Origin of the sequence: Bacillus sp. NEAU-CP5, from assembly GCF_026420705.1 — a bacterium.
In the GTDB taxonomy this organism is placed as follows: domain Bacteria; phylum Bacillota; class Bacilli; order Bacillales; family Bacillaceae; genus Bacillus; species Bacillus velezensis.
In genome coordinates, this window is record NZ_JAPMOV010000003.1 from 56,247 (window position 1) to 171,589 (window position 115,343).

General features: G+C 47.6%; 113 protein-coding genes and 2 pseudogenes (2 of these 115 cut by a window edge). 35 read left to right on the forward strand and 80 right to left on the reverse strand.

Annotated elements, in window-relative coordinates; translation table 11 throughout:
* From OTK50_RS10315 to OTK50_RS10325, 3 genes are all read left to right on the forward strand, one after another.
* Positions 1-529: the end of a multidrug efflux MFS transporter gene (locus OTK50_RS10315; protein WP_032862488.1), read on the forward strand. 716 nt of this gene lie to the left of the window's left edge; 529 of the gene's 1,245 nt are visible here — the last part of the coding sequence; its start codon lies off the left edge, out of view; the stop codon is at positions 527-529.
* Between the two features lie 89 nt (positions 530-618).
* Positions 619-2,493, forward strand: a complete 1,875-nt coding sequence (locus OTK50_RS10320; RefSeq protein ID WP_014305709.1) for a transglycosylase domain-containing protein — start codon at positions 619-621, stop codon at positions 2,491-2,493.
* Positions 2,494-2,514: 21 nt separating this feature from the next.
* Positions 2,515-2,928, forward strand: a complete 414-nt coding sequence (locus OTK50_RS10325; RefSeq protein WP_003152080.1) for a thiol-disulfide oxidoreductase DCC family protein — start codon at positions 2,515-2,517, stop codon at positions 2,926-2,928.
* Between the two features lie 14 nt (positions 2,929-2,942).
* Here the strand turns inward: OTK50_RS10325 and OTK50_RS10330 are convergent, their stop codons facing one another.
* Entirely contained in the window at positions 2,943-3,500 is a 558-nt protein-coding gene (locus tag OTK50_RS10330) for a YufK family protein (RefSeq protein ID WP_007408662.1), read from the reverse strand.
* 174 nt (positions 3,501-3,674) lie between these two features.
* Between OTK50_RS10330 and malK the strand changes: the two genes are divergently transcribed.
* From malK to nupQ, 6 genes are all read left to right on the forward strand, one after another.
* Positions 3,675-5,276, forward strand: coding sequence for a malate sensor histidine kinase MalK (gene malK / locus OTK50_RS10335; RefSeq protein WP_077722762.1), 1,602 nt, complete (start codon positions 3,675-3,677; stop codon positions 5,274-5,276).
* Positions 5,269-5,976 (forward strand): response regulator, encoded by a 708-nt coding sequence (locus tag OTK50_RS10340; RefSeq protein ID WP_003152077.1) that lies wholly within the window; start codon positions 5,269-5,271, stop codon positions 5,974-5,976. Before malK ends, OTK50_RS10340 begins: the two co-directional genes overlap by 8 nt.
* Positions 5,977-6,377: 401 nt before the next feature.
* A complete protein-coding gene (locus OTK50_RS10345) occupies positions 6,378-7,451 on the forward strand; it encodes a BMP family lipoprotein (protein ID WP_007408665.1) in 1,074 nt (357 codons plus the stop codon).
* A 141-nt stretch (positions 7,452-7,592) separates the two neighbouring features.
* Positions 7,593-9,125, forward strand: coding sequence for an ABC transporter ATP-binding protein (locus OTK50_RS10350; RefSeq protein ID WP_266121867.1), 1,533 nt, complete (start codon positions 7,593-7,595; stop codon positions 9,123-9,125).
* Positions 9,118-10,164 carry an ABC transporter permease gene (locus OTK50_RS10355; protein WP_012118308.1) on the forward strand — a complete coding sequence of 349 codons (1,047 nt, stop codon included), beginning with the start codon at positions 9,118-9,120 and terminating at the stop codon, positions 10,162-10,164. The genes OTK50_RS10350 and OTK50_RS10355 overlap by 8 nt, the downstream gene beginning before the upstream one ends.
* Positions 10,165-11,124, forward strand: coding sequence for a guanosine ABC transporter permease NupQ (gene nupQ, locus OTK50_RS10360; protein ID WP_003152071.1), 960 nt, complete (start codon positions 10,165-10,167; stop codon positions 11,122-11,124).
* Between the two features lie 44 nt (positions 11,125-11,168).
* Here the strand turns inward: nupQ and OTK50_RS10365 are convergent, their stop codons facing one another.
* Positions 11,169-11,387 carry a hypothetical protein gene (locus OTK50_RS10365; RefSeq protein ID WP_070082282.1) on the reverse strand — a complete coding sequence of 73 codons (219 nt, stop codon included), beginning with the start codon at positions 11,385-11,387 and terminating at the stop codon, positions 11,169-11,171.
* 242 nt (positions 11,388-11,629) lie between these two features.
* Here OTK50_RS10365 and OTK50_RS10370 point away from each other — a divergent pair, with 242 nt between their 5' ends.
* From OTK50_RS10370 to mnhG, 7 genes are read left to right on the forward strand one after another with little or no spacing between them, the layout of a single operon-like run.
* Positions 11,630-14,032, forward strand: a complete 2,403-nt coding sequence (locus OTK50_RS10370) for a Na+/H+ antiporter subunit A (protein WP_266121868.1) — start codon at positions 11,630-11,632, stop codon at positions 14,030-14,032.
* On the forward strand, positions 14,029-14,460 hold the full coding sequence (locus OTK50_RS10375; RefSeq protein WP_003152066.1) for a Na(+)/H(+) antiporter subunit B: 432 nt from the start codon (positions 14,029-14,031) through the stop codon (positions 14,458-14,460). The genes OTK50_RS10370 and OTK50_RS10375 overlap by 4 nt, the downstream gene beginning before the upstream one ends.
* Entirely contained in the window at positions 14,460-14,801 is a 342-nt protein-coding gene (locus OTK50_RS10380; protein WP_003152063.1) for a Na(+)/H(+) antiporter subunit C, read from the forward strand. The genes OTK50_RS10375 and OTK50_RS10380 overlap by 1 nt, the downstream gene beginning before the upstream one ends.
* Positions 14,794-16,275, forward strand: coding sequence for a Na+/H+ antiporter subunit D (locus OTK50_RS10385; RefSeq protein WP_007408671.1), 1,482 nt, complete (start codon positions 14,794-14,796; stop codon positions 16,273-16,275). Before OTK50_RS10380 ends, OTK50_RS10385 begins: the two co-directional genes overlap by 8 nt.
* A gap of 5 nt (positions 16,276-16,280) precedes the next feature.
* The gene (locus OTK50_RS10390; protein ID WP_003152059.1) at positions 16,281-16,757 is read left to right on the forward strand and encodes a Na+/H+ antiporter subunit E; all 477 of its coding nucleotides are present in this window, start codon (positions 16,281-16,283) and stop codon (positions 16,755-16,757) included.
* A complete protein-coding gene (locus OTK50_RS10395) occupies positions 16,757-17,041 on the forward strand; it encodes a Na(+)/H(+) antiporter subunit F1 (protein WP_003152057.1) in 285 nt (94 codons plus the stop codon). Before OTK50_RS10390 ends, OTK50_RS10395 begins: the two co-directional genes overlap by 1 nt.
* Positions 17,025-17,399 carry a monovalent cation/H(+) antiporter subunit G gene (gene mnhG / locus OTK50_RS10400; RefSeq protein ID WP_003152056.1) on the forward strand — a complete coding sequence of 125 codons (375 nt, stop codon included), beginning with the start codon at positions 17,025-17,027 and terminating at the stop codon, positions 17,397-17,399. The genes OTK50_RS10395 and mnhG overlap by 17 nt, the downstream gene beginning before the upstream one ends.
* 39 nt (positions 17,400-17,438) lie before the next feature.
* Here the strand turns inward: mnhG and OTK50_RS10405 are convergent, their stop codons facing one another.
* From OTK50_RS10405 to degQ, 6 genes are all read right to left on the reverse strand, one after another.
* Positions 17,439-17,822 carry a hotdog fold thioesterase gene (locus tag OTK50_RS10405; RefSeq protein ID WP_007613430.1) on the reverse strand — a complete coding sequence of 128 codons (384 nt, stop codon included), beginning with the start codon at positions 17,820-17,822 and terminating at the stop codon, positions 17,439-17,441.
* A 21-nt stretch (positions 17,823-17,843) separates the two neighbouring features.
* Entirely contained in the window at positions 17,844-18,488 is a 645-nt protein-coding gene (locus OTK50_RS10410; RefSeq protein WP_003152052.1) for a response regulator transcription factor, read from the reverse strand.
* 80 nt (positions 18,489-18,568) lie between these two features.
* Positions 18,569-20,860, reverse strand: a complete 2,292-nt coding sequence (locus tag OTK50_RS10415; protein ID WP_266121869.1) for a histidine kinase — start codon at positions 20,858-20,860, stop codon at positions 18,569-18,571.
* 11 nt (positions 20,861-20,871) lie between these two features.
* Positions 20,872-21,036 carry a competence pheromone ComX gene (gene comX / locus OTK50_RS10420; RefSeq protein WP_007613432.1) on the reverse strand — a complete coding sequence of 55 codons (165 nt, stop codon included), beginning with the start codon at positions 21,034-21,036 and terminating at the stop codon, positions 20,872-20,874.
* Positions 21,036-21,947 carry a polyprenyl synthetase family protein gene (locus tag OTK50_RS10425; RefSeq protein ID WP_031378407.1) on the reverse strand — a complete coding sequence of 304 codons (912 nt, stop codon included), beginning with the start codon at positions 21,945-21,947 and terminating at the stop codon, positions 21,036-21,038. The genes comX and OTK50_RS10425 overlap by 1 nt, the downstream gene beginning before the upstream one ends.
* A 151-nt stretch (positions 21,948-22,098) precedes the next feature.
* A complete protein-coding gene (gene degQ / locus OTK50_RS10430; protein WP_003152043.1) occupies positions 22,099-22,239 on the reverse strand; it encodes a degradation enzyme regulation protein DegQ in 141 nt (46 codons plus the stop codon).
* A gap of 464 nt (positions 22,240-22,703) precedes the next feature.
* On the opposite strand from degQ, the gene OTK50_RS10435 reads away from it, so the two are divergent.
* Positions 22,704-23,045, forward strand: coding sequence for a hypothetical protein (locus OTK50_RS10435; RefSeq protein WP_014305721.1), 342 nt, complete (start codon positions 22,704-22,706; stop codon positions 23,043-23,045).
* 6 nt (positions 23,046-23,051) lie between these two features.
* Here OTK50_RS10435 and OTK50_RS10440 read toward each other — a convergent pair whose 3' ends face one another.
* From OTK50_RS10440 to OTK50_RS10515, 16 genes are all read right to left on the reverse strand, one after another.
* The gene (locus OTK50_RS10440; protein ID WP_003152038.1) at positions 23,052-24,272 is read right to left on the reverse strand and encodes an EAL and HDOD domain-containing protein; all 1,221 of its coding nucleotides are present in this window, start codon (positions 24,270-24,272) and stop codon (positions 23,052-23,054) included.
* 129 nt (positions 24,273-24,401) lie between these two features.
* Complete coding sequence (locus OTK50_RS10445; RefSeq protein ID WP_014305722.1) at positions 24,402-25,868, reverse strand: nicotinate phosphoribosyltransferase; 1,467 nt, start codon at positions 25,866-25,868, stop codon at positions 24,402-24,404.
* Positions 25,869-25,885: 17 nt separating this feature from the next.
* Positions 25,886-26,437, reverse strand: a complete 552-nt coding sequence (locus tag OTK50_RS10450; protein ID WP_025853916.1) for a cysteine hydrolase family protein — start codon at positions 26,435-26,437, stop codon at positions 25,886-25,888.
* A gap of 96 nt (positions 26,438-26,533) precedes the next feature.
* The gene (locus OTK50_RS10455; protein WP_003152031.1) at positions 26,534-26,932 is read right to left on the reverse strand and encodes a YueI family protein; all 399 of its coding nucleotides are present in this window, start codon (positions 26,930-26,932) and stop codon (positions 26,534-26,536) included.
* A gap of 65 nt (positions 26,933-26,997) precedes the next feature.
* The gene (locus OTK50_RS10460) at positions 26,998-27,246 is read right to left on the reverse strand and encodes a YueH family protein (protein WP_003152028.1); all 249 of its coding nucleotides are present in this window, start codon (positions 27,244-27,246) and stop codon (positions 26,998-27,000) included.
* Positions 27,247-27,318: 72 nt separating this feature from the next.
* Positions 27,319-27,540, reverse strand: coding sequence for a spore germination protein (locus OTK50_RS10465; RefSeq protein WP_003152026.1), 222 nt, complete (start codon positions 27,538-27,540; stop codon positions 27,319-27,321).
* A 61-nt stretch (positions 27,541-27,601) separates the two neighbouring features.
* A complete protein-coding gene (locus tag OTK50_RS10470) occupies positions 27,602-28,708 on the reverse strand; it encodes an AI-2E family transporter (RefSeq protein ID WP_014305723.1) in 1,107 nt (368 codons plus the stop codon).
* Between the two features lie 135 nt (positions 28,709-28,843).
* Positions 28,844-29,080, reverse strand: coding sequence for a DUF2642 domain-containing protein (locus tag OTK50_RS10475; RefSeq protein WP_003152023.1), 237 nt, complete (start codon positions 29,078-29,080; stop codon positions 28,844-28,846).
* Positions 29,081-29,217: 137 nt separating this feature from the next.
* A complete protein-coding gene (locus tag OTK50_RS10480) occupies positions 29,218-29,748 on the reverse strand; it encodes an HD domain-containing protein (RefSeq protein WP_003152022.1) in 531 nt (176 codons plus the stop codon).
* 164 nt (positions 29,749-29,912) lie between these two features.
* Positions 29,913-30,644: a (S)-benzoin forming benzil reductase gene (locus OTK50_RS10485; protein WP_007408685.1), complete on the reverse strand. Its 732-nt coding sequence runs from the start codon at positions 30,642-30,644 to the stop codon at positions 29,913-29,915.
* Positions 30,645-30,704: 60 nt separating this feature from the next.
* Complete coding sequence (essA, locus tag OTK50_RS10490) at positions 30,705-31,178, reverse strand: type VII secretion protein EssA (protein WP_266121870.1); 474 nt, start codon at positions 31,176-31,178, stop codon at positions 30,705-30,707.
* 7 nt (positions 31,179-31,185) lie between these two features.
* The gene (gene esaA / locus OTK50_RS10495; RefSeq protein WP_266121871.1) at positions 31,186-34,311 is read right to left on the reverse strand and encodes a type VII secretion protein EsaA; all 3,126 of its coding nucleotides are present in this window, start codon (positions 34,309-34,311) and stop codon (positions 31,186-31,188) included.
* Complete coding sequence (gene essC, locus OTK50_RS10500) at positions 34,308-38,783, reverse strand: type VII secretion protein EssC (RefSeq protein ID WP_266121872.1); 4,476 nt, start codon at positions 38,781-38,783, stop codon at positions 34,308-34,310. The genes esaA and essC overlap by 4 nt, the downstream gene beginning before the upstream one ends.
* Before the next feature lie 54 nt (positions 38,784-38,837).
* Positions 38,838-40,124 (reverse strand): type VII secretion protein EssB, encoded by a 1,287-nt coding sequence (gene essB, locus OTK50_RS10505; RefSeq protein WP_224223778.1) that lies wholly within the window; start codon positions 40,122-40,124, stop codon positions 38,838-38,840.
* 14 nt (positions 40,125-40,138) lie between these two features.
* On the reverse strand, positions 40,139-40,378 hold the full coding sequence (locus tag OTK50_RS10510) for an EsaB/YukD family protein (RefSeq protein ID WP_007408690.1): 240 nt from the start codon (positions 40,376-40,378) through the stop codon (positions 40,139-40,141).
* A gap of 75 nt (positions 40,379-40,453) precedes the next feature.
* Positions 40,454-40,747, reverse strand: coding sequence for a WXG100 family type VII secretion target (locus OTK50_RS10515; protein WP_003152013.1), 294 nt, complete (start codon positions 40,745-40,747; stop codon positions 40,454-40,456).
* A 315-nt stretch (positions 40,748-41,062) separates the two neighbouring features.
* On the opposite strand from OTK50_RS10515, the gene OTK50_RS10520 reads away from it, so the two are divergent.
* The 3 genes from OTK50_RS10520 (at position 41,063) to OTK50_RS10530 (ending at position 44,321) form a co-directional block, all read left to right on the forward strand.
* Positions 41,063-42,292 carry a PucR family transcriptional regulator gene (locus OTK50_RS10520; RefSeq protein WP_014418775.1) on the forward strand — a complete coding sequence of 410 codons (1,230 nt, stop codon included), beginning with the start codon at positions 41,063-41,065 and terminating at the stop codon, positions 42,290-42,292.
* Between the two features lie 103 nt (positions 42,293-42,395).
* Positions 42,396-43,526 carry an alanine dehydrogenase gene (ald, locus tag OTK50_RS10525; protein ID WP_003152011.1) on the forward strand — a complete coding sequence of 377 codons (1,131 nt, stop codon included), beginning with the start codon at positions 42,396-42,398 and terminating at the stop codon, positions 43,524-43,526.
* Between the two features lie 117 nt (positions 43,527-43,643).
* Positions 43,644-44,321 carry a YukJ family protein gene (locus tag OTK50_RS10530; protein ID WP_007613467.1) on the forward strand — a complete coding sequence of 226 codons (678 nt, stop codon included), beginning with the start codon at positions 43,644-43,646 and terminating at the stop codon, positions 44,319-44,321.
* 44 nt (positions 44,322-44,365) lie between these two features.
* On the opposite strand, the gene OTK50_RS10535 is transcribed toward OTK50_RS10530, so the two are convergent.
* The 8 genes from OTK50_RS10535 to OTK50_RS10570 all read right to left on the reverse strand — a co-directional run bounded on the left by OTK50_RS10535 (position 44,366) and on the right by OTK50_RS10570 (position 58,111).
* A complete protein-coding gene (locus OTK50_RS10535) occupies positions 44,366-44,581 on the reverse strand; it encodes an MbtH family protein (RefSeq protein WP_032876777.1) in 216 nt (71 codons plus the stop codon).
* Between the two features lie 17 nt (positions 44,582-44,598).
* The gene (locus OTK50_RS10540) at positions 44,599-51,726 is read right to left on the reverse strand and encodes an amino acid adenylation domain-containing protein (RefSeq protein WP_224223779.1); all 7,128 of its coding nucleotides are present in this window, start codon (positions 51,724-51,726) and stop codon (positions 44,599-44,601) included.
* Positions 51,727-51,740: 14 nt separating this feature from the next.
* Positions 51,741-52,667: an isochorismatase gene (locus OTK50_RS10545; RefSeq protein WP_032867164.1), complete on the reverse strand. Its 927-nt coding sequence runs from the start codon at positions 52,665-52,667 to the stop codon at positions 51,741-51,743.
* A 17-nt stretch (positions 52,668-52,684) separates the two neighbouring features.
* Positions 52,685-54,310: a (2,3-dihydroxybenzoyl)adenylate synthase gene (locus OTK50_RS10550; protein WP_224223780.1), complete on the reverse strand. Its 1,626-nt coding sequence runs from the start codon at positions 54,308-54,310 to the stop codon at positions 52,685-52,687.
* An 18-nt stretch (positions 54,311-54,328) separates the two neighbouring features.
* Positions 54,329-55,525 (reverse strand): isochorismate synthase DhbC, encoded by a 1,197-nt coding sequence (dhbC, locus tag OTK50_RS10555; protein ID WP_266121873.1) that lies wholly within the window; start codon positions 55,523-55,525, stop codon positions 54,329-54,331.
* Positions 55,526-55,548: 23 nt separating this feature from the next.
* Positions 55,549-56,334 (reverse strand): 2,3-dihydro-2,3-dihydroxybenzoate dehydrogenase, encoded by a 786-nt coding sequence (locus OTK50_RS10560; protein ID WP_266121874.1) that lies wholly within the window; start codon positions 56,332-56,334, stop codon positions 55,549-55,551.
* Positions 56,335-56,469: 135 nt separating this feature from the next.
* Complete coding sequence (locus tag OTK50_RS10565; protein WP_266121875.1) at positions 56,470-57,339, reverse strand: alpha/beta hydrolase; 870 nt, start codon at positions 57,337-57,339, stop codon at positions 56,470-56,472.
* A 223-nt stretch (positions 57,340-57,562) separates the two neighbouring features.
* Entirely contained in the window at positions 57,563-58,111 is a 549-nt protein-coding gene (locus OTK50_RS10570; protein WP_266121876.1) for a sulfite oxidase-like oxidoreductase, read from the reverse strand.
* Positions 58,112-58,210: 99 nt separating this feature from the next.
* Here OTK50_RS10570 and OTK50_RS10575 point away from each other — a divergent pair, with 99 nt between their 5' ends.
* Positions 58,211-58,804: a biotin transporter BioY gene (locus OTK50_RS10575; protein ID WP_224223783.1), complete on the forward strand. Its 594-nt coding sequence runs from the start codon at positions 58,211-58,213 to the stop codon at positions 58,802-58,804.
* A 46-nt stretch (positions 58,805-58,850) separates the two neighbouring features.
* Here the strand turns inward: OTK50_RS10575 and OTK50_RS10580 are convergent, their stop codons facing one another.
* Positions 58,851-60,179, reverse strand: coding sequence for a Na+/H+ antiporter NhaC family protein (locus tag OTK50_RS10580; protein ID WP_007613482.1), 1,329 nt, complete (start codon positions 60,177-60,179; stop codon positions 58,851-58,853).
* A gap of 132 nt (positions 60,180-60,311) precedes the next feature.
* Complete coding sequence (locus tag OTK50_RS10585) at positions 60,312-61,802, reverse strand: leucyl aminopeptidase (RefSeq protein WP_007613484.1); 1,491 nt, start codon at positions 61,800-61,802, stop codon at positions 60,312-60,314.
* Positions 61,803-61,949: 147 nt separating this feature from the next.
* Here OTK50_RS10585 and OTK50_RS10590 point away from each other — a divergent pair, with 147 nt between their 5' ends.
* Complete coding sequence (locus OTK50_RS10590; protein ID WP_014418782.1) at positions 61,950-62,426, forward strand: divergent PAP2 family protein; 477 nt, start codon at positions 61,950-61,952, stop codon at positions 62,424-62,426.
* A 29-nt stretch (positions 62,427-62,455) separates the two neighbouring features.
* Here OTK50_RS10590 and OTK50_RS10595 read toward each other — a convergent pair whose 3' ends face one another.
* The 4 genes from OTK50_RS10595 to OTK50_RS10610 all read right to left on the reverse strand — a co-directional run bounded on the left by OTK50_RS10595 (position 62,456) and on the right by OTK50_RS10610 (position 65,107).
* Complete coding sequence (locus OTK50_RS10595) at positions 62,456-63,097, reverse strand: 3D domain-containing protein (protein ID WP_082998515.1); 642 nt, start codon at positions 63,095-63,097, stop codon at positions 62,456-62,458.
* Between the two features lie 100 nt (positions 63,098-63,197).
* Positions 63,198-63,518: a YuiB family protein gene (locus OTK50_RS10600; protein WP_025285206.1), complete on the reverse strand. Its 321-nt coding sequence runs from the start codon at positions 63,516-63,518 to the stop codon at positions 63,198-63,200.
* Positions 63,519-63,586: 68 nt separating this feature from the next.
* Positions 63,587-63,712, reverse strand: coding sequence for a YuiA family protein (locus tag OTK50_RS10605; protein WP_007408708.1), 126 nt, complete (start codon positions 63,710-63,712; stop codon positions 63,587-63,589).
* A gap of 174 nt (positions 63,713-63,886) precedes the next feature.
* A complete protein-coding gene (locus OTK50_RS10610; RefSeq protein WP_007408709.1) occupies positions 63,887-65,107 on the reverse strand; it encodes an NAD(P)/FAD-dependent oxidoreductase in 1,221 nt (406 codons plus the stop codon).
* Between the two features lie 311 nt (positions 65,108-65,418).
* On the opposite strand from OTK50_RS10610, the gene yumC reads away from it, so the two are divergent.
* On the forward strand, positions 65,419-66,414 hold the full coding sequence (yumC, locus tag OTK50_RS10615; protein ID WP_007613496.1) for a ferredoxin--NADP reductase 2: 996 nt from the start codon (positions 65,419-65,421) through the stop codon (positions 66,412-66,414).
* 38 nt (positions 66,415-66,452) lie between these two features.
* Here the strand turns inward: yumC and OTK50_RS10620 are convergent, their stop codons facing one another.
* Positions 66,453-66,596 (reverse strand): hypothetical protein, encoded by a 144-nt coding sequence (locus OTK50_RS10620; RefSeq protein ID WP_003151982.1) that lies wholly within the window; start codon positions 66,594-66,596, stop codon positions 66,453-66,455.
* Between the two features lie 217 nt (positions 66,597-66,813).
* On the opposite strand from OTK50_RS10620, the gene guaC reads away from it, so the two are divergent.
* Positions 66,814-67,794 (forward strand): GMP reductase, encoded by a 981-nt coding sequence (gene guaC, locus OTK50_RS10625; RefSeq protein WP_038459708.1) that lies wholly within the window; start codon positions 66,814-66,816, stop codon positions 67,792-67,794.
* 61 nt (positions 67,795-67,855) lie between these two features.
* On the opposite strand, the gene OTK50_RS10630 is transcribed toward guaC, so the two are convergent.
* The 7 genes from OTK50_RS10630 to OTK50_RS10660 form a co-directional block, all read right to left on the reverse strand.
* Positions 67,856-68,077: a DUF5970 family protein gene (locus tag OTK50_RS10630; protein WP_003151978.1), complete on the reverse strand. Its 222-nt coding sequence runs from the start codon at positions 68,075-68,077 to the stop codon at positions 67,856-67,858.
* Positions 68,078-68,093: 16 nt separating this feature from the next.
* The gene (locus OTK50_RS10635; RefSeq protein ID WP_015418130.1) at positions 68,094-68,621 is read right to left on the reverse strand and encodes a stage II sporulation protein M; all 528 of its coding nucleotides are present in this window, start codon (positions 68,619-68,621) and stop codon (positions 68,094-68,096) included.
* Positions 68,618-69,322, reverse strand: a complete 705-nt coding sequence (locus tag OTK50_RS10640) for an ABC transporter ATP-binding protein (RefSeq protein ID WP_017419446.1) — start codon at positions 69,320-69,322, stop codon at positions 68,618-68,620. Before OTK50_RS10640 ends, OTK50_RS10635 begins: the two co-directional genes overlap by 4 nt.
* Entirely contained in the window at positions 69,315-70,970 is a 1,656-nt protein-coding gene (locus tag OTK50_RS10645) for a hypothetical protein (protein ID WP_088461311.1), read from the reverse strand. Before OTK50_RS10645 ends, OTK50_RS10640 begins: the two co-directional genes overlap by 8 nt.
* An 82-nt stretch (positions 70,971-71,052) precedes the next feature.
* Positions 71,053-71,388: an uberolysin/carnocyclin family circular bacteriocin gene (locus tag OTK50_RS10650; RefSeq protein WP_003151973.1), complete on the reverse strand. Its 336-nt coding sequence runs from the start codon at positions 71,386-71,388 to the stop codon at positions 71,053-71,055.
* 66 nt (positions 71,389-71,454) lie between these two features.
* Complete coding sequence (locus OTK50_RS10655; protein ID WP_007613520.1) at positions 71,455-72,027, reverse strand: hypothetical protein; 573 nt, start codon at positions 72,025-72,027, stop codon at positions 71,455-71,457.
* 258 nt (positions 72,028-72,285) lie between these two features.
* On the reverse strand, positions 72,286-72,831 hold the full coding sequence (locus OTK50_RS10660; protein WP_396021786.1) for a GNAT family N-acetyltransferase: 546 nt from the start codon (positions 72,829-72,831) through the stop codon (positions 72,286-72,288).
* 369 nt (positions 72,832-73,200) lie between these two features.
* Between OTK50_RS10660 and OTK50_RS10665 the strand changes: the two genes are divergently transcribed.
* Positions 73,201-73,962, forward strand: coding sequence for an SDR family oxidoreductase (locus OTK50_RS10665; protein ID WP_088461309.1), 762 nt, complete (start codon positions 73,201-73,203; stop codon positions 73,960-73,962).
* Positions 73,963-74,104: 142 nt separating this feature from the next.
* On the opposite strand, the gene OTK50_RS10670 is transcribed toward OTK50_RS10665, so the two are convergent.
* The 4 genes from OTK50_RS10670 to OTK50_RS10685 all read right to left on the reverse strand — a co-directional run bounded on the left by OTK50_RS10670 (position 74,105) and on the right by OTK50_RS10685 (position 77,110).
* Positions 74,105-74,467, reverse strand: coding sequence for a HesB/IscA family protein (locus tag OTK50_RS10670; RefSeq protein ID WP_003151967.1), 363 nt, complete (start codon positions 74,465-74,467; stop codon positions 74,105-74,107).
* A 76-nt stretch (positions 74,468-74,543) separates the two neighbouring features.
* Positions 74,544-75,398: a diaminopimelate epimerase gene (dapF, locus tag OTK50_RS10675; protein WP_014418790.1), complete on the reverse strand. Its 855-nt coding sequence runs from the start codon at positions 75,396-75,398 to the stop codon at positions 74,544-74,546.
* A gap of 123 nt (positions 75,399-75,521) precedes the next feature.
* Positions 75,522-76,739: a NupC/NupG family nucleoside CNT transporter gene (locus OTK50_RS10680; RefSeq protein WP_012118346.1), complete on the reverse strand. Its 1,218-nt coding sequence runs from the start codon at positions 76,737-76,739 to the stop codon at positions 75,522-75,524.
* 134 nt (positions 76,740-76,873) lie between these two features.
* On the reverse strand, positions 76,874-77,110 hold the full coding sequence (locus tag OTK50_RS10685) for a YuzB family protein (RefSeq protein WP_007408721.1): 237 nt from the start codon (positions 77,108-77,110) through the stop codon (positions 76,874-76,876).
* Positions 77,111-77,376: 266 nt separating this feature from the next.
* Here OTK50_RS10685 and OTK50_RS10690 point away from each other — a divergent pair, with 266 nt between their 5' ends.
* A complete protein-coding gene (locus OTK50_RS10690; RefSeq protein ID WP_007613539.1) occupies positions 77,377-78,444 on the forward strand; it encodes an NAD(P)/FAD-dependent oxidoreductase in 1,068 nt (355 codons plus the stop codon).
* Between the two features lie 37 nt (positions 78,445-78,481).
* Here OTK50_RS10690 and OTK50_RS10695 read toward each other — a convergent pair whose 3' ends face one another.
* Positions 78,482-78,808, reverse strand: a complete 327-nt coding sequence (locus OTK50_RS10695) for a YuzD family protein (protein ID WP_144463928.1) — start codon at positions 78,806-78,808, stop codon at positions 78,482-78,484.
* A gap of 79 nt (positions 78,809-78,887) precedes the next feature.
* Here OTK50_RS10695 and OTK50_RS10700 point away from each other — a divergent pair, with 79 nt between their 5' ends.
* Entirely contained in the window at positions 78,888-79,223 is a 336-nt protein-coding gene (locus OTK50_RS10700) for a NifU family protein (protein WP_169510385.1), read from the forward strand.
* A 41-nt stretch (positions 79,224-79,264) separates the two neighbouring features.
* Here the strand turns inward: OTK50_RS10700 and OTK50_RS10705 are convergent, their stop codons facing one another.
* The 5 genes from OTK50_RS10705 to yutH all read right to left on the reverse strand — a co-directional run bounded on the left by OTK50_RS10705 (position 79,265) and on the right by yutH (position 85,848).
* Entirely contained in the window at positions 79,265-81,241 is a 1,977-nt protein-coding gene (locus OTK50_RS10705) for an alpha/beta hydrolase family protein (protein WP_224223785.1), read from the reverse strand.
* 103 nt (positions 81,242-81,344) lie between these two features.
* Positions 81,345-82,274, reverse strand: coding sequence for a homoserine kinase (gene thrB / locus OTK50_RS10710; RefSeq protein ID WP_224223786.1), 930 nt, complete (start codon positions 82,272-82,274; stop codon positions 81,345-81,347).
* The gene (gene thrC, locus OTK50_RS10715; protein WP_032876733.1) at positions 82,271-83,329 is read right to left on the reverse strand and encodes a threonine synthase; all 1,059 of its coding nucleotides are present in this window, start codon (positions 83,327-83,329) and stop codon (positions 82,271-82,273) included. Before thrC ends, thrB begins: the two co-directional genes overlap by 4 nt.
* Positions 83,329-84,630 (reverse strand): homoserine dehydrogenase, encoded by a 1,302-nt coding sequence (locus tag OTK50_RS10720; protein WP_007613551.1) that lies wholly within the window; start codon positions 84,628-84,630, stop codon positions 83,329-83,331. Before OTK50_RS10720 ends, thrC begins: the two co-directional genes overlap by 1 nt.
* 201 nt (positions 84,631-84,831) lie before the next feature.
* Positions 84,832-85,848 (reverse strand): spore coat putative kinase YutH, encoded by a 1,017-nt coding sequence (gene yutH, locus OTK50_RS10725; protein ID WP_020956292.1) that lies wholly within the window; start codon positions 85,846-85,848, stop codon positions 84,832-84,834.
* A gap of 154 nt (positions 85,849-86,002) precedes the next feature.
* On the opposite strand from yutH, the gene OTK50_RS10730 reads away from it, so the two are divergent.
* Positions 86,003-86,503 (forward strand): phosphatidylglycerophosphatase A, encoded by a 501-nt coding sequence (locus OTK50_RS10730; RefSeq protein ID WP_003151934.1) that lies wholly within the window; start codon positions 86,003-86,005, stop codon positions 86,501-86,503.
* Positions 86,504-86,530: 27 nt separating this feature from the next.
* Here the strand turns inward: OTK50_RS10730 and OTK50_RS10735 are convergent, their stop codons facing one another.
* From OTK50_RS10735 to lipA, 4 genes are all read right to left on the reverse strand, one after another.
* On the reverse strand, positions 86,531-87,301 hold the full coding sequence (locus OTK50_RS10735) for a TIGR01457 family HAD-type hydrolase (protein ID WP_007408728.1): 771 nt from the start codon (positions 87,299-87,301) through the stop codon (positions 86,531-86,533).
* Between the two features lie 33 nt (positions 87,302-87,334).
* Positions 87,335-87,769: a DUF86 domain-containing protein gene (locus tag OTK50_RS10740; RefSeq protein WP_012118353.1), complete on the reverse strand. Its 435-nt coding sequence runs from the start codon at positions 87,767-87,769 to the stop codon at positions 87,335-87,337.
* A 25-nt stretch (positions 87,770-87,794) separates the two neighbouring features.
* Positions 87,795-88,070 carry a YutD family protein gene (locus OTK50_RS10745; protein ID WP_003151928.1) on the reverse strand — a complete coding sequence of 92 codons (276 nt, stop codon included), beginning with the start codon at positions 88,068-88,070 and terminating at the stop codon, positions 87,795-87,797.
* A 217-nt stretch (positions 88,071-88,287) separates the two neighbouring features.
* Positions 88,288-89,184, reverse strand: coding sequence for a lipoyl synthase (lipA, locus tag OTK50_RS10750; RefSeq protein ID WP_003151923.1), 897 nt, complete (start codon positions 89,182-89,184; stop codon positions 88,288-88,290).
* 202 nt (positions 89,185-89,386) lie between these two features.
* Here lipA and lytH point away from each other — a divergent pair, with 202 nt between their 5' ends.
* Positions 89,387-90,364, forward strand: a complete 978-nt coding sequence (lytH, locus tag OTK50_RS10755; RefSeq protein ID WP_007408731.1) for an L-Ala--D-Glu endopeptidase — start codon at positions 89,387-89,389, stop codon at positions 90,362-90,364.
* A gap of 37 nt (positions 90,365-90,401) precedes the next feature.
* On the opposite strand, the gene yunB is transcribed toward lytH, so the two are convergent.
* The 6 genes from yunB to OTK50_RS10785 all read right to left on the reverse strand — a co-directional run bounded on the left by yunB (position 90,402) and on the right by OTK50_RS10785 (position 96,208).
* Entirely contained in the window at positions 90,402-91,160 is a 759-nt protein-coding gene (gene yunB, locus OTK50_RS10760; protein WP_020954305.1) for a sporulation protein YunB, read from the reverse strand.
* Positions 91,161-91,286: 126 nt separating this feature from the next.
* Positions 91,287-92,681, reverse strand: a complete 1,395-nt coding sequence (locus OTK50_RS10765; RefSeq protein ID WP_020956294.1) for a bifunctional metallophosphatase/5'-nucleotidase — start codon at positions 92,679-92,681, stop codon at positions 91,287-91,289.
* Between the two features lie 17 nt (positions 92,682-92,698).
* The gene (locus OTK50_RS10770) at positions 92,699-93,520 is read right to left on the reverse strand and encodes a sulfite exporter TauE/SafE family protein (RefSeq protein WP_007613562.1); all 822 of its coding nucleotides are present in this window, start codon (positions 93,518-93,520) and stop codon (positions 92,699-92,701) included.
* Between the two features lie 19 nt (positions 93,521-93,539).
* A complete protein-coding gene (locus tag OTK50_RS10775) occupies positions 93,540-94,391 on the reverse strand; it encodes a DUF72 domain-containing protein (protein ID WP_039063577.1) in 852 nt (283 codons plus the stop codon).
* A gap of 26 nt (positions 94,392-94,417) precedes the next feature.
* Positions 94,418-94,771: a hypothetical protein gene (locus OTK50_RS10780; RefSeq protein WP_007408736.1), complete on the reverse strand. Its 354-nt coding sequence runs from the start codon at positions 94,769-94,771 to the stop codon at positions 94,418-94,420.
* 72 nt (positions 94,772-94,843) lie between these two features.
* Positions 94,844-96,208, reverse strand: a complete 1,365-nt coding sequence (locus OTK50_RS10785; RefSeq protein WP_224223787.1) for an allantoinase — start codon at positions 96,206-96,208, stop codon at positions 94,844-94,846.
* Between the two features lie 179 nt (positions 96,209-96,387).
* Here OTK50_RS10785 and OTK50_RS10790 point away from each other — a divergent pair, with 179 nt between their 5' ends.
* Entirely contained in the window at positions 96,388-97,983 is a 1,596-nt protein-coding gene (locus OTK50_RS10790) for a PucR family transcriptional regulator (protein ID WP_224223788.1), read from the forward strand.
* A gap of 172 nt (positions 97,984-98,155) precedes the next feature.
* Here the strand turns inward: OTK50_RS10790 and OTK50_RS10795 are convergent.
* Positions 98,156-98,384, reverse strand: a pseudogene (locus OTK50_RS10795) (XkdF-like putative serine protease domain-containing protein); the annotation flags it as partial.
* 99 nt (positions 98,385-98,483) lie between these two features.
* Here OTK50_RS10795 and OTK50_RS10800 point away from each other — a divergent pair.
* Positions 98,484-98,834 carry a hypothetical protein gene (locus OTK50_RS10800; RefSeq protein WP_044801775.1) on the forward strand — a complete coding sequence of 117 codons (351 nt, stop codon included), beginning with the start codon at positions 98,484-98,486 and terminating at the stop codon, positions 98,832-98,834.
* An 87-nt stretch (positions 98,835-98,921) separates the two neighbouring features.
* Here OTK50_RS10800 and OTK50_RS19950 read toward each other — a convergent pair.
* The 4 genes and pseudogenes from OTK50_RS19950 to allC all read right to left on the reverse strand — a co-directional run.
* Positions 98,922-99,055, reverse strand: a pseudogene (locus tag OTK50_RS19950) (hypothetical protein); the annotation flags it as partial.
* A gap of 985 nt (positions 99,056-100,040) precedes the next feature.
* Positions 100,041-101,237, reverse strand: a complete 1,197-nt coding sequence (locus OTK50_RS10805; protein ID WP_221664106.1) for an MFS transporter — start codon at positions 101,235-101,237, stop codon at positions 100,041-100,043.
* 121 nt (positions 101,238-101,358) lie between these two features.
* Entirely contained in the window at positions 101,359-102,570 is a 1,212-nt protein-coding gene (locus OTK50_RS10810) for a pyridoxal-phosphate-dependent aminotransferase family protein (RefSeq protein ID WP_208404658.1), read from the reverse strand.
* A 60-nt stretch (positions 102,571-102,630) separates the two neighbouring features.
* On the reverse strand, positions 102,631-103,872 hold the full coding sequence (gene allC / locus OTK50_RS10815; protein ID WP_221664104.1) for an allantoate deiminase: 1,242 nt from the start codon (positions 103,870-103,872) through the stop codon (positions 102,631-102,633).
* Between the two features lie 199 nt (positions 103,873-104,071).
* Between allC and OTK50_RS10820 the strand changes: the two genes are divergently transcribed.
* The gene (locus OTK50_RS10820; protein WP_007410107.1) at positions 104,072-104,941 is read left to right on the forward strand and encodes an endonuclease I family protein; all 870 of its coding nucleotides are present in this window, start codon (positions 104,072-104,074) and stop codon (positions 104,939-104,941) included.
* A gap of 49 nt (positions 104,942-104,990) precedes the next feature.
* On the opposite strand, the gene OTK50_RS10825 is transcribed toward OTK50_RS10820, so the two are convergent.
* Positions 104,991-106,097 (reverse strand): ABC transporter ATP-binding protein, encoded by a 1,107-nt coding sequence (locus tag OTK50_RS10825; protein WP_221664092.1) that lies wholly within the window; start codon positions 106,095-106,097, stop codon positions 104,991-104,993.
* Between the two features lie 155 nt (positions 106,098-106,252).
* On the opposite strand from OTK50_RS10825, the gene OTK50_RS10830 reads away from it, so the two are divergent.
* The gene (locus tag OTK50_RS10830) at positions 106,253-106,981 is read left to right on the forward strand and encodes a GntR family transcriptional regulator (RefSeq protein WP_015240525.1); all 729 of its coding nucleotides are present in this window, start codon (positions 106,253-106,255) and stop codon (positions 106,979-106,981) included.
* Positions 106,982-107,005: 24 nt separating this feature from the next.
* On the opposite strand, the gene OTK50_RS10835 is transcribed toward OTK50_RS10830, so the two are convergent.
* From OTK50_RS10835 to OTK50_RS10855, 5 genes are all read right to left on the reverse strand, one after another.
* Positions 107,006-107,860 (reverse strand): PfkB family carbohydrate kinase, encoded by an 855-nt coding sequence (locus OTK50_RS10835; protein WP_032867112.1) that lies wholly within the window; start codon positions 107,858-107,860, stop codon positions 107,006-107,008.
* Between the two features lie 13 nt (positions 107,861-107,873).
* Positions 107,874-108,758, reverse strand: coding sequence for a carbohydrate ABC transporter permease (locus OTK50_RS10840; RefSeq protein WP_003151895.1), 885 nt, complete (start codon positions 108,756-108,758; stop codon positions 107,874-107,876).
* A gap of 3 nt (positions 108,759-108,761) precedes the next feature.
* Positions 108,762-109,652 (reverse strand): carbohydrate ABC transporter permease, encoded by an 891-nt coding sequence (locus tag OTK50_RS10845; protein WP_373364971.1) that lies wholly within the window; start codon positions 109,650-109,652, stop codon positions 108,762-108,764.
* Between the two features lie 24 nt (positions 109,653-109,676).
* Positions 109,677-110,942 (reverse strand): ABC transporter substrate-binding protein, encoded by a 1,266-nt coding sequence (locus tag OTK50_RS10850; protein ID WP_044801959.1) that lies wholly within the window; start codon positions 110,940-110,942, stop codon positions 109,677-109,679.
* 73 nt (positions 110,943-111,015) lie between these two features.
* Positions 111,016-112,002, reverse strand: coding sequence for an SIS domain-containing protein (locus OTK50_RS10855; protein ID WP_032876677.1), 987 nt, complete (start codon positions 112,000-112,002; stop codon positions 111,016-111,018).
* Between the two features lie 196 nt (positions 112,003-112,198).
* Here OTK50_RS10855 and OTK50_RS10860 point away from each other — a divergent pair, with 196 nt between their 5' ends.
* The gene (locus OTK50_RS10860; RefSeq protein ID WP_239033912.1) at positions 112,199-113,125 is read left to right on the forward strand and encodes a MerR family transcriptional regulator; all 927 of its coding nucleotides are present in this window, start codon (positions 112,199-112,201) and stop codon (positions 113,123-113,125) included.
* Between the two features lie 33 nt (positions 113,126-113,158).
* On the opposite strand, the gene OTK50_RS10865 is transcribed toward OTK50_RS10860, so the two are convergent.
* From OTK50_RS10865 to OTK50_RS10875, 3 genes are read right to left on the reverse strand one after another with little or no spacing between them, the layout of a single operon-like run.
* A complete protein-coding gene (locus OTK50_RS10865; RefSeq protein ID WP_077722795.1) occupies positions 113,159-113,749 on the reverse strand; it encodes a sporulation delaying protein family toxin in 591 nt (196 codons plus the stop codon).
* A complete protein-coding gene (locus OTK50_RS10870; RefSeq protein WP_094247518.1) occupies positions 113,742-114,686 on the reverse strand; it encodes a sporulation-delaying protein SdpB family protein in 945 nt (314 codons plus the stop codon). The genes OTK50_RS10865 and OTK50_RS10870 overlap by 8 nt, the downstream gene beginning before the upstream one ends.
* Positions 114,683-115,213: an SdpA family antimicrobial peptide system protein gene (locus tag OTK50_RS10875; RefSeq protein ID WP_266121877.1), complete on the reverse strand. Its 531-nt coding sequence runs from the start codon at positions 115,211-115,213 to the stop codon at positions 114,683-114,685. Before OTK50_RS10875 ends, OTK50_RS10870 begins: the two co-directional genes overlap by 4 nt.
* 123 nt (positions 115,214-115,336) lie before the next feature.
* On the opposite strand from OTK50_RS10875, the gene OTK50_RS10880 reads away from it, so the two are divergent.
* On the forward strand, positions 115,337-115,343 hold the beginning of the coding sequence (locus tag OTK50_RS10880; RefSeq protein ID WP_007410095.1) for a DUF1648 domain-containing protein. It continues 266 nt past the right edge of the window; 7 of the gene's 273 nt are visible here — the first part of the coding sequence; its start codon is at positions 115,337-115,339; the stop codon falls past the right edge of the window.

Consider the following 115,343-nt stretch of genomic DNA (forward strand, 5'->3'; position numbering starts at 1 on the left):
CGGCAATTTCAGCATCCAGCCGCTGCTCGCTTTATATGTCAATGAGCTGCACGGACCTGTTAATTTAGCCTTTTTCTCCGGAATGGCGTTTTCAGCGACCGGACTCGGAAGCTTATTGCTTGCCCGGAAATGGGGGGACTTCGGCGACCGCTTCGGCCACAGCCGGATCTTAATCGTGCTTTTGATTGCATCAGCGGTGTTTTTTATTCCGCAGGCGCTCGCCTCCTCCCTCTCCATTCTGTTAGTCTTCAGATTTCTGTTCGGCATGGTCATGGGCGGCACGCTCCCCTGCATTACGGCCGCGATCCGCGTCAGGGCGCCGGGCAGCATCCAGGGAGAGGTGCTCGGCTATAACGTCAGCTTTCGTTTTCTCGGAAACGTGCTCGGCCCTCTGCTCGGAGGTGCGGTCTCAAGCGGTTTTTCTATTTCGGCTGCTTTCTACGTCACCGCCTTTCTCTTTTTAATAGGCGCGGGGCTTTTATGGATGGCGGGACATCTGCAAAAGGATACAGCGTCAAATGCGGGCTGACCGGCAGCGATCACGATTTCTTCTAAATTTAACCTTCTCGTATTCTTAAAAGAATGATACGATATGGCTAGAAATCAGGAGAAAAGAGAGTGACCATGGTACGTAAAATAATCGGATGGATTTTGCTGCTCGGCATTATCCCGTTGTGTGCATTTACAGTTATTGCTTCCGGCAAAGAGGTAAAACAAATCAAGCCTTTTGATCAGGTGCTCGATAAACATATTGACTTAAAAGCGATCAACCTGGTTCAAAACAGTTACATGTATGACAGGGACGGAAGCCTTGTTTCTGAGATTGTCAGCGATCATGAGAACCGCGTGATCGTGCCCTTTAATAAAATACCGAATGAGGTAAAACAGCTGTTTTTAACCTCTGAAGACCGCCATTTTTATGAGCATAAAGGGTTTGACTTTATGGGGATGGTCAGGGCGGCCGCCTCCAATTTCAAAGATCATAAAATTGACCAGGGCGCCAGCACCATCACCCAGCAGCTGGCAAGGAATGTGTATTTAAGCCATGAACGCACCTTCAGCCGAAAACTGACGGAGCTGGCCTATTCCTATCAGCTTGAGAAAAAATACAGCAAAGATGAGATTTTAGAAGGCTACTTAAATACGATTTATTTTAATAACGGTGTATACGGTGTCGGTTCGGCGGCACAATTTTATTTCAGCAAGCCGCTGAAATCTCTCACTTTGGGAGAGATGGCTTTTATCTGCGCCATCCCTAATAACCCTACATTATATGATCCTCTCAAGCATTTTGATTATACGAAAAAACGACAAGTCAGATTGCTTAACGGATTGAAAAAAGCAGGCGTTATATCCGGGAAACAGCTGAAAAAAGCCGAAAAGGAAAAGATCAAGCTTGATATAAACGAAAAAACAAATAAATATCCTGACTATGTTTCCTATGTAAATGATGAATTCACACAGCTTGTTTCCTCATCCGAAGGCTATGACAAACGTCTTGAAAAAGCTTCCGGAAAGGCGAAACAAAAAATACAGAGTGAGCTTTCCGACAGAGTCAGCACATTGTTAAAAGACGGCGTGAAGATTTATACGGCGCTGAATCCGTATATGCAAAACCAGGTCGTCGCTCAAGTGAATCAAAATCTTCCGTATGCAGGCGTCCAGGGCGGAGCGGCCGTGATTAATCATCAGACACATCAGATTATCGCGCTTTCAGGCGGGAAAGATTATCATAAATATGATTTCAACCGTGCCTATCAAGCATACAGACAGCCCGGTTCATCCATTAAGCCGCTGCTTGATTACGGACCTTACATTGAAAAGACCGGCGCAACGCCACACAGCAAGATTGACGCAAGCAAATTCTGCAGTGCGGATTACTGCCCGCAGAACTATAATAACCGCACGTACGGCACGGTTACATTGGAAACGGCGTTTAAATACTCGTACAACACACCGGCCATCAGAATCATGGACCGCGTCGGCGTTAATAAGGCGTTCAGCTACCTTGAACCGTTTCATTTCGCGAAGCTGGTCAGCGCGGATTACCGTCTGCCTGCGGCGCTGGGCGGTTTTACAAACGGCATGACGCCGCTTGAAATGACCAATGCGTACACCACGTTCGGCAACAACGGCGTTTATACGCCGAGTCACGCGATTACAAAAGTGACTGATTTAAAAGGAAAAACGATATTAAAATGGAAAGATGAGCCGGCGCAGGTATTCAGCGTGCGGACCAACATGCAGATCAAAGAAATGATGAAAGCCGTCGTCAAAAGCGGAACAGGAAAGAAAGCGAACTTTAAAGCTCCGTACGTCGGCGGAAAATCAGGAACGTCAAATGACTATCACGATATGTGGTTTGTCGGCCTGACGGATGCTTATACGATGGGGGTATGGGTCGGCAAGGATACACCGTCAAGCGTCGAATACCTTCATGACGCAAGCCCTCAGCTTTCGATCTGGAAAAACACGCTGCAGGCAGCTTATTAAAGATAACGGAGGGGATCCGCTTTGAAACCAGCTCAGCTTCCGGACCGCGTGCTTTTGTTTGACGGCGTCTGCAACTTATGCAGCGGCGCCGTTCAATTCATCATTAAACGCGATCCGGCCGGCAAAATCTCATTTGCTTCATTGCAATCAGATACCGCCCGGGAGCTTTTGGCATCAGAAGGACTTCCGACAGAACAATTTGACAGCATGATTTTCATCGAAAACGGGCGGATATACAAAAAATCCGCAGCCGTGTTAAAGGTTTCCCGTCATCTCCGCGGAGCCTGGCGGCTGTCAGCAATTTTTTTCGCAGTGCCCCGCCCCCTCAGGGACAGAGCCTATTCTTTCATCGCCCGGCGCCGTTACAAATGGTTCGGAAAAAGGGAAGCATGCATGCTCCCCTCCCCTGAGATCAAAAACAGATTTTTGTCTTAACAAAAATGGCTAGCTTACACAGGTAAGCTAGCCATTATGCTATTATAAAGCTTAATAAAGATGTACAAAATACCGATAACAAAAGTAAACCAAAACAGAATCTCAAGCAATATAAAACCGATCAGCGAAACAATCGAGAGTGTAGAATAGATTCTGTACACCATGAAAATCAAATAAACGAGCGTAACAACGGCAAATAACGCCGCAATCCAAAAACCATTCTGCACGAGCGCAAAGGAAAGAATTCCTCCGCCTACATAAATTAAAGAGCCTAATCTGATTTTTTTCAGATTGTCCCCTTCAGGGTCATTTGTGAAAAACAAAAGAGACAGCTCTGTCACTGTGTTTGCAATCAGCTTCAAAGCCGAAAAAAGCATAAAATACACAAGGGCGAACGCTGCAAAAAGCGCCAGTCTGATCCCTTTCTCAGAGAAATAATCCAGCATCCCCTGATACATGCCGAGCGTCTGAAGTATCTTCATGACATAAAGCGAGGTAGAAATGGATAATGACGAACTAAAAAGCAGAATCGCAACGAGCGGAAAATAACCCGTCCAATAAGTATTTTTCATATAAAAAGTCCCTTTCTGTAATCTACCTCACTTATTATGGAGGACTTAAAACACATTGACAAGATAAAAAATTCCATTTTTCCTCACTTTTACGAAATAAGGGCCTGATCTTCACAAACAGGCTTTTTCGGAGTAAAGTAGAACGCGGGAATGATAAACGTAAGGAAGGCTGTTATGAAAAAAACATTAAAATTGCAAACCCGATTAACGATATTCGTCTGTATTGTCGTCCTTATCGCACTTTGTATCACCTTTTTCACGATCAGCGTCCAGACCGCGGACCGCGTGAAAGAAGAAGAACGGACAACCGCGCTGCGCACCGCAAAGCTGGTCGCGGAAACACCGAGTGTCGCGCAGGCATTGCAAACAAGAAAAGGGCTGAAAGAGCTCCGGAATTATACACTGGATGTCCAGCATACGACAGGAACCGAATTTGTCGTGGTGATGGATATGAACAGCATCCGCCTCACCCACCCCGACGCAAATAAAATCGGGAAGAAATTCACCGGCGGAGACGAACAGCCGGCAATGCACGGCCATATCAAAACGAGCACATCAGCGGGCACTCTCGGAAAATCCATGAGAGCCTTCGTACCGATCTATGGAAAAGATAAAAAACAAGTGGGCGTCGTTTCGGTCGGAATTTCGCTTAACAAAATACAGGATGTCGTCAGCCACAGTTTGAGACCGCTTTATTTCATCATCTGCGTAAGTATTTTTGTCGGCGTCATCGGAGCCGTGATTGTCGCCCGCACCGTCAAAAACATTATGTACGGTCTTGAGCCTTATGAAATCGCCACCCTCCTGGAAGAGCGGAGCGCCATGCTCGAATCAACGAAGGAAGGCATCCTGGCGGTTGACGCGCGGGGAAAAATTAAGCTCGCCAATGCAGAGGCGAAACGGCTTTTTATTAAAATGGGTATTCCGACTAATCCGGTCGATCAAGATGTGAACGATATTCTCCCGAAAAGCCGGCTGAAACAGGTGATTGACACGAAAAAACCGCTTCAGGACAGGGATATCCGCATTAACGGACTTGAGCTGGTCTTTAATGAAGTTCCGATTCATCTGAAAGGACAAACCGTCGGAGCGATCGCCACGTTCAGGGACAAAACGGAGGTCAAACATTTAGCAGAACAGCTGTCCGGTGTTAAAATGTATGCAAACGCATTAAGAGCCCAGTCTCATGAATTCATGAATAAGCTTCATGTCATTTTAGGGCTTGTCCAGTTAAAAGAATACGATGATCTCGGCACTTACATTAAAGACATTGCCATTCAGCAGAAGACGGAAACAAGCGAGATTATAAGTGATGTCAAAAGTCCGGTTCTCGCAGGGTTTCTTCTGGGAAAACAAAGCTACATACGAGAGCAGGGCGCTGATCTGGACATTCAGCTCGGCAGCCTGATTCCGAATGCGGCGGATCCGGCCGTCATCCATGAGCTCATTACGATTATCGGAAACCTGTTAAACAACGCGCTCGACGCGGTGGCGCAGATGCCGAAAAAAAACATTACGTGCTCGATGCGGTTTCAGGATCGCCAGCTTGATATAGAGATTACGGACACGGGAGCCGGCATGTCTGCGGCAGACCAAGCCCGTATTTTTGAACAAGGTTATTCCACGAAAGGGACAAACCGGGGGTTCGGCCTCTATTTCACCCAGCAGGCAACAGAAAATTTAAAAGGCCATATGATTGTGACAAGTGAAAAGAATGAAGGAACGACTTTCAGTCTTCGCATTCCGTATGAACCGAAGGAGGAAAATGATGATTAATGTACTCATAGTTGAAGACGACCCCATGGTGGGTGAATTAAATAAACGCTATCTCAGCCAGATTGAAGGATTTCAGCTGAAAGGGATCGCATCATCCTTTCAAAGCGCGCTGCACGTGCTGAGCGAGCATCATATCGATCTCATCCTTCTTGACATTTACATGCCGGGAAAAAACGGGCTTGAGCTTTTAACGGAAATCCGCAAGCAGAATGAATCGGTTGATGTCATCGTCATTTCGGCCGCAAGCGAGCTGGACGTCATTAAAAAAACGCTTCGGTACGGCGCCGTCGATTATTTAATCAAACCATTTGAATTTGACCGCTTTCAAACCGCTCTTTCCGACTACAGACGCAAGCAGAAAGTTTATCAATCACACAGAAGCATGACACAGAAAGAATTGGATGCCGAGCTTTTTCAAAAGAAAGAAGCGGCGGAAAAGGTTCACCTTCCGAAGGGATTGACAAAGAGCACGCTTAAACTCATCTGGGCGAGCATTGAGTCTTTCGGCGACGGCTCTTTTACCACGGAAGATCTCGCCAAGCATACTGAAATCTCGCAAGTCTCCATCCGGAAATACCTTAAATTTCTGGAAGACATACAAGTGCTGAATGTAGAGATGGCGTACGGCACGATCGGCAGACCCGTCTTTCAATATCATATCAACACCGGCAATGTCAGCAGCATCAAACAATATTTATAATGTCAAAAAGCGCCGTTTCGCTGTGAACGGTGCTTTTTTACTGTCATATCCCGTGACAAAAGGCTTGAGATTCCTTTTTGATATGCTATATAAGGATAATGACCCGGCTGATCCTCCTCTGTTTTAACCAGATGAGGAAGGCGATTCATAAAATTGATATTTTTTAAAAAATAAGCAAATTTCTATTTATTTATGGCGGGTAAAATGATAAATTATGATTGGTTAGCAGATCTTTTCAGATAAGTCATAAGTCCCGAACCCGGAAGAGACAGCCGCTCAAGGCGGGAAAAAAAGAGACGTCTCATCATTATTATCAGAAAGTTTTTTCGATTCTGCATCCGGCACGGGGACTCAAGTCTGAATTGAACGGCACAGCCATATTTTACAGGGGGGTTATATCTTTGAAAAAACGCAAAATCGGAATGGCGATGGCGCTCATCGCAGCGGCCGGAACCATATTAAGCGCATGCGGTTCAAGTGACAAAGCAAACGGCTCCGGCAGCAAAAACTTTACCGTCGGCATGGTAACGGATATCGGCGGTGTTGATGACAAATCATTTAACCAGTCCGCCTGGGAAGGCATCCAGGCATTCGGAAAAGACAACGGGCTTACAAAAGGCAAAAGCGGTTTTGACTATCTTCAATCAAAATCAGATGCAGATTATACAACGAACTTAAATAAATTAGCGCGGGAACACTTTGACCTGATTTACGGCGTCGGGTATCTGATGCAGGATTCCATCAGCGAAATCGCCGATCAGCGCAAAGACACAAATTTTGCGATCATTGATGCCGTTGTCAAAAAAGACAACGTGGCGAGCCTTACATTTAAAGAGCAGGAAGGCTCATTCCTCGTGGGAGCGGCCGCTGCGCTATCGAGCAAAACGGGAAAAGTCGGATTCGTGGGCGGAATGGAGTCTGAATTGATCAAAAAATTCGAAATCGGCTTCCGCGCGGGTGTACAAGCCGCAAATCCGAAAGCGACCGTCGAAGTGAAATATGCGGGCGGGTTTGACAAAGCCGATGTCGGCAAGGCGACGGCTGAAAGCATGTACAAATCAGGCGTTGACGTCATTTATCACGCGGCCGGCGCAACGGGAACGGGCGTCTTCACAGAAGCGAAAAATCTGAAAAAAGAAGATCCGAAGCGGAACGTATGGGTTATCGGTGTTGATAAAGACCAGTACGCGGAAGGCCAAGTCAAAGGCACAAAAGACAATGTCACTCTCACATCAATGGTCAAAAAAGTGGATACTGCCGTGGAGGACTTAACGAAAAAAGCGAGTGACGGTAAATTCCCGGGCGGCAAAACATTAACATACGGTTTGGCGCAAGATGCAGTCGGCATCTCGGATCATAAGGAGAACCTTTCTGACGATGTCATCAAAGCAACAGACGATTGGAAGAAGAAAATCGCGGACGGACTCGAGATCCCTTCAACTGAAAAAGAATTGAAATCCTTCAAGGCTGAGTAAGAACCAGGGGATAAGGAGACTTCCGTGCTTATCCCCTCTCTTTTTTGAAAAGAGCGGTGAAGGAAAAGCTGCATCTCTTGCAGCTTTTCTTTTGCCAAGCTCTTTCTCATCAAAGTATCTCTGAAAAGGAGCGACAAATCGGTGGATTATATCATTGAAATGCTTAATATACGCAAGGAATTTCCCGGAATCGTCGCCAATGATGACGTCACGCTTCAAGTGAAAAAAGGCGAAATACACGCCCTTCTCGGTGAAAACGGCGCCGGAAAATCGACACTCATGAACGTTTTATTCGGCCTGTATCAGCCGGAAAAAGGCGAGATCCGGGTGCGTGGCGAACGCGTTCACATCAACAGCCCGAACAAAGCCAACGATCTCGGCATCGGGATGGTACACCAGCATTTTATGCTTGTGGATACCTTCACCGTCTCAGAAAATATCATTCTCGGAAAAGAGCCGAAAACTTTCGGCCGAATTGACAGACAGCGCGCCGCCCGGGACGTGCGTGATATTTCCGACCGTTACGGCCTGCACATTGATCCTGAAGCCAAAGTTGCCGATATCTCCGTCGGTATGCAGCAGCGGGCGGAAATATTAAAGACCCTCTACCGGGGCGCCGACATTCTCATTTTTGACGAGCCGACCGCGGTGCTGACTCCGCACGAAATTCAAGAACTGATTCAGATTATGAAAAATCTTGTCAATGTAGGAAAATCAATTATCCTCATCACCCACAAATTAAAAGAGATTATGGAAGTCTGCGACCGTGTCACCATCATCCGGAAAGGAAAAGGCATTACAACACTTGATGTCGCACATACGGATCAAGATGAACTGGCAAGCCTTATGGTCGGACGCGAAGTGTCATTCAAGACGGATAAACAGCCGGCTGAACCGAAACAAGAAGTGCTTTCGCTTTCTGATGTAACGGTGAAAGACGCGCGCGGCGTTGAGGCGGTCAAACAGCTCTCCCTCTCTGTCAGAGCCGGTGAAATCGTCGGCATTGCGGGCGTTGACGGAAACGGCCAGTCTGAATTAATTGAAGCCATTACAGGTCTCAGAAAAACAAATGCCGGCACGATTACGTTAAACGGCAAACAGCTGCAAAATATGCCGCCCAGGAAAGTCACTGAATCCGGCATCGGGCATATTCCGCAGGACAGGCATAAACACGGGCTCGTCCTTGATTTTCCGATCGGAGAAAATATCGTGCTGCAAAGTTATTACCAAAAGCCCTACTCTTCTTTCGGCATATTAAATAAACACACGATTTATGACAAAGCGCGAAGCCTGATTGAAGAATACGATGTCAGAACACCTGATGAATATACGCCTGCGCGCGCTCTCTCCGGGGGGAATCAGCAAAAGGCCATTATCGGCCGGGAAGTGGACAGAAATCCGGATCTTTTAATTGCGGCCCAGCCGACGCGGGGACTCGATGTCGGCGCGATTGAATTCGTCCATAAAAAGCTCATTGAGCAGCGTGACGCCGGTAAAGCGGTGCTTCTGTTATCTTTTGAACTTGATGAAATAATGAATCTCAGCGATCGCATCGCCGTCATCTTTGAAGGCAGCATCATCGCAAACGTCAATCCGCTTGAAACAAACGAGCAGGAGCTCGGACTTTTAATGGCGGGTAGTAAGCAAATGGAGGCGGGGAAAACACATGATTAATCGACTTTCTCATCTGGCTGTGCCGCTGATTGCGATCATCCTTGGATTAGCTGCGGGTGCGGTCATCATGCTCGCCAGCGGCTACAATGTCGTAAGCGGGTATTCGGCTCTTTGGAGCGGCATTTTCGGTGAAGTGTATTACATCGGGGAATCGATCCGGCAGATTACGCCATATATTTTGTCCGGATTGGCCGTGGCATTCGCATTTCGGACCGGCCTTTTTAATATCGGGGTTGAAGGACAGCTCCTTGTCGGCTGGACCGCCGCGGTGTGGGTCGGCGCTTCCTTTGACGCCCCCGCTTACATCCACCTTCCGCTTTCATTATTGGCGGCTGCGGCTGCGGGCGGCATTTGGGGCCTGATTCCCGGATTTTTAAAAGCCCGTTTTTTTGTCCACGAAGTGATTGTCACGATCATGATGAATTATATCGCTCTTCATTTAACCAATTATCTCATTTCCGATGTCATGACGGACCACCGGGACAAAACAGACAAAATTCATGAAAGCGCGTCGCTCCGCTCCCCGTTTTTAGAGCAGCTGACAGATTACTCCCGCCTTCATTGGGGCATTCTGATCGCTCTGTTTGCGGCAGTCCTCATGTGGTTTATCATTCATAAAACAAAAAGCGGATTTGAATTCCGGGCTGTCGGCTTTAACCAGCACGCCGCACAATACGCCGGAATGAGCGTCAGAAAAAATATGATGTACGCCATGATGATTTCCGGCGCCTTCGCAGGGCTTGCCGGCGCGATGGAAGGACTCGGAACCTTTCAATATGCGGCGGTTAAGGGCGCCTTTACCGGCGTCGGCTTCGACGGCATTGCGGTTGCGCTTCTCGGCGGCAGCACGGCAATCGGCGTTGTTCTGGCGGCATGTCTTCTCGGCGGCCTTAAAGTCGGGGCATTAAATATGCCGATTGAATCCGGGGTGCCTTCTGAAGTCGTTGACATCGTCATCGCCATTATTATTTTGTTTGTGGCATCAAGCTACGCCATCCGTCTCATCCTTGATAAATTGAAGAAAAAGGGGGCGAAGTAAGTGGACTTCCTGCAGATTTTATCCATTATTGTCCCGGCAACACTCGTATATGCGGCTCCGCTTATTTTAACCGCTCTCGGCGGCGTGTTTTCTGAAAGATCGGGAGTTGTCAACATCGGTCTTGAAGGACTGATGATTATCGGCGCCTTTACAAGCGTCATGTTCAACTTATTTTTCGGACGCGAGCTTGGCGCCGCCGCTCCGTGGCTCGCTCTGGCTGCGGCTATGATTGCCGGCGGTCTGTTCTCACTGATCCACGCGGCTGCCGCGGTTTCTTTCCGCGCCGATCAGACGGTAACCGGTGTGGCGATCAATATGCTCGCGTTAGGAGCGACACTGTTTATCGTCAAGCTGATTTACGGAAAGGCGCAGACTGATAAAATCCCGGAGCCCTTTTACAAAACGAACATTCCCGGGTTAAGCGATATTCCGGTTTTAGGAAAGATTTTCTTTTCAGACGTATATTATACGTCGATTTTAGCCATCGTACTGGCCTTTGTTTCCTGGTTTATTTTATTCAAAACGCCGTTCGGCCTTCGCATCCGTTCTGTCGGGGAACATCCGATGGCGGCCGATACGATGGGAATCAACGTGTTCGGCATGCGCTATATCGGCGTCATGATCAGCGGGCTGTTCGGCGGGCTCGGCGGCGGTGTGTATGCTTCCACGATCGCGCTTGATTTCACGCACTCCACCATTTCCGGACAAGGCTTTATCGCTCTCGCCGCGCTGGTTTTCGGCAAATGGCATCCGATCGGCGCGCTCGGGGCTGCGCTGTTCTTCGGGTTTGCGCAGAGTTTGAGCATTATCGGCTCGCTTTTGCCCCTGTTCAAAGACATTCCGAATGTATACATGCTGATGGCTCCTTACATTCTGACCATTCTCGCGCTTGCCGGCTTCATCGGCCGCGCGGATGCGCCTAAAGCCAACGGCATCCCTTATATTAAAGGAAAACGCTGATTGCCACACAAAAAGAGTTCCGCACCCTGGTGCCGGAACTCTTTTCATCTATATACGATTCTGATATACTCACGCGGCTGAAACGGCGTTTGCATTGATTCAGCCGCACTCAGCTTGTCTTCTGCGTATTCCGCACCGAGAAAAAAACGCTCCCAATCATCTGCCTCCGTCTGCTGCCGCGTTTTGCAGAAATCATCTGCTATGAATGTTCCTGCAATAATAGAACAAAATATTCCAATACAAGCCGCCGCCTTTCTCTTCATCTGACCAGCTCCTTTTGTAAAGCTTGATCTGAAAAAGAAATGTATATACAAAGATCCGGATATTTGATAAATTTATTTTGGGTTCAAAAGACCACAAAAACACAAAGAGGAATACATTATGCCGTAGCAGGGTAAAAAAAAGTGCGATATAATTTGTACTGGGTCCTATGACCGTGAATTGATTGATTCATTCTGACATAAAGCAGTTGCTTGATGAAAAAACAAGCAAAGGAGGTCTTCTGTTGCAGCTGTTACATTTCGCGATTTTGGCGCCTTTTTTATTTGCATTTATCGTTCCCTTTCTTTATAAACGGGTAAAACAAGTCCATACAGGCTGGTTTGTGCTGACAGTGCCCGTTGTGCTGTTTGTTTACTTTATCAGCAAGCTCCCTGTCACAATGGCTGGAGAAACCGTCCGGTATGCGGCCGAATGGATTCCGTCCCTCGGTATTAACTATACCGTTTATATTGACGGACTCGGGCTGTTATTCGCTTTACTGATTACGGGCATCGGCTCTTTGGTGACGCTTTACAGTATTTTTTACTTATCGAAGGACAAAGAAAAGCTCGGCCCCTTTTATGTGTACCTGCTGATGTTTATGGGCGCGATGCTCGGCGTTGTGCTCGTCGATAACGTCATCGTGCTTTATATGTTCTGGGAGTTGACAAGCCTGTCATCCTTCTTATTAATCGGGTATTGGCATAAGCGGAAGAAATCACGCTACGGGGCGGAAAAATCACTGCTGATTACCGTCGGCGGCGGGCTGTGCATGCTCGGCGGCTTTATCCTGCTGTATCTGATGACGGATTCTTTCAGTATCAGGGAAATGGTTAACCAGGTGCATATTATCGCAGGCCATCCGTTCTTTATTCCGGCGATGGTTCTCCTGTTATTGGGGGCCTTTACGAAATCAGCGCAGTTTCCGTTTTATATCTGGCTGCCTGATGCCATGGAGGCGCCGACTCCTGTCAGCGCCTATCTGCACTCGGCTACAATGGTGAAAGCGGGTATTTATCTGATTGCCAGATTCAGTCCGGTTTTTGCTTTTTCACCCGTCTGGTTTTGGACGGTTGCCTCAGTCGGTCTGATCACGATGGTATGGGCTTCCTTTAATGCGATTAAACAAACCGATTTAAAAGCGATTCTGGCATTTTCCACAGTCAGCCAGCTCGGTATGATTGTATCGATGCTCGGCGCAGGAGCCGCCGCGCTTCATTATCAGCATTCAGAGTATTTTACGGCGGCTGTCACCGCGGCTGTGTTTCACTTAATTAACCATGCTACTTTTAAAGGAAGTTTATTTATGGCGGTCGGCATTATCGACCATGAAACGGGAACGCGGGATATCCGCAGGCTCGGCGGCCTGATGGCGCTCATGCCGGTAACGTTTACCGTTTCACTGATCGGAACGTTTTCCATGGCCGGCCTCCCTCCGTTTAACGGCTTTTTAAGTAAAGAAATGTTCTTTACAAGTATGCTGCGGATTGCTCATGCAGATATTTTCAGCCTGGATACGTGGGGCGTGCTGTTCCCCGTTCTCGCATGGATCGGGAGCGTCTTCACTTTCATCTACAGCATGAAGCTGTTTTTCAGAACGTTCAGCGGCGCGCGTAAATCTGCTCAGCTTGAAAAGACGCCGCATGAAGCTCCGCTCGGCATGCTGATTTCGCCGGTGATTCTTGCCGCTTGCGCCGTCAGTCTGTTTTTTGCCCCGAACGTTTTGTCTTACAGCCTGATTGAACCGGCGATGAACTCCATTTATCCGGCTCTGTTAACCGGCGGAGATACATTCCATGTCCATATTTCCCAGTGGCACGGGGTGACGGCTGAGGTAATGATGACCCTCGGCATCATCATTGTCGGCACGATCGGTTACGTAACGCTGTCTAAATGGGAGCGTCTGTACGGTCTGTTTCCGAAAAAACTGACGCTGAACAAGCTTTACGATGCGGTGACGGGCAGTATGGAAAAAAAATCTTACCAGCTGACGTCATCTTATATGACCGGATTTTTGCGGGATTATCTGCTGTATATCTTTACGTCGTTTATCATTCTCATCGGAGCGGCGTTCGTCATGAAAGGCGGCTTTTCCATGACAGCGAAAGGCATGGCTGAGATCGGCCTGTATGAAATCGTGCTGTCCCTCGTTATGGTGAGCGCAACGATTGCGACTGTGTTCGCCAAATCGCGGCTGACGGCCATTATCTCACTCGGTGTTGTCGGGTACACACTCGCGCTGTTTTTCGTGATTTTCAGAGCGCCCGATCTGGCGCTCACGCAGCTTGTCATTGAGACGATATCCGTCGCCTTGTTTCTTCTTTGTTTTTACCATCTGCCGAAAATGCGGCGGAAAAAGAAGACAAGAACATTCCGGATGACGAATTTTATCATTTCTCTCGGTGTCGGCGTTATCGTGACAATGCTCGGAATCGCGTCTTCCAGCGAAAAAACAAAAGACAGCATCTCCTCCTTTTTCACCGCTTACAGCCATAAGCTCGGGGGAGGAAACAATATCGTCAACGTCATCCTCGTTGATTTCAGGGGATTTGACACGATGTTTGAAATCACGGTGCTGTCGATTGCCGCACTCGGGATTTACAGCATGATCAGAACAAAAGTAACAGAGGAGGGAGAAAAGCGTTGAGACAGCCAAAAACAAACGACATCATCCTTCAGACGGCAACGAAGCTTGTATCTTTTATCATTCTGCTTTTCTCTTTCTATTTATTTTTATCGGGGCATAACGCCCCCGGCGGAGGATTTGTCGGCGGACTGATTACGTCTTCGGCCATCGTGCTGCTGCTTTTGGCCTTTGATTTAAAAACCGTCAAATCGATTTTGCCCGTCAATTTTATTTATGTGGCGGGCGCGGGTCTGCTTATCGCGATTGCAACGGGTGCAGGTTCGTTCTTATTCGGAGCGCCCTTTCTCACCCATACATTCGGCCATTTTCATCTCCCGGTGCTCGGGAATACGGAGCTTGCGACGGCCACTTTGTTTGATTTAGGTGTGTATCTCGTTGTTGTCGGCGTGACGATGACCATTATTCAAACGATTGGAGAGGAAGAATAGTGGAAATCTTAATGTCTGTCATTGCCGGTATTTTGTTTATGGCGGCAACCTACCTGCTGCTTTCTAAAAGTCTGCTGCGCGTGATTATCGGCACCGCGCTTTTGAGCCACGGCGTCCATTTGCTGCTCCTGACCATGGGCGGACTGAAAAAAGGCGCTCCTCCCATACTGGGCGGAAAAAGCACGTCCTTTGTCGATCCGCTGCCGCAGGCACTCATACTGACGGCGATCGTTATTTCGTTCGGCGTCACGTCCTTCCTGCTTGTGATGGCGTTTCGCGCCTATCAGGAACTGAAAACGGACGATATGGATCGAATGAGGGGAAATGATCAACATGAATAACTTTGTGATATTGCCTATTCTGGTGCCGCTGCTTGCCGCAGTGCTGCTGATTTTTATGAACAGGCACGTGATGCTGATGCGGATATTCAGCACTGCCGCTTCCTGTGTCTCCATCGTCATCAGCGCCGCTCTCGTTCAGACGGTTTTCACACACGGGATTCAGACGCTGACACTCGGCGGCTGGAAAGCGCCGTACGGCATTGTGCTCGCCGCGGATCAGCTTGCCGCACTGCTTGTTTTGACAACCGCCATAATTGGGCTGCTCGTCACCCTGTACTCCTTCCGCTCCATCGGAGAAAAAAGGGAGCGCGCTTTCTATTATTCAGGGGTGCAGTTTCTTCTGGCCGGCGTAAGCGGAGCGTTTTTGACGGGTGACCTGTTCAACATGTACGTCTTTTTTGAGCTTCTGCTTATCGCGTCCTACATGCTGATCGTGCTTGGCGGAACGAAAATTCAATTAAGAGAATCATTGAAGTATATCGTGTTTAACATTGTGTCATCCGCGTTTTTTGTCATCGGCGTCGGTTACTTATATGCGGTGACGGGCACGCTGAATATGGCTGATCTAAGCGTAAAAATAAGCGAATCGGGCCAGACCGGGCTGATAACCGTGATCGGCGTCCTTCTTCTCGTCGTTTTCGGTTTAAAGGGCGGGATATTCCCGCTGTATTTCTGGATGCCGGGCTCTTATTACGCCCCGCCGGCTGCAATTTCGGCTTTATTCGGGTCTCTTTTGACGAAAGTCGGCCTGTATGCCATTTTAAGGGTATTCACCCTGATCTTTATTCACGATACGGGCTTTACCCACCAATTGATGATGTGGCTTGCGATGCTGACGGTGCTATTCGGCGTAATCGGATCTATCGCCTTTTCGGATGTCATGAAAATCGTCATCTACAATATTATTACAGCCGTCGGCGTGATTTTGTTCGGCATTGCCATGAACACGCCGGCCTCCATTCAAGGAGCGGTTTATTACTTGATTCACGATATGCTGATTAAAGGAGCGCTGTTTATGCTTGCCGGCACGCTTATCGCATTGACAGGCACTGCCAGCCTGCATAAAATGGGCGGACTGATCACCCGTTATCCCGTTTTAGGATGGATGTTCTTTATTTCAGCCATATCTTTGGCCGGCATCCCGCCGTTCAGCGGATTTGTGGGCAAGCTGAAGATCGCGGAAGGCGGGTTCGATAAGGGGGAAACATTGTTTTCCGTATTGATTCTCTTATCAAGCCTGCTTGTGCTCTATTCCGTGCTGAAGGTTTTTACGACGGCTTTTTGGGGGGAAGAAAAAGAAATCCCCGGCGCAGGCGGACGGTCCGCAAAAGGACTTCTTTATCCGGCAGCCGCTTTTCTCCTTTTGTCGCTTCTGTTCGGGCTCGGAACCGAATGGGTTTCACCGTATGTCAATCAGACGGCTGAGAATCTGCTGAATCCGGAAAAATACATTGAAGCTGTTTTGAAGGAGTAGATGGCATGGCTTTTCAACTATTATTAAATGTTCTTCTCGCTGTTTGCTGGATGTTTCTCACAAACAGCCTCAGCACGGCGGGTTTTATAACCGGATTTATCGCGGGCTTGGCGGCGCTGTTTTTTTTCCGGCGCTTCTTCTCGCGGCCGTTTTACATTTGGAAAATATGGTCAGTCATCAGACTGGTGCTGATCTTTATAAAGGAATTATATTTGGCCAATGTCAGCGTGCTGAAAACCGTTATAGCGCCGAAACTGAACATCCGCCCGGGCATTTTCGCGTTTAAGACGGAATTGACGGAGGATTGGGAGATCACGCTACTCTCGCTGTTAATCACTTTAACACCGGGTACGCTCGTGATGGATATCTCCGATGACCGGTCGATTCTCTATATACACGCCATGGATATTGAAGATGCGGAGAAAGCGATCCACGACATCCGCGTCTCTTTTGAGAAAGCCATTCAGGAGGTGAGCCGCTGATGTTTACGTTTATTCTGCAATTATCACTCGGCATTATGGCGGTTTCGACTCTTCTGTACGTCATTCGCGTCATGAAAGGGCCAACGATACCGGACCGGGTCGTCGCGCTTGATGGGATCGGCATTAATCTGATTGCCATGACCGCGCTTGTATCCATTCTCTTAAACACATCGGCCTTTTTGGACATCATTCTGCTGCTTGGCATTTTATCGTTTATCGGCACGATTGCCTTTGCTAAGTTTTTGGAGAAAGGAGAGATTATCGAAAATGATCGAAATCGTTAAATGGGCTGTCGCCGTTTGTATTCTGATGGGATCGCTGATCTGCCTGGTCGCGTCTTTCGGCACACTCAGACTTCCTGATGTGTATACGCGCGCCCACGCCTCTTCAAAAGGCTCGACACTCGGCGTTAATTTGGTATTGCTCGGGGTGTTAGGCTACTTGTGGATGCTGACCGGAGAAATTTCTGTAAAAATACTGCTCGGCATCATTTTTATCCTGCTGACGGCGCCGGTCGGAGCGCACCTCATATGCAGGGCCGCGTACAATTCGGGAGCGGCGCTTGATAAAAGAAGCGTTCAGGATGATTACAAAGGGATCAGAAACTTTGTGATCAAACGAAAAGAAGATTCATATTTGTAAAAACAAACAGCCGGACGATTCAGGGTTCCGGCTGTTTGTTTATTTTGTTATAACAGCCAGCGTGCAGCGGGAAACACAGATCAGCCTTTCTCGTTCATCGAAAATGTTAATCCCGTACACAATGGTTGCCCTGCCTGTGTGAACGGGTTCCGCTATCGCCGTGACCGTTCCGCCCTCTTTCACGGACTTTAAATGATTGGCATTAATCTCAAGCCCGACACACGCCTGTTTCGACCGGTCGATAAAATGCTGGGCCCCGACACTTGCAACAGTCTCCGCCAGCGCTGCTGACGCGCCCCCATGCAGATATCCGAAAGGCTGCACCGTCCTCTTATCCACCGGCATCACCGCCACGCATCTCTCCGGCGTGTTTTCAGTGATTTCAATACCGAGTGCGCCGAGCAATGTATTGTTCAGATTCATAGGTCATTCTCCCTTCAAGATTTATAGTACGTTATCTGACTTGGCGATCAGCACCGCTTCAGTTCGGGAGCCGACATTCAGCTTATTAAAAATGGATGTCAGGCTGTATTCAATCGACCGCTTGCTTAAGTGAAGCGCATCTGCGATTTCCTGATTGGTCAAACCTTTTTCGACCTCTTGGAGAATATGGCGCTCTCTCGGGGTTAACCGATCCTGCTCACTTTGAGGGGAAGAAGACGTTTTTGTTTTTTGCTGGGTCATCAGCTGTTTGAAATAGGAGAAATCAACTAAAATCTGTCCGTTCAGCACATGATATATGTATTGCATGATTTTCTCTTTAGATTCGGTTTTGCTGATGGCGCCATGCAGGCCCGCGCGGATGGATTCTTCAAAATAATCTTCAACCTCATAGCCTGTGTAGACAATGATTTTGCAGAGAGGATTCTCTTTTAAGATTTTCTTGGAAAGCTCTATGCCGCTGATGTCATCACCCAGATTTAAATCCATTAATATGAGATCGTAAGCTGAAAAATCATGCCGGAGAACGAATTGTTCACTGGCATCAGGACTAAGGCAATCGACAGAAAGATTCGTGTCCGTTTCCAGAATCGTCTTGGTGCCCTCCATGACAGCCGGATGATCATCAATCACTAGTATCTTTTTCATGGTTTCCTCCCTTTTACTCACTCATTTCCATTTTATTAAAAAGACTTGGCTTCTGCCAAGTCGATTTGGTGATAAATTGGTTACAATTCCATTTCAATATCCGCTTTAAAACCGTTTCCTTCACTTGTGTCGATTTTCATCCGTCCGTCAAGCGCACGGACGCGCTCCTTAATACCCGAAAGACCCATGCTCATCGACTGTCCGCCGCCTTCTTCCCGATTGCAGCCGACACCGTCGTCTTCATAATGCAGAATCACTTTATTTTGAATGCTGATCAGCATAATCAGCACCTCATTCGCCTGTGAATGCTTCATGGCGTTCGAAAGAAATTCCTGAATAATGCGGTACAAATTCAGCTGCGTATCCAAATCCAGCGCCGCCGTAAACCGGCCCGTATTCAGACGGATATGAAACGGCGCACGCTCCTGCTGCTGCGCGGCAAGCTTGGATACCGCCTTGACCAGACCCAAATCATACAGCAGCTGAGGCCGAAGCTCATGGCACGTCTCCCGGGTCATCAAAATGACATCCGACATCTGCTCATTCATCTGATGAAGCTTGTCCTGCACCTCTATGTGGCAAGGCTCTTCTTTCTTAAAATCGGCCAGAAACAGCTCACACTGGCGCTTCAAAGAAATCAAATCCTGCAGCACCGAATCATGCAGATCACGGGCCAAATCCGAACGCTGCTTTTCCTCGATTGTAAACATCAGCTTTTTGAGCCAGACCGGGTTTGTCTCCTGTTTCTTTAAATCTTCGAGATGATTCATAAGTTCTTCGATTTTCATCACGTTTTCTATTGAAACATTAACGTAAAAAGATAATGTTTTTAACCAAGAAATTTCTTCACGTGATAAACGGGGCGTATTCATCTTAGACAAACAGAGAACAACGAATGATCTATCTCCCCGTTCTCCTACTTTCATTGCGAAACCTTGATTAAACTCCGTTATTTTTCCTATTTCAACAGTAACACTATTTAAAAGCACTTGATAATCATCTATCAAACTTGAATCTCTTTCGTCAAATGCCTTTACATTCCCATCATACGTAACTTCAAATATATACACTTTACTTGTAAGAGTTACTTCGAGAATGGTGGTTTTTAATTCTCCAAAAACCTGATTTAAAGAAGACGAGTTTCTGATTAATTGGGTAAACTTATAAATACTGTCTTGGTAATTGAATCTTTCAGAGACCCTTTTTAATTTAAACCGGAAATCGAGTATTTCTTTATAATAAAAAACAGCTAACATTAAAATATAAATTAAAAATGTCAGTTTGAGATTGTAAAAATTTTCTTCCGGCTCACGTAATAACTCAATTGTCGTAACCAGAATTATAGTTGGGGTTAACGCTAAAAAGCCGTAATATTTTAACTTACTTAAGATAAAATCAACGTTATATATTTTATTCGACATGAATTGATATACAAGTGAAAAAGGTATCAGCAGCATAAATGACGCTGTTAAGAAAGAAGAGACATAATAATCATTAAAAAATACATACGGTATAAGATACAGACATAAAAAAGGCGAAAATGCCAATATATTTATAACTACGAGCACCTTTATAATATGTGCCTGATCAGTATCTTTGTTTCTTCTCAAAATAACAATAAAGTAATATGCTACAATCAAAAAAAGAAGAAAAAACGAAATCAAATTAAATTTTGGAATAAAATCACCAAAAGATAATCGCGACCGAAATAATTCAAATAATATATTTATAGTTGGAAATAAATACAAAACGAAAACTTTTTTGCTGAAAAGCACTGTACCTAATTCTTTAAAGTAATGATAAAGAAACAGAAGATAATTTAAAGGTACAGTTATTAATGTTAACAACATAATGCATCTGCTAAGCAAATCACCTTTTGCCGATCCTCCAGCACTGATATATGCGATTGAAGCAGACAAAAGAAATACAATTAGCACCAAAGCAGATTTCAAGTTTTTTTCTTCATTTATCTTGATGATGAAGAAACAGCAAAATAAACATACTACATAAAAAATTATCGGTATTAAGTAAGTACTGAAGTTCCTATCATTAAATAAATTGAGCTTAATCTCAATATCATGACCGTTTCTATCAACGACCATCGAGTTTACATTTTTCAGCTTATTCATTTGAATATTAATTGACTTTACATTTTGGCCGTTAATATTCTTTACTATATCTCCCTTTTGCACTCCGGCGTAATATGCCATTGTAAAATCTTCTACATCTTTTATTTTAATTTCGCCCTGTTTATTTTCAGAAATGGTGGCGCCGACTAAAAGATTATTTGTGCTTATATAAGTCAGATAAATGACATATACCAATGTAAGCAGAATTAAGACAACTGAAATCTTATTGTACTTGGACTTCATTTATATCATCCTCAATATTTCCAATCACCGCCGAAAGAAATAACATCTATACCCTTAAACGCATTTATAACACAATCTGTTTGATCCTGGCTAACTCCAATCAGACTAGCATTGCCTTCAATCACTTTATTTAAAACTTCTGGATTTTTGGTTAAGTATCCTACAATTTCCTGCATTATTTTTCATCCTCCTCTAAATTAACAATCGCATTTAATAAAGCTTCCGTTTTATTTCTTTCTATCTCCAATTCAAATATCTTACTTTTTATTTTTTTTAACGACAAATGCTTCAAAACCAATAAGTATTGGGTTACACCTGCTTCAATTAATTTCTTTTTTATGTCTCGAGTCTTTAAGGTTTTGAATAACTCCGGGTTTTCATACCATTGTAAGATTTCTTCAGAAGCTTTATTGAATCTCTTTTTTAAGTATAAATAAGCAAGTGTATTTTTGCGTTGAACAAAATCATTATTCAAGTAAAACAAACCTTGATAATCATTATCAATCTGGGATATTATTCCGAGTTCATATGAATATGATTGAACGATTGGGTTTAACTTTCCTGTCGCCAGCATCGCTCCCATAACGCAAGGCATTGCAGTTAAAGAGCCCGATTTATTCTTAATCATTTTCAAGCACTCTTCTTCAGTTTGCGGTGCATTCAAAATATCATCTTGCTGGCCCTCAATTGAATTCAATGCAAAGTTTAATATTTGCTTAAGAAAATCCAGATTTTCACTAACCTGATTCATAACCTGTATACTTAATGTATAGAGGGCCGTTACAGTATTCAGCGTAATGGGGAGACCTGTTTTCATCCATTCCATTTTCAGATTATCATTATCTTCCAAATCATCATAAATGTCGTATGACAGGACTAATAATTCTATGCCTGCGGCTAACTTTAAAATCGCCTCTGTGTCTCTGCCATTGAACGCTTTGTAATGTTGATATGCCAATTCAGCAAATCCAAATGAATCTTTTGATGCAATAAATTTTAGAAGGTACATTTTCAAGTTAGTATTGCATATATTGTGCTCCACAATTTCCTTCATCTTCTCTTTAATCGTTTCGGCATCTAAACACATTTGCTCAATAATTGTCTTCACCCTCCCATTCTATTTTACTAAATGCAGGTGATGAAAGACAGCAGGTTTTTTGTTTTTTAACAATCGTATAATACTTTATCCATGAAATGGATAAAAAATGCACAAAAAAAAGACTTGTTTCCAAGTCTTTTTAAGAAATTTTCATTGCATATGAGAATTTATCGAGCTGATCAATGCTTTTGTTAATGTTTCGTAATGAGTCGGTTGTTTCTCTGATATCATTTTCAAGTCGGAATAATAATTGCTTTACTTCTTCTAATTTGTTTTCCACCGTTTCCACACTCCTTTTTTTGAAAGATCAATGAATTGTGTATGGTGAACGAGTCCTAGGTATTTGATCTGTTACTAATAGTGTAAACGTTTTTGCGGGATTTTTCACCGAAAAGTATGTGTAAAAGTATCTGCGTGACACCGCAAACCATGGTAATCCCATAGTCCCGAACAGGGCATTTAGCGAACAGGACTATATAACTACCATAAAGGCAGACGTTTAGGATAAAGCAGACCAATCTGGCGGTTCTGCTGTTTTTTCAACGGTTTTCCGACAAACCGGCAGGGACTATAGTCCCTGCCGTCGCAATTTCAAAACAGAATGGGCGAACAGCGTCGCATAACCACCGACAAACACCGAAAAGACCGCAACCCCGCATTGTGGTCTTTTTGCATGTCATAACTCGTTATCACGCCGCCTATACTCATGTATAACGAATGTTTTCTCAGGAAGGAGGCCGCCGTATGCATTATGTGTATCCATGCTGCCCTGTTTTCGCCGCGCCATACCGGCATCCAGCGCCCAGTGCCCCGGTTCACGCAGATATTTTGACAGCGTCCGCAAAAGAAGCTGCGGGCATGCTGGAGGATGCGCGCCTGCTCCTTGCGCGGCTGTCGGCGTCAAAAGAGCTTGCGCGCAGCATCCTCACCGCAGCGCAATCATCTGACACCGCAGCGGTCAAGCGGCTCATTAAGCAGACCGGCATCAAAAATGACTTTGACGTGACGTATAATCCCGACGGCATCCGTGTCAGTCTGATCAGAGAGCAAAGCCGGTTTATCATCGCCCTCAGGTGGTCGGCTTAAAGCGGCTCAATCGATCAGCTGCCGGCACCATTCGATCGCCTGTAAGTAACATTCATACGCTTCTTCTTTGTTCAGTTCTTTTCCCCACTCGTCACAGTCCCAGTTGTTGCATTCAATGGCTTTGACGAGCGCGAGCATCTTATAATAATCGTTTTCATAACCGAGCAGCGCCTGTCCGACTTCATCGATTAAAGGCAGTTCTTTGATGATATCCTCCAGCTCCCTGTGGAGAAGCGTATCGATGAGCGAAAACATGCCGATCAGCATGTAAGAAGAGGGCTGGGGCCTTCCGGTTCTTTTCGCCAGCAGTTCGCACAGTTTGGCCCTGATTAAGGAAATCTTTATGATTTCTTTTTGGCTTGAGTGGCTTTTCGCCGTTAAATCTCTGAATGAAAGAATGTAAATCAAGCGCTTAATCTCATTCAGCCCGAGCATCATGATAGCCTGCTGGATGCTGTCTATCTTTTTTTTCAGCCTTGTTTGCGATCCGTTTAAAAAACGCAGAATCTGATACGATAAGCTGACGTCCCGCTCTATGTATTCCGTCACGCGCTGTATATTGGGCTGGTCATTGTTTAATTCGCTTAAAAGCTGGTAGTAAGAATGAAAATGAAACGTCAGATCATTTCCGCTGATGACACGCGGTTCACTGAAAAAATATCCTTGAAACAGGTGAAAGCCGTCTATGGCCGCCTGTTTATAATCTTTTCTCGTCTCCACTTTCTCCGCTAAATAAATCAGACTTTTACAGCTGTACGTCTGAATGATTTTTTTGCGCTCCAGACGCGAGGATTGCAAAAAGTCGATTTTTAAAATATCAATATATTTCATCAGCTGTTCCACTAACTCTTCATTTTCCGGATTGATGGCGTAAAAATCATCAAGTGCTAATGTATATCCTAATTTCTTCAGCTGTCTGCATCTTGAGATGAGCGCCGGAGTGATCGGTATGTCCTCAAGAATTTCGATAATAAGCTGGTCAGGATCAAAGGAGGTAGGGAGATCTGAAAACATCAGGCTTTCTGTAAAATTCACAAAGCAGCGTTTCCCCTCAGTCAGCTTTTCGATTCCGATGTTGATAAAGCTGTTAATAATGAGATCCGTCGTAGCTTTATCTCCGTCCGCGGCCGAATAACGGTTCTCTTCGCTCTCCCGGTAAAGAAGTTCATAAGCAACAACCTGTTCGTTTCTGTTGAAGATAGGCTGTCTCGCAACAAACACCTTCATTCATTTACCCCCTTAGATGCGGCCTTCGAACATAAGTATATCAAATAACTTGACGAAATTTGTCTAAATGTGAAAAATATTATCACAACAAAAAAGCCTTTCCAGAGATAGGAAAGGCCGCTTTGTTTTCTATTCAAGTTCCCGTTTCAGCTTGCTTTTGATTTCATGAATCCGCTGCATCTTGTTGCTCCAGCAGTCTTCGCTTAAATCGACCGGATATTCTTCCGGCTTGCTGATCCGTTTGTATTCCTCCCACAGAAGTTTGAGGTTATCCTGCACGTATTGCTGGATGTCGGTAATTTCGGGATTATCATAGCATAAAACGCCGTTTTCAAAGATCGGCTCATGCAAGTCTTTCGCATAGAAATCAGTGACGAATTTGCTGACGAACGTGTGGACGGGATGGAACATTTTTAAGCGTTTCTGATCATTTACCCGCTCGTCATAAAGCGCGATATAATCACCTTCCGAGTGGTGATTCAGCTTGTTGATAATTCGGTATACTCTCTTTCTTCCCGGCGTTGTCACTTTTTCAGGGTTTGACGAAATTTTAATGGTGTCGGTCAGTTTGCCGTCCTCTTCAATGGCGACAAGCTTATAAACCGCGCCGAGAGCCGGCTGATCGTATGCGGTAATCAGCTTCGTGCCGATGCCCCACGTATCGATTTTCGCTCCTTGGGATTTCAGATTTAATATCGTGTGCTCATCAAGATCGCTTGAAGCAATGACCTTTGCGTCTGTGAAACCCGCTTCATCAAGCATTTCACGCGCTTTTTTTGACAGGTACGCCAAGTCCCCGCTGTCCAGGCGGATGCCGATGAAATTGATCCGGTCGCCGAATTCCTTTGCGACTTTAATCGCATTCGGCATGCCCGAACGGATCGTATCGTACGTATCTACGAGAAATACGCAGTCTTTGTGGGTCTCCGCATATTTCTTAAATGCCGTATATTCATCGCGGTACGCTTGTACGAGCGCATGAGCGTGCGTGCCGGATACCGGTATATTAAAACGCTTTCCGGCTCTTACATTACTCGTCGCGCTGAAGCCGCCGATCAAAGCCGCTCTCGCTCCCCACATGGCCGCATCCATTTCATGGGCACGCCGCGTTCCGAATTCGAGGGCGTCTTCATCACCGACAACGCCTTTAATGCGAGCCGCTTTCGTGGCGATTAATGTTTGGTAATTCACAATGTTAAGCAGAGCCGTCTCAATCAGCTGCGCTTCAATCAGGGGCGCTTCGACCCGCATAATCGGTTCGTTGTTAAAAACGAGCTCGCCTTCTTTCATGCTGTAAAGAGATCCGGTAAAAGAAAGATCCCGTAAATAATCAATGAAATCATCAGCATAGTGCAATTCCGTTTTTAAATAATTCAGATCGCTGTCGGTAAATTTGAAGTTCTCCAAGTATTCGATTGCTTTTTCTAAGCCCGCAAATACCGCATAGCCGTTTTCAAAGGGAAGCTTTCTGAAAAAAAGCTCAAAAATCGCTTTTTTCTCATGAATGCCGTCTCTCCAGTACGTTTCGGCCATATTAATTTGATAAAGATCTGTATGTAAAGACAAACTGTCGTCTTTAAAACCATGCTCCACCAAAATTGTTTTCCCCTTCCTTACTCTGCCACTTGCGCTCCGATGCTGTTCTTAAAATGGGACAGGGCCCATTCATGCCCTTCCGGATTAAAGCTGGCCACAGCGTTTTGATGAATGACGATCTGAAAGCCCTTGTTGTAGGCGTCAACCGCCGTGTGAAGAACGCAGATGTCGGTGCACAGGCCCGCAAGATGCAGCTCAGTGATCTGCCGTTCCCGCAGTTTCAGCTCTAAATCCGTTCCCGCAAAAGCAGAATATCTCGTTTTTTCCATATAATTTACGTTTTTTGCGTGTTTATGTTTCTCATAAAGAGGCGATAGCCTTCCGTACAGCTCTTTGCCCTCCGTGCCGTTAATATTATGCGGAGGAAACAGGTGTGTCTCGGGATGAAAGTCATCGTCTGCATCATGCGAATCTACCGCAAAGACAACGTAATCACCGTTTTCTATAAATGCTTGCGTCAAACTGACAATCGTATCTTCAATCTGTCTCGCGGGTTCTCCGCAAGTTAATGCCCCGTTCTCAGCTGCAAAATCATTCGTATAATCAATGCATATAAATGCTTTTTTCATAGCCGGCCTCCCCGCCATTCATATGAAAACCATTATATCCTATCTCCACTTGTAAGTGAATTGGCATTGTAAAATGACAAACGGTGTTTTGCCCTTTTAAGATTTCAGGAGTGAGCGCTGAAAAATGTCATCCTGCACGTAAATGCCGTCAAGGTTCACGGCATAATCGGCGGCAAAAACCAGGCCGAGCGGCGTTTCGAATTGAAGGTCCGAGATGACGGAGCTTCGGACACCGGCAAGTGCGGCAAGCTTCATATATGGTGAATAAGCATGATACGGGAGCCTTCCGTTTATATAGAGCACCGCGTCTTTTCGGCTTTTCAGCGCCTGTTTCACTTCTTCATACGGCTGCTTTTGCAGCACCTGTCCCTTCGTCAGGGCAATGATGACTCTTTCACGCAGCGAGCCTAAAAATAAATGGCGTTCATCCGGTTTCGTCTGCAGAGGGCCGTACATCCCCTGCTGTAAATAAAGGTCAACCGTTTTGTCGCTCATCGGCCTGTCCCTCCCAGCTTGTTTTACAATTATCGCCCCGGACGGGACGCGGTAAACCGTTTTCGTTACATTTCAGCCACCCAATGGGAGATCTTGCCGGCGAGCTCTCCGGCGGGTTCTTCTTCAATCAGCTTGCTGAATGATTGTAAAAGCCGCTGCGCCAGCGCCTTTTTCTCTTCCTCATAGGAAATGATCGTGCTCCACTCAAGTTCCGGAACGGCTACAAGGGTATGCTGTTCTTTTTTATTTTCATGCAGATATACATCACCGATCATTCCGGACTGCACGGTAATATTCGCTTTTCTGATTTTCATAAAACATTCCCCTTTTATAAAGACTGATTCTATTATACTACAAAAAAGCGACAGCCTCCTAAAAGGAGGCTGTCACGCGTTAAACCAATCAGGTTCGTCAAACACATCGATGTCTTCAAAGCGCGTTTTGCTGAATTTATTAGTAATTTTGACAAAATCTCCGGAATGAAACGCCCCTGCCCCCGCGCCTGAGTGGTCAACGGCTTTGGGAGAAATGGCAAACACGTCACCGAAGCTCGCCGCAGCGTCTCCGGCTAAACTCATAATATAAATCGGTCCCACAATTGCAGGCATACCCACACCTCCGCTTTTCTTTACAGCATTTTATGCGCTGCACCGGGAGTTGTGCCCGTTTTTATTTCGGCTTGCGGCTGTCTTCGAGCTTTGACCGCTGACGAAGTTTGATAAGCCGGACGATATTTAAGACGAAAGCTTTTAAAACCGCGTAAACCGGCACGGCCAGGATCATTGCGAGAATGCCGCCGAAACTGCCCGCTCCGATAAGCAGAAGAATAATGGTGAGCGGGTGGGTATTCAGCCGTTTTCCAATCACAAGCGGAGAAAGCAGGTTCCCGTCAAGCTGCTGGACGACAACGACAACAATAACGGCAAAGAGCGCCTTAGCCGGCGAATCCATAAACGCGATAATCACCGCGGGCGCCGCCCCGAGAAACGGCCCCAGGTACGGAATGATATTGGTGACGGCGATCACCATCCCGAGAATTAACGCATACGGCAGGCCGATGATCCAATATCCGATAAAACATGCCGTTCCGACAAAGAGACAAATCAGCAGCTGGCCTTGGAAATAGGCGGCCAATGTGACATATAAGTCGTTAAATATTTTCCGACCTTCCGCCCGGTAGGAAGAAGGCAGGATTTTGACCGCCAAGAGCGGAAACCGCCGGCCGTCCTTCAGCATATAAAACAAAATGAACGGAACGGTGATCACGACAAGCGTGATATTCGTAACGACGCCGAACACGGCCGACAGGCTTGCCGTAATATTTTGCGGAAGGCTTTGTAAAAATCCCGTCAGAGACTGCTGGATTTTTTCTATCGACACATAATCCTGCGTCATCATCCACGTAAACCATTTGGAATGGGATAATTGCGCCGTCAAGACTTGAATCTGATGAATGTAATCAGGGAAATTGTTAATCAGCCCCGTGACCTGAGAAGCCACAATCGGCCCGATGGCGGTGAACATAAAGGCAATCAGGCCGATGAAAACGAGATAAATGAGCAGGATCGCCAATGTCCGGGGGATTTTTTTCTCAAGCAGGCGCACGATCGGATTAAAAATGAAAAACAAAATGCCTGAGATCAAAATCGGAAAAAACAGAGTGGTGATAAAACCGAAAAACGGCTGAAATATAAACGAGACTTTCGTTGATACGTAAATAATGAGCAAAACGAGCAAAATTTGCAGCGTCCAAAAATGGACCTTTGATTTCAACAAGCGGTTTCCTCCTATTGTCATGTGAACTTGTACTGTGATTGTACCAAAAAAAGCCGCCGTGCATCTATGTATCTCAAAAAAGAAGACGCACCGGGGTTCTATAGTGCCGCCTCCGGTTTGCGCCTTTTCGGGCTGTTACACGCGTTCGGTATAATCAGGCATGACGGAAACCACATGGCGGTTTCTGATATAAAATACACGGTCATGCGTCTCTTCAATGGCGATGTGATCCGGAGTGGCATCAATCAGCCGTCCTCTGACAATGCGTCTGACGGTTTGAATGATAAACCTTGAGCCGATAAGCTTATGGATGGTCTGATAAACGTAAGGATCCACTAACGAGACGATTTGCGGGCTTCCTTGATGGGCCATTTTCGCTGATCCCCTTTACTATGTTTTCCTTCAGCATATGCAGCGGACAAAGGCTTTGACACAGTACGTCTATCGGAGCGGAAAAGGTGTTAGTGAGCATGCGGAGTTATGTAAGCGGAAAAGGCCGCATGAGTGGCCTAGACTGAGCTTCTTATGGGATATTGGGCTCGGTCAATTAACTGATCAAGCTTTTGGATTTGTTTGAGCGCGGCCGTGTGATCCATTTGGCGGTAATGGTGATGTCCGCCGGGTTCTTCATCGAGTTCATCCGCTTGTTTCACGATTTGCTGGAGCGTATTCTTGTCCAGTTCGCCTTCAGGCAGATAGGAATCGGTGTGAAGCAGAATCGCCAGCGCAATGTCCTTCGCCGCTTTCGGTTCTTCACCGAGCCGGATGAGCAGCTTATGCGCCCGTTCCGCGCCTTTAATGGCATGGATATCGTTTCTTCTGTACTTTTCATAATCCCATTTGCCGTCTGTGTACCATTCATAATGGCCGACGTCATGCAGTAATGCCGCTTTCGCCGCCAGATCCGGGCTGACACCTGCTTTTACGGCAAGACGGTATGCATGAAACGCGCAGGCGATCGCATGGGCGACACCGGAACGCTGTAAATACTTTTGTGCGATTGGATGGGTGAAGACATCCATTAACGTTACATTTCTCATGGAAACCCCTCCTTCATATATTTTTAGAATCCTAACATAAATCGAGAAGAAACTCAATTCATCTGATACATTTCTTATACCCCTTATATGTTGTTTCATTCATCATATGCCGCCGGACCCCTAAGTGATTGTACAAACAAAAAAAGAGCAGCGTGAAAGCTGCTCTACAAAAATTCTTTGATATCGTATATCCGTCCGTTTTCCGGCTCGCCCGCGATCAGTGAGTGAATGACGCCGGCGATGTATTCAGGACTTCTGAGGTTTTTCGTTTCTTTCAGATTGCGGAACCGTTCGATGTCATGGAAATCTTCTTTTGACGAAGAACGGATGACAGCCTGCATGTCTGTATCCATCACTCCCGGCGAGAATGAGATCATGCGGACCGGCAGCTCTTCATCTTCCTGTTCAAACCCGAATGTTCTCGTAAACATATCAAGCCCCGCTTTTGAGCTGCAATACGCGCTCCAGCCTTTATAAGGATTTTTCGCCGCGCCCGATGTGATGTTGACAATTGTTTTGCTGCCGCTGAACGCTTCGAAACGCTTTGTGAACATTTGGCTGAGCAAAACGGGCGCCGTCAGGTTAAGGGTGTAATGGCGGTTCAATTCTTCGGCGGAAGCCTCTTTCGCCCGCTTGATCGGTTCCACCATTCCGGCATTGTTGATCAGTGTGACGGCGGAGTACCCCTTCTCCTCTGCTTGATCAAGAATCGCCTTCATCTGCCGCCCGGTATCTGCGAGATCGGTTAAATCAACACTGTATTCTGTCAGCCCCTCGCGCTTTTCCCCGCTTATCGTTCTTGAAAGCGCGGCGACTTCGGCTCCTTCTTGAAGCGCCTGTTCCGTAAGCGCCCGGCCCAAGCCTTTTGACGCGCCTGTTATAAGAAAAAACTGCATGAAACTCCTCCTTTTTTTCTTATTTTACGGGCTGTCTTCCCGCAAACACAAGCGATCCGTTTACCGCTTTGCCTTTTCCTGCGCCGTGACTTTCGGGATCAGATAGATCATTGCCGCAATCCCGAGGAGGATCAAGACGGCATAAATAGCAGGAAGCAGATAAGAAGTCTTTTTCTCTTCCGTTTCCATATCTGCCGAGGTATGCCGCACCGCCGGCTCGGCAAACGTGATACCCAGTTTTTTCGATTGCGCTTTAATCGTATTCGGCTCCGTGTCTGACGATGTAAACAAATTTGATATCAGTTTGTCATCCGGGTTTTCGGCCGGCTGATCAAATGTGATATCCTTCTGTTCTTTCGGAAGCGCCGTTTTTTCCTCGGAGTAGGCATCGTCGTGCAGGTAATCCGTACGAATTTCAATGTCCTTCTTTTCATATTCATTCGGCTTGACATCAGTATTGTCCTCATTCGCGGCTGCGGCATGCGGGAGAAAAAGGAGAAAGGAGAGAGCAAACAGCAAAACTCCTTTTTCCACGATTGTGTTACGCCTCATAAGACTGATCACTTTCCTCCGTTTTTTCCGCAAGCAGCCGAATGATGAGCGGAAGCGCCGCCGCAATCAGCGTAATGATCGCAAGAACCGTTATGCCCATCGCAAACAGATGGCCCGTTCCGTATTGGATATCGATATAGACTTTCGAAACCGGACTGTCAAAGGTGAAGTTCGGCATAATTAGGTCGATCAACGGCGCCACATAAAAGAGAATGAGCGCGGATGATGCGATCCATCCGGTAATCGAGCCGAAGACAAAGGCTGCCCGGATAAAAGCTGAACTCGCCGCAAGCAGGAGAATCGTAAAGACTGACCATTTAATCGTCTGATCGTCCGGAAGCGAGTAGATATTCAGACCGAACAGACTGATCATCAATCCGACCATAATGTTTAAAATCCCAAAGAGCGCGCCTTTGACAAGAAGCGGCGCCTGCTGATAATACGAGCTGAAATAGCCGATCAGAAGACTGCTGATCAGGACGATCACCAAAATGACGACCGGCGGAACATTCTGAACCCGGTCTTCCGGCACCTCTCCGCTGATTTTAAGCGGGTTGGCGAGATAATCGTAAACATAGCCGTTTTCCTGTCCGTCAACAAGCGCGTTCCCTAAAATGCCGTACACGTCATTTCTGATCAATTTCGTGGAATTGACGTTTTTGCCCCAGTTGCTGTTCAAGGTGTCCGCTTTCTGCTGGACGTCATTTACGCTTTGCTGCATATTGTCGGTATAGCTGATGATGCCGGACTGGCGTTCTGACAGATGGCCCATCGTGTCAGACATTTGCAGGACTTCACGGCCGACGGTATCCTGAGCGCCGAGCGCCATCGTTCCGGTTAATCCGTCTCCGCTGAACGCGGCCGCTTCCTGCACAGCGCCTTCAGCCAGCTGATCGGATGCTTTCGCCGCGCTGTCTGAAATGCTGGCGAGCTCATTGAGCACCCCGGCTTGTTCATCTCTGATATACGAGCTGTAGTTATCCGAGAATTCGGTCATGCCTTTAATGAAATTGCTGATGTCTTCGTCTGTCTGCATTTTGTTGTTTTTCAGATTTTCCCAGCTTGCCGTTTCTTCCGGTTTGATGGCGAGAACGGTTTGGACTTCACCTTGCTGGGCTTTCAGCACCCGGTTTTTCACATCAGGCAGCGAGCCCGCGTCAAGAGAGTGATAGAGTGTCGCCTCATACAGGGATAAATCATTATAGTAACTCATTAAATCGGATATCTTTTTTGTATTGATGTCAGCGGCAAACATCTGTTCAAGAGCAGATTTGCGGCCGCTATCCAATGACGGGTAGTTCAGAATGTTCTGTTCTGTTCTTACAATCATTCTGTAAACGGTATTGAAGTCTTGTTTTCTCGTTTCTTCTGATTCTTCCAGCTTTTTCTTTAATTTTTCTGCGCGTTTTTTGACGTCATCAATCTGGTCTTTAAGGCCTTGGATTTCTTCATCAAGAGCATCGAGACGTTTTTTCAGTTCTTCATTATGAGTCTGCTGTTTCTCTTCCAGCTCTTTTTCAATTTGCTGAATGCGCTCAGCGGCTTGGTTCAGCCTTTCTTTTGCCTCAGTTATGTCCGTGCCGCCGTCCCCTTCAGAATCGTTCGGATCGTCCGCCGGCTCATCAGCAGGCGGAGTAACGTTTTCAGCGGCTGTCGAGGTCTGGACGGTTTTTGGCTCCTGATCGCCTGTGTTATCGGAAGCAGGCTGCTCTTCTTTTGTGCCGTCTTCCGTTTTTCCGTCTTCTCCGGGATTCGTTCCGTTATTCGGATCGGTATCGCCGGAGTTTTCACCGTCATCGCCTTGGCCCGGTTTTTCCGGTTCCGGTTTTTCTTTTTCCGGTTCTTTTAATCCGTCAGAAATGTGATTGATTTCAGCGGAGATGCGTTTTAATTCTTCACGCTGATCGTCAAGGTCAATTTTCAGATCGCCGGGTTTTTCTTCTTCCGGTTTTTCTTCTTCTTTCGGTTCATCCGAGCCGTCATCACCCGGGTCCTTTTCCGGAACGGTTAATGCCGGCCGATCCCTTTTCATAAGGGTTTGAATGCTGTTCAGTGTTTCAAATCTTGCTTGCGCTTTATATTGAGTCAAATAATTGTCCAGTAAATTGGATTGAATATTCGCCATCCCGCGTTCCTGCTCAGGAATCTGCGCTTCTCTCACCTGTTGGGCGGCAAAAAGAGCCGATCCCGTCTGGTCAAGCTGTGTCTGCGCCCGATTTATTCCTGAAGAGAGCCCGCTCATCATCGTGCTGAACTGGTTGGCGGCCTGCTGTGCTTTAATGGCGTTCAATCCGGTTGTGATTTGCTTTTGATTTTGTTCCTGCGCGGCCATCAGCAGTTTTTTCTGATTTTCTTGATATTGTTTGTAGCGCTCGACCGTGTCGGCAAAGTCTTTGAGCGTGGTTTTGGCTTCATCTGCCGAAGTCAGTTTTTCTTTTGCCGCGCCCTGCGCTTCATTCATTGATTTTTTCAGTTCGTCAATCAGGTCTTTTTGCCGTTTGATTTCACCTGCCAAGTCATTGGAGCTCGGCTTGTAAAAGTTGTACATGACGTTTTGAAACTCTGATTCTTTATTGACGATCTTGTCAAAATCGCCTCGGACATTGTTCACTTTTTGTGAGACGAAATTCCAATATAATGCCGACATTTTTTTATTCATTGATTTTTGGGCGTCTTCAAGCTCACGCTGCACTTTTTCTTTGTTGACGGCGTTCAGGTTGCTTTGAATATTGAATGTCAGCGTGGCTTTTTGCGGACGCTCCTTGTCATAGCTTAAGATGTCTTTTGAAAAATCGGATGGAATGTAAACGACGGCGTCATACTTCTTAGCCGCCAGACCGTTTTCTGCCGCGCTCCTGTTGACAACCGTCCATGAATAATCCGGACGGCCGCCGAGAGCGGCCGCTACTTCTTTGCCGAAATGGACGGATTCCTCTTCCTCATTTTCATCTGTTTGTAAGCCCATATCTTCATTCACGACTGCGATTTGGCGGGTGGCGTTGATTTTTTGTTTTCCCGGGTCATCGCCAATAAACCGGAAAAACAGCACCGGCAGCAGCAGAATGATGACGACCGCGGCTATTAATTTGATCAGGCTTTTTCGTTGTTCGGTCATCTGACGGCCTCCCTTTCCGCTGAACATAAAGGTATTTGGATTTTTTGCTCCTTCCCGTTTTCAACCAAATAGCCGAAGCCCGGCTGAATGTCCGGTTCCTGCCTTTGGTAAGGCAGCGGAATGACATTTTGTTCGGATTTTTTCACAAGCAGCATCGCGTGGCGGATCTGTTTCATTTCCGTCGTTAAGGAATCATAGCCTTTTGAGAATTCGCTGTGATTGCCCGCCGGGATAAAACTGAAGCCCACATGCGCGTAAGATTTCATAAACATCGCCAGCTTGTCCTGTATGGCGGTGTCGATCGTCTGCTGGAATCTTGTAATGCCGTCGGCCATTAACACGACCGGAGAGAAACTGAGTTTGTGCACATCGCCATTTTTGACGGCCTGCGTATACTGAGCTTCGCGCTCCGTGAAAATGGCTTCTGCCGTTTCGATCCACTGCCGGACGTCTTCTTTTGTGTCCAGATAGCTGACCTTTGTTTCCTGCGCATACTGCGACAGTCCGCGGTCAATCGAGTCAAACAGCCCGACCCGTTCCGTACCTTCACGCAGCAGGTGATTCAGCATCACTTTCAGGATATTTGTTTTTCCACGCTGTGTCTGGCCCAAAATAAGACAATGTTTATTTTTACCCAGATCAAAGTACACAGGGCTGACCTTTTCTTCATGAAGCCCGACAGGAATGCGGAACGGTTCTTGTTCTGGGCCGAGACGGAGTGAAAATTCGCCGGCCGTCAGCATATCCGGAAGCATCGGAATCGGGTCTGGGCCGGCTGTTCCGGCGTGGCGCTCAGCTAAAGCTTTGACATCGGCTTTCAGCGTCTGGAACATCTCGAGGTCATTTTCCGCTTCAGCCGGAAGAAACATTTGCGCGAAATACAGTTCTTCTTTTTGGATCATGACGCGGCCCGGGATCGGTTCGAGACTGAACGGCGGACGCCCGTAAATGGAGTATCCTTCTGACTGATCCATTAAATAATGGACGACTTTCGTTTTTATATTGTTTAACAGCGACTGGCGGACGGCGTTTACCCTCGTTGCGGTCAGCAGGAAGTAAATACCTAAGCTTTGCCCGTCGCGTGAAATCTGGATAAATTCCGTTTCTAATTCATGCATTTCATCTTTGACGATGTCGAAATTGTCAATTGTGATAAATATAAACGGCAGCTCTTCTTCACTGAGCGAATTGTACATTTTGATATGGCTGACTTCTTTTTCCCTGAACAGCCGTTTCCGCCGCTCGATTTCTTCCTTGATGCGGATCATGAATTTTTCGATCTTTCTCATTTGATCCATTAAGAAATAGTCTGCGGTGTGCGGAAGCTTTGCCAATGGCAGAAGCGTGCCGTTTCCGAAGTCAAAGATGTACATATGAAGCTCTTCCGGCGTGTATCCTTCCGCGAAGTTCATCAGGAAGGTGATGGCAGCCACTGACTTGCCGTAGCCGGATGAGCCGAAAATGCCGATGTTGCCGTCATCCATCATCGTGTAAGCGAGAGGCGCCTGTCTTTGCTGATCAGGCTCATCAACGCAGGCGATGAAGAAGCGGTCTTTTTCCTGCGCGGGGTAAAGCGTGCGCGGGATACGTTCGGCAAGCGGCGGAAGCCACGGACTCGGCAGCTTTTCAATGCCCATTTCATTTTGAATCCGCTCGATTTCTTCGACTACGGCTTCTATTTCTGCCGGGGCGTCTTTTTTCGCCGCATCATCCGCATCCACCTCAGACAGCGGAATTAAGCCGGTATCGGTAACGATAGCAATGTCATCCTCGGTGCCGTATACATCTTCCATGTAAGGGGCGCCGCTCCAGGCAGACTGGAACTGCTCATACACTTCGTTATTTCCGACTTGCAAGTAGCCGCGTCCGGTGACCGTAATATTCGCCGCATCACTGTTTTTCAGGATTTCTTTACTGTCACTTGCATCCTGCACTTTCAGCGCGACCTTAAAGCGTGAGTTGCTCCATATTTGGTCGTCAATGATGCCGCCCGGCTTTTGCGTGGCGAGAATTAAATGCACACCAAGGCTCCGTCCGATGCGGGCCGCGCTGACAAGCTCCCTGATAAAGTCAGGCTCTTCGCTTTTCAGCTCGGCGAATTCATCTGAAATCAAAAACAGGTGCGGCATCGGAATATCCGTTTCTCCCTGTTTATACAGCTTTGTATAATCATTGATATGATTGACGCGATATTGATCAAAGAGCCGCTGCCGTTTTTTCAGCTCGCTCTTAATGGATGCAAGCGCCCTGATACTGAAGTTTCTGCTTCCTTCAATATTCGTGATCGTCCCGAGAAGGTGCGGCATCTTGCGGAACGGCTGCGCCATTCCTCCGCCCTTATAGTCAATCAGCAAAAACGCCGCTTCATGCGGGTGAAAGTGAACGGCCAATGACAGGATATACGTTTGCAGAAATTCACTTTTCCCGGAGCCGGTCGTTCCCGCCAGCAATCCGTGCGGCCCGTGCGCTTTTTCATGCAGGTTTAAATAGACGATGTCGTCTTTTCCTTTATAGCCGATCGGAACAGCCAGCGATTTTGCAGACTCACTTGTCTCCCACTTCTGCCTGATGCCGATTTCTTTTACTTCCTTCGCATGAAACAGCTCGAGAAATGAGACCGTTTCAGGAATGGAATTCGTCATTCCGACCTGATGGTGCAATGTCCGAAGCGTCCGGGAAAACCGCTCGTTGGTTGTCCGTTCATGCCTGTCCAGCTTAAACGGGATCTGCACCGCTTTTTTCTGCTGAATGAGAATGTCTCCCTCATCTTCATTAATGTAGCGGACGAGGGTGTGAATGTTTTCTGCCAGGCTTTCCTTCGTTTCCGCGGCGATGATTGCCGAGATGCCGAGATGCTCATGCCGGCCTTCAATGTATTCTAAAATGACGTGCTCTGCGATCAGCTGCTGATTTGTGATGACAAAGACAAAATGCGGCTGAAAGATCTTTTTTTCTTTATCCTCTTCCAAATCCCGCTCCCGCAGCAGCTCGTAAATGGACGATAACAATTGATCGCGGGTCTGTTCATTGTAAATAAATCCTTTCGCATACATATGAGGCAGCTGAAATTGCGGCAGCCACTTCATCCATTCCCATTCCTTATATTCGTCCTCATGAAAGATAAAGACAAATCGCAGGTCATGGTAGCTGTTGAAGAACGCGAGCTGGCCGATCAGCTGGTGAATTTCATTTTTGACGATCTGAGGTTTCCCGACAAGCCCCATCGGCCCTTCTTGTAAATCAACGGTCACGGGCGCATGGCGGATATCTTTATACACACGCTGCATGTGCTGCGACTGCTCCATCAAGTCATCCACATCACGGTTCGCCAGGTCTCCGCCGCTCATTGAAATCTCGTAGCTTGACGGGACCGTGCCCGTTCCGAGCCGAAGCATCAGAAAATCCCTGCTTTCCAGCGATTTCTCCCAAATGCGGCCGCTGATTTCAGAAGTTAAATATTTCATTTTTTCAAACGGGGGAAAATGATGCGTCAGCACTTGCAGCTGTTTTTCCGACAGCGTCTGAAGCTCTTTCCGTTTGCTTTCTAAATACTGCTTGTACACACGCTCCCGTTTTTCCTCCCGTTTTTTCCGCTGGTTTTTTTCACGGAAATACTGCACGGTGGACGTAATGAGAGTCATCATAAACATCGCCAAAGAGACAAGGATGAATATGCCCCTCGGCTGTATAATGGCGACAACCCCCATTACAATCAGCATGACCACAGGAGGCAGAATGACGAGCCACAGCCCCCGGTTATTCTGTTCGCTTTCCTGCGAGGGAAAGCTGAATGAAACGCGGTCTTCGGGAAGATCGTAGACCATGCGCGGCGTTCTACGATATTGCGGGTATTTCTTTTTCATTTCGGTGCTTGGTTTTACCGTTTTGGTTAAACCGGCTTGAAGCTTTTCGTGATGAACGATTTCTAAAAGGTCGTCCTCCGTCAGCCTCACACGCAGAAAATTCCACAGCAGCTCATCTCCCGTCCGGAGCCTTTCGGGAGCTTCTGCAAGCTTTCCGTTCACATAAACTTCCTGGCCATCAGGGACGACAGACCAGCATCCTCCCGACTTTCGCAGATAAAAAGCCCCTGTTTGAGCGGAGGACGGCTCTTTGTATATATCCGCTTCCTCTGTTTCTGATGAGAAAACGATCTCATCCTTCCCGCCGATAAAATAAACGGAGGATTCTTCTTTGTCAGGGGTGAGCAGAAGCCGCATCGTCTCTTCTTCAATCCGGCAGGGCATTTCATTTCCTATTGTCAATTCGCCGGCACAGTTATTTCCCAGGAAAACATCATAACGATCTGTTTCTTTTCGATAAAGGGTTGCGGTGTTTTGCCGTAACGGAAGTGTGCCGACCGTGATTGTATCTTTCATATCCGGACCGATCGTAATCGGCTGAGACGGCGGGAGTTCAGACAGTTGAACCTTTTGTACGTGCTCTCGGTAAAAGACCCATAACAGACTCATATGGCGAACCTCCTGACAGCCTGATCGTTACCTGCGGCCATTTGATGTGTGCTGTTATTTTTTTTCATCTTTTTTCTCATCTTTCTTGTCGTTCTCTTTATTATCTTTCGCTTTGTCTTGTCTGCTCTCATCCTGTCCGGCGGAAGCTTCGGCGGTGTCACCGTTTTCCTCCGCATCTTTATGCTGCTCCTCCGCCTCTTTTTTCGCCTTCGCAAGCTCGCTTTCCACGGCATCCAGTTCTTTCTGCTTTTCGTCGTCTTTCATACTGTCATCCGCTAATAATTGCTGTTTATATTTTGTAAGTCCGAGCCAGATGTACGGGTTGTACTCAAGATTGCGGCCGATTTTGATGGCTTCTTCATTTTCCCCTCTGCCGATATCAATCCAATAAAGGAAGTGCTTCGGGTCTGATTGCAGCGTCACCAGATTCCCGATGTTTTTCCGCTGCTCTTCCCTCAGATTTTCAACTGCCACATAAGAGGAAGCAAGCTCGTACTGGACAGATTCCGGGAGGCTTTCCGCATCGTATTTAGCGAGTGTGTCAATGACTTTGCTGTACTGCTGATTTAAAAAATAGCGGTTGCTTTCTGTAATTGCCTCTTGCTTTGGCTGGGCGAAAAACAGAACGTATAAGGAGTAAAGAAGTGTCGGCACAAGGAGGACGGCAAGCGCCAGACCGGCGTATCTTTGGATTTTCCATTTCTTTTTCGGCAGTTTTATGTATGTCTTGTCCCTTTCTTCGAGGGAATGAATTGCGGTTTGAATGGTTTCTTCCAGTTCTTCAATCGTCTCCGCCTCTAGCACGCTTTTCACCTCAGGAGAGAAGTGAAGCGTCTCCTTGTACTTCAAATATTCATCGAAGGTGTACGCCCCGTCAGCTGCAAGCGCCGCACAGGCTTTAAGCTCTTTTAACACCCTTTCTCTATCTTCCTCATAAGGCGGAAGGCTCTCCTTTACGCCGTAATGAAGAAAGTAAGGCGTCAGCGCTTTATCAAACACGATATTTTCAGGGGCGGCAATCAGATTGAGACGTTTCAGCTTATGCTGTTTCACGGCTTGGACGAGACGGTAGGCAAATTGCCACCTGCTTTTTTTATCTTTTCCTTTTATATAGCGGAAAGCCTGATAAGAAGAAGGAGGTTTGATTGTGATGGTTACTTCGTCTTCTGAAACTGAGACCTCTTTTTGAAAAAAAGGATCAGCATCTTTAATCACATTTGCTTCCAGCCCGTCAAGAAGCTTGATTTTTTCCCGCTGGAAGGTGAACGTGAAGCCTGATTCGGTTTCTTCCCGGACGGCGTCTAATTCTGTTTCTAAATAAGATCTGTTATGATCTGTCATTCCACCATGTCCTTTCATAAAATTTCAAGGCGGTCTCCGTTCGTAATGCCGCAGTCAGATAGCTTTTGTTCTCCGGAAAAAACCGCTTCTTTATTGACCACTCTGATCCAATAGCCTTCACGCGGCGGAACAGATACATGCTGAGCCTGCCGGGCAATATCGATGACTTTTTTCACAGAATGGTAATCTGACAATCTGAGATCGAAGACGCTGCCGTTATAATGTGTTAAATCTATTGTAATATCGATATACATATTCATATCACCCTTACATAGAAAGAGCGCCGTCTTCTTGATTGAATCAGGCGCTCCGTTTCTTCATTCATCTTATTATCCGCGAATTTGGTTAGCGATATCTTGGTCAGTAGACTCAAGCGTATTTGCCGTTTGATCGAGCTGATGATTCACATCTTGAAGCAATTCAGACATTTTAATAAATGAAGGTTTCAGCTGCTCATATTGATCTGCAAATGCTTCACTTGAAGCACCTTCCCACATGCCTTTCAAATCAGAAATCATGCGGTTCAGGCGGTCAACCTGATTCATGACTTCCTGACTTTCAACGCCATATTGCTTAGCCATCGCTCTTAGCTCTTCGGGTGTGACACGAATTAATCCAGACATATTCCTTATACCCTCCTGTGTCATCAGCCTAAATATGGGCTAATTCACTTATTTTTTGAACGTCATTATTATAAAAACAACCATTCGGCACAGTCAAACAAATCTGTTTTAATTTTACAAAATGAGTCTTATGATATATTGGATTTTTCGGCATATTTACACATTTTGTAAATAGAGTAGTATGATTTTCTTATTATTTTCGTTTTCATCGAATGATCTTATTGTCCTAGTCTATTTCCCTGCAAAGATGCCTTTCAGTCTGAAAAGCAAGATGGTAAGATCAAGATATGAAGCTATGAAAAAGTAGGGATACAGATGACCAATCCAAAGGATCCATTTAAGTACAGTTTCGACAGGCTTGAAGATGTTGCCGACCATATCAGTGAAGTTCTTCAATGCCCCATTACAATAGAAGACGTTAATCATAAACTGCTTGCATACAGCACGCACAGCGATTGTACAGATCCGGCCCGGACGTCGACGATTATCGGGCGAAGGGTGCCGGAAAAAGTCATCAACAAACTGTGGAAAGATGGAACCATTCCGGCCCTTTTAAAAACGGACCAGCCGATCAAAGTGAAAGAAATTGACGAGGTGGGACTAAGCAACCGCGTGGCGATTTCCATCTGGAAAAACAGTCAGGTTCTCGGATTTATTTGGGCGCTTGAGATCAAAAAAAAGCTCAATGACGAAGATCTGAAGACACTTCAGCTGGCAGCCAAAGCGGTGCGGAACAAACTTTTGCACCTGCAGATCCGCAAAACGAAAATCGAAGAGCGGGGCCAGGAGTTTTTTTGGAAAATGCTGACCGGCCATATTTATCAGGAAGCCGAGATGGCCGAAGGGTTTCATAAGCTCGGAATGGCGCTGCCGTCCGTGTTCAGCGTCATGATCATCCGTTTACATGATGAGCTGACTGAAAAGACAGAACAGCAGCTGCAATATTTGCAGGAAACGACACAGCAGATTCATGTCATGCTGGCGACTGTCGATTCAAATGAATTAATCTTATTAGCCGCGCCGAAAACCGATCAGCCTTTTAAAGATTTAAAGCACTTCGCCCTTCATATTCAAAAACAGCTGAAGGAACGATATAAAATTGAGGATGCGTCGATTGCGGTCGGCGGTATTTACGAATCGATTTCTTATGTTTACCGCTCCTATCAGGAAGCGCTTTCCGTATTAAAAGCGAAAGAGCGGTTTGTGAGAGAAACCAAACACCTTTTCAGCTTTTCGGAACTCGGCATTTATCAGTACCTGGATGTGTTGGATGAAAAACGCAAGCACAGCGGCTATATGAACTATTCCCTCTCAAAGCTTGAGCAGTATGACAGGGAGCACCAAGCCGATATGGTAAAAACGCTCGAACATTTTATTGATGCCGACAGCAACGTCAACACCGCCGCTAAAGCGCTTAACATCCATGTCAATACATTGAATTACAGGCTGAAAAGAATCAGCCAGATCGCAGAAATCGACTTAAAAAATGTGAATGAAAAGTTTACGATTTACCTTGATATCAAACTTCGCAGCATGGGTTCGTGAAATTTCACAAATCCGTGTTTTTTTATTTTCTGTTTCAAACAAAGAATTTTCGCAAAAATCGCGCTACACTTGAAGCATCACACAAACATTGGGGGAAACAGACATGATTATCGGGGTTCCAAAGGAAATCAAAAACAATGAAAATCGAGTGGCTTTAACACCTGGAGGCGTTTCACAGCTTATCGGAAACGGCCATCGGGTTCTTGTGGAATCCGGAGCGGGACTCGGAAGCGGCTTTACAAATGAAGATTATGTATCAGCAGGGGCGGAAATTCTGGAGGACAGAAAGCAAGTATGGGATGCGGAAATGGTCATGAAGGTAAAAGAACCGCTGGCTGAAGAGTATGCGTATTTCCGTCAAGGTCTGGTCTTATTCACTTACCTTCATTTAGCTGCAGAGCCGGAATTAGCTAAAGCGCTTACAGAAAAAGGCGTGACAGCTATTGCGTACGAAACGGTAACGGACGGACGTTCCCTTCCGCTGCTTACGCCGATGTCCGAAGTGGCCGGCAGAATGGCCGCGCAGATCGGGGCTCAGTTTCTTGAAAAACCAAAGGGCGGAAAAGGAATTTTATTAGCCGGCGTACCGGGTGTATCCCGCGGAAAAGTCACGATCATCGGAGGGGGCGGCGTCGGAACAAATGCCGCGAAAATGGCTGTCGGACTCGGTGCCGATGTGACAATGATCGATTTGAACGCAGACCGACTGCGTCAGCTTGATGATATTTTCGGGCATCAGATTAAAACATTGATGTCAAACCCTGTAAATATTGCAGATTCCGTCGCGGAAGCGGATCTTCTGATCTGCGCCGTGCTCATCCCGGGAGCCAAAGCGCCGACTCTCGTTACGGAAGAAATGGTTAAACAAATGAAACCGGGTTCCGTCATTGTTGATGTTGCCATCGATCAGGGCGGTATTGTGGAAACCGTTGATCATATTACAACCCACGATAATCCGACTTACGAAAAACACGGTGTCGTTCACTACGCTGTCGCCAATATGCCGGGCGCCGTACCGCGTACGTCTACGCTCGCATTAACGAATGTAACCGTTCCTTACGCGCTTCAAATCGCCAATAAAGGCGCGGCACAAGCCATTGCAGACAGCCCTGCGCTTAAAGCGGGCTTAAATACGGCTAACGGACATGTCACGTATGAAGCGGTAGCCAAAGACTTAGGCTATGACTACGTGCCTGCTGAAAAAGCAATGCAAGGTTCGGCTGCAAAAGCTTAATAGATATGAAGAGGACAGCCTGATCAGCGGGTTGTCCTTTTTTCTTTCTCATAAAAGGAAAACCGGCCCCCTGTCTCGAATATCAATTCATATCCCGAAAGAAAAAGGAGGATTCATATGGCTGTTCAGCACTATGGTGTATTAAAAGGCACTGTGTCAGATATGAAAAGGGAAACAGATGATGATTCTCCGCATTTTCAAGTCGAGGTGCTAGGCGAGCCTGATACGCGCTATCGCTGTGCGATCAATGTCATGTCAAGTTCAAAAGAATCAGAGGTTCTGTATGCGGCACGCGATCATTTTGACGCAAGCGCGATCACCCTGCTGCCCAACATTCCGTATGGATATACCCCAATTGATGAAACCAGCCGTGAGCTGGCGCTGGATTATGTCCGCGGCGGATTGTTTGATCCCCGGAACATGGTGCCCCTCCCGCATGAAGTCACCGGTCCGGATAATGACTTAAATGACTTTATTGAGACGTACATGCAAAAAGCCAAATCAGAAAAAGCCACCGTCTATATTTACGGCTCTAAATTCGGGCCGGAGCCGGGCGCTGATAAGATTTTCGGGTTCAAGCCGACAAACGGCATGCATAATATTCATATGAATCAGGGAAACCCAATTGATACACGCTGGAAGAAGGATAACGGAACGTGGCACGACGGCGGTATTTTAATCCAGTTTGCAGACCAGTGGGCCGCGGTCTTTTTGGCTTTTCTGTCTCAGTCATGGTGCACGAATGAAGAAGGCCACCCTTATACATTTTGTGATCATACACAGCTTAACGGCTGATGTCCGCATAAAAAGCCTGCCGAAATAACGGCAGGCTTTTCTTATTACATTTTAGCGGTTTCGTCCTGTTTCAGGCTTTCCGGCCTCATATCACGCCAGTTTGTTTCAATATATTCGAGACAAACGGGGCGGGTTTCATTCGTGACGCGGGTTTCCCAGCCGTCCGGCACATCCAGATAGGCCGGCCACAGTGAGTACTGGCCTTCAGCATTGACGAGCACATGGTATGAGCCGTCTTCCCGTTCAAATGGATTTGTCATATCATTCTTTCCTTTCTCTACCGGACTGTACGCCGTCCGTTTAATTTCTCTGCCAGAATCGCGCCGATGTCGGCAAGCGGGCCCGGCTGGCACATATCTTTATGGCGGCAGTCTAAGTCATACCGCTCGATTTTCCCCGTAATATACGGTTTCCAAGTATCCGGCTCAATCGGGTCAAACCACTCCGGAATAATCGTGGATCTGAAGAACAGCACATCTCCGTGGAACGGCTTCGGCTTGTATGTTCCTAACAGCCCGACAGAATTAACGTACGTGTCTTTCAGATTCATCATCACTGACTCGTCCAGGCTGGCTAATGCACTTCCCTCACGGCGGAGAATGGTCAGCGCGGTGTCAAAATCAAGCGGCTGATCCCCGAGGCTGTCCGGGTCGTACCCTCCCAGGGCAAGCAGCGCAATGACGGCTTCCTCGTCATCAGGCGCATTTTTTATCGGCAGAAAATGATTCGGATACGCGTCAAGCATCACCAATAGCGAAACCTCTTCACCCCGGCTCTGTAATTGTGTCGCCATGGCCTGAATGACATTCCCTCCAAGAGACCAGCCGAGCAGACGGTACGGCCCTTTCGGCTGCACGGTGCGGATTTTTTCAATATAATCCGCCGCCATGTCATCTAAGCTTTGCGGAAGCGGTTCTTTTTTTCCGATGCCTCTCGCCTGTAAGCCGTATATCGGATAATCAGCCTCTAAAGAAGACATCAGCCCGGCATAACACCAGCTGAGACCACCGGCCGGATGGACACAGAACAACGGTGTTTCTTCTCCTGCCGTTCTGAGCGGAAGAAGAACATCAAGCGCGCTTGCGCCCGTTCCTGACTCAAGTCTTTCAGCAAGGCTTGCCACCGTAGGAGCTTCAAATAGTGTTCCGATACTGAGCTCGGCTCCCATCGCTTCCCGAATACGGCTCATTAAATGAACCGCAAGCAAAGAATGGCCGCCTAAATCAAAAAATCTGTCATCAATACCGACACGCGGCAGATGAAGCACCTCTGCGAACAGCTCACACAGCATTTCTTCCTGCGGCGTTCTCGGTCCCCGGCCGGTGACCTCCGTTTGGAAGTCAGGCGCAGGGAGCGCTTTTCGGTCAAGCTTTCCATTCGGTGTCAGCGGCAGTTCATTCATTTGGACAAAAGCTGACGGAACCATGTAATCCGGCAGGCTTTCTTCGGCAAACCGGCGCATGTCCCCCGTGTCCAAGGTGCTGCCGGCAGATCGGACAAGGTAGGCGGCCAGCCGTTTATCTCCCGGCCGGTCTTCACGGACGACTACGGCGGCATCCTCGACATCCGGATGTTTGACGAGAACCGCTTCGATTTCTCCCAATTCAATCCGGAAGCCGCGGATTTTAATCTGGTGGTCCGCCCTGCCCATATAATCAAGAGAACCGTCCGTCCGCAGGCGGGCTAAATCCCCAGTCCGGTACATTCTCGTTCCCGACGGGCCGTACGGATCAGCCACAAAGCGTTCGGCGGTCAGGCTTTGCCGCCCTAAGTAGCCGCGTGCCACGCCTCCTCCGGCCACATACATTTCGCCCGTGATGCCCGGGGGCACAGGCTCCAGCCGGTCATCAAGCACATATACGTTCAGATCAGGAATGCCGCAGCCGATGAGGCTGTTTGCTCTCAGTTCGGCAATGTTTTTGTCTAATTCAAGGTAACTGACGTGCACCGTCGTTTCCGTAATGCCGTACATATTCACGAGCACCGGCTGATTGTCTGCGTGGCGGCTGTACCAATCCTCAAGCCGGCTCAGCTCAAGCGCCTCGCCGCCGAAGATGATATATCTGAGTGCGAGCTGACGCCCCAGCTCTTTGTGTTCTTTTTCCGCATGCATCAGCTGGTAAAACGCTGACGGCGTTTGGTTAAGTACAGTCACCCGCTCTTTCACGAGGAGATGTAAAAACGCTTCCGGCGATCTGCTGATGTCATGCGGCACGACGACGAGACGTCCGCCGTGAAGCAGCGGCCCCCACATTTCCCAGACAGAGAAATCGAAAGCGTAGGAGTGAAACATCGTCCATACATCATCAGAATGAAAGTGATACCAATGCCGCGTCGACTCAAACAGCCGGATAACATTGCTGTGCGGAATGATGACACCTTTCGGCACACCTGTTGATCCCGACGTGTAAATGACATAGGCCGGGTGAAGCGGTGACAGCGGACGAATACGGTCGGCATTCTCAGGGTTCGTGACGGCATATTGCCGAAGTGTTTCCTTGTTCTGCGGATCATCCAAGATGAAGGCCGGCATGCCGCTTTCGATAGAGAGCTTACTTGCGCCTTCACGGTTGATGAGCATAAATACAGGCTTAGCATCATGTAACATAAAAGCAATGCGGTCCGCGGGATAATCAGGATCAAGCGGCAAATACGCTGCCCCCGTCTTCAGGACGGCTAACAGCCCGACAATCATATCTAAAGAACGCGGCAGCGCCAGTGCAACAAACTGCTCCGGGCCGACGCCGCGGGCAATCATCATGTGCGCGAGCTGATTGGCTCTTTCATTCAGCTCTTTATAACTGAGTCCGCTCTCTTCAAATACTGCCGCCGTTTCATCCGATTTTGCGGCGGCCTGTATTTCAAACAGTTCAGGCAGTGTCTGCCGAGGCTGAATATGCTGTTTTGCCCGTTTAACCGGCAAAAGCTTCCGGCGCTCTTCATCAGAAAGAATGGTTAAGCTTCCGATCGGTTTTTCCGGATGTGATGCAGCATCTTCGAGCAGAAGAAGCAGGCGTCCGGCAAGTGCTTCAGCCGTTTCTTTTCTGAATAAGTCCGTACTGAACTCCAGCAGGCCTTCAATACCGGCAGGCGTGCCGTCGTCATGGCGCTGTTCCGCCAATTCCAGCGTCAAATCAAATTTGGACGATCCGACACTGCTGATTTGCAGGCTTGTTTCCATATCAGGAAGACTGAGTACAGGGTCAGGCGTATTTTGGAATGCGAGCATCACTTGGAACAGCGGATGTCTTGACCGGGAACGAATCGGATTCAATTCTTCCACGAGACGTTCAAACGGCACATCCTGATGTTCATATGCTGCGAGATTCATTTCTCTGACCCTTTCAAGGAGCTCACAAAAGCTCGGATCGCCAGAGGTATCGGTTCTCAGCACGAGTGTATTAATGAACATACCCACAAGGTCTCCCAATGCGTCATCACTGCGGCCGGCTATCGGACTGCCGATCGGAATATCGGTCCCTGCACCGAGCCGGGTCAGTAACGCGGAAAGCCCTGATTGAAGCACCATAAACAGGCTTACGCGCTGCTTTCTGGCAAGTGAGAGAAGACGGGCATGAAGCTCTTGGCCGATGTTGACCGGAATGACGCCGCCCCTGTAGCTTGATTCAGCGGGACGCGGAAAATCAGACGGCAGCTCCAGCTGATCCGGTACATTTTCAAGCGTTTTCTTCCAGAAATCCAGCTGGCGCGCAATTAAGCTCTCAGAATCAGACGCGCTGCCTAAAAGCTGCTGCTGCCAAAGCGCATAATCCGCATATTGAACCGCCAGTGGCGCCCATTCTGCTTTTTCACCTGTTTGCCGGGCGATATAGGCTATGGATAAGTCACGCATGAGCGGATTCAAGGACCAGCCGTCACCTGCGATGTGATGCAGGAGAATCATCAGCGTATACTCGCCGTCACCAAGATCAAACAGCTCAGCCCGGACGGCCGCCTCTTTAGCGAGATCAAACCGATATCGTGCCGCAGCGGCAAGCATGTCTTGGAGCTCGTTTTTGTCTGCACGTGTCACTGTAAACACAGGGCGGGCTTCTTCAGCAGATAAAATGAGCTGATGAGATGATCCCTTATTTTCCGGAAAAACGGTGCGCAGGCTTTCATGACGGCTGACAACATCGTAAAAGGCGTGTTTCAGCGCTGATTGGTCAAGCTTGCCTGACATGCGGACAATCACCGGAATGTTGTAAGTCGGGCTTGGCCCTTCAAGACAGTAGAGAAACCAAAGACGCAGCTGCGCAAATGACAGCGGGATGTGCTCCGGCCGGTCAAACGGCTTGAGCTTAGGCCGCGCGCTCTTTGCGGTGTCAAGCTGTGCGGCGAGCCCGGCAACGGTCGGCGTATCAAACAGACGGCCGATGCCAAGCTCTGCGCCCATTGTCTCCCGAACCCGGCTCATCAGGCGTCCGGCTAAGAGCGAATGTCCGCCCAATTCAAAGAACCCGTCATCAATTCCGACCCGCGCGAGACCGAGAACCTCGGCAAACAGATCGCATAATATTTCTTCCTGCGGTGTCCGCGGCCCTCTGTCAGACAGGACAGCGGAAAAATCAGGTGCAGGCAGAGCGCTGCGATCGAGCTTCTTATTCGGCGTCAGCGGCAATTCTTTCAGCTGTACAAACGCGCCCGGCACCATATAATCCGGCAGGCTTTCGGCCATATATGCACGAAGTCCGCCGATATCAAGGGGCTGATCCGCGACAGCGTAAGCCGCCAGCCGCTTATCTCCCGGCTGGTCTTCACGGACAATGACGGCGGCCTGCGAAACACCCGGATATTTCGACAGCACTGACTCGATTTCTCCTAATTCTATCCGGAACCCGCGGATTTTAATTTGGTGATCGGCTCTGCTGATATAATCAAGCGAGCCGTCCTCACGCCAGCGCACGAGATCTCCCGTCCGGTACATCCTCGCGCCCGCGGACCCGTACGGATCGGCAATGAATCTTTCAGCTGTTAAATCAGGACGGTTATAATAACCTCTGGCAAGCCCTTCACCCGCGATATAAAGCTCGCCCGCGACTCCCGGCGGGACGGGCTGCAATGCGGCGTCCAGCACATATACCCGCGTGTTCCAAATCGGCTTTCCGATCGGAGGCGCCCCTCTATGGTCTTTTGCAAGCGGCTGTGCGGCCGACCAGATTGTTGTTTCGGTCGGCCCGTACAGATTCGTCACCGTACAGCCTGATTCAAGCAGAGCATGCATAAGCGTCTTCGGAAGCGCCTCACCTCCGACAAGCACCTGCAGCGCCCGGAGAGAATCCGGTTCATTGGTAACTAATGAATGCCACAATGTCGGCGTTGCCTGCATGATTGAAATACCGTATGAGTGAATCATGTGCGCAAGCGCCCGCGGTTCCTGAATCGTCTCTTTACGTGCGATGACGCACCCCGCCCCGCTGATGAGCGGAAGGAAGAGCTCAAGTCCGGAAATATCAAACGCCGCTGTCGTAACGGCAAGCAGGCGGTCTTGTTCGCCGAGCGGGAACATTTCCCGCATGGATAAGAGGAAATTGCTTACGCTTTTTAATGTCACGACTACGCCTTTCGGTTTGCCCGTTGAACCCGATGTATAGATGATATAAGCGGGGTGCAAAGGCGAACATTCCGCCTGAGCGGGACAGTCAGCATTTTGAGCGGCAACGGTTTTTACCGTATCAGGGTCATCGAGAATGATCCTTTTTGCATCACTGTCTTCCGGCAAGCGTCCGGATAATTCCATCGTTGTAATCAGGCAGGCAGGCTGTGCATCTTTGAGCATGTATGTGATCCGCTCAGAAGGAAAATCAGGATCAAGCGGCAGGTATGCGGCTCCCGTTTTCAAAACGGCCAGCATGCTCACGGCCAGCTCCTGTGACCGCGGAAGCAGCAAAGCGGCAAATTGTTCCGGTCCGAGCCCCTTTTCTTTTAGCATGCCGGCAAGCTGGTTCGCGCGCTTGTTCAATTCGGCATAGCTGAGCTCTTCGTTTTCGGTGATGATTGCCGGCCGGTCCGGTGTTTTTACGGCCTGTTCGTAAAACAGCTCCGGCAGACTTTTCTGCTTCTCGGCCTTGCGCGTGTCATTCCAGCTTTCCAGTACGCAGAGACGTTCACTTTCAAGCAGAAGGTTGAGTGTGCCGATTTTTTGTGTCTGGTCTTTCACAGCGGATTCCAACAGAAGCAGGAAGCGTTTTTGATGGTTTTCAATATCTTCGGCGCTGTACACTTCCGGATTCGCATCAAAGTCCACACGCATTCCGCTTCCGTCAGCTCTGTCGTAAACGTTAATTGACAAATCATCAACGGGCCCTGCTGACAAATTATGGACGGTTCCTGGCGCTCCGGCGAAATCAAGCGCGTAGTCAAACGGCATCACATTGACTTGCGGGCCGAACAGCCTGCGATTTTCTCCGAGCAGTTTAAGGTCGCGGCGCATGTCTTCATGGCGGTATTTCTGATGGCGCCGGATGTTTCGGATTTCTTTTGCCACTTGGCTGACGGCCTCATGAAAATTCATATCCGGGCGGAGAGAAAGCCGTAAAGGCAGAAGATTCATGACCATACTCGGAATATTCAGTGAAATCGAGCCGATCCGCCCCATCATCGGTAAACCGAGCACGATATCCCCTGCGTTTGTCATCCGATGGACATATACCGCCGCTGCGGCCGTGACGGCTTCATGCCAGTTCGGAATCGCTTTTACATACTGTAAAGCCGTTTCAGAAAGATAAGCCGTGCTTCTCCGAAAACTTGTTGACGTTCTCGGCGCTCTTTCCGCCAAACTGACGACATCAGGTTCATCCGCAAATTTCTCCATCCAAAATTCCCGATCTTTCAGGAATTGATCAGACGCGCGGTATTCTTGTTCTTCTTTTACCAGCTCCTCCAAAGAGCCGAAGGAGCGCCCGTTATCCGGACGTCCTTCCCGTATTGCGGTGTACATTTGCGCCGTACGCCGTGCCAGCAGTGAAAAACCGTAGCCGTCTATCGCAATGTGGTGAATGCGCTGATACCAGAAAAAGCGTTCCGGTCCCGCCTGAAATAAAATGTCGCGGAACAAAGGCCCGGCCGCCATATCAACGGGCTCAGCCAAATCTGTCTGCATGAGTCTGAGTGCGGCCTGCTTCGGATCAGCTTCTGAACTCACATCTATGACATCGATCGCAGCCTCAAATGGAGGATTGATGATCTGCTTCGGCCCGTCTGCTCCCTCTTCGAAGCGGGCGTGTAATGACGCGGCTTCCGTCAGCACGCGTTCGAGAGCGGTTTTAAATATGTTCACATCGATCGCGCCGTTTATCTCAACGTACTCGCCTGTATTGTAAATCGGATTATCAGGATCAAGCTGCTGCGCAAACCAGATACCGGCCTGTGCGCCTGTCAGAGGCAGCTGTTGTGTATCATGCATTCTATTCTCTCCCTTTATAAATAATCTGCGTTCGGCAAGACTTTTTGAGATCGGGAAGAAAGAAGTCTCCACCACTCTTCCAGCGTCGGGTTCTCCGCCAGTTCCACAAACGTCACTTCAGCTCCGTCACGGCGCCATTGTTCGACAAGACTCATGATTCTGACGGAGTCAAGACCTCTGTCCAGCAGGTCTTCATGATCCGGAATATCAGACGGTGATTCTTGAAGAATCGCCGCAATTTGTTCCCGCACCCGGTCTTTTGTCAATACGGCGGAAGCCTTCTTTTCTCCTTCAGAAACCGGCGCGCCGCCCAGCAGCTCCAGCACTTCGTTTGTCAAAGCTGTGTAAGCGCAACGCTGAGACGCATATTCGATGGCCATCTTATGTTTTTCTGAAGAAAAATCAGCAACGGCATCTCCGATAAAGAAGCTTTGGATATCATCCATAAATGCTTCACATGCTGTGACGAGGCAGCCGATGTGTGCATAAATTCCCGTAATCATGAGCTGGTCTCTGCCGCTTTCACGCATGATCTCAAGGAGATTCGTCCGTTTAAACGCGCTGTATCTCCACTTTGTGAGGACAATGTCCTGATCATCCGGGGCAAGCTCCGGAATGACCTTTTCTTCATAAGGCCCGCTTTTTAGCCCCGGCCCCCAAAAATCCGTCAGCAGCGCGCGGTCCGCCGGGTCTTGGCTGCCCGGCTGCGCGGTATACACCACCGGAATGCCAAGTGCTTTGCATTGCTCTTTTATTTTTTTGATATTCTGAGACGCCTCTGTGATCGGAGCTTCACCTTTCGCAAAAGCATCGACGAAATAATTCTGCATGTCATGGATCAGAAGCACCGCGCGTTTCGGATTCAGCGTCCACGATACTTTATTTTCAGGCATATCTGACGCTGTCGGCAGCGCATATGCGGGAATAGACGGTATAGCCAATGTAAACACTTCCTTTTTTAAGATTGTTTGATTTCAGCCGGCTTTACTTTTTGGGCGATCGTTTCGCGAAGATCCTTTTTACTGACCTTGCCGACGCCAGTTTTCGGGAAAGAAGCGATAAATTCAATCCGGTCGGGGATTTTATATGCCGCCAGTCCGCGCTCACGTAAAAATGCTTTCAGCTCTCCCGGTTTCGGCGCTTCTCCTTTCGGGATGACGAACACACAGGATCGCTCCCCGAGAAAATCATCCGGCATTGAAACCATGGCAGCATCATGAACGGCAGGATGCGCAAGAAGGTGATTTTCCACCTCCTCAGCGGCTATTTTTTCACCGCCCCGGTTGATTTGATCTTTCGCACGTCCTTCGACGATGATATAGCCGTCCGCCGTCAGTTTGACGATATCGCCGGTCTGATAAAATCCGTCGGCTGTGAATGATCTTTCATTATGTTCTGGCGCTTTATAATATCCGCGAATCGTGTAAGGGCCGCGTGTAAACAAATGTCCCGCTTCACCGGGGGCGACATCCCGCCCGTCATCGTCTAAAACCCTGACCTCATCAAAAGGTGACATCGGTCTGCCTTGCGTATTGACAATGATCTCTTCAGGATCATCCAGTCTCGTATAATTCACCAATCCTTCCGCCATTCCGAAAACCTGCTGAAGGGTGCATCCGAAAGCGCTCTTCACGCGGCGGGCCGCCTCAGCGCTGAATTTGGCGCCTCCTACCTGCAGCACTTGAAGGCTTGATAAATCATCACTTCGCGAACCGGATGCGTCCATCCACACCATCGCAAGCGGCGGGACGAGCGCTGTAATCGTGACACGTTCTTTTTCAATTAACGGGAAGCAGTCATCCGGACTCGGCGTCGGTGACAGAACAACCCGGCCTCCGGCATATAAAGTTCCCAGCACACCCGGCGAGCTGAGCGGATAATTATGCGCTGTCGGCAGAGCGGCCAAATAGACGCTGTGATGATCCAAGCCGCATATTTCCGCACTGATGCGCAAACTGTATATGTAATCGTCGTGTGTTCGCGGAATCAGCTTGGACAGCCCCGTACTGCCTCCTGAAAGCTGTAAAAAGGCGACTTCCGCCGGGCTTACATCTTCCAGCTGAACAGGCTCTCTATGCAGGCTGCTCAGTTCCTGAAACTCTTCAGCTTCCCCGGCTACAATGACATGCTTCAAATCCGGAAGTTTGTCTTTCACCTGTCTGGCAAGCGCCCTGTAATCAAAACCTGAATGCATATCAGGAATGATGTATGCTTTCGCCTCTGCAAACTCGCAGAAATACGTAATCTCACTGCTTCTATGAGAAGGCAGCGCGAAAACGGGCAGTGCTCCGAGTCGGAACAGCGCAAAAATCACTTCAAAAAACTCAGCGATATTCGGCAGCTGAACGACAACGCGGTCTTCCTTTTGAATTCCGAGCTTATGCAGTCCCGCCGCTAAACGATCGGCCCTTTCATCTAATTCTTTGTAGGTCCAATGTACATCTTTACACGTCACGGCAGTTTGATTTCCGTATAAAGCCGCGCGCTCTTTCAGCATTCCTCCGAACGTCTCACCCTTCCAGCAGCCGTCTTTTCGGTATTTGTCAGCCCATTCTTCCGGCCATGGCGTAAATCCAGTCAGCACGATCCGTTCCCTCCTTTTTTACAACTCATCTTGGTAAAGCCCCATCGCCCGGAGCATGGTGCGGAATTTCGCCGATGTCTCGTCCAGTTCATCCTGCGGCTTTGATCCGGCGACAATTCCGGCACCCGCAAAGAGCCGGAGAGACCTTGTTTCCGCTTCGGCGCAGCGGAGTGCAATAATCCATTCTCCGTCACCTTCAGCATCACACCAGCCCGCCATTCCCGTGTAGAAATTGCGGTCAAACGGCTCAATATCCTGAATCGCTTCTCTCGCCGCATCCGTCGGCGTTCCGCATACCGCGGGCGTCGGATGCAGGGCGATGGCCAGCTCAAGCGATGTCGTTGACGGATCACGCAGCTCTCCCTTTACCTCGGTGGACAGGTGCCACATCGCCTCAGTTTTAATGAGTGACGGTTTTTCCGGCACATCAAGCACACGGCAGAACGGTTTAAGGGCGGCGGCCACGGCGGCCACAACTACGGCATGTTCATGCAGATCTTTTGCTGATTGCAGCAGTTCTTCCGCTCTTCTCTGATCCTCGGCGGGATCTGTGCTGCGTGGTCTGGAACCTGCCAGCGGATTGGACAGAATCGATGTTCCGTTTTTGGACAGCAGCAGTTCAGGACTTGCGCCGAAAAGCGTTTTTCTTGTTTCCGACGTTCCCGTCACATCCGCAGCGAATGTATAGCCGTGCGGGTTGTGCTGCGCCAAATGCTTGACGGCCTGAGGAATGTCGATATCCTTTTCAGCGGTCAGATGAAGCGTCCTTGACAGCACGATTTTGCTGAGCGGACCGTCCGTAATGTTGAATACGCCTTGTTCCACACCGCTCATAAAGCCCTCAGGCTCCGGAACGGGACGGATGTCATATGTATTGGATTGCGGCTTTTCTGCGGAAGATTCCGCAAACGAAAGCGGACCTGCCGTATGGACATTCTTCGGTACAAAAAGCCGGGAAGCTTTTCTGCAGTCAAAAGGAATGGCGCCGGCCGCAATCGGATATTTGATGCCGGCTTTCTTTGCCTCAAGAAGGGTCTGTCTCACACGTTCAGGCAGTGAATCCAGCTGATTTTCCGCGTCTGTATCAGGCACTTCCGCAAACATTCCTTCCGCAAGCATCGTACTTTTCGGGGAAGCTAAAAAGAACGCCCCGGGCTTGTAAGCGTCCAGCACCTCTTTTGCTGACACTTCCGTCAATACATGTTGATTTGTCATGTTTGTCCCTCCTTCTCGTTACATCAAACGCCTAAAGTAGCGCCGCCATCAACGCATAAATCATGCATCGTAATATGGTTTGCCTGTTCAGAAGCCAGAAACAAAACGGCATTTGCAATATCAGAAGGCTTCGCCAGCTTTTGAAGCGGAATTCCCGTTTTATATGTATCAAGCGAACCTTTGATGACGTCCCGGGCTCCGTTCTCGTCCTGCCACAGCGCCCGCTGCATGTCGGTTTCCGTTGAACCCGGAGATACGATGTTGCAGCGGATATGATGGGCCGCAAGCTCCAGTCCGAGGCATTTCGTAAACATGACGGCAGCCGCTTTTGACGCCGCATAAGCCGCCATGGAAGCACGCGGAACGCCGGCTGCATTCGAACCGACCGTAACGATGGCGCCCTTTTTCCGCTCAATCATGTACCGGCTTACAGCGCGCGACACATGAAATACGCCGGTCGTATTAACTGAAAATGTTTGATCCCAATCTTCATCACTGAGGAATTGCACCGGACCCGGCCGCAGCACGCCCGCAACGTTCGCCAATATTTCAATAGGCCCTATGTCACGTTCAACGGCGGCGATGATATTATTGACAGCCGCACTGTCAGATACATCTGCGGCAAACCCCTGCGCCTGCACGCCTTTTTGCCGGAGTCTGTCAGTTAGCCCAAGAAGCAGGTCTTCATTTGTATCTATAGCTGCCACATTTACGCCTTGTTCAGCAAGGGCAAGCGCTGTTGCTTCTCCGATGCCTTGAGCGGCGCCGGTGACAACGGCCGTTTTCCCTTTCATTCCCAATGCGTCCATATTATCATTCCCTTTCTATATTGATAATGATTATCATTATCAATTATGATTCAAGACAATCATATCCAAATCAAAACACGCAGTCAATTAGAAAATTAGAATCAGCTGCATTTAGTTCGAAGGGCCTGTTTTTTCTCATGCAGGAGAATACGGGGTATGCGGCCCTCCCGGATTCAGGCAGAAACGCAGGGCCCTGCTAATTAAAACGGGCAGGACAGAAATATGGCCCTCTCCTTCAAACTCGCTGTATTCAGTACGGACTCCATCATCTTCAAATCCGGATAATAAAGAGTACAGCGCCTCTGCGTGCTGCGGGATTCTGCTTTTATGTGTTTTTTCAATTTCTCCCGCAGCCAGCAATACGCTGACTTGAAGATTTTCCGCAGAGAGCCGGTCTGACAAACGTTCCGCTTTTTCCTGAATAAAAAGCTTGTTCCAGTGAATTGACGGACTCCCGGCAACATAGGTCTGAAACATGTCCGGCCTCGTCAAAAGCACTTGCAGCACAAAAAGACCGCCCAGCGAATGGCCGAAAATCGTCTGCCTGCCTCTGTCGATCGGATAATCCCGCTCCATCGCGGGCTTTACTTCTTCTTCTATAAAACTCAGAAACGCTTCCGCCCCTCCCTGTTCGGGCCATGCCGCGCCGCGCGGATGCACCGGCAGTTCTGATTCAGAAAGCGGCATCGTAAAATCACTGTGCCGTTCGGCGGAAAACGGCTGATCTGTCGGGTAGCCGATTCCGACAATCACCGCCGGAACAACGCCTGTTTTTTCAGGCCGTCGGCTTTGCACCCGCAAAGCTTCGGCCATTGTGCCGAATACGGAATTCGCATCGAGCAGGTATATGACGGGGAAGCCGGATGCAGGCGGCTCTTCCTGAGGAAAAGAGACAAAGATACGATACGTACGGCCTCCTTTAGAGCGCATTTCTCTTACTTCTGTGCCCGGAACCGCGTATCGGCCGGCCGGCGTGAAACCCCGTTTTATTTGTTTTCCGTCCATTATGTGTTCATCCCCTTTGCGGCAATTGCTTTATCTATGCTTATTGATAATGATTTTCAATATCAAAAGACACCTCAAATAATAGGTTTTTTGCCAAACAAAGTCAATGGATTTTTGATATAAAAAAAGCACCTTATTTCAATAAGGTACCTAAGAACTATATAGTGATAGGGGCTTAATCCCATGTAAAGCGCTCATTCTTCCATGGATCTCCCCTCATATGTTAGCCGTTTTTCTCCCAAAAGCCGGGGTGGTTTTCCTTTGTGAACTGAATGCCGCGCAGCCATTTGGCGCTTTTCCAAAAATAAAGGTGGGGGAAAACGCCTCTGAGCGGATAGCCGTGCTCTGGCGTTAACGGCTCGCCGTTATGCGCATATGCCAGCAGGGATGTTTCCCGCGTAAAATCAGAAAGCGGCAGGTTGGCCGTCCAGCCCTCTTCAGCGTGCAGAATGACGAATCCCGCTTCTTTGTGCACGCCCGCTTTCTCAGCGATGTCTTTAGCGCGTATTCCCTGCCAGATATTATCAAGACGGGACCAGCCCGTGACGCAATGAATATCATTTTTCACTTCGGCTTCAGGAAAGGCTTTGATATCTTCAAAGCTTAACAGCATAGGACGGTCAACAAGCCCGTACACCTGCAGGTTCCATTTTGACATATCTTCATAATAAGGAACATTTCCGGCGTGAAGCACAGGAAACTTCGTTGTGACATTTTGGTTTGGCGGAATCCGTTCCGACTGTTTTGTTTGTTTCGTTTTCCCGAAAAACATATGGCTCCCTCCATTTAGTAAACCTACATTAAATTCGTGTTGACAATCAATCACCCTTCGATTACGCTAATCTGGTACAAGTGTAAGGGGGAAAAACAAATGAAACAACGCAACCTTCGCGCGGGCGATATGGCGCTTATCGGCATGTTTGCCGCACTGATGGCCGTCGGCGCCAACATTACATCAATGGCTCCTTTTTTGCAAGTTGCGGGAATTCCGTTATCGCTGCAGCCTTTCTTTTGTCTATTAGCCGCGATGCTTCTCGGCGCCAGACGGGCAGCCATCGCAATGACGGTATACGCATTGGCCGGACTCGCGGGGGCGCCTGTTTTCGCTCAATTCTCAGCAGGCTTTGCGCCGTTTATCGGAAAGAGCGGCGGATTTATTCTCGCTTACATCCCGGCGGCATTTGCAGCCGGATGGCTGCTGGAAAAAACAAAAAAAACCGGCCGCCTGCATTATGCATGGGCCTCTTTGATCGGTACCGCCGTCATTTATATCATTGGCACGACCTATACGTATATTGCGCTGAAATTATGGCTTCATGCTCCGATCAGCTACGGAATGGCCTGGTTTTACATGATATGGTTTTTCATAAAAGATATCATTTTAGCACTGTTATTGGCATCAATCGCGCCTGCCGTTTACAGGTCTATTCATAAAGCGACGGGGTTCAGCAGAAATCCGGCGTAAGATGTTCTCAGCATACAAAAAGGCTCCCCTTTTCGGGAGCCTTTTTTTACAGAACAAGCGCGGCAATCCAGCCGAATATCACAAGCGGAATGTTATAGAAAATAAATGTCGGTACGCACGTATCCCATATGTGGTGGTGCTGTCCGTCGGCGCTGAGGCCTGACGTCGGGCCGAGCGTACTGTCACTTGCAGGAGAACCCGCATCGCCGACCGCGGCGGCCGCTCCGATTACGGCGATCGTTGCCATCGGGCTGAATCCGAGCTGAGCGCACAGCGGAACGAATATGGTCGTAATGACGGGTACGGTTGCAAATGATGATCCGATTCCCATCGTGATTAATAAACCGACCACCAGCATCAGGAGCGCGCCCAATGATTGGCTGTGGCCGATAAAGCCTGTTGATGCTTTGACCAAGGAAGCTACATCGCCCGTTTTATTCAATACATTTGAAAAACCGGCCGCAACAAGCATGACAAACCCGATAAAAGCCATCAGAATCATGCCGTCCGTGATCAGCTTATCCGCTTCATTGCGCTTCATGACTCCGCTGATAAACAGCGTAAACAAGCCGGCAAGCGCGCCCATGATCATACCTTCCACTCCGAGCACTTGTGACAGATAGAGCTGAACGGCAAGCGACACGGCAATGGAGATCAAGGCGATGGCAATGCTTTTTTTCGTATAAGGAGAAGACGATAGTCCGGCAATCTCCTTCGTCTCATATTTCTTCGGTTTCCGGAACACGATGACGGCTAAAATTAAACCGACCGCCATCCCGGCCGTCGGGATGATTAAAGCATACGGGATATCACTGAGCGGCACCTTTAAACCGGCTGACGCCATATTATCTCTCAGCATCCCCTGGAAAATCTGTCCGAATCCGACAGGCAGAACGATATACGGCGCAGTCAGTCCGAATGTCATCACACACGCGATCAGCCTGCGGTCTATTTCAAGTTCGTTAAATATTTTTAAAAGCGGCGGAATCAATACAGGAATAAACGCAATGTGAACGGGCACCACGTTTTGCGAGAAACAGGATATGATTAAAATAATCAGTACGATTAACACTTTTGACAGTGCTTTTTTCCGCGAATCTTCCTTTTTTCCGATTAGTTTGACAGACGCTTCCACCATTGCATCGGGAAGCCCCGTTTTTGTCAGCGCCGCGGCAAATGCCCCGAGCAGCGCGTAGCTGACCGCGACGGTGGCATTTCCGCCGAGACCGTCCGTAAAAGCCTTCACCGTCTCTCCGAGGCCTAAGCCGCCGGTCAGCCCGCCGGCAAGCGCACCGATCATTAAAGCTATAATAATATTGACACGCAGCAGGCTTAAGACGAGCATAAGCAATACTGCGACAACAACAGCATTCATTGATGAGTCCCTCCAAAAATCCTTTAGTTTGCTAATGTAGTAGATAATTAAAGTTAACATATATTCTGCGCTTTAGTCAACTAAAGATTTTGGAAATCAAAAAACCCGCTGCATCAAGGCAGCGGGATGCTGTTATCTTTCGGGTGTAAAGCGCTCAGTCAAAACAGCCAACGTCCTTGCCATGACGCCTGTTGCGCCGGCAGGGCCGAAGCATGTCGCTTTATTCGCCGTCGCGGTTCCCGCAATATCGAGATGAACCCACGGCGTGTTTTCCGCGAATTCACCAATGAATGCCCCCGCCATAATCGCGTGGCCTTCTCTTCCCGGAGAATTGTTCAAATCAGCCATCTGACTGTTTCTCACCCGTTTTTTATCCTTTTCTGTAATCGGAAGCTGCCAGATCGGCTCGCCGGATTCTTTCGCCGATTCAGCCACCTGTTCATAAAACGCGGCGTGATTGGTCATGGCGCCCGTCATTTCGTTTCCTAAGGCGACAATGACACCGCCCGTTAACGTTGCGACGTCTACGAGGACAGAGGCTCCGTGCTGCTTGGCGTATGTGATGCCGTCGGCAAGCACGAGACGCCCTTCCGCATCGGTGTTCAGAATCTCAATGGTTTTTCCGCTGAGCGAAACGATGACATCATCCGGCTTCATAGCATCGGACGAAATCATGTTGTCCGTAGACGGTATGACAGCGAGCACGTTTTGTTCAGGCCGCAGTTCGCCGATAATCTCCATCGCGCCCAATACCGAAGCGGCTCCTCCCATATCGCTTTTCATGCCGACGATGCCGGTTTTCGGCTTAATTGAATATCCGCCCGTATCAAAGGTAATTCCTTTACCGACCAGGCCGATGACGTCTTCCCACTGATCTTTGCCCTGATACTTCAGAACGATCATTTTCGGCGGTTCGGATGAGCCCTTGTTAACAGCAAGCAGCCCTCCCATGCCGAGCTCTTCCATTTCATCTTTTTCTAAAATTTCACACTCGAAATCGTATTTTGCCGCAAGCTCGGCGGCATATGACGCCAAATCGGTGGCCGTCAGCATATTACCCGGCATATTTACAAGCGTGCGGGCTGAATTCGTCCCTTGGCCGTATGCCGCGCCGACATTCAGGCCGGCCTGCACTTCCCTCAGGTCTTCTTCGGTCACGGCGCAGACTGATTTCAGTTCCTGATCCGGCTCATTCGATTTATGTTTATAATCCTGCACTTCGTAAACCGCAAGCAGACAGCTTTCTGAAAGCGCATGAGCGGCATCGGCGGCAGGCACTTCACCGGAGACGAATGTATCGAGCAAAACGGATACTTCCTGTTTTTTATCTTGATGAATCTGCTGAAATACTCGCGCAAAGCATTCTTTCGTATCTTCAAACGAATAATCCGCTTCTCTTCCCAGACCGATAAAATAAATACGTTTCATACCGGTCGCAGCCGGAGGGTATACTTTTGATACACGATTGCGTTTAGCGGACACATCACCATCCTTTAACAGCTGGGTCAGATGACCGTCCAATTTATCATCCAATTCCTTCGTAAATCCGTTCAGCGTGCTTTTTTGAAAAAGACCGATGACCAGTGTTTCGGGATGCCGCAGTTGATCAGATGCATAAAACATGAGTACACACTCCTTATGTGGGTATTTGTTATGTAAAGTGGTATAATGAAAAAACATTTTTCATTGATTTTATTTTACCAAACTAAGGGCGTTTTCTGCAGTTTTTCGATACGATCGGAATCAGCAGATACAGAAAGGATGTCGCATATGGATGTACTTATGAATTTTCCTTTACTGGCGAGTTTTGCCGCCATTATTTTTGCCCAAGTTGTAAAAGTGCCTATTCAATTTATCGTATCCAAAAAACTTGACTGGTCTCTTGTGACGAGCACCGGCGGCATGCCGAGCTCCCATTCCGCCGCCGTCACTGCGCTGTCAACCGGAGTCGCTTTGCAACAGGGGCTGGACTCGCCCCTGTTTGCAGTCGCCGCGATTTTCGCCGTCATTACGATGTTCGACGCTACAGGTGTCAGGCGGCATGCGGGTGAACAGGCGACGGTCATTAATAAACTGGTCATCGACTTTAATCGGTTTGTCAGCGAAGCGAAGGACTTTCAGAAAGCGGAAGAGAAGGAAAAACAGAAGAAACTGAAAGAACTGCTCGGCCATCAGCCGATTGAAGTGTTCTTCGGCGGCGTCACCGGTATTGTGCTGACATTGATTTTAGATTATCTCTTTATGTAAAAAACGCTTCAGCGGATGCTGAAGCGTTTTTATTCTTTTACCGTTTTGTATTGATTTCTGAACACTTGCATCGACTTTGTTTCGTTCAGCTTTACAAGTTCGTCCTCGGTCACTGTGCCGTTCCCTTTTTTAATCATATAGACCTCAAGTGTTTTTTTGCCCCAATTGTTATAGACGTCCTTGACTGTGTCAAAGTAGAGGTCAAGGCGGCTGCCTTTAATTTTTGAGCCGGTATCGGCGACAACCCCGTAACCGTAATTCGGTATAAACAGAATCGTCCCGATCGGGAAAACAGACGGATCGGCCGCAACAGTTGAATATAAATCGCGTTTGACCTTCACGCCTGAATATGTAATTCCGTACTGCGGATGACCCGGAGATTTTCCGGTAGATTCCGCTCCGGCGGTATAACCGGTGGCTGTCACCTTATGTGAGGGATAGCGTTCCCAGTCAAAAGCTTCTTCCAGCGGTTTTATCCTGCCTGATGCCTTCTTTTCCGGCTGATTCTGTAAGGATTGAAACGGAGTGCCCATGTTTTTCAAAACGGCGCCGCGATGCTCGGTCATCCAGTTTGTCAGATCCTTTGCTTCAACACCGGTTATGGAAAAGTATGTCGCATGGCATGCGCCCAAAAAGAGCACGATCATGAATATGCGTCTGATTATCGTCAATCTGAAATCACTCTCCTCCGAGTCATTGTTCCCAACTCGGTGAGGTGCTATACAAAAAGCGCCGCGACACAAAAAAAGCTTTCTCAAATAAGAAAGCGGCTTAAAACATTTGATATCCTCTTTTTCTGAGCGCCTTTATGGCAATGCCTGACGTGATGGCTCCCGCCAGTCCGCCAGCCAAAATCACGACATCCGCAACCGCTAATGACATGATACGCTGAAACAGGCTTTGAAAGGATTCCCCCGGCGCCTGCACGTAACTGATCATCTTTTTATTGCTGATAATGAAAAGGCATACAATCGGATAGACAACAGCCATAATCCACGACATTCTAAGCAGCATGTTCAACAGAAAGCCTATGCCGAAAAACAGTACAAAAAATAGTACGATTGAGATCAGGACAACCGGCAAACTAATCACAAACATCCACCCCCTACAGCACTTTCAGTGTACCTCGGGGGCGGTAAAAAAGTCAACGTCTGGAAAAATCATCGTCTCTCTTTGCCGCTTCCCTGGCAGGAGGGACATGTTTCGGAGCCGCCAAGAAGCAATTGAAAATACCCTTTACCTGAGCAGAACGGACACGCCGCCGTGCTTTTTGCTGTCGTTTTCATGCGGATCACCCTTTTTTCTTAATTTTCTGATAATATATCATATTTACTTGTCAAGCACCAAGTCAGAATATGTAACAAAACAACTCATGTAAGCGGAAACATTCTTTTTTTTCTTTTACATGCTTTTTATAGCGCTCTTTTTTAAAAGAAGAGAAAACCCGCGGCCGCGGGTTTTCAGAAGAATTTAAACTTCCCTTTTTTCAGCGTCAGGCCCAGCCCGCCGATCATAAAGAGCGATCGGTTGTCAATGACCTTTTTCATAAAGGACGCTGGCATGCCTTTGAGCTTCCTGCCGTATACGACTCCGACAGCGTTATGCTCACCGAGGGAGGCGACGGTTCCTTTAATGTCAGGCTTGAACTCTTCAAGCTGGCCTCCTTTAATCAAACCGCCCAGATTTTTGGCGACCGTTTCTCCTTGCTGCATCGCGATCTGAGCAGTCGGCGGGTACGGCCGTTCCGTCTCTTCATTGATAAAGAGCGAGCTGTCGCCGAGTATAAAAACGTCATCATGACCCGGCGCCCGAAGATCAGGGTTGACCTTGACACGGCCGCGCATATTTTCAAAACCCGCTTCCTCCACGATCGGATGTCCGCGCACGCCCGCCGCCCAGACAACGGTCTGGGATTTGATTTCTTCCGGCTCTTCATCTTTCTTGCCGACTGTGACACCGTCTGCGCGGCATTCTTGAACCGCGGTGCCGATTTTAAATTCAACGCCTTTGCTCTCAAGGTATTGAACGGCGTAATCGACAAGCTCCGGATCAAATCCCGGCAAAACCGTCGGGGCGGCCTCGACACAGACGATCCGGACGAGACTTTCATCTATATCATAATATCTGCATAACTCCGGCTTGCGGTTCGCAAGCTCACCGAGAAATTCAATTCCCGTAAAGCCCGCTCCGCCGACAACGATGGTTAAGCGGTCAGGGCGTTTTTCAGCCTCCGTATTGTATGTCGCAAATTGGAGCTCAATATGGTCTTTCAGCTGGCGCGACGTATTAATATTCGCGATCGGAAAAGCGAATTCTTTTAAGCCTTTAATCCCGAATGTTTCAGGGACGGCGCCAAGCCCGATGACAAGATAATCATAAGGGATGTCCCCTTGTGAAAGCGTCACCTTTTTATTTTGCACATCTATCGCTTTTACGGTATCCTGCACAAATTTGACCCGTGATTCATTGATTACATCTTTTATTTGATATCTGCAACGGTCATGATGCAGCGTTCCTGCGCTCGCTTCATGCATCCATGTCGTTTCATAATGATAATTGTGTTTATTGACCAAAGTAATGTCAGCGTCATTTGCCCCGATATGCTTCGGAAGCCTTGTTACTGTCATTAATCCACCATAACCTGCACCTAAAACCACGATTTTGGGTTTATTCAATGCCATCACATCCACCTTCTTTTTTTTGCTGTTAGACGCATAATCAAATCAACATTTGTATTAGCTTCAGCTTATTGGCGGGATTTTATGAAATGAAATATAAAATTTTTTAGAAAACCGCACATGTCTGCATATCACCATACTATCCGGAACAATCACAAAACATTCAGGAAAAAACAGATTGGAATTTGTCCCCATATTAGCGGCGGCCGCAATTTTTTTCAAGAATGAAGCGGCCGGGCGGTTTTCGGCACTCGTCATCCTTTTAAATTGTATGTTATAATTAATAACAATTTTCAATTAGGAGGCAATTTGGTATGCAAGAGGATTCAAAGGTTTATGATATTACGGTCATCGGCGGCGGCCCGGTCGGCCTGTTTACCGCTTTTTACGGGGGAATGAGACAGGCGAGCGTCAAAATCATCGAGAGCCTGCCTCAGCTTGGCGGCCAGCTCAGCGCGCTGTACCCTGAAAAATATATTTATGATGTAGCCGGATTCCCGAAAATCCGCGCCCAGGAACTTGTGAACAACTTAAAAGAGCAAATGGCAAAGTTCGATCAGACCATCTGCTTAGAGCAGGCCGTTGAATCTGTTGAAAAACAGGCGGACGGTGTGTTTAAGCTTGTCACGAATTCAGAAACGCATTATTCAAAAACGGTTATTATCACCGCGGGAAACGGCGCATTTAAGCCGAGAAAGCTTGAGCTGGAATCAGCGGAACAATATGAAGGCAAAAACCTGCACTACTTCATTGACGACCTCAATCAATTCGCAGGCAGACGCGTTGCCGTTCTGGGCGGCGGCGATTCCGCGGTGGACTGGGCGCTCATGCTTGAGCCGATCGCCAAAGAAGTCAGCATCATCCACCGCCGTGATAAATTCCGCGCGCATGAGCACAGTGTCGAAAACCTGCATAATTCTAAAGTCAACGTGCTGACACCGTTTGTTCCCGCTGAACTTGTCGGTGAAGACCGGATCGAACAGCTCGTTCTCGAAGAAGTGAAAGGCGACCGTAAAGAAATCATCGAAATTGATGACCTGATCGTAAACTACGGCTTTGTTTCTTCTCTCGGACCGATTAAAAACTGGGGCCTTGAAATCGAGAAAAATTCCATCGTCGTCAAAAGCACGATGGAAACGAATATTGAAGGCTTCTTTGCCGCCGGAGATATCTGCACATATGAAGGCAAGGTCAAGCTGATCGCCAGCGGTTTCGGCGAAGCTCCGACAGCCGTGAACAACGCGAAGGCTTACATGGACCCGAAAGCACGCGTCCAGCCTCTGCATTCTACAAGCATGTTTGAAAAATAATAAAAAAGAGTCTGTGTCATACCGGCACAGACTCTTTTTTATTTAAACATCCAAATATAATTCATGACGGTTCCGACAACCAGCGCAATGACAAGCGCCGACACGACCCAAATCGTGCCTAAAATAATCCGGTCCTGAATTTTCTGGGCTTTCGGGCTGTGCCCGGGCTGTTTTTGTTCCACACCGGCCCCTCCCTTCTTCTGCAAATCTATCTATCGTAACAAATGTCTTACAACACCCAATACTACTATGATAACCAAACTGCAAATGGATGACAAGCTGACCGCATATGAGGCAGCATGAAATCATTTGACATTCCTGACAAAACAAAGTACATTATAAAAAGACGAACATTTTAATTTTATTTAATTATATTATTCGCTTTTAGGGGTGTTATGTATGGAAAATGTATTTGATTACGAAGATATTCAGCTGATTCCTGCAAAATGCATTGTGGACAGTCGATCTGAATGTGATACATCAGTTACATTGGGCGGACACACGTTTAAACTTCCGGTCGTGCCGGCCAACATGCAGACGATTATAGATGAAAACATCGCGGCCTGGCTCGCGGAAAACGGGTATTTTTATATCATGCACCGCTTCGAGCCGGAAAAACGCCTGGCTTTTGTCCGGGATATGAAAGCGCGCGGACTGATTTCTTCCATCAGTGTCGGCGTGAAGGAAAATGATTATGAATTCATCCGGGAGCTGAAAGCACAGGAGCTTGTGCCGGATTATATTACCATTGATATCGCGCACGGCCATTCCAATGCCGTGATCAGCATGATTCAATTTATTAAAGAACATGTCCCGGAAAGCTTTGTCATCGCAGGGAATGTCGGGACGCCTGAAGCCGTAAGGGAGCTGGAGCGTGCGGGCGCCGACGCGACAAAAGTGGGAATCGGCCCCGGGAAAGTCTGCATCACAAAGATTAAAACCGGCTTCGGAACCGGCGGATGGCAATTAGCCGCGCTTCGCTGGTGCGCAAAAGCGGCGAGCAAACCGATCATTGCTGACGGCGGTATCCGCACGCACGGCGATATCGCGAAATCCATCCGTTTCGGCGCATCTATGGTCATGATCGGATCATTATTCGCCGGCCACGAGGAATCACCGGGCCAAACGATCGAAATCGACGGCAAGCTGTACAAAGAATATTTCGGCTCCGCTTCCGAATTTCAAAAAGGCGAAAAGAAAAACGTCGAAGGCAAAAAAATGCATGTCGAACATAAAGGGTCTTTACAGGACACGCTGATTGAAATGGAGCAGGATCTGCAATCTTCCATCTCTTACGCCGGCGGCAATACACTCGAAGCCATCCGCAATGTCGACTACGTGATCGTAAAAAACTCTATTTTCAACGGCGACAGATTTTAACACACAGCAGAGCCGCTCGAAGATAAAAAAATGACATTCAATATGAATGTCATTTTTTTTATTAAATACCGAAATAAAGAGCCGCACTGGCCAACAGATTAATCACAAAAATAAACAAAAAGATGTAACGAATGAATTTATTTTGCACCGGAGCAAATATAAAGAGATATAGTCCTGCCACCCCAAAAGTAAGAACAGGAAACAGCCACTCAAAGGATAAAGAAATGATATAACCGATAATCATAACAATCGGCACACCGATTAATGATAATTTACTTCTCATATGATTTCTGCCCCTTTTACTTAAAAATTGGTGTGATGTAAGCTTCAATAATGGCAGCGGCGATCAGCAGACAAATAATTATGAGCACCAATATTCCAATATGCCTGAACATTGAAGCCATTATCTTTTTTTCCTTAGAAAAACACAGCCTGATGACCAATTCAACGCCCTTAAAACCAATGGCGCCACTTAATAATAACGCGGGAACTTCAAATATACCATGAGGAATTAGCAGTAAAAAAATCTGATAAAAAGGAACCCCGCTATGCAGATTTTCTATAATAGAGCCGCTTAAAATAAACCCGTTGGTGAATAAATAAAAGATTGAGGTCAACCCAAAGGTAAAAAAACCCGCGGCTAAAAACAGACAGGCGATTGCATTGTTTTTCAGCAGTTCAACCGCGCCTGACGAGCCGTTGTAAGACGCAGTCGAAACAAAGTGATCGGAAAAAAACGCAGCGATCACACCGCCTGAAAAAAACAGCAATGACGCGGTTAACGGAATGGCGGACGTTCTGATTGCCGGCAACATGCGGTTCATCATGTATAGATACTCTCAGCCAATTCTTCAATCTCTTCTAATGAATGCTCGGATGACTGATACTCCGCCGCAAAAACGCCTTCATGTATAATACCGATCGTATCGCACAGCGAATGCGCCAGCTCCAGCAGGTGAGTTGATAACAGGACCGTATTTCCCTGCTTGACGTACTCCTTTAATAACGTCCGTATCGTTTTACCGCTGATTAAATCAATGCCCGTCAGCGGCTCGTCAAGAATTAATATCTTTGGCTGATGAATGAGCGCGGCCGCAATTGATAATTTTTGTTTCATTCCATGTGAATATGTTTTAATCAGCTGATTTCCGTCTTGAGCAAGCTTCAGCGTCTCTAACATATTCTTTATATAATCATTTGTCCGCTGAGACGGCACTTGAAACATCTCCGCTGTAAAACGCAAGTATTCGACTCCCGTTAAGTAATCATATAAAAAAGCATGGTCGGGCACAAAACCGATATCAGCCGATAGTTGCCCCCCCTCTTCTGAATCCAGTTCCTTGCCGTCAATCATGACGCGGCCTGAAGTCGGTTTAAGCAGGCCCGAAATGATTTTCAAAGTCGTTGTTTTCCCGACTCCATTAGTCCCCAGCAAAGCATAGATTGAGCCTTTTTTCACCTCAAACGAAATATCTTTCAACACCTGTTTTTCACTATAGTTTTTTTGTATATTCACTAATTTAATCATTGTTCGCAAACCTTTCCGCCATATTGATTCTGCGAAGAAACAGAAACATGACTCCATAGTTTAATAGTGTGAACAGGACAAAAATACCTGATGCCGAATGAATAAGCATCGTTTCAAGTTCCGGCTTTTTATAGATAAAATACGACGTGATCGCAGCGATTTGAAGCGACACAATGAAAATGAAAGAACTGTATAAGTTGTTATACGTCTTTGCTTTCCCCGCTTCTCCAATCTCGTACAGATGCTCCCAGTTTTTCTTAGGATACAGGGCGGTGCTTGAAATCTGGACAAGACTGTATAAAAAACCCGAACATAAAAACACAATAAACAAGTAGATCGTCAGCGCCGCGGAAGACGGAAAAAACACCGTAATCAAAATGGTGATGATGAACGAATAGATAAGAGCGGCGAGATTATAAATACATACTTTCGGAAACACCAGCTGCCACGCATGTTTAATATTCCGGTGAAACAAATGCTGATTTTTTATTTCCCCGTCAACTGACAATACTGTTTTGAGCGCATCTCCGACGAGCTGATACGAAAAGTTCGCAATGATAACCGCCGCAGACACGATGGCGGCTGCCGAATACCCGATAAAGTGATGCGATAGAAGCGGAATACAAAAACCTAAAAACAGCATGAACAAATACAGCATACTGCCGAAGTTCCTGATAAAAAACCCGTCAATTCTCGATAAGAACAGCAGATCCTTTTGAAAAACGGCATGAAATATTTTGTTATTTCTATATAATTTCAGCTTTGGCGCAAAATCTGCGTTTGTCAAAAACATATATGGAATAAGGTCCATTTTCTTCAGGGTGGCCGACCACAGTTTAAACATTCCCGCCGTTAAAAGGATGGCGGCCGCAAACACCGCAGCGAAAACGAGCACGGAATGTGAGCTGAATGCTAACCATACATACGGCGTATTCATGAGGATGTTCCGGAAAGCCGGTGTCTCCGTAAAGCTTGAAAGATCCTTTGCGGTATACTCCCCAAACACGAGAAGATAAACGGCATACCCGACTGCAAGCGGAACCAGCAGGCTGACGCTGAATAAAACGCCTTTCATGATTTTCAAGTAAAACAATTTGCTCCACATATTTGTAAGAAGATAAACAACATAAGAAAACAGCATAGATAAAAATAAATTGAGAAGAAAATAAACGAAGCCCAAGAAAAATACGATGATCGCCGCAGACCCCGTCATGCCTGCGCTTGATAAAAACAAAAAAACCGGAAAAACAAAAAGATACCATACGAAAATGGTTTTTTTGATCGCCTGGCCGGCAAAAACAGAAAACAGCTGTAAAAAACGAACCTTTTTTAATTGATGAATGACCTTACGCGTATCCAGCAGAAAGGCATTGTGATGTTCTTTAAAGAAGCCGGCAGCCCAAAAAAGCTGCTCAAGTGAAACGGCGATTAAAACAAATTGCCCCCATGCGCTGAGGGGCAGCTGAATCAGTTTTGTCCCGAATACAACACCGCATCCCAGGAAAACGAGATATAAACATAACAGAGAAATAATAATGGCAGACAGCACTTTGCTGTTGAGTTGAGGAATGCCCCAATCTTCCTTTCTTTTTCGAAACGATGACAGGGTATTATATTTGATAAGAGCCGCAATTTGTTTGACTATCATACTTTCAATCCTTACATATGTATTTGGGAGAGAGGCTCTTTTTGCAGCTTGTACAAAAAGAGCAATTATTTATTGATCGATTTTACCAAGCAGCTGCGTATTTTTTGCCGTATTTCTTAATCATTGTTTTTGCTGTTGCAACGATTGCATAAGAAATTGCGCCTGCGCCTGTAACGATACCGATAAGAGAAATGATAGAAGCAATTGTTGATGCCGCATCAATAATATCAATTGCTTTTTTAGCTGCTGCTGTAGAGATGCCTAGAGTTGAAGCTAATTCAGCATTGGCTGAGAATGCATGAGCCGCCGCCACGTTTAATTCAGTTCCCGTTAATAATAGTGCATAAACCAATGTTGCTGCAGCAAGAGCCGCGCCAAACAAAATGAAAGACTTTTTATTAGATTTTACTAAGTTCATCATAACATCTCCCTACTCTGTTTTTTAATTTATAATAAAATTCAGCTTAATTGACTCTCTCCCGAGCTAAATTTTATCCGCCATAAAATAGTTTAAGAAAATAGTAAAGAGTTTTAGTAAAACAAAACATCCAGTCAAAATGATTCTCTTGCCTTTACTGAGATCGGTCAGTTTTCCTGCGGCAGCATAAAGAGCCGCGATTGATATGAGCAGAAATGGGTCCAGCAGCTGCAGACTCAAGCTGGTGCCGCCGGCAGAATATATAAGCGAGGAATCAGCCGTTAAGTAATTAACAACTGAAAGAATCAACATTTTAAATGCCGAGATTAAAGAAGTCAGTGTATATAGAAGCAAATATATTTTTTTCGGTTTTTTTGTACCGAGAATAAAAGCGGCAACGAATAACAGAAATCCGCCTATCAGAATTTCCACAAAAGTTGTAAAGATCATAAACCCTTGCAGAAACATGACAATCGTACGAACACTTTTCTCCCCGATATCATAGGTACTTTCTCCGACGGAAGAATAATACGACTGCAGAACTTTATCTGAAATACTGAATTGGAAGAGTAATGAACAGATCAAAATGATGAAAAAAGAACTTAAAAATATTTTTTTATTGCTCAATTGACCTATCATATTATCATCCTTTTCTTACAAAATAAATTAACTATTCTATACTTTTACAATTTAGTTTAATCCTATCAAAAAATCAATATCCTTTCGAAAAATATGACTTTAGGACGTGTTGACAAAGAGCATATCTTTCAGAGTTTTTGGTGCTATGTACCCTTTATTTTTTTTCGAATTTGCAAATAGTATGATTTAGACAATTGATTTGAAGTTTTAGGAAGAACCTGTCGAAAGAGACGCAGGATATAAAAAAGGAGGATATCGTCATGTATCCTCCGGATGTATGATCGCCAGCACCTGATGATCTTCCCATTTTCCATTTATTTTTACATTTTTTCTCGCAATGCCTTCTTTATGAAAGCCAGCTTTTTCGAGCACCCGGATTGACGCCTTATTGTGCGGCATGACTCCGGCTTCTATCCGATGCAGTTTCAGCTCATTGAATGCATAATCGACTGCCAGCTTGACAGCCTTCGTCGCATAGCCTTTTCCGTTATGTTCACCATCTAAAAAGTAACCGATGAAAGCGCTTTGGAGAGAACCCCGAACCACCTGAAAAAGGCTGATCGTGCCAATCAGGGTCTGATCCTGAAGAAAAATGCCGAAGCTGTATTCTGTGTCATTTTCCCCATTCTTCAGTGATTGTTCAATTCGTTTTTTCCGGCCTTCCAGCGTATAAAAATCCTCTTGTCTCGACATGGCAAACCGTTCAAAAAACATGCGGTTTTCCGTCTGCAAAACCAGTTCCTGCTCTGCATCATTCAGGCTGAGCGGCCTGATATCAATGCTGTTTCCTTCCTGCACATGCATCGCCGTCCTTTTGTTTTGATCAGAAACGTTTTTTAATTGTCTCTCACCCATGTTATACGGTACGCTTTATCGCATCAAGAAAATTCCAAGACTTCACATTCACCTTTCCTTTCGTGACCTATGTCTGATGTGAGTAACCGAAACGGAATCACAAGGTTCTTTTGTTGACTTAAACCGTGCTTTAAGCCGTATCATCATATTGTGACAAGGAAAGAATAGCTTTGGCGGGTTTCCCGATGATCTAAAAATCAATTTTACAGAATCACTGCTGTCTTATTTCATGCCTATTTGCGGGATGAATATATTGATTGGATCAAAGCTGAAATGTTGACAAAGAAATGTAAAAACAATCGGAAAAGAGGAGATAATATGAAACTGACGGGAAATACAATACTGATTACAGGCGGAAATGCCGGAATAGGATTGGCTTTCGCAGAACGGTTTTTAAAAGCGGGAAATAAAGTCATCGTGACCGGACGGCGTGAGCACGCTCTTCAAAAAGCAAAGGAAACATTCCCGGATCTTATTACATATGTCAGTGATTTGAGCATTCCATCTGAACGTATATCACTGTTTGATTGGGTGAAAGAAAATTATCCGGAAGTGAATGTGTTAGTAAACAACGCGGGGATTCAACAACGGTTTCATGTGCTGAAAGCGGATGCGAAGGACAATTGGGACTATTTCAATAAAGAAATCACAACGAACATTGAAGCTCCCTTCCACCTGTCTATGCTGTTCGCTCCGTTTTTTGCTGGAAAAGAAGATGCGGCTGTCATTAACGTCTCTTCGGGATTGGCTTTTACACCGCTTGCCATTGCACCGATCTATTCAGCAACGAAAGCGGCGCTTCATTCATTTACAATGAGTTTGAGACATCAGCTTTCTGATTCATCTGTAGAAGTGATTGAAGTTGCGCCTCCGGCGGTGAATACAGATTTAGGCGGAGCAGGGCTGCATACTCAAGGAGAACCACTGGATGAATTCGCTGATGGGATTTTTAAAGGACTGAAAGAGGGCAAACAAGAAATCGGATATGGTTCTTCAGTCGAACGGCTGCGCATGCCACGGGATAAAGCCGATGAACATACGGCAAATATGTACAATGCGATGAAACATACAATTGAATAACCTCTTTGAAAAAGCAAAACCCGCTTCTGTTGAGCGGGTTTTATTTTTATTAAACAGATAAACGCCTTTCTTAACAATGGTGCAAGCGCCATCGAAAAGAAAGACGTCATATTTTTTCATCCTAAGAATAGCGGGTTGACCCTTAGCACTCTTCCGGCGTACCGGCGTTTTTGGCCGTGCGGAAAGAAGATCCGCAGCCGCAGGAAGCGATGGCATTCGGGTTGTCAATGGTGAAACCGCCGCCCATCATGGACTGTTTGAAGTCAATGATCGTGCCGGTCATAATATCAAGGCTTTCGCTGTCGACCAAAACGGTGATTCCGTGCTGTTCAAACATACTGTCTTTTTCGCCTTTTTCGTGCTCAAATCCCATTCCGTAAGACAGGCCGCTGCAGCCGCCGCCTTTTACGCCCACACGGAGAAACGCGTTTTCTTCTTCATGCTCTTTCATCATATCTTTTATATGCAAAGCCGCTGCTTCAGTGATGGTTACTGGAACACTCATAGGTAGACCTCCTTTTTTAAAAACGATGCTAGTATCTATTATAAACCTTGAGGAGAGTATTTCTCAAACGAGCTGTTTACAAATAAAAGACGCCGCTGCATACGGTTTCGGCGGGTCCCGTCATCAGCACATGCCCGTTATCCTGCCAATTAATCACAAGGTCGCCTCCCGCTAAATGAACGGTGATATCCCGGTTTCGTTCAGAAACACCGTTCAATACGGATGCGACAGCCGCCGCACAGGCGCCTGTTCCGCAAGCCTGTGTAATGCCGGAGCCGCGTTCCCATACGCGGAAATGAAGTTCATCGGCGCTGACGGTTTCCACAAATTCGACATTGACGCCTTCCGGAAATCTCGGGTCTTTTTCAATGACGGGGCCGAGCGTTGTAAGAGGCGCTTGATTGATATCCGCAACCGGAAAAACAATATGGGGGTTTCCCATTGATACGGCTGTTCCGGAAAGCTCCGTTTCTCCAAAAACAAAGGTTTCATCGATCGTCCGTTCATCTTCATTGCCGAGCATCGGCAGCTCTTTTTTGGTGAGGCGCGGTTCGCCCATATCAACGGCGACTTCACGCACAATCCCGTTGTCCTCTGTAATGTCTGCTTTCACAAGGCCTGAAAGCGTCTCAATGAAAAAGGACGTTTCTTCTGTCAGCTTATGTTCGTATGCGTACTTTGCCACACAGCGAAGGCCGTTGCCGCAATTTTTCCCTTCTGAGCCGTCATTATTAAAAATCCGCATTTTGACGGGCGCTTTTTCTGACGGACAGATGAGGATCATTCCGTCAGAGCCGATGCCCGTGTGAATGCTGGACACTTTAACGGCAATCTCAGCCAGCCGTTCTTCCGGCAGCTGTTCTTCAAATTGATTTACATATATATAACTGTTTCCAAGACCGTGCATCTTGGTAAAACGGAATGAATTCATATCGGCCTCCAACTTTTTTTCTTTTACTTAGTATAAAAGCTCTTCTGCTCGGACACAATACAAATATCCCCCGTTTTTCATACATAAAAGCTCCCTGCATATGCAGGGAGCTTTTATCGTTTACTAAATAAACATGCCGGCAATCGCCGCGCTGAGAAGGTTTGCGAGTGTTCCCGCAATAACCGCTCTTAATCCGAGGCGCGCAATGTCCGAACGGCGGCTTGGGGCCAAACCGCCCAGTGTGCCGAGCATAATCGCAATCGAAGAGAAGTTGGCAAATCCGCACAGCGCAAAGCTGATAATCGTAGACGTTTTTTTAGAAAAGTCCGCAATATGCGGCCCGAAGTTTGAATAAGCGACAAACTCATTCAGCACAAGTTTCTGTCCGATATAGCTTCCCGCTCCGAGCGCTTCATGCCAAGGAACGCCGATTACAAATGCGATCGGTGAAAACACGTAACCGAGAATGGATTCTAATGTAATATGTTTGAAACCGAACCAGCCGCCGATTCCGCCGAGAATTCCGTTCACTACGGCGATGAGCGCGACAAACGCAAGCAGCATGGCGCCGACATTTAAAGCAATCTGAAGGCCAGTGGACGCGCCTTTTGCCGCTGCATCAATCACGTTAGCGGCGCCTTCGCCTTCTTCGTCCATATTAAAATCGCCTTTTATCGTCTGCGTTTTTTCCGTTTCAGGTATTAAAATTTTTCCGAACACGAGACCGGCGGGAGCCGCCATAAAGCTGGCCGCAAGCAAGTATTCGATCGGAATGCCTAACAGGGCGTAACCGAAAAGCGTCGAACCCGCTACAGCCGAAAGGCCGCTCGTCATAATCGTAAACAGCTCGGAACGGGTCAATCCCGCAATCAGCGGTTTAATGGCAAGCGGTGATTCAGACTGTCCGACAAAAATATTCGCAGCAGCCGCAAGCGATTCCGTTCTGCTTGTCCCAAGAAGCTTTGACAGTCCGCCTCCGATGACGCGAAAGATGAGCTGCATGATTTTCAAGTGATACAAAACGGCAATCAGCGCTGAGAAAAAAATAATGACCGGCAGAACGCTCAGCGCAAAAGCCGGGCTGCTGCCCACTTTTAACAGCGGGCCAAAAATAAAGCTGATGCCTTCGTTCGCATAATCAATGAGAAGCTGCACACGGCTTGAGAACCATAAAAATACGGCCCGTCCGGCGTCCCACTTTAATACGATGAATCCGAAGGCCATTTGTAAACACAAACCGACAATGACGGTTCGCAGGTTAATTTTGCTTTTCTTCTCTGATAACAAAAAAGCAATGGCTAATATAGCAACTGCCCCGAGCAGCCCCCAAACGATATTCAATGAATCCACCTCTAAAATTTTATTTAAAAAAAGTCTTTATTAAGATAACAATATTTATTTTTGCTGTCTACAAATTTTTTATTTTGCCAAAATTCGGGGCGCAATAAAAAAGAGACCCCGTTCGGAGCCTCTGATTAAAACATCGGATTTTCTTCTATGAATGTATATATGTTGTCAACCAATTCAGCAGGCGTGCCCCCCGTGACCACTTCGCCGTTGACCAGGGCGAACAGGGACTCCATGCATTTCCCGCAATAGCTTAAACAGCCGTATTCAAGCACGTCCAAGTTCGGATCCTTCTCTAAGATCTCAAGTGCTTCCTGGGAACCGCGCGCTAAATTGCTGACACAGAATTCAATCATCGGATTCATGCGGTTTCACCTCACATATGTACCTTATCCTAACGGAATTTCCTCTATTCGTCAAAGATCCGGTTTCACGCTCAATGTTATCGTAACATATTAATTCAGGTTAAAGGTTTTACTATTACGTGTTTTCTGGTCAATTTGTAGGTTATTTTAAAACTATTATTGTGGTTTTAGATCAAATTCGATATAATTCAAGATGTTATTTTACATAGTTCGTTATTTTGTAACAACATTGACTACCATATTTTTCGGGCAAAAGGGGAATCATTATGAAAAAATTGGTCTTGATCGGCGGGGGTTACGGAAACATGCGGGTGCTGCACCGCTTACTGCCGAACCAGCTTCCGTCAGATATATCCATCACGCTGATTGACAGAAACCCGTATCACTGCTTAAAAACAGAATATTATGCGCTCGCCGCCGGCACGATTTCTGATCATCATATCAGGGTGTCTTTTCCTGAGCATCCGAATCTGGATGTTCAATACGGTGAGGTGGCTTCCGTCGACACGAAAAACAAACAGGTTCTGTTTCATGACCGCGAACCGATTTCTTACGATGACGCGGTGATCGGACTGGGCTGCGAGGATAAGTATCATAACGTGCCCGGCGCGCCGGAACATACTTACAGCATTCAGACCATTGATCAGTCACGCGAAGCCTATCAAAAGCTGAACAACCTCGGCGCCAATGCATCTGTCGCTATCGTCGGAGCGGGATTAAGCGGCGTGGAGCTTGCCAGTGAATTAAGAGAGAGCCGTGACGATCTGAAGATTATGTTATTTGACCGGGGCGACCTGATTTTATCAAGCTTTCCGAAAAGACTCAGCAAGTACGTTCAGAAGTGGTTTGAAGAACACGGCGTCACCATTATCAATAATGCGAATATTACAAAAGTGGAAGACGGCATCGTTTATAATCATGATGAAGGAATACCGGCCGATGCCATCGTGTGGACGGCGGGAATTCAGCCGAATAAAGCCGTCAGAGAACTGGACGCTGAAAAAGATCCGCAAGGCCGCATCGTTTTAACACCGCACCACAATCTTCCGGGCGATGAGCATGTTTACGTCGTCGGTGATTGCGCGAGCCTGCCGCATGCGCCGAGCGCCCAGCTGGCTGAAGCACAAGCGGAACAAATTGTGCAGATTCTCCTGAAACGCTGGAACAATGAAGAGCTGCCGGAAACAATGCCGCAATTTAAGCTGAAAGGCGTTCTCGGTTCACTCGGAAAAAAAGCGGGCTTCGGTCTTGTCAACGACCGTCCGCTCATCGGGCGTGTGCCCCGTTTATTAAAATCAGGCCTTTTATGGATGTACAAGCATCATAACGGCTGATAAGAAAAAAGCCGCTGATTGCGATCAGCGGCCATTTTTAAGAGCCTGCAACATAGCCGCGCTTTTCCATTTCTTCATATATATCTTTTAAATGCGGATTCCCTTCCCCCACAATGACATCCTCCACCAGCACGAGCGGGTAGAAAAATTCATCGTTTCTGATGCGCTCCGCAAGCTCTTCTGTCTCCTTTTGCTGAGGCGGTGCGTCAATATCAATATACCGCATGTTAAAAGGCTGCTCCGGATATTTCCGTTTCAGCGCCGCCTCCAGCCATTCAAACGTATCTTTGGCGCTCGGCATATTCACGCAGCTTGCGCAAAGCGTTTCAGCGCCGTAAACACTGAGCGTAACCGGCTTAATCATGTATATCATCCCCTTTACATCAGTATACAAAGGAAGGGGCAGCTTTTGTATAAAAAACGGTTTTTATGTTCAAGTTTAAATATGCTATAATGGGGAAAGCAGCTTTGCAAACCAAACATTAGATTTTTACCGTTACTGTGAATATAATGGTTTTATGTATATGAAAGGAGCGAATCTCATGACTGAGGTTGAAATGAAAGAGCAAGTACAGGAAGTATTGGATAAATTACGTCCGTTTCTGCTTCGTGACGGCGGTGACTGTGAGCTTGTTGATGTAGACGAAGGCATTGTAAAGCTTCGCCTCCTTGGCGCATGCGGCAGCTGCCCAAGTTCAACGATTACGCTGAAAGCCGGAATCGAACGCGCCCTTCTTGAAGAAGTACCGGGTGTCGTTGAAGTAGAACAAGTATTTTAATCATAAAACCAGGCTGCATGACAGCCTGGTTTTTTTATTTTTTACAAATAGTCATCAAACCATGAACAAATATAACGGATGCGTTTCATCCGCTGTTCCGGATGGCCGCTTCTCGACAGCTCATGCGTGGCTTTCGGAAACCGGATGAACGACGTCGTTTTGTTCAGTTTCTTCAACGCGGTAAAGAGCTGCTCCGCCTGCTCTATCGGACAGCGGTCATCTCGCTCACCGTGCAGAATCAAAAGCGGCGTCGAAACGCGGGACGCATATTTTACAGGAGAACGATCCCAAAGCTTATCCGCTTCCTCAAACAAATCATGCCCGAGCTGCCAGTCGGTAAAAAAGAAACCGATATCGCTGACACCGTGGAAGCTGAACCAATTTGAAATGGAGCGCTGCGTGACGGCTGCTTTAAAACGGTCTGTCTGCCCGACAATCCAATTCGTCATAAACCCTCCGTAGCTTCCGCCCGTCACACCGAGACGGCCGCTGTCAATAAACGGATACGCCTGAATGGCTTCATCCACCGCCTGCATGACATCACGGTAATCTCCGCCTCCGTAATCACCCCTGACACGATTGACAAAATCCTGCCCGTAGCCATGGCTTCCTCTTGGGTTGACATACACGACAGCATATCCTTGTGCGGCCAGCACTTGGAATTCGTGAAAATACGTATGGCCGTACATCATGTGAGGCCCGCCGTGTATGTATAGAATGAGGGGATAAGTTTGATCCTCTTCAAAAACGGCGGGCTTTAAAAACCAGCCGTTTACCGTCAGCCCGTCCTTTGTTTCATATTGCAGCTTTTCCGGCACGGATATGATACGCTCCTCAATAAACCGATCATTGTCAAATGTCAATTGCTTCTCTCCCCCATCTTCAAGTGAAATGCTGTAAAGCTCGGAAGGCTGTGCGGGTTTGGCAATGACAGCGATGCAGCTTTTCTGATCAGGATGAAAAGCAAAACCGTTCACATACTCTTCTTCTAATCGGATCGGATATACGAGGCCGTCAATCGAGATATAATAAATACCGGTGCTTCCCTGCTCGCTCCCGAGAACGTAAAAACCCTGCCCGTCGTTTGTCCATACCGGCCGGGGCGTCACGCCTCCTATGATTGAATCCGCAATCAGCGCATCGCTCAAATGAACATCCAGCATGTCGGTCAGGCAGGACAGCCGCTCAGTTTTCACGTCGTACAGCCACGCTTTTTCTAAAGTCGCATTGCGAAATTCATTTTCATGGCCCAGCATCGCGATATAAGAACCGTCCGGTGAAAACACGCAGGAACCGAAAGAACCGCGGTGCGGCGTAATCTGCTTCAGGCTTCCGTCCGCCGGATTCATCAGATAGACATCGCTCGGCTTTCCGGCGTCACCCGGCTCGCATAAATTGGCGGTAAACGCAAGCTGCCTGCCATCCGGTGAAAAGGCCGCGTCATAATGATCCGCTTCATGATCCGTCAGCTGCTGAATCTCCCCCGTTTCAAGATGAATCAGCACAAGCTGGGCCCAGCTTCCGTTCAGCAGGCCTTTCCCGTCACGTTTATATGTTAATGACTGAATGTCAACCGGCTCATACTCGTCATGCTTCTTTTTTTCTTTCTCATCGGCGCGCTCCGCTGATGTCAGACTGACGGACACAAGCACGGATCTGCCGTCGGGCGCCCATATCGGATCTGATACACCCCAAGGAATATCGGCCGCCTGCTCCGCCTCTCCGCCGGCAGCGTCGATGATGTACAGCTGAGGGATGCCGTTCTCCCTGTCAGAAACAAAGGCGAGTCGCCGTCCGTCAGGCGACCACCGCGGACTTGTATTTCTGTTGTCCCCGAAAGTCCACGGGTTTGAGATGCCGGATTCTGTGTCATATACCATAATGGCTGAGGAATAGGCATCACGCATATGATTGACTGTTGTCCGGACGTAAGCTGCACTTCTGCCGTCAGGGGCATATTGCGGGTCTGTCACGGATACGAGAGTCGCAATGTCCTCCTCGGTTATGAGTTTTTTCAAATCGTTTCTCCTCCTTTTCTTTTTTATTTCGCTTCCCTAAATAAAAATCCTTCTCCAGAAAAAGAAAGCGTCCTTCTCTGATGGGAAGAACGCTTTTTTATCATTATACACTTTTCACCTGCTCTAAAGGATTCCGTTCAATTACGCTTCCTTCTGACGGGACGGTAAGCGCCGCAATCTCACAGTGGGGGAAATGCTCAGAAAGCTGTTTTCTCAACTCTTCTCCCTTTCCTTTTTCAATCAGGACAAGAATCGTCGGTCCCGCTCCGCTCAGCGCCGTTCCGTAAGCGCCTTTCATTTCGGCCGCATGTTCCACCTTTGAAAGCTCAGGAACAAGCATGGCGCGGTACGGCTGATGGAGGATGTCTTTTCTCATCATTTTCCCGGCGAGCGCCCAGTCATTTGACATGATCGCAGCAACGAGAAGGTTGCTGACGGCGCTTGCTTTAACGGCGCGTCGGTACGGCAGCTCTTTCGGGAGCACGTCTCTTGCGTCCCTGGTCAGAACTTCGTAAAACGGAATCACTGCCACAACATCGATATCCGCTTCGGCAACACGCACGATATGTGTTTCATCTTCTTCGTGAAGGCCGATCACAAGCCCTCCTGCAAGGGAAGCAGCGGCATTATCAGGGTGCCCCTCTTCAAGACTGGCTAAGTGCAGCTTGTCGCTTTCCGACAGTTGCAGGCCGCATAACTCATCCGCAAGCTCAATGGCGGCGACGATAGCGGCCGCGCTGCTTCCGAGACCCCGTGCAAGGGGGATTTCACTCCATACTTTGACATGGGCGGGCGGCAGCTCTTTCTGATAGCGGTCAGCCGTCCGTTTGGCGACTTGGTAGATGAGGTTGTCCGTTCCTTGAGGGATGCCCGCGACAGTTTCGGTTTCCGCCGAGAACTGCCATTCATCGTTTCGGAAAACCGAAAGCTTCAAATATCTGCTGAGCGCCATCCCGACGGAATCAAACCCGGGCCCTAAATTGGCGGTGCTTCCCGGAACCGTAATGGAAAACAGCATCTCCGCCTCATTCATACACGCGCCGCTCCATTTAAGTATTCCAGAATACTGTCCTCATCTGTCGGCAGCGTGATCGGTTTTATGTCAGATACGTCTACAGCCGTGTTCGGATCTTTCAGGCCGTTTCCGGTCAAAACTGCGACAACCTTGCTGCCTTTTGGAATTTCACCGGATTTCACCTGTTTCAAAACGCCGGCGATGGATGCACAGGAGCCCGGTTCGGCAAACACGCCTTCTTCACGGGCAATCAGCTGATAAGCGTGAAGAATTTCTTCATCTGTGACTTCATCAATTTTTCCGGCTGATTCCTCCGCAGCGAGCACGGCTTTGTCCCAGCTGGCGGGATTCCCGATTCGGATTGCCGTCGCAACGGTTTCTGGATTTTTAATGACTTCGCCGCGGACGATAGCCGCAGAACCTTCCGCCTCAAAACCGCGCATCTTCGGAAGTCCGGTGCCCTTTTTCTCATGATATTCTTTGAACCCTTTCCAGTAGGCCGTGATATTCCCGGCGTTTCCTACCGGGATCGCCAGAATGTCCGGCGCTCCGCCGAGCTGTTCGCATACTTCAAAGGCCGCTGTTTTTTGCCCTTCAATCCGGTAAGGGTTTACTGAATTCACTAATGCAATCGGTGATTTTTCACAAATCGACCGGACGATGGCCAGCGCGTCGTCAAAGTTTCCGTCAATCGCAATGATTTCCGCACCGTACATGACGGCCTGCGCAAGTTTTCCGAAGGCGATTTTTCCGTCCGGGATGATGACGATGCATTTCATGCCGGCTCTCGCCGCGTATGCCGCAGCCGCCGCGGATGTGTTGCCTGTAGAGGCGCACATGATGGTATCATTGCCTTCTTCTTTCGCTTTGGCGACCGCCATGACCATGCCGCGGTCTTTAAAGGATCCCGTCGGATTAACGCCCTCTGTTTTCACATGCAGTTCAATTCCGAGCTTTTCGGAAAGCTTCGGCAGGTGAATCAACGGCGTGTTGCCTTCATGCAATGTCAGGGCCGGCGTCCGATCCGTCACCGGCAGAAATTCTTTATATTGATGGATGAGTCCTTTCCACATTAGCTCCAACCGTTCCCTTCTACGCGATATGTGCTTTTTACTTCTTGTACGACTTCGAGGTCATTTAAGTTTTGCAGAATGTCACTGAAATCTTCTTCCGATGTATGATGCGTGACGATGACGATTTCCGCGAGGTCGTCGTGGCCTTTAATCGGCAGCTGCAGAATTTTTTCAAAGCTGACGCCGCGCTCTGAGAAGGCCGATGTGATTTTTGAAAAAGAGCCGACCTGGTCTTTGACGTGAATTCTTAAAAACTGCTGGGCATAGATATCAGACGGCTGCTTCAGATTTCTTTCAAACTGCGGGGCGACAAAGCTGTTTCCGTTTACGCCGAGACGCATGTTTTTCATGACCGCGACCAGATCGGAAACGACCGATGTCGCAGTCGGCATGCTTCCGGCTCCGGGGCCGTAAAACATCGTTTCGCCGACGGCTTCTCCGTACACGTAAACGGCATTAAACTCGTTATGCACCGCAGAGAGCGGATGATGATCCGGAAGCAGTGTCGGCTGAACGCTGACTTCGATTTTATTGTCATCACGCTGGGCGATGCCGATCAGCTTCATCGTATAGCCGAGCCGTTTGCTGAAGCTGATATCTTCATCCGTAATCCGGGAAATTCCTTTTACTTTGACATCGTCCAGATCAACGTCCATAGAGAAGCCGAGACGGGCTAAAATCGCCATCTTGCGCGCGGCATCGAGCCCTTCTACATCGGCGGTCGGGTCCGCTTCCGCGAATCCGAGATCCTGCGCTTCCTTCAGCACTTCTTCATACGGGCTTTTTTCTTTAATCATTTTCGTTAAGATGAAGTTCGTCGTTCCGTTGACGATTCCCATCATTTTTGTGATCCGGTCAGAGGAAAGGCCTTCTTCGAGCGTGCGTAAAATCGGGATTCCGCCGGCGACACTCGCTTCATAATACAAGTCACAGCCATTTTCCTTTGCGGCGGCTAAAAGCTCCGAGCCATATACGGCGATCAGATCTTTATTTGCGGTCACAACATGTTTTTTCGCTTTCAAGGCGTCAAGAAGATATTGCTTCGTCTGTTCAACACCGCCGATGACTTCAATAATCACGTCGACCTCAGGGTCATCGATTACATCATAGACTTCTGTCGTCAGCACTTCTTTCGGCAGGTCTGCGTCTCGTTTTTTATCAATATCTTTAACTAGCACTTTTTTGATCGTCACCGGACAGCCGACCTGGTGCATAAGCTTATCCTGATGATCTTGTATAATTTTGACGACTCCGCTTCCCACGGTTCCCAGTCCTAACAGTCCAATACGAATCGCTTCCAAAGAGAAACTCCACCTTTCTTCCTTTTGTCCACTAGAAAAGGACAATTGTTAACCCTTCACAGACATTTAAGTTACAAATATTATATAAGCCCGCATTTGTTTTGACAAGCGGCTGAATATTGTTTCTACGGCTATGAAAACGCTTAACACACTGATATGACAAGATTCCCTATTTTCTAAATATTTTTACGTCATATTTTCTTACGAACTGATTCCTTTTCCGAGCCACGCCACAGGCGGGACAAAAACCTGCGCCGACCTGACATTCATCATGTTGTGACATGTCTGTAAAAACTGTTCATAGCGGGTGCAGTCGGCAAGAATGTAGTCAAGCTGCTCTTCGTAATACTGTTTTTCAGAATCATGAGAAATGTAATAGCTCTCCACCGTCTCGAAGAAATGGAGCGGAAACAGCAGGCGGCTGTAAAACAGGCGTTTGGAAAAGGAGGATAACGGCGTAACTTGCTCATATTCCTGCAGAAACAAAAACCCATCTTTGAGCAGGTCGTCACGATGATACAAATATGTGCTGCGCATATATTCCGCAATATCACGGGCGGCATGGTCGAATACCCAATCGCCCGGAATGCGGATCAATGATTCCTCCGACCAGGTATCCCGTTCCATCCGCTGATGGCAGATTGTCCCCGAGTCTTCTGCGCCGGGATTGTCATCCAGCTCCGTATCCACTAAATATTGAATGGCGTTTTCCGCTAAGCCTGAATAATAAGGAAATGCTTCGATCATTTTCTTTTCGAACGGTTCAAGCGGAGACATATGAATTTTCTGCATCCAGAATGATTCCAGCTGATCCACCCGTTTTCCCCATAAGTCCTTCCATTGGCCGATCCTGCCCGCTTCTTTCACTTCGTACGGAAAACCCCGCCCTTTTCTGTGAAATTCGGCAAGCTCCCCTCCGACAGAAAACGACCGGTTTGAGACGGGAATCGGCGCTTTTAAGAGCGCATACGTTTTGCCTTCGTCCTCAAAGGTCAGTTCTCCTTCCTTCGTAAAGATAAACACTGAAACGTATGGGTCACTTTGTTCTTGTAAATACTGACTCATGTAGTAAAGCTCCGTCAGCTCTGATTGCGAAAACCCGGAAACGGGAATTATAAGAAAGAAGGAATTAGGCGTCTGGAAGCATTGGTATTTCTGATAAACGGAGAGCTGTCTGACGTGGATGCCGTATTTTTCTTTAATGATGCTTTTCATCATAATCACCTGCCTGAAAAATTAGAGCTATTCACATCGTAGTCATACGCCGGCGGAATTATGAATACATATTGTAATCCTTTGAATCAAGTGGAGAAACATCGTACACATCGGAAGAGTGTTGTATAAACTAGTAAAAAAAGATTGGGTGAAGCAAATGTCAGAAAAGGAACAACTGAATCAGGTGGAAGCTGTCGCCAGGGCGCGTTTAAAAGAACGGGGGGTTGAGACGGACGATATTGCCGAGCTGGTGTATTTCCTTCAAAAAAAATATCATCCTGATTTGACGATGGAGGTATGCAGGCTCAATGTGGACCGTGTCATCGCAAAACGCGAGGTGCAAAACGCCATTTTAACGGGAATAGAATTAGATGTGCTCGCCGAACAAAAAAAGCTGTCTGAACCGCTTCAGACCATTCTGGCGATTGATGAAAGCCTGTATGGGGTTGACGAGGTGCTCGCCTTCTCTATCGTGAATATATACGGCTCAATCGGCTTTACGAATTACGGCTACATTGACAAAGAAAAACCCGGTATTCTCGGGCGGTTAAATGATAAATCTACGGGCGAATGCCATACGTTTCTTGATGATATCGTCGGCGCAATCGCAGCAGCGGCTTCAAGCCGGCTTGCTCACAGCGCCAGAAATACAGAATAAGGACGGCCGTCATGGCCGTCCCTTTTTTTATAGATGTTCAATCCATTCGGTTAAAGAGTCAATCGCATATGTCGGCTTTTGGCCGTAATCTGCCATATGCTCACGCTTTGTCACTCCGGTATGAACCAGCAGCGTATCCATGCCCGCATTGATGCCGGCCATAATATCCGTTGCATAGTTATCGCCGACCATGAGTGTTTCGGAAATATCCGTTCCGAGCACACGCATCGCCTGTTCCATAATAATGGATTCAGGCTTGCCGATAAAGACAGGCTCAACGCCCGTTGACACCGTCAAAACGGATGTGAGCGAACCGTTCCCTGGTAAAAGCCCTCTTTCAGTCGGAATGGCAACGTCGCCGTTTGTTGAAATGAACCGGGCGCCGTTTCTGATCGCAAGGCATCCCGTTGCCAACTTTTCATATGTAATGCCGCGGTCGATTCCCACAACGACAAAGTCCGCGTTTTCTTCTCCGAAGCTCAGCCCGTTTTCTTCAATGGCCTGACGGATGCCTTCTTCGCCGATCACATACACCGACGCGTCTTTTTTCTCCTGGGCGATATGCTGCGCAGTCGCCATGCTCGTCGTGAAGACCTGCTCTTCAGATGCCGGAATGTCAAAGCTCATCAGCTTGTCCGCCACCTGCTTCGGCGTCCGGGAAGAATTGTTCGTCACGAATAAATACGGAATGCCGCGCGCTTTAAGCGTTCTCACGAATTCACACGCTTCTTCGATTTTTTCCGTCCCGTTGTACATTGTGCCGTCCAAATCTATTAAATATCCTTTATAATCCTTCATACTCAACACTCCTGTGGATTTTCTCACTCGTTGTTATTTAAATGCGGAAACAGGCCCTAATTCTGTTTCCAGGTAGGTTCTTACACGGGCCGGAAAGGCTTTCAGCACATCTTTGTTTGACGTGATCAGCGTAAACAGCTCCTGATGATCGGCGTGCTGATATTCCTGGACAAGCTGCTTTCTGGAAGAGATCAGTTGCTTCAGCTTATTCCCTTCATCCTCAGCTACCACCTTTTCATCCGTCAGAATATCCATGATGTCGTCATAACTCCCCGGATCGCGCATGATAAAGCCGTCAATCATATCATTTCCGACATCGAGAATGCATTCGATCATAAGATGGCTGATCCGCTCAAGCGCCCTTTTTTCGATCTCGCTCTCCCATGCAGGCGTGCTGTCAAACAGCGCCAGCTGGGTCTCAAAAAAACGGAGTGTTTGTTCGATATTATTTCTGTCAACAAAATACACGTGACAGCATCCCCTTCTGCATCAATTATTTTCTGATTCGTTTTAAAACAAAATACGCGCAGCCGAAATTGCAGTATTCGTAAATGTATTCGTCCAATGTGCTGATTTTCGTTTCAAAGGTTGCTTTTTGATTCTGGTCATCAAAGAAGCCTTTGAGCCGCAGCTGACTGTATCCCCAGTCTCCCACAATGTAATCATATTTATTTAATATGTCCGAATAGCGGGCTTTGAACGCTTCTTCATTAAAGCCGTTTTTAAAATCGTGTACGAGTTCAAACTCGGCATTTTGAATAAGAATCATGTCTTCACCTCTTTTATCACTCTTTACTATCATAATTCATTGACTTCTGTCCATCAATTGCAAAATGAGACGGTTCGGACGGACGGAGAATTTTTCCTCTTTATATCCAGTGTAGCGGTTCAGACGATCCTTATTCAAGAATGACTTTTTCCCTGCAAAAACGGCTCCATCACAAAAAACCCAAAACCTGCGGCGTTTTGGGTTTTTTCGGCTTATCTTATGCTTGGGCCTGGCGTTTTTTAGACGCTTCGTTCACTTGTTCATCCGCATGGTAGGAAGAACGGACAAGCGGGCCTGCTTCACAGTGGCTGAAGCCTTTTTGCATCGCGATTTCTTTCAGTTCGGCAAATTCGTCCGGATGATAATATTTTTGGACTTTTAAATGTTTTTTCGACGGCTGCAGGTATTGGCCGATCGCCATGATGTCGACATTGTTCGCAAGCAGGTCGTCCATCACTTCAATAATTTCTTCCTTCGTTTCGCCGAGACCGATCATAATGCTTGATTTCGTCGGGATGTCAGGCTGCATTTCTTTCGCACGGCGCAAGAATTCCAAAGAACGGTCATATGTTGCGCGGGCCCGGACTCTCGGTGTCAGGCGGCGGACGGTTTCAATGTTGTGGTTCAGAATATCAGGACGGGTATCCATTAATGTTTTCAGGTTGTCGTAATTTCCGCCCATATCGGATGGCAGCACTTCAATTGTCGTGAACGGGCTTTTTCTGCGGATCGCCCGGACCGTTTCCGCAAAGACGCCTGCTCCGCCGTCTTTCTGATCATCACGCGCTACGGCCGTGATGACGGCGTGTTTTAAATTCATCAGCGCGACGGAATCAGCTACGCGTTCCGGTTCCTGCAGATCCAGCTCGGTCGGCAGACCCGTTTTTACAGCGCAGAAGCGGCATGCTCTCGTACAGACGGAACCGAGAATCATGAACGTCGCCGTACGTCTGACAGCCCAGCATTCATGGATGTTCGGGCATTTTGCTTCTTCACATACGGTATGCAGATTATTTTCACGCATTAATTTTTTCAGACCCGTATAGTTTTCATTCGTGTTCAGCTTTATTTTGAGCCATTCCGGCTTTCTCAGATGCTCGTCTTTCTTTGCCATTTCCCCATCATCTCCATTATCCCTTTATTCATGTTCGTGTGCGAAAAATTTCTATTTCACGATGGATATAAAACTTGCGGATTTCTATTCAATAGTCACTTTAACATAGGAAAAATTTCTCGACAAGGGAAGAGAATTACTTACATTTTCTCGGATTGTTGCCGCAAACTATTTGTATTCAATCCTGAAAGGAGATCATGTTGTGAAAGTTCTGTTATCTGCTCTTCTCCTTTTTTCAGTTTTCTGTCCGGCTGCAAGCGGGAAAGAACAATCGGCTCTTGTTTACGGCGAACGGATGCAGTTGTACCGCAAAGCCGAAGCAGTCACGCAGATTCCTTGGTATGTGCTTGCGGCAGTTGATCAATATGAAGAAAATGTCCGCTCGAACCGAAAGGATCTGCCGGAAAAAGCGGGAATCATCAGCATTTATATTCCGGATCATTTGTGGAGCGGCCCTGAAAATCCAAATCCTAAGGACGATGCGCCTCTCAGCATTAAAGTATTTGACGGGATCGGCCTGGACGGCGACGGCGACGGAAAAGCCGAGGTAAGCAATGATGAGGATATCCTTTATACATTTGCTCAGTATTTAGCGGGATTCGGAACCGATCTTGACCATATCCGCATCGGTCTCTGGAATTATTACCGCCGTGATCAGACGGTCGGCATTATCACCGAATTCATGACACTGTTTAAAACGTTCGGCCGCCTTGATCTCGGAGAGCACGCTTTTCCGCTTCCCGTGAAGACGGATTACAGCTACCGCAGCACATGGGGCGCCGCACGGGGTTTCGGCGGGCGCCGGATTCACGAAGGAACGGATCTGTTCGCTCATTACGGGCTCCCCGTCAGATCGACCTGCTACGGTATTGTTGAAATGAAGGGCTGGAACCGTTTCGGCGGCTGGAGAATCGGCATCAGGGATATCAATAACACGTATCACTACTTCGCTCACCTGAACGGCTTTGCAAAAGGTGTGCATAAAGGCCAGATCGTCAAACCCGGGGAGGTGATCGGCTCTGTCGGCAGTTCCGGGTACGGACCGCCGGGCACCGCGGGAAAATTTCCGCCGCATCTTCACTACGGGATGTATAAAGATAACGGCAGATCGGAATGGTCTTTTGATCCGTATCCCCATTTAAGGGCATGGGAACGAAAAGAAATCCGCAGGAAAAAGTAAACACACAGCCGCCAGGAAAGATTGCGGCTGTGTGTTTTTATTTATCTTTCTTCTGTTTTTCACTCGGCAGCTGGACGGAAGGCGTCACACCTGACCCGCCGCTTCCGTTATAAAACTGCGGCACCTCTCCTTGAATCGCTTTAATGGAGACCGGAATATTATTTGTCACGACTGATGTCTTACTGGCAAACGGAATAATGACCTTCACTTTTATTTCCACAAAAATACTGATATCGATCAGGGCATTGTTAATGCCGTACGGCTTTATTTTTGTTTTCACATCAGTTAACGCATCACCGATCAGGTTAAAGCGCACGGGGATTTTCGGCCCCAGATTTCCGAGAATGCTGTTTCCCGTGACCTGCCCTAAGGGAATATCGATCATAATTTCATCGGCCGTTTTCGCGCCTTTTTCCGTTTCATGCTGCTTATTGTTCGACTCCGCTTCCTTCAGATGAGCCTGAAGCTGCTTTGTCACTTTCGCCTTCATACTGTTGACCATTTGTGTATTAAAATCCATCGTTGTGACTTTTCCGTTTTCATCCGTTTTCATATCGACCATATCTTTCACATTGTCGCTGTGAGACATGTATTCTTCAATGGATTCCGTAATGACCTCTGTCGCCACCCGTTTGGTTTCCATTTCTCCTATGTTCATCAGCACCGGTTTGATTGAGGAGTTGATCATCCAAAGGCTGATGACCGTCGATATGATAAAAAAAGCAAACGACAGAAGAAGCACATATCGAAAAGGCAAAGGCCCTCTCTTGCGAAGAGCGCTCCGGTATCTAGGCAAGAAAAATCCCCCCTTACATATCACAATGTATGCTTGCAAGAGGGGACATAGTATTTTATTTTCACTCTTAAAAAGTCCCGCTTACCTTCACTCGGATGTAATGGAACGGCCGGCGGATATCTGACATTACGGCTGCCGCGCGAGCTTCCAGGCGAGCAGATCCCTTAAAAACTCCGGCATAAAGTATTGCTTTTCTTTTGAATCGCGGATGTAAGGGAACAGCTTTCCGAGTGTAAACATATCGAGAACGGCAACCGAGTATATCCGCTCCGGATCAATCTCTTCTCCGTTCACTTTCACATTGAGGAGATGCGTCACACCGTCTTCAAGAATGCCGGCCTCTGCCTCTGCTCCGGCATATACCATCCTGCCCATCACTTCCCCGCGGAAGCCGAGGCCTTTAATCCGCAGCTGCTCCATTTGTTCCGAGGCGGCCTGGCTGATTGTTTCCTGGAGTTCCCTGCCTGAAAGACGCACGGCGACCGGATTGATCGGATGAGGGCAGATGCGGTGCAGGTCAAGTTTTGTGACAGGCCCCTTCTGTAAAGGCCCCAAAATGACGCCTGAATTCACCATACTGACTTCACAGCCGCACCAGCTTTTCAGCGCTTCGGCTAATAGAAGCGGGAGCGGCGATTCCTCAAACCACTTCACGCCGGCTTCTTCATTCAGGTTGGCGACTTGTTCGGAGAGCAGGTTTTCCGCTTCCCGTTCCTTCTCTTTCAGAAAAGCCGCCGTATCTTCAGATTCCCCTTGCCAATCAGCCATTTTCTGTACAGACGCCTGTTTGCTGACAATGGTTCGTGATTCACTTTCTATCGTCAGCTCGACACAGCCGACATAGTTCCCGTATTTCTCCGCACATGCAAGCAATACGCCGTTTATGTCCTGTCCGTCCTCAAGAAGGTGGTGCGTATGTGATTCAAGAATGACATCGATGTCCGGAAATTTTTCCGCTGCGGCCCGGTCATCGATCAGGCCTAAATGAGAAAGCAGAATGATGATGTCCGCTTTGCCCTTGATATCGTCAAGTGATTCTTGAATGCTTTTTTCCGCATCCGTCACCGTCCAGCCGAGTTTTTGATAGACGGGATAATACGGCACCGTGACGCCGAGTATGCCGGCGGTCATCCCGTTTTTCAGTGTTTTGATCACGTAGGGCTCGGCCCATTCCGGCCGCTGTCCATCCGCGTCAAACAGGTTGGACACAATGACGGGAAACGCGGCATGGGTATATAAATCCGCCAGCTCATCGTGAGGCAGCGTAATTCCTTCATTATTCCCGACGGCAGCCGCATCGATCTCAAGCCGGTTTAACAAGTCGACATTCGCTTTGCCGAAGGTCGCTTCCGTTATCATTTGGAATCGGTCCATATGATCGCCGATGTCGAATACGAGTGTTTCCTCCCCGTCTTTTTCATGTTCATTTCTCTTCTGCTCAATATAATGTACGATTTTCGGCCAATTTTCGAAATGGCTGTGCAAATCATTCGTATGATATAAACGGAGCTTCTCTAACATACCATCTCTCCTACCTTTTAGCTGAATATCCCTTGATAAATCAATTCACAGCCGATCAAAATCAAGACGACCCGCATGAAAAGCACGATCGTTTTCGTCTGCACCCGCTTATTAACCCACGCGCCCATTTTGCCGCCGAACCACGCGCCCGGAACGAGGCACAGCGCATACAGCCAATTGACATGGCCCTCTGCGATATGTGACACGGAACCCGTCACGGAGGATAAGAAAATAATGAGCATTGACGTCGCCACAGCCACTTTCGGCGGGAACAAAAATAACAGCATCATGGCCGGAACCATAAGAGAGCCGCCGCCAATGCCGAAAAGACCGCCCAATAAACCGACGAAAAAGGCAATCACGATACCGGTGAAAATACGGTACGAATATGTATAAAGCTCACCCGATTCATCCTCATATGTCCGGATCATGCCTTTATGCGCTTTATTGACCGGTTTTGCTTTCGCCTTCAGCATTAATGTAATGGAAATCAAAATCATAAAAAGTCCGAACCAGACGGAAAACGTATGCGCATTAAAAAGTTTAGACAAATACGCGCCGATGATGCTTCCCGGGCCGGAACCGATAAAAAAGATCAGTCCGCTTTTGTAGTCAACGGTTTTATATTTCATATAGGCCAGAGTTGATGACAGGCCCGTAAAAATAATCACCAAAAGGGACGTGCCGATGGCAGTCTGCGGTGTTACGTCATGGAAAAACGGAGTCATCGTGCTTAAATAGAGCATTGCCGGCACGATGATAATTCCTCCCCCAAGCCCGATCAGGCTGCCGACCGTTCCCGCGATAAATCCCAATATAATCAAAATAAGATAAGACATGTGTCTTGAAACCTCTTTTCTAGCTGAATAGGTCGAGCTGCTTCGGAGCAAGTCCGGTATATGAGATATTTAACATTTCAAGCATCTCAAGCCCGTTATCGGCGGCGTCTCCGCCTGAGTTATTATTGAAGAGCACATACAGATTGCGCGACTGTTTTTTCAGCTCCTGAAGATTGTTTTTCCAATCTTTGAGCTCCTGTTTGTTATAGCGGTATAAATATCTGACCTCACGCCAGTTTTGTCCGCCGTCTGGTTTGATCCAGCCCTGTTTGTTCCGTCCGTGAAAACGGACAAGCGTTTTTTCTTCATCCGTTGCTTTCAGGACGGTCGGAATGCTGCCCTCGCCGATTTGCGGCTCGTCACATATGCTGTGAATCCAGCCTTCCTCCTTCATAAAGGAAAGCGTCTGTTCATAAAATGGCGGGGAAAACCAAGACCGGTTGCGGAATTCAAGCGCGCACGGAATATCGCCCATCTGCTGCCTGCACCATCTTAAATATGCGACGTTTTCTTTCTTGCAGTCAAACCACGGCGGGAATTGGAACAGCACCATGGCAAGCTTTCCATGCTCTATATAAGGCGATAATGACAGCTTAAACGCCTCAAACATTTCTTCCTTCGATTCAAAGGGAATATCGCCTCGCTGATGGCCCGTCATTCCTTGATATGCCTTAATGACAAATTGAAAAGATTCCGGCGTCTCTTTGACCCATCTTTCATTATTGCGGGCGGGCTGTATCGCGTAAAAGCTCGCGTCCAGCTCAACGATGGGAAAATGGGAGGAATACGCCTGCAGTTTTTGCGGGCCCGCTGTTTTAGGCAGATAGATGCTGTCATGATCCCCCCACCCCGTCAGTCCGATATAAATCACAATCCTTCACCTCTCACTCTAGTTTATCACAGGTGTTTTTCTCTTTCCGTTTCCATGTTTTTTCTGAATGCACTTTTCAGGAACCGGTATTGATGTTCATTGGTGTCCGAAAATGCCTCATCCCTGGATGAAAGAATGTGCTGATAGACGATCGGCTCTGAAAACTGACCGCTCGTGAAATCATATATCTCCCCGTCTATTCGGTTATAAAAATGCCAGCTTGTGCCGGTTTTTGTTTTGAGAATGTCACCGCCGTAAACATCTTGGATGACTAAAGCCGTCACGCCGCACTGGCCTTTGGCCGGGCAATCTTCCGTCCATTTTGTACTAGTCTTGCGCGACCAGGATGCCGTTAATATGTTCAAGATTTGATCATACAATGTGTTTTACTCCTTTTTATAAAAAGATACCACGAGACCCGCTTTCCAAACGACAAAAAAAGCCGATTCTCATCAGAGAATCGGCTCTTTTATTTCAGAAGGCTTCAGGAATGTTCCGAAAGCCCCGCTCTGCTTACCCACGCCATCCTGATACACACAGCGCCCCTTGCTGTAGCTCGCAGCAATTCGGTATGGAAAGGTGCGGCCTTCATACAGGCTTTGCTTATGTTTGGAAAACATCGTTTCTTTTGTGACGGTAAAAGGTTCCGGCCGGACAATGGCAAAATCAGCGTCAAATCCTTCTTCAAGCCGGCCTTTATTCGTTAAACCGAAGCGCTCGGCCGGTGCTTCGGCCGTCCATCGGGCCACATGTTCAAACGGAATCCCATGATCGATCGCTAATTGAATCATGCCGAGAAGCGTAAATTGGCCTCCGCTGATCCCGCCCCACGACAGAAACATATTATCCTCCCGTTTCAAAGACGGATGACAGGGAGAATGATCCGAAGACACCATATCAATCAGGCCCTCAGCCAAAACTCCGATCAATTCCTCTTTATCAGCCTCTGAGCGGAGCGGCGGAGCGCATTTGGCGGCCGCCCCTTTTTTGAGGAAGTCTTCAAAGCTGAATAATAAGTAGTGCGGACACGTTTCAACGGTGACATCCAATCCGTCTTTTTTCGCCTGCTGAATGGAGAGCACGGCCCGTTTCGTGCTGATATGTACAAAATGAAGCGCGCATCCCGTCGCTCTCGCATATTCAATCGCCCGCTGCACAGCCTCGCATTCGGCTTCTTCCGGACGGGAGGAAGCGTAAGCGCGGGCATCAATTTTCCCTTGGAGCGCGTACTCGGCTTCAAGGAATCGGGTGAGGGCGTCGCTTTCTGCGTGCAGAGCCAAAATCTTGCCGCACGCCGCGATTTCCTTCATTCCCTTTAAAAGAGTCCGTTCATCGGCTGATTGAAATTCATCCGTTCCCGATTTAGACAGAAACGCTTTAAACCCGATTGCCCCCGCTTCTGCCATCGGCCGGATATGTTCGGTATATCCAGGCATCAAACCGCCCCAAAGCGCAAAATCAACCGCTGACTTCCGTTCGGCGATTTCCGCCTTTGCCAGCAGGTTTTCAGCAGTTACCGTCGAAGGGATGCAGTTAAGCGGCATATCAAAATAAGACGTACAGCCGCCGGCAGCCAGCATGTTTGAGCCGGTTTCAATGCCTTCCCATTCTTCGCGGCCGGGTTCATTGAAATGCACGTGACAATCGACCGCGCCCGGAAACACATACATGCCGTCAGCCTGCACCACTTGTTCCGCGTTTTCGTCAATGCCGGGCCCGATCAAGGCGATTTTCCCGTCCTTGACGGCGATATCGGCCTGCTCTGTTCCGCCTTTTCGCACAGCTTTCGCACCCTTTACAATTACGTCATAGGCCATTTTATCTTCCTCCCTGTAAGGATGACGATTTTCTGTCAGTTTTTATCACAACATGCGTCTATGATTGCCAGTTTACTGCTACTATGATCGTAATACATCAGCAAAACCGCTATTATTTTTGATGATTTTTATTCATATTAACCAATGGTTGTCTTTAGAACCTGAAAGGAGATTGACTGATGAACATTTATGATGTGATGAAGATTCCCGCTTATGAGCGGGCCGCAATAATCGCAGGCAGATCCGGCGGCTGGAGGGAGGTGCAGCACGTCAACATGATGGATGCGCCGGACATCGCTGATTTTTTACATAAAAACGAATTGCTCGTCACGACGGCTTACCACTTGAAGGACCGCCCGCAGCTGTTGAAAGATTTGATCCGCCTCATGGCAAAACGGGGCTGCGCGGGACTGGGGATCAAAACAAAACGTTATCTTAATGTCATTCCGAAAGATGCCGCGGAGCTTGCCGACCGGTATGAATTTCCGATTATTGAGCTGCCGGAAGACATCCGGCTGGGAGATATCGTCAACGCCACACTGAGCCATATTCTTGATATGCGTTCAAATGAGCTGCAGCAAGCCATTTACGCCCATAAAAAATTCACAAACCACATCATGAGCGGCAAGGGGCTTCAATCCCTGCTTAAGAAGCTCTCAGACATTCTCCGGCTTCCCGTGCTGCTTTTGGATCAGCATACAAAACTCTTATCATCGTCCCACCGCATACACATTGACACGTCTTTATTGAAAAACATCTGTTATTCCCTTTCCGGGCCTTATTTCACCTGCTTTTCCATGCTGCCCGACAGAAAGGCGTATTCTGTCCTGCCGATTCTGAATGTTGAAAAAAGCTGCGGTTATCTGGTGATTCCGGAGCTGGTGCAGACCGCTGATAAAGGCATGATTTTGACAATTGAACAGGCGGCCAACGTCATTTCCTTTGAACTGCTGAAAGAAAATGCCGTCAAACAATTCGGCAGACGGGCGCGCAATGAATTTTTCAGCAATTTTATCGACCGCTCGTTTACCGGCCATGAAGAAATCAAAAGCCGCGCCAAAGAATTCCGGCTCCGCTGGGATCAGAAATACATGTGCATTTGCGGAAAACTTGACAGAAATGAGAAAACGATCAGCTTTACCGAAAATCAGCTCGTTTCCGATCATGTATTTGATCTGCTTGAAGGGGAGCTGTCATCCTTTCCGTTTCCCCCTCATCTCTTTATTAAAGGAAATGTCGGTATTCTTTTAATTGAAGCGACAGACAGCTGGAATGAAATGCACGCGTCTGTCATCAGCTTTTTGGAGCAGTTTCAAAAGCAGGTCCGGGCGCAGTTTAAACGGACTGTCTCCTTCGGCATCTCAAACATATGCCAAAAGCTGATCGACGTCCCTGACGCTTTTACCGAAGCTTCAGACGCCATTTCATCCGGGCATTTGTCCAGAAGCGCGGAGTTTATTCAAATCTATCATGCCAAAGACGTGCCGGAGCTGCTCCGCCTGCTTCCGGCGGAAGATGTGAAGAAGTTTTACGAAGCCACCCTCCAAAGCCTGGCCGACCGGCAAAAGGAGGACCAGAGCCTGCTTCATACGCTGTCTGTTTACCTGGAGACCCACTGCCAGATTTCAGAAACGGCTAAGCGCCTGTACGTCCATCGAAATACGGTGATCTATCGTTTAGAAAAATGCGAGGAACTGCTCGGCAAAAGCTTAAAAGATCCGGAAACGACGATGCGCCTGCGGCTCGCGCTGAGAATGCAGCGGCTGATCGGTTAAGGAATCGTTAGAGACAGGGATGCGGGTGTTCTCCCGCATCCTATTTAAGTGGGATTCATTCAGCTAAATCCTCAAAAAATGCTGCCATCAAAATCAGCTTTCATTGATATCATCAGGCTTTTTCGATATTCGGGATGCAACCGATAATCTCACCCTTTTAAATGTCATCCTAAACTGCCTCGGGAGCCTTTGTCACAAGCACCCATGACCCTTTTTTGATGATTTCGCCATTTATTTGAAAATCAGCGGGGAGCGACACAAGACTCAACCACTTCACCAACGCCGCCCTGAAAGTCATGCTGCTTTTCCTTTTCTGATTTCATAAAAAAACGCTTTTGATTAACAGCCTTGTCTACGTAAGAAACATGTGTGATGTTTGCGTTTACCAGTTCTCTTGGCATGTGTTCACTCATTTAAAAGAATATTTAACAATTTCTCCATTGTTATACTTCCATTAAGTGTTATTGTTATCCTATAAATACCAAAAGGAGGTTTTTACTTTGAAACTAGCTAAAAATTCTTTGTTATCACTTGCAATTGTTTCATTCGTTTTCGCGCCTTTTTTTAACTCTTCAGCATCAGCTGCCGGTCCCGCTACTAAAGTGAATAAGAACATATGGGACCCAACAGAAACCCGTATCACCTTAAAAGTTGGAGATGTAAGAACTTTTGCTAATGCAGGTAACCACATTTCCTTTAATCCGCTCACAAAACCTAATGCTATTAAATATACAACGTTAGGTAGCATCAGCACTGTCCAAGTCTTTGCAGTAGCTAAAGGACAAGCATACATCGAATTCTATGATGACTCCTTCACTTGGAGAACCCGATACTATTTTTTTGTTGAGTAATAACCTGAAGAGATAGATTCTATCTCTTCTTTTTAATTAAATGATTGCGGCGTTTCGAATTTTTTATTTTTCCTCAGCTGTCAGCCCCTAAATTTCGTTATTTACCACAGGCGATAGAACGCAGTGACAACTAACCCGCTCAGCGGCGGAAAGCTTTGTGTCTCGCTGATACATACAGGTTTCGCTGCTTCCTAGTATCTTAATTCTTCGTCAACACCAACAGTCGAACACGTCAAGACCAAATACCGCTTCTGACAGGCCATGCAAGGGGATTTTATAAAATTTCCGAAATAGAAGGGGGCGGTTCCCCTCCGTGAATCGTAATGAAGCTTCGTGTGTTGGCTAATGGCTGTCTGGATAATGGTCTCACTGTCATCCTGGAAAAATCACTTACTTCTATAAGTCTTTCTTTTTAACAGAAACCGCAGATATAGCAGCAGAAATAACTATCCGCTCCGCTTCTTATGCACTCTCTATAACATGGAGAATTATAAAAAGGAGGGCGCGCGGAAACATAGGGGGAGCTCCCTGAATGGGTCACTTGATTGGCCCATGGATAAGAATTAAATTCTTGCCGCTGATACAAATGGAATGACGGGTAATAATACAACATTTTCAACTCCTTTTCCGTACACCATATTGTACTTACCGACACCCTTTTTAGATGGTTGTCTCTTGCATAATTGTGCGTTGGCCTAATTGCGGGATTTAATCTGCAAAATCCGTGCAGGGGAACCATCACAACATCTTCCGTGAGAGGTTTTATAAGCTAACCTCTCCTTGTTGTCACCAATCAACCCCTACACCCGGCTGAACGGTTCGTATTATCCCAATGATCCGTTTAGGCAGACTGTTCTCACTCTGCATGCGAAACAGCAATTACCAACACCGCTGCTTTTTCCCTTTCTTCATTTACGCCGATCTATGTTGTTCCCGCCTGACTGCCTTCTTTTTTGATCAACTTCTGGCAGATCAAATTCGTCAGACTCCTCAAGAGATAAAGCTGGTTTTACTTTATCTACACCTGTTCCGGTTTCCATTCGCGCTATGCTTGAGCATACGGAACAACTGATTTTCCTATAATTCACAATGGCGTTCGATATGATTTTCCCTCTATTCGCATCCCTGCAATTTCAGAGATGCAGACAGCCAAAGAATAAAAAACAATCAGCAAAAAGCCTCCGGATCCCCGGAGGCTTTTGATTCTTATCCTTGCTGCGTAAACGGCCGGGTCTGTGTCTTTTTGCCCCAGCCAAGCGCGGCCAGAAAACTGATGGCGAGAATGACCGCTCCCAGCATATATGGAAATTCCATATTTACGTCAAAGAGAAAACCGGCGGCTGACGGTCCGGCAATATTCGCTAAGCTGATGAATGAGGTGTTCATCCCTCCGGCAAACCCCTGCTGGTCACCGGCGAGCTTCGACAGCATCGTGTTAACCGCCGGCCGGAGCAGCGATGTCAGCGTCAGGAAAAAGATTGCCGCGGCAAAAACGGCCCAATATGAACCCGCAAACCGGCACCACACAAGTCCTGCAGCAGCCCCGATCAACGTCACGTTAATCACGCGTTTTTCCCCGAACTTGCGGACGAGATAACTGACGCCGACCGCCTGCACAAACACGCCGATGAGACCCGCAGCCGTAATAATAAAGGCAATATCAGACGCTTTAAATCCGTGTTTATGGTCAACGTAAAGACCGAAAACGGATTCAAAGTTCATAATTCCGAAGTTCAGCACAAAAACCAGAATCAGCATAAACGCGAACGGCGATTTGAGCGCGCGTGACATTTGCTTAAACAGATGCTCACGTTTTTCCGTTTTTGCCCGGGCTTCCAGCTGCTTTTCACGTCCCAGCGTTTCGGGCAGAAAGAAAAATGAAAGCACACTTGAAAAGCAGGCAAGACTTGCAGACACGATGAACGGCACAGACATGCCATAATGAACCAAATAGCCTCCGACACCGGGCCCGATGACGACACCAAGCGTCATCGCCGCGCTGAACAGCCCCATTCCTTTCCCGCGTTCTTCTTCGGTCGTAATATCCGCAATGTAAGCGAACATTGACGGCATTAAAAACGCCGCGCCCATTCCGCCCAAAAGGCGGGATGCGAACAATTGCCAGAGGCTTCCGGCAAAGGCGAAGATCAATTGTGACACGGCAAAGGCGGCGATGCCGAAAATAATCAGTTTCCGCCGTCCGTATTTGTCGGTTATTTCCCCGGCAATAGGCGCAAATAAAAGCTGTGTAAGCCCCGCCGCCGCAACAAGCAGACCCATCGTGCTGCCCGTCGCTCCGAATTCGGTAATATATGCGGGCATAATCGGAATAATCAATCCGATTCCAAGCATCGCAATAAACATATTCAGCATTAAAATTGACAATCGGCCTATGTACGCCATGATTTCTTACCTTCTCCCCAGACAAACAGATGATCATTCCATATTTGTCATTTTTTATACCACTCAGTATAACGGGCAAAAGGGAAAAAAGTCCAGATGATTTCAATCTCGTTTTCAAGTCTCATGACAGCACACCGGTTTCAGCCGGCAGATCATATATGTTAAGGGCCGCCTGCAGCGCTTCCCCGGCTTTAACGGCAACTCCGTGTCTGATCAGAACCGCTTCAAGTCCGGCCAGCACAAACAGCACATTTTCCTTTCTGCAGCTGTAGCCCATCGTTCCGATTCTCCAAATTTTCCCCTGCAGCGGACCGAATGAGCTGGCGATTTCAATTCCGAATTGAGACAAAAGCATCCTTCTGATTGATTCGCCGTCTGCTTCCGGCGGAATCTTCACACATGTGACGACAGGCAGCTTCGCCCCCGGATCGCCGAATAAATCAAGGCCCATCGCTGCAAGTCCCGCCGTAAGCGCTTTTTCATGACGCCGATGCCTGCTGAACCGTTCTTCAAGTCCTTCTTCCAGGACAAGGCGCACACCCTCCCGCAGCGCATAAAGCATTGTTGTCGCTTCTGTATGGTGATTCAGCCTTCTTTCACTCCAATAATCTTCGAGCTGGCTCAGATCAAAATAGTTGCTCGTAACCGGCCGATGACCGGACAGCCTTTTGCCGTCGGCTGCCGTCGCAATGCCTCGTTCTACCTTTTTACGCGCGGCAATGACAGCTGCCGTCCGGTCATTATAAGTAATCGGAGCCATTCCCGAGGGGACCGACAGGCATTTTTGTGTTCCCCCGATGACTGCGTCAATCTTCCATTCATCCGTTTTTACGGCGCAGCCTCCGATCGTGGCCACGGCATCCACGATAAAGAGTGCGTCTTGGGCGCGGCACGCTTCCCCGATTTCTTTCAGCGGGTGAATCCGCCCCGTTGATGTTTCTCCGTGCACCATAGCGACGATTTTCGGGGAAATCTTTTTCATCTCGCTGATAATCTCTTCAGGCCGGAAGACCGTTCCCCATTCACACTCGATCGTATGAACGTCCGCTCCGTACCGCTCGGCGATTTCAGTCAGCAGGTATCCGAAGCGTCCGTATATCGGAACGAGCACGCTGTCGCCCGGCTCTATCACACTTGCGAGAACAGCCTCAATCCCCGCTCTTGATGTACCGTCAATCGGATAGGCCCAGCGGTTTTCCGTTTGAAACAATTCACGGAGCATTTGCATCGTTTCGTTCATGATGCCGGTAAATGCCGGGTCAAACTGGCCGATGATCGGAGCGCCCATCGCCCTCAGCACTCTCGGTTCAGCTTCTGTCGGTCCCGGTGTCATAATCGTTCTTTGCGGAATGCACAATTCTTTTCTGGTCGGCACGCCGATTCCCCCTTTACGTTAATAGGCAAGTTTATGTAATACATTCGCCAGCGTAAGGACGCCGGTTTCAAGCTGATGTACGGGTGTGAATTCAAGCGGCGAGTGGCTGATCCCGCCACGGCTCGGTACAAACAGCATGCAGGCCGGAAAGGTTCTGCCGAGCATCTGGGCGTCATGTCCCGCTCCGCTTACGATCTTCTCCGGGTCCGCCCCCTGCTCTTTTGCAGCCTCTGCTGCGGTTCGTGTCAGTGTCTGATCCATTTGAACCGGCTCTATCCTCATATATTCATCAATAACGGGTCTGACTCCTTTGCTGCGGCTGATGTTTTCAATAATCGACACCAGTTTCTGATGGAAGGCTGCCAGCACGTCCTCCTGCCGGTGGCGAATATCAACGGAAAACTGGATACGGCCCGGAATGACATTCGCCATATTCGGTTCAACCGTCATTTTCCCGCACGTCAGACGGAGCTCTTCCGGCTGTCTTTCCGCTGAAAGCATCAGTTCGTGGATGATGCTGCTTCCCGCCGCGAGCGGGTCTTTCCGCCATTTCATTGAAGTGGTGCCGGCATGGTTGCATTCACCGTCAAGCGTAACGGTATAGCGTCTCTGTCCGGCAATCTCGGTGACAATCCCGATATCCTTTCCTGATCGTTCAAGCGATTGCCCCTGTTCAATATGAATTTCCAGAAAGGCACTAATATCAGTGCGCAGCGGCGCTGGATAACGACCTGCACCGAAGCCGTTCTGCCGCATGGCTTCTCTCAGAGAAATGCCGGACGCGTCTTTCGGCGTTTCCGCATCTGAAAGCGAGAAAGCACCGGTGATATTGCCTGAGCCCCAATAAGTGATGGGAAAACGGCTCCCTTCCTCTTCACAGAGCGACACAGCCTCCAGCGTTTTTTTCGGACGCCCGCACGTCTCATGTAAATGCCGGATCGCCAGTATGCCCGCCAGCACGCCGAACGCACCGTCATATTTGCCGCCGTCAATAACGGTGTCAATATGCGACCCGGTCAGAATCACCTCATCAGGCGATTCTGTGCCGTTCAGCCGGCCGAATACGTTACCGACATCGTCAAATGCCGTTTCCAGCCCGAACGCCTCCATTTTCTTTTTGACGGCAAGCTGGGCGTCCATCCATTCTTTCGTATATAAAAGCCTCGTCACTCCGCCGGAAGCGGAAGCGCCGAATTGAGACAGCCATTGTATGTCATCGGAAATCCCGATATTCGCCGCCGAAAGCTGCTGATGTTCCATACACGCCCTCCTTTTAAACTGAAAAACTGACAAGATGATCTTCATTATAGAAGGAGCGCATAACGAGTTCATTATCATATCTTCCAAAAAATCAATGATTTTCCGGATACTTTGACCAATAAGCCGAAGGAACCATTTTTCAAAAAAGATAGAATATTAGATTTATTTTTTGGATAATAGAGGTAAAGGAGGGCAAGTCATGACAAAAAAACTTTGGTTTCTGCCGATTGTCTGCCTGTTTTTCATTTTTGGATGGGCCGCGCCGTCAGCCTCTGCGGGCGCGCCAGCTGACACGAATCTGTACAGCCGGATGGCGGTTTCAACTGCCGGCGGCACAACTCTTTTTCCGCAAACTGCCTCAGCTGTCATCACTCCGTCTGCGGATACGGACACATATTACAAAGAAGCTTCCGGGAAAAGCGGAACAGCCTTAAAGAGCGCCCTGCACCGCATCATCAGCGGACATACAAAGCTGTCTTACAGTCAAGTATGGAATGCATTGAAGGAAACTGACGAAGATCCGGCAAATCCGAACAATGTCATCTTGCTCTACACCCAGGAATCACGGGCCAAAAGTAAAAACGGAGGCAGCGTCGGGGACTGGAACCGCGAACACGTGTGGGCAAAGTCACACGGAAACTTCGGAACAGCTGCCGGCCCCGGGACGGACATTCATCATCTGCGCCCTGCAGACGTCCAGGTGAACAGTGCCAGAGGAAATATGGATTTTGATAACGGCGGCTCAGAATACCCGAAAGCGCCGGGCAATTATTACGACGGTGATTCCTGGGAGCCGCGCGATGAGGTTAAAGGAGATGTCGCCCGCATGTTGTTTTACATGGCGGTGCGTTATGAAGGAGACGACGGGTATCCCGACCTTGAGCTGAATGATAAAACCGGAAACGGCTCAGCTCCTTACATGGGAAAACTGTCCGTTTTGCTCAAATGGAATCAACAAGACCCCGTCGACAGTAAGGAAAAACGGCGGAACGAAATCATTTACGAAGACTATCAGCATAACCGCAATCCGTTTATCGACCATCCGGAATGGGCGGACGAAATCTGGTAATCGTATCATAAGAAGTGATAAGGGAGCCCTGATCATCAGGCTCCCTTTTTCAATATACGGCGTTTTCAGTGTCGGCATCAAAAAAGACGGCCCGGTTCATATTGACCGCAAGCAGAATGGCATCGCCGGGTTTCACCTGTGAAGCGCCGTCAAGACGGATCGTCATGCGGTCATCTCCGCTCACCGCATGAACGTACATCTCCACGCCTAAGTTCTCACATACTTCCGCCACAGCGCGGCACGCCGCTTCAGGCGGGTGCTCTGATTGTCCGGCAAGCGTCAAATGCTCCGGACGCAGCCCCGCAATCATCTCCTTACCGCTGTATCCTTTCTGCACAAGAACGGCCGCTTTTTCTTTCGGAATGGGCAGACGAACGGACGAACCGGCAAAATACCATTGCCCGTGACTTTCTTCAATAACGCCTTTTATAAAATTCATACTCGGAGAACCGATAAAACCCGCCACAAACATATTCGCCGGATAATGATAAATCTCATGGGGGCTTGCGGCCTGCTGAATATCTCCTTCATTCATCACGACAATCCGGTCGCCCATTGTCATCGCTTCCGTCTGATCATGCGTCACATAAACGATGGTCGCTTTCAAACGCTGATGGAGCTTGCTGATTTCCGCGCGCATCATCACTCGCAATTTCGCATCTAAGTTGGAAAGCGGCTCGTCCATCAGAAACACTTTCGGCTCCCGCACGATCGACCGGCCGAGCGCAACCCGCTGCCGCTGTCCGCCTGAAAGAGCCTTCGGTTTCCGCTTGAGCAGATGCCCGATTTCCAAAATATCAGCGGCCGTCCGGACTCGCTCTGCAATTTCTTTTTTCGGCAGCTTTTTGAGCTTCAAACCGAACGCCATATTGTCAAACACCGTCATGTGGGGATACAGCGCGTAATTCTGAAAAACCATCGCGATATCACGATCCTTCGGGGGCAGATCGTTTACCGCGTCTCCATCGATATAAAGCTTCCCCTCAGAAATGCTCTCCAGTCCGGCAATCATTCTGAGTGTCGTAGATTTGCCGCAGCCGGAGGGACCGACAAGCACCAGCAGCTCCTCATCTTTTACATCTAAGTGAAAATCCTTCACTGCCGCCGATTGGGCGCCGTATGTTTTTTTGATATGGTCAAATGTTAATGATGCCATTCGAAACCTCCTCCAATACTGGAAACCGCCACATCTTTCTGTTATGTTAAAAATGTTCGGGGTTTCTGACAGATTCATAAATAAAAAGCAAATTTGTATTATAACGTCATAATACATATAATAGTACTACTACTTGACAAAGGAGGTCCGTCCCATTGTTAAATAACGGGAGCTCGAAACCTTTATATATTCAGCTGAAACAAATTATCGCGGACGATATCAAGAAGGGCGTTTATTCGCCGTCCGTAAAACTGCCGACCGAAAATGAGCTGTGCGAAACGTACAACGTCAGCCGCATAACGGTCAGGAAGGCCATCCTTGATCTTGTGGAAGAAGGCTGGCTCGTCCGGCAGCAGGGAAAGGGAACGTTCGTTAAAAGCCCTAAACTGAAGCGGGAGCTCATCGCGGTCAACGGCTACTCTGAATTTATGGAATCAACGGGGAAAAAACCGAAACACCAGATCCTTTCCCATGAAATCATTGAAGCGCCTAAATCCATCGCCCAAAAACTTCGCGTCGCTTCCGAAAGTCCCGTTCTTGAATTAAAACGCATTTTATTTCACGACGACCAGCCGCTCTCATTCGAAATCGCCCACTATCCGCTTAGTTTATTTCCCGACATCGGCAAGCATATTAAAGGCGGCGTGTCGATGCATGACATTTTGAAACAGCACTATCAGGTGGTGCCCACCCATAATACGAAGCTGTTAAATGTCGTATACGCCAAGCAGGAAGAAAGCCGCTATCTGGCTTGTGATATCGGGGATGCGCTTTTTGAAATTGACAAAACCGCTTTTATGTCAAAAGACCAGCCGATATACAGCTCGCTGTTTGTAATGCATACAGACCGCGTCACGTTTACCATTAACAGTCCCTATGTGTAACAAGTATAAAAAACGAGACAATGCTTATCGTATTCTCGTTTTTTCACTGCTTTTCCCGCCGCCCGGCCTGTAGGGATGCCCGTAACCGAACGCTCCGAATCCTCCGCATGTTTTGGCAGCCGTCCCGGCGGCCGCAGTAAGCGCTCGCCGAATATCCTGATGCTCGAAGAAATCGGTAAGAAACCCGGCGATAAAAGAATCACCCGCGCCCAATGTATCTATTATATCAGCTCTTACCACCGGCTGATGATAGACGCGTTCCCCATCCGATAACACCGCGCCATATTCTCCCCTTGTCAGACAGACGATTTTCGCTCCGAAACCGCGGGCTTTTTCGGCAAGCCGCATACATTCACTTTCACTCAAATCACTCCCGGAAAAAAACGCATACGTCACGTACGGACAGACCGCTTCTAAATAGGCTTCGTCACGTTTTACAGAGAAGTCAAAGGAAATCGGCACATGGCCGCTCAGCATCGGGAGGTCACGTTCTATCCTGCTGTATACGCTCGTATGCAGCAGATCATGCCCGGCGATAAATGAGATGTCATTCTCCTGAAAAGCGAGCGTCAGACGCGATTGCACGCCGCCTTTATTTGATCCGGCAAATATCCTGTCCCCTCTTTCATCAAGCGTGACGACCGCCATCCCGTTTTCTCCGTATGCCCGGCGGATCAGATCGGCATTCACCTTTTCCAGTTTCAGCACATTCAATACGTGATCCGCCGCTTCATCACTGCCGAGAATCCCGATATAAGAAGTTTCGTGGCCTAAGCGCCGGGCAAGCACGGCTACGTTTAACGCATTTCCGCCCGGGTAAAACGTTTCCTGATCCTGATAATAATCTACTACATTATCTCCGGCCGCTATCAGTTTCATCTTTTCATCCTCCTTATCCTTTCACGCTTCCCGCTGCAATGCCGCGGATAAAATATCTCTGCATCAATAGAAACAGCGCTATGATCGGAGCAGCAGAAATCGTCAGCCCGGCCAGCAGCACGCCCCAATCCGTCTGCAGCGCATCTCTGAACTGCATCAGCCCGGCCGGAATCGTCCGTAAATTTTCATCATCGATAAAAATAATCGCAAACATAAACTCATTCCATGTATGGTAAGCCGTCAAAATGCCTGATGTCACCAGAATCGGCACGCTCATAGGTAAGAATATTCTGAAAAATATTCCGAAACTTGTACATCCATCCAGATAGGCAGCTTCCTCAAGCTCTTTGGAAATCGACAAAAAATAGGAACGGATCAGAATCACGGTAAACGGAATACGGTAGGCGGCGTACGGAAGAATCAATGCCCAATACGTATTGTACAGTCCCAATGACTGGATAATGGAGTACAGCGGCACAAGACTGACCTGCGGCGTCAGCATCAAGCCGCCAAGACAAATGATCAGCACAAACCCTTTTCCTTTAAATTGAAAACGGGCCAGCCCGTATGCCGCCCAGGCGCTCACAAATACGGTGATGAGACAAGTCAGCACGGTCACAATGACGCTGTTCATAAAATAAGCGGAAATCCCTTGGTTCCATGCGGATACGAAGTTTTCGGGATGCCAGACAGAGGGCAGCGACCAGCTGTGCTCAAAAATCTCATCCGAGCTTTTAAAGGCGCTGACCGCCATCCATAACAGCGGATAAGCAACGGCAATGAGGTAGATAAAGAGAAACAGCCACACAGACGTTTCCCCGACATACCATTTTCTCGGTTTTCCGCCTGTTCTGACGGCCTGACGGGCATGGCGCAAGTCCGTCTTTTCAGGAAGCATCGGCTACTCCTCCTTTCCGGTCTTAAAGAATTTCATCTGAATAAGCGACAGAGCAAGCGTCAGCAAAAGCACCACCGTCGCGATCGCAGAAGCGTAGCCCATCATATCCTTTGTAAAAGCGCTCTTATACAAAAATGTGCTCAGCACTTCTGAAGCATTGCCCGGCCCTCCGCCGGTCAGAATATACGGTTCATTAAATACGGTAAATGCGCCGGTCAGCGTCATCACCACGGCAACAAACGACATTTCTTTCGTCTGCGGCACCGTAATGTGAAAAAACTGCTGGATTTTTCCGGCTCCGTCCAGCTGCGCCGATTCATATAATTCAGCGGGAATGCTCTGAATCGAGACAATGTACAGCATGGCGATGTAACCGACAGACTGCCATTGAGACACAAAAATGACAGAAAGCATAGCGGTGTTTTCATCGCCCAGCCATGCGCGGGTCAGTTCATCAAGTCCGACGGCTTCCAGCAGCTGATTCAAAAGCCCGATTTCCGGGTTATAAATAAAATCAAACAACAGCGCAATGACGGTCATGGAAATGACGACCGGAAGAAAAAAGACCGTGCGGAAAAAAGGCGACCATTTTCTTACCAGTCTGTCTTCCAGCACAGCCGCCAGAATTAAGCCGCCGCCAACCTGGAAAATCAGCGATATGACGGCATACAGCACATTGTTGCGGAGTGCTGTAAAAAACACGGGATCGTGAAACAGGTCAATATAATTTTTCAGACCGATAAACGTCTTTTCGGGTTGAAATGAGCTCCATTCAAACAGACTGAAAAACACATTCTCAATAATCGGAATGTAAACGAACAGCAGAAAAATCAGCGCGGGCGCGAGAAACAGATACGGAATGAAACGTTTTCGGCTGACCAAGGAAATCCTCATCTCCTTTCTCCAAAGAAATCTGTTCTATTCAGATGACGCTTTGACCTGACGCGCCGCTTTCTGCACGGAATTCATCACCTCGCGCGGTGTCATTGTGCCGCCGAGCATCTGCTGAACGCCTGCCGCATACACATCGGCGATTTCAACGTCAACATCCATATCAAACCACGGCACCATTGTTTCTGCGCGAACGATATCCTGCACGGCTTCGCGCTGGATCGGGGCGGAATTGTTTTCTGTCGCCGTTCCTTGAACCGCGCTGTATTTACCGACGTCTTTTATCAGCTTCTCTCCCATTTTTTTCGAGGTTAAAAACTGAAGAAATTCCATGGCTTCTTTCGGGTGCTTCGTTTTTGAGGAAATCATAAATCCTTCCGGAGATCCGGTCAGTGCACGGGGAGATCCCTTTTCGCCGCTGATTTTCGGGAAAGGAAACAAGCCCAGATTGACCGGTTCGACGAGCTTAATTTCTGCCGTTTCCGCATAAATCATCGCCGCTTTGCCGCTCGTAAACTGCTGGCGCACGTATTCGTGATCGACGGAGTTCACGTGCTTTGTAAAGTACGGCAGAAGTTCCTGAAGCTTTTCAAGCGCTTTGACATAGCCTTCGTCTGTAAACTCCCCGGTTTCCGGGCTGTAATCCTTCGCCCGCGTTTTTTCATCCACCATACGCTGGTTCAGCGTCCCGATATAATGAGAAATGGTCCAAGGCGCTTTTGTGCCGAAACTGATCGGAATATATCCGTTCTCTTTCAATTTCTCAGAGACTGTGATCAGTTCATCCCATGTCGCCGGGGGCTTCAAATGTAATGCATTAAAAATGTCCTTATTATAAAAGAATGATTTAGCGTCCATTTGCCACGGAACACCGTACTGTTTTCCGTCATGCGTAAAGGGTTTGATTTGTGACTGCACAAGCTGTGAGGACCAATCTTTATCCTGCTGATAGTAAGACGACAGATCGAGGGCTTTATTTCCTTTGATGAATTTATAAGCAAACCGGTCGCTCCATGAAAAGAAAATATCAGGGGGGCTCGTTGTTCCGAGCATGACTTTCACCTTGTCTTTATAAGAATCGTTTAAGACCGCTTCCGTTTGGATATGAATATCCGGATGAGCGGCTTCAAATTCTTTGACCGCTTCTTCAAAATAGCTTTTTTCCGGCTCCTTCGGCCACCTGTGAAAAAACTTCAGGGTCACTTTTCCGTCAGAGGAACTGCTTTGGCTTGAACAGGCGGCGGCTGACAGACATACAGCTAACAGAACGAACAGGCAGATGAGCTTTTTCAGATGCTTTTCCTCCTTTGTCACCGGACTATAACGTTATATATCATTATAGTCCGGTGAAATATAATGCGCGTTCTTAATATTCGACTTTCCACATGTAACGCCGCTTGCTTAACGGATGGTTCCTTGCTTCCGCCAGCGCATCCGCATAGCTTCTGAGCACCCGGTTTAATACAAGAGGAGCCAGGTAGCCTTTTACAGAATCGTCAATTCCGGAAAAATCATATGCTGCCGCATCAAGCACAGTCAGTTTTTTGCCGTATCTTTTTGAGAAGGAAAGCGCCCGCTCTTCAAGGGGTCTTGTTTCGTCTAAGCCGAGCAGGATAATAAATGGAACGGATTCATCAATGATTTCGAACGGTCCGTGAAAATATTCTCCGGCATGAATGGCGTGGGAATGAATCCATTGCATTTCCATGAGAATGCAGATGCTGTAGGAGTAAGCGACGCCGTAGTTCGCACCGCTTGCCATCGTGTAAATGATATCTTCTTTTTCGTGGGTTTTCGCGAATGCCTTTGCGTGATCCGCTTCTTGTTTAAGCGCTTTGTCATATACGGTCTGGAGCTTATTGAGTCCGTCGATGGCCTGCTCAAACGCGGGATGGTTTTCCAGCACGTGTAAAGCGCCGAACACGATTTGATACAGAACTCCGTAATTCGTATTTATCGCCTGTGCGTTCTCACCCCAGTCATACACCGCGACATATTCGGCTTCTTTCGCTAACGGCGAATCAGGCTCAAAGGTCATCGCAATCGTAAGCGCGCCTTTTTTTCTGGCGAAACCGGCGGCTTTCACCGTTTCCGGCGTATTGCCTGACTGAGAACATAAAATCACGAGAGAGTTCTCTCCGAGCTGAACCGGATTGCGCTGAATAAATTCATTTGAACTGTAGAGATCAGAGCTGATGGCTTTCGCCTCTCTGTCAAACACGTACTTGCTCGGATACATAATGGCTGAAGAACCCCCGCAAGCGACGAAAAAGACGTGATCAATCGTTTTTCCTTTCAGATCATCCAAGAAAGCCTGAACCTTGTGATTCACTTGTGCGGCAGTTTGACTCAAATCCTTCACTCCTCAGTATTTTATTATATAATGTTATATAACATTATATAACGTTATATTAATCGCAACAAAGGTGCGTTGTCAATCATATTTTCTGAAATTTCTAAAATATAAAACAAACCCGTCTTATTTCCCGCCCTCTCTTGACCTGACCCTTAGAGACACGTTTAGAATGAAAAGCAGGGAGTGATTCAGAATGAATATAAAAGAAGCCGCCAGGCAGACGGGTCTCACGAAAAAAGCCATCAAATATTATGAGCAGGAAGGTTTAATCACCGTCAGCAAAAACCCTGATAACGGATACCGTGAGTATTCCGCTCAGAACGTGAATACGCTGAAAATGATTGCCGCCCTCCGAATGCTGGCACTGTCTGTAAGCGATATTAAAGCGTTCCTCTTAGAGGGCAGCAGTCTGCATGATATACTGCGCCAGCAGCATCAAAAGCTCAGCCGGCAGATTGAAGAGCTTGAGCAGGAACGGAAACTGACTGAAATGCTGATCAAGCGCGTGGAAGATGCGGAAAATGTCGATTCAATTCTGCATGATATCGGCGAGGTCAAAATAGATGAACCGAAATATATGGGACTTCAGCTGAAAAAACTGTTCCCGGGAGATTTCGGAGAATTTATCGCCTCGCTGTTTGAACCGTTCCTCGACTTTTCTATTGATACAGATGAGAAAAAAACGATATGGGCGGAGCTTATCAATGTATTGGATGATATGGAAGAAGTTCCGGCTGCACACCCGATGATGCAGCTGGTCGGCAAGGAAGCTCCGGCTCAGCTCCAGCAGCACAAAGTCCAGCATGATCAATTTATCGAGCGGATTTTGGAGAGAGACCCCGCCACTTGGGACACTCATAAAAACATCATCATTCAGCTTGTGAAAAGAGTGCAGACAGATGAAGAATACCGAGAAAGCCTGATCAAGGTCGGAGAATCAGCTTCTGATCTGCCCGCGCTGAAGGCGGGATCGCCTTTCAGCAATCTTCTTCAAAAGCTCAGCCCGAAATATGACACGTACGTGCGACTTCAGCTTGAACTGAAAAAAGAAGCCGACAAGGAACTCGGCTTTGATTCAGAAGCATATTTAAAACAGATGCTTCAATCAAAAAAACGCTAAGGTTCGTCTCCTTAGCGTTTTCTTTCTTCAGCCTCAGTGCTGCGCGTTAATGCGGTCAACGACATTAGCGATGAGCTGCTCTTTTCCTAAGTCGGAATCTTCGTCAACGCTTGCTACTGTCAAAATGATGGCCGCTACCGCAAGAGCGATCGTCTCAATGGCGGCCGCCGCGTTTAAAAATACCCATACAGCCGTTGCGCATTGGCCGATGGCCGTTGATTTTCCTTTGTCCATGCTCTTTTTGTCAAACTCTTCTTTCAGCACTTTCGCCATAATCTGCGAACCTTGATCAATGACGCTGTTCACTTTTTCATAATCGCCGCTGTAGACCGCCGCTTTCAACTCTTTAAAATAATCCGGCGATGACTTTTTAATATCAGCAATCACCTGATCGGAAACTTGCTTTAATTCATCCTGATCAATCTTTTTAACAGCCTTGGTATCCCATACTTCAGGAAGGAGCTTTGCGACCTCACCTTGTCCGAAAAAGATGCCGGAAAAAATGTCTTCACCCGAATAAGAGACGGACGGCTCAGTTTTTGCCGCGGCATGCGGGCCGGCTAATGCGACCATTAAAACAAACACCAGCATCATGGCAGCTGCGGACTTCTTGCTTTTAACCATATAATTTCCTCCTTTTCCTTTTATTGAAAAAATTGTATCTGATAAAAAGGGGATTGTAATGGTTCAAAGCTACTGTTTTCTCTGCCGGCACCAAAAACAGGACCAAAATACCAGCCACCGTAATGGAAAACGAGGTCAGCCCCAGCATAACGGCAAAGATTTCGTGCATAAAAATGGATATAAACAATATCGGACGCCAATATGTTTTCGGAGCGAACAAAGCGCAGAACATAATGGTTTGCACAATGAGCGTGCCCCAAGTCGGGATGATGACAAGCTTGGACTGCAGGATAAAGTCAAACAGACTGTGAAGCGCATCCGGCAGACCCAGCATCGGATCATTCAAATAGTAATAAACGGCGGTCCCGTTCTGCCACTCTTCTTCCATCAGTTTGGCAATGACAGAGTTAAAGTATAGCATCGCGACCTGTATTCTGATGATTGTCAGTGTCGCCCAGCATAAGGAGCGGTAATAAGGCTCAAGCGGCCTTTTCTCAAAAGACGCCTCGTACGGAGACCAGTGCCATTTCCGCGGATCGGTTAATGTCAGCGGGAGCAGCAGCAGCGTAAAAACGGCAGCCACTTGATCTCCCCCGTCAAGGGTAACGGCGGAGTTTTGAAAGCTGTACGAAATCCACCAGTGAAAAAAACCGGTGAGGCGGGGCCGCCAGCCAATGACGACAAGGATTAACATACAGATACAGACGGCTTTGACGATCTCAATGTAACGGAAATCGGGAAACAGCAGAAACAGGCTGAACGTGTCGGAAAAGCTGAGCATTTGATTTTGCGTTTTGAAGAAGACAGACGCCGGATTGAACAGCAATGTCAGCAGCGTGCCGAGCGCGATTAAGCTTCTGGCAAGCCCGTACACATTTGTCCAAGGCGGATTCTTCATCATCCATAAGGTGAGCTGCTTTTTTGCATCCTGAATCAATTGACATCCACTCCGATGTATTTTTTGATGGTTCTTTTCGTTTCGGTATGCTGGCTCCATGCCCATGGGGTAATGCGTTCATATGTAATGATCATTTTCCCTTTCAGCCTTGGGGAGGGAGACTCATTTTTCATTTTCAAAAATGTGGTATCCTTAATGTCTTGGCCAGTCGTGAAGTCTTCCCACTTCTCTTTGGAAGGCAGATTTTCCAGCATAAGGCCGAGCTCTATCCCTTGCGTCCGGCCGTAACGGTTTAACCCGATCACATTTTTCAGAGAATTATTCGGCCATCTGAGCTCCTCATCGGCATCAAGAAGATAGATGTTCAAGCTGTCTTCTCTCGGATCTTTACTGAAAAATCCCCAGCTTTGCGGATAAATCATGGAAACGGTTTTGGATTGGTGCTTGGTTAATTGGATGGCGGAGCTTGGCAGTGCCGCGATGATGGTAAAAAACAAAACGATGATCCAGGCGGCCATGATAAAAAGAAAGAATGAAAACATGCTGGTTTGCTTCTTGTCAGTCAATTGAAACCCTCCTAGCGTATGGAAATTTCATTGACATGATTATACACCATTCAACAGGTAAAATATTGATAAATTAGATTTTTCGGACTAATATACTATTATATGTAAAAAGGGAGTGTTCATATGTTTT

Bases quoted from the DNA above. Each gene is read 5' to 3' on its own strand.
- OTK50_RS10330 (WP_007408662.1), bottom strand. From the start codon at position 3,500: ATGAAAAATACTTATTGGACGGGTTATTTTCCGCTCGTTGCGATTCTG.
- malK (WP_077722762.1), top strand. From the start codon at position 3,675: ATGAAAAAAACATTAAAATTGCAAACCCGATTAACGATATTCGTCTGT.
- OTK50_RS10340 (WP_003152077.1), top strand. From the start codon at position 5,269: ATGATTAATGTACTCATAGTTGAAGACGACCCCATGGTGGGTGAATTA.
- OTK50_RS10355 (WP_012118308.1), top strand. From the start codon at position 9,118: ATGATTAATCGACTTTCTCATCTGGCTGTGCCGCTGATTGCGATCATC.
- OTK50_RS10365 (WP_070082282.1), bottom strand. From the start codon at position 11,387: ATGAAGAGAAAGGCGGCGGCTTGTATTGGAATATTTTGTTCTATTATT.
- OTK50_RS10385 (WP_007408671.1), top strand. From the start codon at position 14,794: ATGAATAACTTTGTGATATTGCCTATTCTGGTGCCGCTGCTTGCCGCA.
- OTK50_RS10390 (WP_003152059.1), top strand. From the start codon at position 16,281: ATGGCTTTTCAACTATTATTAAATGTTCTTCTCGCTGTTTGCTGGATG.
- OTK50_RS10395 (WP_003152057.1), top strand. From the start codon at position 16,757: ATGTTTACGTTTATTCTGCAATTATCACTCGGCATTATGGCGGTTTCG.
- mnhG (WP_003152056.1), top strand. From the start codon at position 17,025: ATGATCGAAATCGTTAAATGGGCTGTCGCCGTTTGTATTCTGATGGGA.
- OTK50_RS10405 (WP_007613430.1), bottom strand. From the start codon at position 17,822: ATGAATCTGAACAATACATTGCTCGGCGCACTCGGTATTGAAATCACT.
- OTK50_RS10410 (WP_003152052.1), bottom strand. From the start codon at position 18,488: ATGAAAAAGATACTAGTGATTGATGATCATCCGGCTGTCATGGAGGGC.
- OTK50_RS10415 (WP_266121869.1), bottom strand. From the start codon at position 20,860: ATGAAGTCCAAGTACAATAAGATTTCAGTTGTCTTAATTCTGCTTACA.
- comX (WP_007613432.1), bottom strand. From the start codon at position 21,036: ATGCAGGAAATTGTAGGATACTTAACCAAAAATCCAGAAGTTTTAAAT.
- OTK50_RS10425 (WP_031378407.1), bottom strand. From the start codon at position 21,947: ATGTGTTTAGATGCCGAAACGATTAAAGAGAAGATGAAGGAAATTGTG.
- OTK50_RS10435 (WP_014305721.1), top strand. From the start codon at position 22,704: ATGCATTATGTGTATCCATGCTGCCCTGTTTTCGCCGCGCCATACCGG.
- OTK50_RS10440 (WP_003152038.1), bottom strand. From the start codon at position 24,272: ATGAAGGTGTTTGTTGCGAGACAGCCTATCTTCAACAGAAACGAACAG.
- OTK50_RS10450 (WP_025853916.1), bottom strand. From the start codon at position 26,437: ATGAAAAAAGCATTTATATGCATTGATTATACGAATGATTTTGCAGCT.
- OTK50_RS10455 (WP_003152031.1), bottom strand. From the start codon at position 26,932: ATGAGCGACAAAACGGTTGACCTTTATTTACAGCAGGGGATGTACGGC.
- OTK50_RS10460 (WP_003152028.1), bottom strand. From the start codon at position 27,246: ATGAAAATCAGAAAAGCGAATATTACCGTGCAGTCCGGAATGATCGGT.
- OTK50_RS10465 (WP_003152026.1), bottom strand. From the start codon at position 27,540: ATGCCTGCAATTGTGGGACCGATTTATATTATGAGTTTAGCCGGAGAC.
- OTK50_RS10475 (WP_003152023.1), bottom strand. From the start codon at position 29,080: ATGGCCCATCAAGGAAGCCCGCAAATCGTCTCGTTAGTGGATCCTTAC.
- OTK50_RS10480 (WP_003152022.1), bottom strand. From the start codon at position 29,748: ATGAGAAATGTAACGTTAATGGATGTCTTCACCCATCCAATCGCACAA.
- OTK50_RS10485 (WP_007408685.1), bottom strand. From the start codon at position 30,644: ATGCAGTTTTTTCTTATAACAGGCGCGTCAAAAGGCTTGGGCCGGGCG.
- esaA (WP_266121871.1), bottom strand. From the start codon at position 34,311: ATGACCGAACAACGAAAAAGCCTGATCAAATTAATAGCCGCGGTCGTC.
- essC (WP_266121872.1), bottom strand. From the start codon at position 38,783: ATGAGTCTGTTATGGGTCTTTTACCGAGAGCACGTACAAAAGGTTCAA.
- essB (WP_224223778.1), bottom strand. From the start codon at position 40,124: ATGACAGATCATAACAGATCTTATTTAGAAACAGAATTAGACGCCGTC.
- OTK50_RS10510 (WP_007408690.1), bottom strand. From the start codon at position 40,378: ATGTATATCGATATTACAATAGATTTAACACATTATAACGGCAGCGTC.
- OTK50_RS10515 (WP_003152013.1), bottom strand. From the start codon at position 40,747: ATGTCTGGATTAATTCGTGTCACACCCGAAGAGCTAAGAGCGATGGCT.
- OTK50_RS10520 (WP_014418775.1), top strand. From the start codon at position 41,063: ATGACCAATCCAAAGGATCCATTTAAGTACAGTTTCGACAGGCTTGAA.
- ald (WP_003152011.1), top strand. From the start codon at position 42,396: ATGATTATCGGGGTTCCAAAGGAAATCAAAAACAATGAAAATCGAGTG.
- OTK50_RS10530 (WP_007613467.1), top strand. From the start codon at position 43,644: ATGGCTGTTCAGCACTATGGTGTATTAAAAGGCACTGTGTCAGATATG.
- OTK50_RS10535 (WP_032876777.1), bottom strand. From the start codon at position 44,581: ATGACAAATCCATTTGAACGGGAAGACGGCTCATACCATGTGCTCGTC.
- OTK50_RS10540 (WP_224223779.1), bottom strand. From the start codon at position 51,726: ATGCATGATACACAACAGCTGCCTCTGACAGGCGCACAGGCCGGTATC.
- dhbC (WP_266121873.1), bottom strand. From the start codon at position 55,525: ATGACAAATCAACATGTATTGACGGAAGTGTCAGCAAAAGAGGTGCTG.
- OTK50_RS10560 (WP_266121874.1), bottom strand. From the start codon at position 56,334: ATGGACGCATTGGGAATGAAAGGGAAAACGGCCGTTGTCACCGGCGCC.
- OTK50_RS10565 (WP_266121875.1), bottom strand. From the start codon at position 57,339: ATGGACGGAAAACAAATAAAACGGGGTTTCACGCCGGCCGGCCGATAC.
- OTK50_RS10570 (WP_266121876.1), bottom strand. From the start codon at position 58,111: ATGTTTTTCGGGAAAACGAAACAAACAAAACAGTCGGAACGGATTCCG.
- OTK50_RS10575 (WP_224223783.1), top strand. From the start codon at position 58,211: ATGAAACAACGCAACCTTCGCGCGGGCGATATGGCGCTTATCGGCATG.
- OTK50_RS10580 (WP_007613482.1), bottom strand. From the start codon at position 60,179: ATGAATGCTGTTGTTGTCGCAGTATTGCTTATGCTCGTCTTAAGCCTG.
- OTK50_RS10585 (WP_007613484.1), bottom strand. From the start codon at position 61,802: ATGTTTTATGCATCTGATCAACTGCGGCATCCCGAAACACTGGTCATC.
- OTK50_RS10590 (WP_014418782.1), top strand. From the start codon at position 61,950: ATGGATGTACTTATGAATTTTCCTTTACTGGCGAGTTTTGCCGCCATT.
- OTK50_RS10605 (WP_007408708.1), bottom strand. From the start codon at position 63,712: ATGAAAACGACAGCAAAAAGCACGGCGGCGTGTCCGTTCTGCTCAGGT.
- OTK50_RS10610 (WP_007408709.1), bottom strand. From the start codon at position 65,107: ATGGCATTGAATAAACCCAAAATCGTGGTTTTAGGTGCAGGTTATGGT.
- yumC (WP_007613496.1), top strand. From the start codon at position 65,419: ATGCAAGAGGATTCAAAGGTTTATGATATTACGGTCATCGGCGGCGGC.
- guaC (WP_038459708.1), top strand. From the start codon at position 66,814: ATGGAAAATGTATTTGATTACGAAGATATTCAGCTGATTCCTGCAAAA.
- OTK50_RS10630 (WP_003151978.1), bottom strand. From the start codon at position 68,077: ATGAGAAGTAAATTATCATTAATCGGTGTGCCGATTGTTATGATTATC.
- OTK50_RS10635 (WP_015418130.1), bottom strand. From the start codon at position 68,621: ATGATGAACCGCATGTTGCCGGCAATCAGAACGTCCGCCATTCCGTTA.
- OTK50_RS10640 (WP_017419446.1), bottom strand. From the start codon at position 69,322: ATGATTAAATTAGTGAATATACAAAAAAACTATAGTGAAAAACAGGTG.
- OTK50_RS10645 (WP_088461311.1), bottom strand. From the start codon at position 70,970: ATGATAGTCAAACAAATTGCGGCTCTTATCAAATATAATACCCTGTCA.
- OTK50_RS10650 (WP_003151973.1), bottom strand. From the start codon at position 71,388: ATGAACTTAGTAAAATCTAATAAAAAGTCTTTCATTTTGTTTGGCGCG.
- OTK50_RS10655 (WP_007613520.1), bottom strand. From the start codon at position 72,027: ATGATAGGTCAATTGAGCAATAAAAAAATATTTTTAAGTTCTTTTTTC.
- OTK50_RS10660 (WP_396021786.1), bottom strand. From the start codon at position 72,831: ATGCATGTGCAGGAAGGAAACAGCATTGATATCAGGCCGCTCAGCCTG.
- OTK50_RS10665 (WP_088461309.1), top strand. From the start codon at position 73,201: ATGAAACTGACGGGAAATACAATACTGATTACAGGCGGAAATGCCGGA.
- OTK50_RS10670 (WP_003151967.1), bottom strand. From the start codon at position 74,467: ATGAGTGTTCCAGTAACCATCACTGAAGCAGCGGCTTTGCATATAAAA.
- dapF (WP_014418790.1), bottom strand. From the start codon at position 75,398: ATGAATTCATTCCGTTTTACCAAGATGCACGGTCTTGGAAACAGTTAT.
- OTK50_RS10685 (WP_007408721.1), bottom strand. From the start codon at position 77,110: ATGAATCCGATGATTGAATTCTGTGTCAGCAATTTAGCGCGCGGTTCC.
- OTK50_RS10690 (WP_007613539.1), top strand. From the start codon at position 77,377: ATGAAAAAATTGGTCTTGATCGGCGGGGGTTACGGAAACATGCGGGTG.
- OTK50_RS10695 (WP_144463928.1), bottom strand. From the start codon at position 78,808: ATGATTAAGCCGGTTACGCTCAGTGTTTACGGCGCTGAAACGCTTTGC.
- thrB (WP_224223786.1), bottom strand. From the start codon at position 82,274: ATGAATGAGGCGGAGATGCTGTTTTCCATTACGGTTCCGGGAAGCACC.
- thrC (WP_032876733.1), bottom strand. From the start codon at position 83,329: ATGTGGAAAGGACTCATCCATCAATATAAAGAATTTCTGCCGGTGACG.
- yutH (WP_020956292.1), bottom strand. From the start codon at position 85,848: ATGATGAAAAGCATCATTAAAGAAAAATACGGCATCCACGTCAGACAG.
- OTK50_RS10730 (WP_003151934.1), top strand. From the start codon at position 86,003: ATGTCAGAAAAGGAACAACTGAATCAGGTGGAAGCTGTCGCCAGGGCG.
- OTK50_RS10735 (WP_007408728.1), bottom strand. From the start codon at position 87,301: ATGAAGGATTATAAAGGATATTTAATAGATTTGGACGGCACAATGTAC.
- OTK50_RS10745 (WP_003151928.1), bottom strand. From the start codon at position 88,070: ATGATTCTTATTCAAAATGCCGAGTTTGAACTCGTACACGATTTTAAA.
- lipA (WP_003151923.1), bottom strand. From the start codon at position 89,184: ATGGCAAAGAAAGACGAGCATCTGAGAAAGCCGGAATGGCTCAAAATA.
- OTK50_RS10765 (WP_020956294.1), bottom strand. From the start codon at position 92,681: ATGTTAGAGAAGCTCCGTTTATATCATACGAATGATTTGCACAGCCAT.
- OTK50_RS10770 (WP_007613562.1), bottom strand. From the start codon at position 93,520: ATGTCTTATCTTATTTTGATTATATTGGGATTTATCGCGGGAACGGTC.
- OTK50_RS10785 (WP_224223787.1), bottom strand. From the start codon at position 96,208: ATGGCCTATGACGTAATTGTAAAGGGTGCGAAAGCTGTGCGAAAAGGC.
- OTK50_RS10790 (WP_224223788.1), top strand. From the start codon at position 96,388: ATGAACATTTATGATGTGATGAAGATTCCCGCTTATGAGCGGGCCGCA.
- OTK50_RS10805 (WP_221664106.1), bottom strand. From the start codon at position 101,237: ATGGCGTACATAGGCCGATTGTCAATTTTAATGCTGAATATGTTTATT.
- OTK50_RS10810 (WP_208404658.1), bottom strand. From the start codon at position 102,570: ATGACACCGGGACCGACAGAAGCTGAACCGAGAGTGCTGAGGGCGATG.
- allC (WP_221664104.1), bottom strand. From the start codon at position 103,872: ATGGAACATCAGCAGCTTTCGGCGGCGAATATCGGGATTTCCGATGAC.
- OTK50_RS10820 (WP_007410107.1), top strand. From the start codon at position 104,072: ATGACAAAAAAACTTTGGTTTCTGCCGATTGTCTGCCTGTTTTTCATT.
- OTK50_RS10825 (WP_221664092.1), bottom strand. From the start codon at position 106,097: ATGGCATCATTAACATTTGACCATATCAAAAAAACATACGGCGCCCAA.
- OTK50_RS10835 (WP_032867112.1), bottom strand. From the start codon at position 107,860: ATGAAACTGATAGCGGCCGGAGATAATGTAGTAGATTATTATCAGGAT.
- OTK50_RS10840 (WP_003151895.1), bottom strand. From the start codon at position 108,758: ATGCTTCCTGAAAAGACGGACTTGCGCCATGCCCGTCAGGCCGTCAGA.
- OTK50_RS10845 (WP_373364971.1), bottom strand. From the start codon at position 109,652: ATGAGGATTTCCTTGGTCAGCCGAAAACGTTTCATTCCGTATCTGTTT.
- OTK50_RS10860 (WP_239033912.1), top strand. From the start codon at position 112,199: ATGAATATAAAAGAAGCCGCCAGGCAGACGGGTCTCACGAAAAAAGCC.
- OTK50_RS10865 (WP_077722795.1), bottom strand. From the start codon at position 113,749: ATGGTTAAAAGCAAGAAGTCCGCAGCTGCCATGATGCTGGTGTTTGTT.